This window comes from Gammaproteobacteria bacterium (assembly GCA_036381015.1).
GTDB lineage: Bacteria > Pseudomonadota > Gammaproteobacteria > Steroidobacterales > Rariloculaceae > ZC4RG20.
The window spans coordinates 57,672-147,826 of sequence record DASVDR010000005.1; the positions used below are offsets into that span (position 1 = coordinate 57,672).

General features: G+C 66.5%; 78 protein-coding genes, 1 tRNA gene and 2 pseudogenes (1 of these 81 only partly in view). 60 read left to right on the forward strand and 21 right to left on the reverse strand.

What is annotated here, in order from left to right:
- The 8 genes in view from nuoG to nuoN are tightly spaced (at most 48 nt apart) and all read left to right on the forward strand, a layout consistent with a single transcriptional unit that may run on beyond the window.
- Positions 1 to 963, forward strand: partial view of an NADH-quinone oxidoreductase subunit NuoG gene (gene nuoG / locus VF329_01060; protein ID HEX7079588.1) — the end only. Its footprint begins 1,251 nt before the window's first position; only the last 963 of its 2,214 coding nucleotides appear in the window; its start codon lies off the left edge, out of view; it ends in the stop codon at positions 961 to 963.
- A 35-nt stretch (positions 964 to 998) separates the two neighbouring features.
- Complete coding sequence (nuoH, locus tag VF329_01065) at positions 999 to 2,027, forward strand: NADH-quinone oxidoreductase subunit NuoH (protein ID HEX7079589.1); 1,029 nt, start codon at positions 999 to 1,001, stop codon at positions 2,025 to 2,027.
- A 48-nt stretch (positions 2,028 to 2,075) separates the two neighbouring features.
- On the forward strand, positions 2,076 to 2,552 hold the full coding sequence (gene nuoI, locus VF329_01070) for an NADH-quinone oxidoreductase subunit NuoI (GenBank protein HEX7079590.1): 477 nt from the start codon (positions 2,076 to 2,078) through the stop codon (positions 2,550 to 2,552).
- 29 nt (positions 2,553 to 2,581) lie between these two features.
- On the forward strand, positions 2,582 to 3,178 hold the full coding sequence (locus VF329_01075; protein HEX7079591.1) for an NADH-quinone oxidoreductase subunit J: 597 nt from the start codon (positions 2,582 to 2,584) through the stop codon (positions 3,176 to 3,178).
- Between the two features lie 4 nt (positions 3,179 to 3,182).
- The gene (gene nuoK / locus VF329_01080) at positions 3,183 to 3,488 is read left to right on the forward strand and encodes an NADH-quinone oxidoreductase subunit NuoK (GenBank protein ID HEX7079592.1); all 306 of its coding nucleotides are present in this window, start codon (positions 3,183 to 3,185) and stop codon (positions 3,486 to 3,488) included.
- Between the two features lie 3 nt (positions 3,489 to 3,491).
- Positions 3,492 to 5,450 (forward strand): NADH-quinone oxidoreductase subunit L, encoded by a 1,959-nt coding sequence (gene nuoL, locus VF329_01085; GenBank protein HEX7079593.1) that lies wholly within the window; start codon positions 3,492 to 3,494, stop codon positions 5,448 to 5,450.
- Between the two features lie 4 nt (positions 5,451 to 5,454).
- Complete coding sequence (locus VF329_01090; protein HEX7079594.1) at positions 5,455 to 6,966, forward strand: NADH-quinone oxidoreductase subunit M; 1,512 nt, start codon at positions 5,455 to 5,457, stop codon at positions 6,964 to 6,966.
- Positions 6,967 to 6,975: 9 nt separating this feature from the next.
- The gene (gene nuoN, locus VF329_01095; protein HEX7079595.1) at positions 6,976 to 8,400 is read left to right on the forward strand and encodes an NADH-quinone oxidoreductase subunit NuoN; all 1,425 of its coding nucleotides are present in this window, start codon (positions 6,976 to 6,978) and stop codon (positions 8,398 to 8,400) included.
- 55 nt (positions 8,401 to 8,455) lie between these two features.
- Here nuoN and VF329_01100 read toward each other — a convergent pair.
- From VF329_01100 to VF329_01115, 4 genes are all read right to left on the reverse strand, one after another.
- Positions 8,456 to 8,532: transfer RNA gene (locus tag VF329_01100), tRNA-Met, on the reverse strand.
- 153 nt (positions 8,533 to 8,685) lie between these two features.
- Positions 8,686 to 10,659 (reverse strand): nucleoside-diphosphate sugar epimerase/dehydratase, encoded by a 1,974-nt coding sequence (locus VF329_01105; GenBank protein HEX7079596.1) that lies wholly within the window; start codon positions 10,657 to 10,659, stop codon positions 8,686 to 8,688.
- 171 nt (positions 10,660 to 10,830) lie between these two features.
- Positions 10,831 to 11,988 carry a glycosyltransferase gene (locus VF329_01110; GenBank protein ID HEX7079597.1) on the reverse strand — a complete coding sequence of 386 codons (1,158 nt, stop codon included), beginning with the start codon at positions 11,986 to 11,988 and terminating at the stop codon, positions 10,831 to 10,833.
- A gap of 327 nt (positions 11,989 to 12,315) precedes the next feature.
- A complete protein-coding gene (locus tag VF329_01115) occupies positions 12,316 to 13,563 on the reverse strand; it encodes a hypothetical protein (protein HEX7079598.1) in 1,248 nt (415 codons plus the stop codon).
- Positions 13,564 to 13,783: 220 nt separating this feature from the next.
- On the opposite strand from VF329_01115, the gene VF329_01120 reads away from it, so the two are divergent.
- The 5 genes from VF329_01120 (at position 13,784) to VF329_01140 (ending at position 19,161) form a co-directional block, all read left to right on the forward strand.
- Positions 13,784 to 14,992, forward strand: a complete 1,209-nt coding sequence (locus VF329_01120; protein ID HEX7079599.1) for a glycosyltransferase — start codon at positions 13,784 to 13,786, stop codon at positions 14,990 to 14,992.
- A gap of 301 nt (positions 14,993 to 15,293) precedes the next feature.
- On the forward strand, positions 15,294 to 16,169 hold the full coding sequence (locus VF329_01125) for a deacetylase (GenBank protein HEX7079600.1): 876 nt from the start codon (positions 15,294 to 15,296) through the stop codon (positions 16,167 to 16,169).
- 58 nt (positions 16,170 to 16,227) lie between these two features.
- Complete coding sequence (locus VF329_01130; GenBank protein HEX7079601.1) at positions 16,228 to 16,977, forward strand: sugar phosphate nucleotidyltransferase; 750 nt, start codon at positions 16,228 to 16,230, stop codon at positions 16,975 to 16,977.
- Positions 16,978 to 16,992: 15 nt separating this feature from the next.
- Positions 16,993 to 17,955 carry an NAD(P)-dependent oxidoreductase gene (locus tag VF329_01135; GenBank protein ID HEX7079602.1) on the forward strand — a complete coding sequence of 321 codons (963 nt, stop codon included), beginning with the start codon at positions 16,993 to 16,995 and terminating at the stop codon, positions 17,953 to 17,955.
- 27 nt (positions 17,956 to 17,982) lie between these two features.
- Entirely contained in the window at positions 17,983 to 19,161 is a 1,179-nt protein-coding gene (locus VF329_01140; protein HEX7079603.1) for a DegT/DnrJ/EryC1/StrS family aminotransferase, read from the forward strand.
- A gap of 3 nt (positions 19,162 to 19,164) precedes the next feature.
- Here the strand turns inward: VF329_01140 and VF329_01145 are convergent, their stop codons facing one another.
- From VF329_01145 to VF329_01160, 4 genes are all read right to left on the reverse strand, one after another.
- Positions 19,165 to 20,409, reverse strand: a complete 1,245-nt coding sequence (locus tag VF329_01145; GenBank protein ID HEX7079604.1) for an oligosaccharide flippase family protein — start codon at positions 20,407 to 20,409, stop codon at positions 19,165 to 19,167.
- 62 nt (positions 20,410 to 20,471) lie between these two features.
- The gene (locus tag VF329_01150) at positions 20,472 to 22,649 is read right to left on the reverse strand and encodes a polysaccharide biosynthesis tyrosine autokinase (protein ID HEX7079605.1); all 2,178 of its coding nucleotides are present in this window, start codon (positions 22,647 to 22,649) and stop codon (positions 20,472 to 20,474) included.
- Between the two features lie 42 nt (positions 22,650 to 22,691).
- Positions 22,692 to 23,864 carry a polysaccharide export protein gene (locus VF329_01155; GenBank protein HEX7079606.1) on the reverse strand — a complete coding sequence of 391 codons (1,173 nt, stop codon included), beginning with the start codon at positions 23,862 to 23,864 and terminating at the stop codon, positions 22,692 to 22,694.
- Positions 23,789 to 24,214 (reverse strand): low molecular weight protein-tyrosine-phosphatase, encoded by a 426-nt coding sequence (locus VF329_01160; protein HEX7079607.1) that lies wholly within the window; start codon positions 24,212 to 24,214, stop codon positions 23,789 to 23,791. The genes VF329_01155 and VF329_01160 overlap by 76 nt, the downstream gene beginning before the upstream one ends.
- A gap of 417 nt (positions 24,215 to 24,631) precedes the next feature.
- On the opposite strand from VF329_01160, the gene VF329_01165 reads away from it, so the two are divergent.
- Positions 24,632 to 25,297: a sugar transferase gene (locus tag VF329_01165; GenBank protein HEX7079608.1), complete on the forward strand. Its 666-nt coding sequence runs from the start codon at positions 24,632 to 24,634 to the stop codon at positions 25,295 to 25,297.
- Here VF329_01165 and VF329_01170 read toward each other — a convergent pair.
- On the reverse strand, positions 25,294 to 26,442 hold the full coding sequence (locus tag VF329_01170) for an aminotransferase class I/II-fold pyridoxal phosphate-dependent enzyme (GenBank protein ID HEX7079609.1): 1,149 nt from the start codon (positions 26,440 to 26,442) through the stop codon (positions 25,294 to 25,296). The genes VF329_01165 and VF329_01170 overlap by 4 nt on opposite strands.
- 241 nt (positions 26,443 to 26,683) lie before the next feature.
- On the opposite strand from VF329_01170, the gene VF329_01175 reads away from it, so the two are divergent.
- Positions 26,684 to 27,988: an O-antigen ligase family protein gene (locus tag VF329_01175; protein ID HEX7079610.1), complete on the forward strand. Its 1,305-nt coding sequence runs from the start codon at positions 26,684 to 26,686 to the stop codon at positions 27,986 to 27,988.
- Between the two features lie 53 nt (positions 27,989 to 28,041).
- Here the strand turns inward: VF329_01175 and VF329_01180 are convergent, their stop codons facing one another.
- Positions 28,042 to 28,623 carry an HAD family hydrolase gene (locus VF329_01180; protein ID HEX7079611.1) on the reverse strand — a complete coding sequence of 194 codons (582 nt, stop codon included), beginning with the start codon at positions 28,621 to 28,623 and terminating at the stop codon, positions 28,042 to 28,044.
- Positions 28,624 to 28,657: 34 nt separating this feature from the next.
- The gene (locus tag VF329_01185) at positions 28,658 to 29,608 is read right to left on the reverse strand and encodes an ATP-grasp domain-containing protein (GenBank protein HEX7079612.1); all 951 of its coding nucleotides are present in this window, start codon (positions 29,606 to 29,608) and stop codon (positions 28,658 to 28,660) included.
- A gap of 239 nt (positions 29,609 to 29,847) precedes the next feature.
- Here VF329_01185 and VF329_01190 point away from each other — a divergent pair, with 239 nt between their 5' ends.
- The 5 genes from VF329_01190 to VF329_01210 all read left to right on the forward strand — a co-directional run bounded on the left by VF329_01190 (position 29,848) and on the right by VF329_01210 (position 33,648).
- A complete protein-coding gene (locus VF329_01190; protein HEX7079613.1) occupies positions 29,848 to 31,047 on the forward strand; it encodes a glycosyltransferase family 4 protein in 1,200 nt (399 codons plus the stop codon).
- A gap of 127 nt (positions 31,048 to 31,174) precedes the next feature.
- Positions 31,175 to 31,585, forward strand: coding sequence for a DUF6152 family protein (locus tag VF329_01195; protein ID HEX7079614.1), 411 nt, complete (start codon positions 31,175 to 31,177; stop codon positions 31,583 to 31,585).
- A gap of 39 nt (positions 31,586 to 31,624) precedes the next feature.
- Positions 31,625 to 32,431 carry a hypothetical protein gene (locus tag VF329_01200; GenBank protein HEX7079615.1) on the forward strand — a complete coding sequence of 269 codons (807 nt, stop codon included), beginning with the start codon at positions 31,625 to 31,627 and terminating at the stop codon, positions 32,429 to 32,431.
- Between the two features lie 16 nt (positions 32,432 to 32,447).
- On the forward strand, positions 32,448 to 32,963 hold the full coding sequence (locus tag VF329_01205; protein ID HEX7079616.1) for a hypothetical protein: 516 nt from the start codon (positions 32,448 to 32,450) through the stop codon (positions 32,961 to 32,963).
- Between the two features lie 61 nt (positions 32,964 to 33,024).
- A complete protein-coding gene (locus VF329_01210) occupies positions 33,025 to 33,648 on the forward strand; it encodes a hypothetical protein (GenBank protein ID HEX7079617.1) in 624 nt (207 codons plus the stop codon).
- 13 nt (positions 33,649 to 33,661) lie between these two features.
- Here VF329_01210 and VF329_01215 read toward each other — a convergent pair whose 3' ends face one another.
- Positions 33,662 to 34,231 carry a hypothetical protein gene (locus VF329_01215; GenBank protein HEX7079618.1) on the reverse strand — a complete coding sequence of 190 codons (570 nt, stop codon included), beginning with the start codon at positions 34,229 to 34,231 and terminating at the stop codon, positions 33,662 to 33,664.
- Between the two features lie 265 nt (positions 34,232 to 34,496).
- On the opposite strand from VF329_01215, the gene VF329_01220 reads away from it, so the two are divergent.
- The 9 genes from VF329_01220 to VF329_01260 all read left to right on the forward strand — a co-directional run bounded on the left by VF329_01220 (position 34,497) and on the right by VF329_01260 (position 47,089).
- Positions 34,497 to 37,115, forward strand: a complete 2,619-nt coding sequence (locus VF329_01220) for a DUF3857 domain-containing protein (protein ID HEX7079619.1) — start codon at positions 34,497 to 34,499, stop codon at positions 37,113 to 37,115.
- 227 nt (positions 37,116 to 37,342) lie between these two features.
- Complete coding sequence (locus VF329_01225) at positions 37,343 to 38,278, forward strand: MBL fold metallo-hydrolase (protein HEX7079620.1); 936 nt, start codon at positions 37,343 to 37,345, stop codon at positions 38,276 to 38,278.
- A gap of 54 nt (positions 38,279 to 38,332) precedes the next feature.
- Positions 38,333 to 40,747: a DUF1592 domain-containing protein gene (locus VF329_01230; protein HEX7079621.1), complete on the forward strand. Its 2,415-nt coding sequence runs from the start codon at positions 38,333 to 38,335 to the stop codon at positions 40,745 to 40,747.
- Between the two features lie 68 nt (positions 40,748 to 40,815).
- The gene (locus tag VF329_01235) at positions 40,816 to 42,102 is read left to right on the forward strand and encodes a DUF1552 domain-containing protein (protein HEX7079622.1); all 1,287 of its coding nucleotides are present in this window, start codon (positions 40,816 to 40,818) and stop codon (positions 42,100 to 42,102) included.
- A 1-nt stretch (position 42,103) separates the two neighbouring features.
- Positions 42,104 to 43,720, forward strand: coding sequence for an ankyrin repeat domain-containing protein (locus VF329_01240; protein ID HEX7079623.1), 1,617 nt, complete (start codon positions 42,104 to 42,106; stop codon positions 43,718 to 43,720).
- 148 nt (positions 43,721 to 43,868) lie between these two features.
- On the forward strand, positions 43,869 to 44,768 hold the full coding sequence (locus VF329_01245) for an alpha/beta hydrolase (GenBank protein HEX7079624.1): 900 nt from the start codon (positions 43,869 to 43,871) through the stop codon (positions 44,766 to 44,768).
- Positions 44,769 to 44,802: 34 nt separating this feature from the next.
- Complete coding sequence (locus VF329_01250; protein ID HEX7079625.1) at positions 44,803 to 45,618, forward strand: hypothetical protein; 816 nt, start codon at positions 44,803 to 44,805, stop codon at positions 45,616 to 45,618.
- A 10-nt stretch (positions 45,619 to 45,628) separates the two neighbouring features.
- On the forward strand, positions 45,629 to 46,630 hold the full coding sequence (locus VF329_01255; protein HEX7079626.1) for a hypothetical protein: 1,002 nt from the start codon (positions 45,629 to 45,631) through the stop codon (positions 46,628 to 46,630).
- A gap of 48 nt (positions 46,631 to 46,678) precedes the next feature.
- Complete coding sequence (locus tag VF329_01260) at positions 46,679 to 47,089, forward strand: DUF6152 family protein (GenBank protein HEX7079627.1); 411 nt, start codon at positions 46,679 to 46,681, stop codon at positions 47,087 to 47,089.
- Positions 47,090 to 47,120: 31 nt separating this feature from the next.
- Here the strand turns inward: VF329_01260 and VF329_01265 are convergent, their stop codons facing one another.
- On the reverse strand, positions 47,121 to 48,350 hold the full coding sequence (locus tag VF329_01265; protein HEX7079628.1) for a citrate synthase family protein: 1,230 nt from the start codon (positions 48,348 to 48,350) through the stop codon (positions 47,121 to 47,123).
- A gap of 82 nt (positions 48,351 to 48,432) precedes the next feature.
- Between VF329_01265 and VF329_01270 the strand changes: the two genes are divergently transcribed.
- From VF329_01270 to VF329_01285, 4 genes are all read left to right on the forward strand, one after another.
- Positions 48,433 to 49,548 carry a citrate synthase gene (locus VF329_01270; GenBank protein ID HEX7079629.1) on the forward strand — a complete coding sequence of 372 codons (1,116 nt, stop codon included), beginning with the start codon at positions 48,433 to 48,435 and terminating at the stop codon, positions 49,546 to 49,548.
- A 27-nt stretch (positions 49,549 to 49,575) separates the two neighbouring features.
- Complete coding sequence (argE, locus tag VF329_01275; protein ID HEX7079630.1) at positions 49,576 to 50,751, forward strand: acetylornithine deacetylase; 1,176 nt, start codon at positions 49,576 to 49,578, stop codon at positions 50,749 to 50,751.
- Positions 50,752 to 50,839: 88 nt separating this feature from the next.
- Entirely contained in the window at positions 50,840 to 51,607 is a 768-nt protein-coding gene (locus VF329_01280; protein HEX7079631.1) for a glutamine amidotransferase, read from the forward strand.
- Positions 51,608 to 51,649: 42 nt separating this feature from the next.
- Complete coding sequence (locus VF329_01285; protein HEX7079632.1) at positions 51,650 to 52,867, forward strand: PQQ-dependent sugar dehydrogenase; 1,218 nt, start codon at positions 51,650 to 51,652, stop codon at positions 52,865 to 52,867.
- Between the two features lie 18 nt (positions 52,868 to 52,885).
- Here the strand turns inward: VF329_01285 and VF329_01290 are convergent, their stop codons facing one another.
- On the reverse strand, positions 52,886 to 53,116 hold the full coding sequence (locus VF329_01290) for a hypothetical protein (GenBank protein HEX7079633.1): 231 nt from the start codon (positions 53,114 to 53,116) through the stop codon (positions 52,886 to 52,888).
- Positions 53,117 to 53,478: 362 nt separating this feature from the next.
- Here VF329_01290 and VF329_01295 point away from each other — a divergent pair, with 362 nt between their 5' ends.
- The 4 genes and pseudogenes from VF329_01295 (at position 53,479) to VF329_01310 (ending at position 55,416) form a co-directional block, all read left to right on the forward strand.
- Entirely contained in the window at positions 53,479 to 53,979 is a 501-nt protein-coding gene (locus VF329_01295; GenBank protein ID HEX7079634.1) for a hypothetical protein, read from the forward strand.
- A gap of 10 nt (positions 53,980 to 53,989) precedes the next feature.
- Positions 53,990 to 54,508, forward strand: a complete 519-nt coding sequence (locus tag VF329_01300; GenBank protein ID HEX7079635.1) for a hypothetical protein — start codon at positions 53,990 to 53,992, stop codon at positions 54,506 to 54,508.
- A gap of 157 nt (positions 54,509 to 54,665) precedes the next feature.
- Positions 54,666 to 55,159 (forward strand): annotated as a pseudogene (locus tag VF329_01305) (insulinase family protein).
- Complete coding sequence (locus VF329_01310) at positions 55,141 to 55,416, forward strand: hypothetical protein (protein ID HEX7079636.1); 276 nt, start codon at positions 55,141 to 55,143, stop codon at positions 55,414 to 55,416. The pseudogene VF329_01305 and the gene VF329_01310 overlap by 19 nt, the downstream one beginning before the upstream one ends.
- A gap of 101 nt (positions 55,417 to 55,517) precedes the next feature.
- On the opposite strand, the gene VF329_01315 is transcribed toward VF329_01310, so the two are convergent.
- The gene (locus tag VF329_01315) at positions 55,518 to 57,056 is read right to left on the reverse strand and encodes a thioredoxin family protein (protein HEX7079637.1); all 1,539 of its coding nucleotides are present in this window, start codon (positions 57,054 to 57,056) and stop codon (positions 55,518 to 55,520) included.
- A 233-nt stretch (positions 57,057 to 57,289) separates the two neighbouring features.
- Here VF329_01315 and VF329_01320 point away from each other — a divergent pair, with 233 nt between their 5' ends.
- Positions 57,290 to 58,186: a fructose bisphosphate aldolase gene (locus VF329_01320; GenBank protein HEX7079638.1), complete on the forward strand. Its 897-nt coding sequence runs from the start codon at positions 57,290 to 57,292 to the stop codon at positions 58,184 to 58,186.
- A gap of 8 nt (positions 58,187 to 58,194) precedes the next feature.
- Positions 58,195 to 59,301, forward strand: coding sequence for a hypothetical protein (locus tag VF329_01325; protein ID HEX7079639.1), 1,107 nt, complete (start codon positions 58,195 to 58,197; stop codon positions 59,299 to 59,301).
- Between the two features lie 4 nt (positions 59,302 to 59,305).
- Here VF329_01325 and VF329_01330 read toward each other — a convergent pair whose 3' ends face one another.
- Positions 59,306 to 60,601, reverse strand: a complete 1,296-nt coding sequence (locus VF329_01330; GenBank protein ID HEX7079640.1) for a cytochrome B6 — start codon at positions 60,599 to 60,601, stop codon at positions 59,306 to 59,308.
- A gap of 390 nt (positions 60,602 to 60,991) precedes the next feature.
- Between VF329_01330 and VF329_01335 the strand changes: the two genes are divergently transcribed.
- Positions 60,992 to 61,948, forward strand: coding sequence for a YihY/virulence factor BrkB family protein (locus VF329_01335; GenBank protein HEX7079641.1), 957 nt, complete (start codon positions 60,992 to 60,994; stop codon positions 61,946 to 61,948).
- A 12-nt stretch (positions 61,949 to 61,960) separates the two neighbouring features.
- Here the strand turns inward: VF329_01335 and VF329_01340 are convergent, their stop codons facing one another.
- Positions 61,961 to 62,542 carry a DUF6152 family protein gene (locus VF329_01340; GenBank protein ID HEX7079642.1) on the reverse strand — a complete coding sequence of 194 codons (582 nt, stop codon included), beginning with the start codon at positions 62,540 to 62,542 and terminating at the stop codon, positions 61,961 to 61,963.
- Positions 62,543 to 62,716: 174 nt separating this feature from the next.
- Between VF329_01340 and VF329_01345 the strand changes: the two genes are divergently transcribed.
- From VF329_01345 to VF329_01355, 3 genes are read left to right on the forward strand one after another with little or no spacing between them, the layout of a single operon-like run.
- Positions 62,717 to 63,478: a hypothetical protein gene (locus VF329_01345; GenBank protein ID HEX7079643.1), complete on the forward strand. Its 762-nt coding sequence runs from the start codon at positions 62,717 to 62,719 to the stop codon at positions 63,476 to 63,478.
- Positions 63,479 to 63,482: 4 nt separating this feature from the next.
- A complete protein-coding gene (locus VF329_01350; protein HEX7079644.1) occupies positions 63,483 to 63,872 on the forward strand; it encodes a DUF6152 family protein in 390 nt (129 codons plus the stop codon).
- A 39-nt stretch (positions 63,873 to 63,911) separates the two neighbouring features.
- Entirely contained in the window at positions 63,912 to 65,636 is a 1,725-nt protein-coding gene (locus VF329_01355; GenBank protein HEX7079645.1) for a PQQ-binding-like beta-propeller repeat protein, read from the forward strand.
- Positions 65,637 to 66,113: 477 nt separating this feature from the next.
- Here VF329_01355 and VF329_01360 read toward each other — a convergent pair whose 3' ends face one another.
- On the reverse strand, positions 66,114 to 66,428 hold the full coding sequence (locus VF329_01360; GenBank protein HEX7079646.1) for a helix-turn-helix transcriptional regulator: 315 nt from the start codon (positions 66,426 to 66,428) through the stop codon (positions 66,114 to 66,116).
- A gap of 207 nt (positions 66,429 to 66,635) precedes the next feature.
- Here VF329_01360 and VF329_01365 point away from each other — a divergent pair, with 207 nt between their 5' ends.
- The 12 genes and pseudogenes from VF329_01365 to pnp all read left to right on the forward strand — a co-directional run bounded on the left by VF329_01365 (position 66,636) and on the right by pnp (position 79,559).
- Complete coding sequence (locus tag VF329_01365; GenBank protein HEX7079647.1) at positions 66,636 to 67,541, forward strand: aldo/keto reductase; 906 nt, start codon at positions 66,636 to 66,638, stop codon at positions 67,539 to 67,541.
- A gap of 19 nt (positions 67,542 to 67,560) precedes the next feature.
- Entirely contained in the window at positions 67,561 to 68,325 is a 765-nt protein-coding gene (locus VF329_01370; GenBank protein HEX7079648.1) for a class I SAM-dependent methyltransferase, read from the forward strand.
- 257 nt (positions 68,326 to 68,582) lie between these two features.
- A pseudogene (locus VF329_01375) lies at positions 68,583 to 69,500 on the forward strand (DUF3500 domain-containing protein).
- Positions 69,501 to 69,531: 31 nt separating this feature from the next.
- The gene (locus tag VF329_01380; GenBank protein ID HEX7079649.1) at positions 69,532 to 70,326 is read left to right on the forward strand and encodes a M23 family metallopeptidase; all 795 of its coding nucleotides are present in this window, start codon (positions 69,532 to 69,534) and stop codon (positions 70,324 to 70,326) included.
- Between the two features lie 16 nt (positions 70,327 to 70,342).
- Positions 70,343 to 70,576 (forward strand): SEC-C metal-binding domain-containing protein, encoded by a 234-nt coding sequence (locus tag VF329_01385; protein ID HEX7079650.1) that lies wholly within the window; start codon positions 70,343 to 70,345, stop codon positions 70,574 to 70,576.
- Positions 70,577 to 70,958: 382 nt separating this feature from the next.
- Complete coding sequence (locus VF329_01390) at positions 70,959 to 71,408, forward strand: ribosome maturation factor RimP (GenBank protein HEX7079651.1); 450 nt, start codon at positions 70,959 to 70,961, stop codon at positions 71,406 to 71,408.
- A gap of 16 nt (positions 71,409 to 71,424) precedes the next feature.
- Positions 71,425 to 72,945 (forward strand): transcription termination factor NusA, encoded by a 1,521-nt coding sequence (gene nusA / locus VF329_01395; protein HEX7079652.1) that lies wholly within the window; start codon positions 71,425 to 71,427, stop codon positions 72,943 to 72,945.
- On the forward strand, positions 72,945 to 75,554 hold the full coding sequence (gene infB / locus VF329_01400) for a translation initiation factor IF-2 (protein HEX7079653.1): 2,610 nt from the start codon (positions 72,945 to 72,947) through the stop codon (positions 75,552 to 75,554). Before nusA ends, infB begins: the two co-directional genes overlap by 1 nt.
- A 33-nt stretch (positions 75,555 to 75,587) precedes the next feature.
- Positions 75,588 to 75,971, forward strand: a complete 384-nt coding sequence (gene rbfA / locus VF329_01405; GenBank protein ID HEX7079654.1) for a 30S ribosome-binding factor RbfA — start codon at positions 75,588 to 75,590, stop codon at positions 75,969 to 75,971.
- A gap of 50 nt (positions 75,972 to 76,021) precedes the next feature.
- A complete protein-coding gene (gene truB, locus VF329_01410; GenBank protein ID HEX7079655.1) occupies positions 76,022 to 76,933 on the forward strand; it encodes a tRNA pseudouridine(55) synthase TruB in 912 nt (303 codons plus the stop codon).
- 151 nt (positions 76,934 to 77,084) lie between these two features.
- Positions 77,085 to 77,354 (forward strand): 30S ribosomal protein S15, encoded by a 270-nt coding sequence (gene rpsO / locus VF329_01415; protein ID HEX7079656.1) that lies wholly within the window; start codon positions 77,085 to 77,087, stop codon positions 77,352 to 77,354.
- 123 nt (positions 77,355 to 77,477) lie between these two features.
- Entirely contained in the window at positions 77,478 to 79,559 is a 2,082-nt protein-coding gene (pnp, locus tag VF329_01420) for a polyribonucleotide nucleotidyltransferase (protein HEX7079657.1), read from the forward strand.
- A 20-nt stretch (positions 79,560 to 79,579) separates the two neighbouring features.
- On the opposite strand, the gene gluQRS is transcribed toward pnp, so the two are convergent.
- Positions 79,580 to 80,470 carry a tRNA glutamyl-Q(34) synthetase GluQRS gene (gluQRS, locus tag VF329_01425; GenBank protein HEX7079658.1) on the reverse strand — a complete coding sequence of 297 codons (891 nt, stop codon included), beginning with the start codon at positions 80,468 to 80,470 and terminating at the stop codon, positions 79,580 to 79,582.
- Positions 80,471 to 80,534: 64 nt separating this feature from the next.
- Positions 80,535 to 80,915, reverse strand: a complete 381-nt coding sequence (gene dksA, locus VF329_01430; protein ID HEX7079659.1) for an RNA polymerase-binding protein DksA — start codon at positions 80,913 to 80,915, stop codon at positions 80,535 to 80,537.
- A gap of 31 nt (positions 80,916 to 80,946) precedes the next feature.
- Between dksA and VF329_01435 the strand changes: the two genes are divergently transcribed.
- Positions 80,947 to 81,372 carry a hypothetical protein gene (locus VF329_01435; protein HEX7079660.1) on the forward strand — a complete coding sequence of 142 codons (426 nt, stop codon included), beginning with the start codon at positions 80,947 to 80,949 and terminating at the stop codon, positions 81,370 to 81,372.
- Positions 81,373 to 81,424: 52 nt separating this feature from the next.
- Here VF329_01435 and queF read toward each other — a convergent pair whose 3' ends face one another.
- Positions 81,425 to 81,835, reverse strand: coding sequence for a preQ(1) synthase (gene queF, locus VF329_01440; protein HEX7079661.1), 411 nt, complete (start codon positions 81,833 to 81,835; stop codon positions 81,425 to 81,427).
- Between the two features lie 166 nt (positions 81,836 to 82,001).
- Here queF and smc point away from each other — a divergent pair, with 166 nt between their 5' ends.
- From smc to VF329_01460, 4 genes are read left to right on the forward strand one after another with little or no spacing between them, the layout of a single operon-like run.
- The gene (smc, locus tag VF329_01445) at positions 82,002 to 85,511 is read left to right on the forward strand and encodes a chromosome segregation protein SMC (protein HEX7079662.1); all 3,510 of its coding nucleotides are present in this window, start codon (positions 82,002 to 82,004) and stop codon (positions 85,509 to 85,511) included.
- Between the two features lie 11 nt (positions 85,512 to 85,522).
- Entirely contained in the window at positions 85,523 to 86,233 is a 711-nt protein-coding gene (locus tag VF329_01450; protein ID HEX7079663.1) for a cell division protein ZipA C-terminal FtsZ-binding domain-containing protein, read from the forward strand.
- A 10-nt stretch (positions 86,234 to 86,243) separates the two neighbouring features.
- Complete coding sequence (ligA, locus tag VF329_01455; protein HEX7079664.1) at positions 86,244 to 88,280, forward strand: NAD-dependent DNA ligase LigA; 2,037 nt, start codon at positions 86,244 to 86,246, stop codon at positions 88,278 to 88,280.
- A gap of 2 nt (positions 88,281 to 88,282) precedes the next feature.
- Positions 88,283 to 89,110 (forward strand): DUF6502 family protein, encoded by an 828-nt coding sequence (locus tag VF329_01460; protein HEX7079665.1) that lies wholly within the window; start codon positions 88,283 to 88,285, stop codon positions 89,108 to 89,110.
- Positions 89,111 to 90,155 lie beyond the last annotated feature (1,045 nt).

Below are 90,155 nucleotides of genomic sequence, written 5' to 3' on the forward strand. Positions count from 1 at the left end.
GATCACGCCTACGTGCCGGCGCCGCCGGAGCGGGCCGTGCCGACGCTTGCCGCGATTTTGCTCGCCGCGGCGGAGGAGGCCGGGCAGCCGGTTCCGCGGGTCGTCGAGGGCTTCGCCGGCGAGGTGCGGGTCGAGGACGCGCACCGCACGGCCGCCCGAGCGCTGATCGGGAAGGAGCGGGCGCTCGTGCTGCTCGGCCACATCGCCCAGCGTCATCCGCAGTTCTCCGACCTGCGGGCGATCGCCGGCGCCCTCTCGGCCGTCACCGGCGCGAAGCTCGGCTACATCGCCGAGGGCGCGAACGGCGCGGGCGCGGCGCTCGTCGGCGTCGTGCCGCACCGACTGGCGGCAGGGGCGTCCGCCGGCGCCGAGGGCCTCGACGTGCAGGCGATGATCAGCGCGCCCCGCCGAGCCTACGTCCTCTTCGGCATCGAGCCGGCCGAGGACGTCGCGAACGGCGATCGGGCGGAGCAGGCGCTGAAGTCGGCCGATGCCGTCGTCTGCTTCACGTCCTATGTCACGCCCGAGCTCCTCGAGTGCTCGACGGTGCTGCTGCCGGTCGGCACGTTCGTGGAAACGGACGGCACGTTCGTGAACGCGGAAGGCCGGATGCAGAGCTTCGCGGCCGCAGCCGACCCGGTCGGCGAGGCGCGGCCGGGCTGGCGGGTGCTCCGCGTGCTCGCGGATCTGCTCGGCGTCGACGGCGCCGACTATCGGTCGTCCGGTGAGGTGCTGGAAGCGGTGAGAGCCGAGATCGACGATGTCACGCCGGACAACGCTTATCGCGGGCAATTCGAGGCCGGGCTCGAGGGCGAGCCGGTCGGGCTCGAGGAGCTCGATGTTCCGATCTACTCCGTCGACGCCGTGGTGCGCCGATCGCTCCCGCTTCAGCGCACGGTGTTCGCCCGTGCGCAAGAGAGCGACGAGGACGCGGAAATCCACAGATTGCAGAGCGCAGGATGAGCAGCTGGTTGCTTCGTCTCGAGCCGTACTGGCTCATGCTCCCGGAAGCCGTGCGGGAGATCGTCGTGATTTTGCTGAAGATCGTGGTGCTGCTCGTGCCGCTGATCCTCGGCGTGGCGTATTTCACGTACATGGAGCGCAAGGTCATCGGCTTTATCCAGCATCGACTGGGGCCGAATCGTGTGGGCTGGCGGGGGCTCCTCCAGCCGTTCGCGGACCTTTTCAAGATGCTGTTCAAGGAAGTGATCGTGCCGACGAACGCGAATCGCTTCCTGTTCCTGGTCGCGCCCATCGTTTCGCTCGTGCCCGCCTTCGCCGTCTGGGCCGTGGTGCCGCTCAGCGACTCCTTCGTGATCGCCGACATCGACGCCGGTTTGCTCTACATCCTCGCGCTCACGTCGCTCGGCGTGTACGGCGTGATCCTGGCAGGCTGGGCGTCGAACTCGAAATACGCGTTTCTCGGAGCGATGCGCTCCGCCGCGCAGATCGTCGCTTACGAGATCGCGATGGGCTTCGCGCTCGTCGGCGTGCTGATGGCCGGCGGGAGCCTGAACCTCGGCGAGATCGTGCGCGCGCAGAGCGGCACGAGCGTGCTCAGCTGGTTCGTCCTGCCGCTCTTCCCGCTCTTCGTCGTGTATTTCATCGCCGGAGTCGCGGAGACGAACCGTCACCCGTTCGATGTGGCGGAGGGCGAGTCGGAGATCGTCGCCGGGTTCCACGTGGAGTACTCCGGCATCGCCTTCGCCCTGTTCTTCCTGGCCGAATACGCGAACATGATTCTGATCACGGCGCTCACGACCGTGTTCTTCTTCGGCGGGTGGCTGTCGCCGTTCGCCGGAATTCCGGGGCTCGAGAACACATGGCTGGCTGCGCCGAGCGTCGTCTGGCTGGGGCTCAAGATGGCGGTTTTCAGCTTCGTGTTCCTGTGGATTCGGGCCACGTTCCCCCGCTACCGCTACGACCAGATCATGCGTCTCGGCTGGAAGGTGTTCATTCCGGTCACGATCGTGTGGATCGGCGTGGAGGGAGCGATGGCGGCGCTGGAGGTCGGGCCGTGGGCATAGCGCGAAAAAAATGGTGTCTGACACCTTTTCCGGACGGGAGTTAGGTTGGTGTCTCCGGTAAAGACGTTCTTGATGACGGACCTGCTCGTGGGGCTGAGGCTCACGCTGAAGCATTTGTTCACGCGCAAGGCCACGGTGTACTACCCGGAGGAGAAGACGCCGAAGTCGCCCCGGTTCCGGGGGCTGCATGCGCTCAGGCGGTATCCGAACGGGCAGGAGCGATGCATCGCGTGCAAGCTCTGCGAGGCGGTGTGCCCGGCCGCGGCGATCACGATCGAGTCCGGGATCGGCCCCGACGGCACGCGCCGCACCACGCGCTACGACATCGATCTCTTCAAGTGCATCTACTGCGGGTTCTGCGAGGAAGCGTGTCCCGTCGACGCGATCGTCGAGACTCGGATCCACGAATTCCACATGGAGCGGCGCGGCGAGAACATCATGTCGAAAGACAAGCTGCTCGCGGTCGGCGACAAGTACGAAGCGATGATCGCGGCCGACAAGGCCGCCGACGCCGCCTATCGGTAAACGCATTTCACTAGGGAAGCTCGAGCACCTTGACTACGGCAGTTCTCTTCTACGTGTTCGCGGCGATTCTGATCGTCGCCGCGCTCGGCGTGATCACGGCGCGCAATCCCGTCCACTCGGCGCTGTTTCTCGTCTTCGCTTTCGTGCAGAGCGCCGTGCTATGGCTGTTGATCGAAGCCGAGTTTCTCGCGATCGCGCTCGTCCTGGTTTACGTCGGCGCGGTCATGGTGCTGTTTCTGTTCGTCGTGATGATGCTCGACATCAATCTCGAGCAGATCCGGCGGGGCTTCACGCGCTATCTCCCGTTCGGCATCGGCGTGGCGCTGGTGGTCGTGCTCGAGATCGGGCACGTGGTCTGGTTCAGGAGCGAGGGCAGGGCGTTCGTCACGCCCGAGCCGAATCCGGCGGGCTACAGCAACACGAAGGAGCTCGGTATGCAGCTCTACACGCAGCACGTCTACGCCTTCGAGATCGCCGCCGTGCTGCTGCTTCTCGCGATCGTCGCGGCCATCACGTTGACGATGCGCAAGCGGCCGGGGCTCAAGGTTCAGGACATCGCGAAGCAGGTGGCGGTGAGGGCCAGCGACCGGATCCGGGTCGTGAAGGTCGCGCCGGTAAAGGAGTGACGGGATGGTGACGGTCGCCCATTACCTCGTGCTCGCCGCGGTGCTCTTCAGCCTGAGCGTCGCCGGCATCTTCATCAACCGCAAGAACGTGATTCTGCTCTTGATGTGCATCGAGCTGATGCTGCTCGCGGTCAATTTCAACTTCATCGCGTTCTCGCGCATGCTCGACGACTCGCTCGGCCAGATCTTCGTGTTCTTCATCTTGACGGTGGCGGCAGCCGAGGCCGCGATCGGCCTCGCAATCCTCGTCGTGCTGTTCCGCAACACGCGGAGCATTAACGTCGAGGAGCTCGACTCGTTGAAGGGATAGCCGGTGGAAGGAGTTTATCTGACGATCGTCCTGGCGCCGCTCGCCGCAGCGGCGGCGGCCGGGCTCTTCGGAGGCAGGATCGGCCGCGCGGGCGCGCATACGATCACGATCCTCGGGGTCACGGTCTCGTTCGCGCTCTCGCTCTACGTGCTGAAGCGCATCGCGCTCGACGGCATGCCGGCCTTCAACGGCAACATCTACGAATGGGCGACAGTAGGCGACCTCACGATCGCCGTCGGCTTCCTGATCGACAGGTTGACGGCGCTGATGATGGTGGTCGTCACGTTCGTGTCTCTCGCCGTGCACGTCTACACGATCGGCTACATGCACGACGATCCGGGGTACCAGCGCTTCTTCAGCTACATCTCGTTGTTCACCTTCGCGATGCTGATGCTCGTGATGTCGAACAACTTCATGCAGCTCTTTTTCGGCTGGGAAGCCGTCGGCCTGGTTTCCTATCTGCTAATCGGGTTCTGGTTCAAGCGCCCGACCGCCGTTTTCGCGAACCTGAAGGCCTTCCTCGTGAACCGAGTAGGCGACTTCGGCTTCCTGCTCGGCATCGCCGCGCTCCTCGTCTACGCTGGCTCGCTCGATTACGCGGACGTCTTCGCGCAGGCCGAGCGGCTCCAGGGCGAGACGATTTCGCTCTTCTCCGGCACCGCCTGGTCCGCGCTCACGGTCGCCTGTATTTGCCTCTTCGTCGGTGCGATGGGCAAGTCGGCCCAGGTGCCGCTGCACGTGTGGCTGCCGGACTCGATGGAAGGCCCGACGCCGATCTCCGCGCTGATCCACGCCGCGACGATGGTCACGGCCGGCATCTTCATGGTGGCGCGGATGTCGCCGCTCTACGAGTTCTCCGAGACCGCGCTGACGGTCGTCATCGTGATCGGCGCCACGACGGCGTTCTTCACCGGGCTGCTCGGCATCGTCCAGCAGGACATCAAGCGGGTGGTGGCGTACTCGACGCTCTCCCAGCTCGGCTACATGATGGTCGCGCTCGGCGCTTCCGCCTACGCCGCGGGAATCTTCCATCTGATGACGCATGCGTTCTTCAAGGCGCTGCTCTTCCTCGCCGCGGGCTCCGTGATCATCGCGCTGCACCACGAGCAGGACATCCGCAAGATGGGCGGCTTGCGCAAGTACATGCCGATCACGTATTGGACGTCGGTCGTCGGCACGCTCGCGCTGATCGGCTTCCCCGGGTTCGCGGGCTTCTTCTCGAAAGACGCGCTGATCGAGGCCGTGCACGCGTCCACGCTGCCGGGCGCAGGGTACGCCTACTGGTGCGTGCTGCTCGGCGTCTTCGTCACCGCGCTCTACAGCTTCCGGCTGCTCTTCGTCGTGTTCCACGGCGAGGAGCGCATCGATCCACATGCCAAAGCGCACCTGCACGAGACTCCCGCCGTCGTCACGGTGCCGCTGATCGCGCTCGCGATCCCGTCGGTCGTGATCGGCGGGCTGACGATCGAGCCGCTCCTCTTCGGCGGCTTCTTCGACGGTGCGCTGTTCGTGCGTGAGGGGCACGACGTGCTCGGCGAGGTCGGGGCGGAGTTCGAGGGTTCCGCGGCGTTCGTGCTGCATGCGCTGACGCACTCGGCCACCGTGTATCTCGCCGCGGCGGGCGCGCTCGTCGCGTGGTTTCTCTACCTGAAGCGCCCGGACATCCCGGAGCTCGTGCTCGACCGGGCCGGCGTGCTCTACCGCGTGCTCGTGAACAAGTACTACTTCGACTGGTTCAACGAGAACGTGCTCGCGCGGGGCACGCGCGCGGCCGGGCAGGCGCTTTGGCGCGTCGGCGATCAGGTGCTGATCGACGGGCTGATCGTGAACGGCAGCGCGCGGGCGGTCGGAGCCGTCTCGAGCGTCGCGCGCGGGCTGCAGTCCGGATACCTCTACCACTACGCATTCGCCATGGTCGTTGCGCTTGCCATGCTGATCGGCTGGTTCGCGCTCAGGAGCTGAGGGAATGGATTTGCCTATCCTGAGCATCGTCATCTGGCTTCCCATCGCCGCGGGCATCGTCGTGCTCGCGCTGGGCTCCGACCGCGCCCTTCTCGGCAAGCGGATCGCGCTCGGCGCCGCCGCGTTGACGTTCGTTGCGAGCCTCCCGCTCTACACGGGCTTCGACTCCTCGACGGCGAGCATGCAATTCGTCGAGCGCGTGCCGTGGATCGAGCGCTTCAACGTCTTCTACCACCTCGGCGTCGACGGCATCTCGATGCCGCTGATCCTGCTCACGACCTTCCTCACGCCGCTCGTCGTGATCGCCGGCTGGGAGGTCATCAAGCTGCGGCCGGCGCAGTACTTCGCGTCGTTTCTGCTGCTCGAAGGCCTGATGATCGGGGTGTTCGCGTCGGTCGACGCGCTGCTTTTCTACGTCTTCTGGGAAGCGATGCTCGTGCCGATGTTCATCATCATCGGCGTCTGGGGCGGCGAGCGGCGAGTTTACGCGACGATGAAATTCTTCCTCTACACCTTCCTCGGGTCGGTGTTCATGCTGGTCGCGTTGATCTACATGTACTTGCAGGCCGGCAGCTATTCGATTCCCGACCTGCACGCGCTGCCGCTGACGATGACCGAGCAGGTGCTGATTTTCTTCGCTTTCCTGATCGCGTTCGCCGTGAAGGTGCCGATGTGGCCCGTGCACACCTGGCTGCCGGACGCGCACGTCGAAGCCCCGACCGGCGGCTCCGTGATCCTCGCCGCGATCCTGCTGAAGATGGGCGGCTACGGCTTCGTGCGCTTCAGCCTGCCCGTGGCGCCGGACGCGAGCCGCGCCCTCGACTGGCTGATGATCGGCCTTTCGCTGATCGCGATCGTCTACATCGCCGTCGTCGCGCTCGTGCAGAAGGACATGAAGAAGCTGATCGCGTATTCGTCGATCGCGCACATGGGCTTCGTTACGCTCGGGTTCTTCGTGATCTTCGACGCGGTTTCGAACGCCGGCGGCGCGGCCGACGGCGCGCAGCTCGCGCTCCAAGGCGGGATGGTGCAGATGATCTCGCACGGCCTGATCTCGGGCGCGCTCTTCCTTTGCGTGGGCGTGCTCTACGACCGTCTGCACACGCGCGAGATCAGCGCGTACGGCGGCGTCGCGAACACGATGCCGAAGTTCGCCGCCTTCATGGTGCTGTTCGCGATGGCCAATTCGGGGCTTCCGGGCACTTCAGGCTTCGTCGGCGAGTTCTTCGTGATTCTCGGCAGCTTCCATGCGAGCTTCTGGCTCTCGTTTTTCGCCGCCACGATCCTGGTGCTCGGGGCCGCCTACACGCTCTGGCTGGTGAAGCGGGTGGTTTACGGCGAGGTGGGCAACGAAGGCGTGGCCTCGATGCAGGACGTTGGCTCCCGCGAATTCTTCATCCTCGCGGTGCTCGCCGCGGCCGTGCTCGCGCTCGGCGTATGGCCGCAGCCGCTCGTGGACGCGATGGACTCGACGCTCGCGAACCTGCTGACGCAGGTCATGCAGTCGAAGCTGTAGAGAAGGGAAATGATCGACTATTCGCTCGCAGCCCCGGAAATCTTCCTGACCGCGGCGATCTGCGCCGTGCTCATCGTCGACGTGTTCCTTCGGGAGGAGCAGCGGCGCATCACCTACACGCTGTCGATGCTGACGCTCGTCGGTGTCGCGATCTGCTCGGTCTGGTTCGGCGTCGATACGAGCATGACGACCTTCAACGGCGCGTACGTCGCGGACCCTGCAGGCAACGTGCTGAAGCTCTTCGCGTACCTGATCGTCGCTCTGGTTTTCCTCTATTCGCGCGGCTTCCTCGATCAGAACGGGCTCCTGAAGGGCGAGTTCTTCATTCTCGGCCTCTTCGGGCTGCTCGGCCTGATGATCATGGTCTCGGGCAACAACCTGCTCGTGCTCTACCTCGGGCTCGAGCTCCAGGCGCTGTCGCTTTACGCCCTGATCGCGTTCAATCGGGACTCGGCGCGCTCGGCGGAGTCCGCGATGAAGTATTTCGTGCTCGGGGCGATCGCATCGGGCATGTTGCTTTACGGTATCTCGCTCCTCTACGGGATCACCGGCACGATCGAGCTCGCGCCGCTCGCGCAGGCGCTCGCAGCGCCGGACGGGCTGGATATCCCGGCGTTGCTGGCGCTGGCGTTCGTCGTCGTCGGCGTCGCGTTCAAGTTCGGCGCCGTGCCGTTCCACATGTGGATCCCGGACGTCTATCACGGTGCGCCGACGCCCGTGGCGCTCTACGTCGGCTCCGCGCCGAAGATCGCGGCATTCGCGCTCACGTGGCGGATCCTCGTCGAGGGAATGGGCCCGATGCAGCTCGATTGGCAGGACATGCTGATCGTGCTCTGCGTGCTGTCCCTCGTGATCGGGAATCTGCTCGCGATCGTGCAGACGAACTTCAAGCGCATGCTCGGCTATTCCACGATCTCGCACGTCGGCTTCATCTTGATGGGGTTTATCGCGGGCACCGAGAACGGCCTGCGGGATGCGATGTTCTACACGATCGTCTACGTGCTGATGGCGACGGCGGCGTTCGGCATGATCATCCTCCTGAGCCGTCGGGGATTCGAGGCAGAGAATCTGGAGGACTTCAAGGGCTTGAACGCCAGGAGCCCGTGGTTCGCCTTCGTGATGCTGCTGATCATGTTCAGCATGACCGGAGTGCCGCCGCTCGTCGGGTTCTACGCGAAGCTGGTCGTGCTTCAGAGCGTGGTGGAAGCAGGCCTCGTCTGGCTCGCGGCGCTCGGCGTGCTCTTCGCCGTGATCGGGGCGTTCTACTACTTGCGGATCGTCTGGTACATGTATTTCAGCGAGCCGGCGGAGGAGGTACCGCTGCTGGCCGCGCCGGATTTGCGCGTCGTGATAAGCGCGAACGGGCTGAGCCTCCTGGCGCTCGGCGTCTTCCCGGGGCTCCTGCTGGATCTGTGCGCGCGCGTTCTGACCTGAGCCGCCGCGGTGAGCGTGCCGCGGCGCCTGTAAGCGCGTTGGGAGACGGGATAGGTGGTAGCGGGGGCAGGATTCGAACCTGCGACCTTCGGGTTATGAGCCCGACGAGCTGCCTGACTGCTCCACCCCGCACCGGTTTTCGTGGGCCGCATATGATACAAACCCGGCGAAGCGGCCGCAAGGCAACGCGAGCCAGCGGCCGATAGCGCGCCTTCGCCGAGCGAAGTCTTGGCGATTCCCGTTGAAGGCGCGCGGGGGCCGTGCCCGGTGTCGCACGCCGTGCGGCTATCGCACCTTGCGGCGCGGTTCGAGAGCCGTGGACGCCCCACGGCCCGAAGCAGACGATCCGCGCCAGATCGGATCGGGAATGGCGCACTGCGGGCGGTAGCCCACTACGGCCTTCAGCAGCAACGCGACCGCGCGCGAGCTGTCGAATGCTCGGCATGCCGCCTGCAGCCCCAGCAAAATCTCCGTGACCTTGCTCCAGGGCAGACTCGCCTCCTGAGCACACAGGATCAGCGGGTGGTCGGTGGGTACGACGTTGTCGTCGATGAGAAGCTCTTCGTGGAGCTTCTCGCCGGGGCGAAGGCCAGTAAACTGGACGGCGATATCACCGTTCGGATGCTGCTCGTCGCGGACCTGCAAGCCGCGCAGACGGATCATGCGGTGAGCGATGTCCAGGATCTTGACGGGCTCGCCCATGTCGAGCACGAAGACCTCACCGCCGCGAGCCATCGCTCCGGCTTGAATCACGAGGTTGGCTGCCTCGGGAATCGTCATGAAGTATCGCACGACGTTCGGGTCGGTGACGGTGACCGGGCCGCCTGCGGCAATCTGCTCCGCGAACAGCGGCACCACCGATCCGGAGGACCCGATCACGTTTCCGAAGCGCACCATCGTGAAGCACGTTCCCGTGGGCTGCGCGGCGAACCCCTGAACGAGCAATTCAGCCATTCGTTTAGCGGCCCCCATGATGTTCGTCGGTCGGACAGCCTTGTCCGTGGAGATCAAGATGAACGTCTCGACCCGAGTAATTTTCGCGGCCCTCGCTACGTGCCAGGTTCCGAACACGTTGTTGTGAATGCCGGCTATGGGGTTGTGCTCGACGAGCGGAACATGCTTGTAGGCCGCGGCGTGATAGATGACCTGAACGCCGAATGCTCTGATGACGGAAACGACGCGAGCCTCGTCGGAAACGCTGCCCAGCACGGGGATCAGATCGATGCTGTCCCCGTCCGTGATCGCGTCATCGGCCGACCGTCCGCATTTCTCGAGCTCCCGCTGAATTTCATACAACGCATGCTCGGAAATGTCGAACAGCACCAAACGAGCAGGCCTGAGGGCGCAGATTTGCCGGCACAGCTCCGAGCCGATGGAGCCGCCGGCTCCGGTGACCATCACGGACTTGCCGCTCACCGCCTTGGCAAGCAAACCTTCGTCCGGGCTGACAGGCGACCGGCCGATGAGATCGAGAAGGTCGTCGATGTCGAGATCGCGAACGTCGCCGACGCTCGCTCTTCCCCGCACAAGATCCTTCAAGGACGGCATGGTCTTCACGGAAACCGGCAACCGGTCCAGGGCGGCAATCACTTTCCTTCGCCTCTCGCGCCTGGCGTACGGAATGGCGAGCAGTATCGCGTCGATGCGGTTCCGCTCGATCAGAAGCGCCAACTGAGAAGTAGGATAGACGGTAAGCCCGTGCACCTCGTTGCCGTGCAACGCGCGCCGGTCGTCGACGAATGCGACGGGAGCGTAATCGGTTCCCTGGCGCAGCGCTTGTGCAAGCTCCGCACCGGCCTCCCCGGCGCCGAAAATCACGACTCTATGCGGCGAGCGTCGAGCGTTGAGGTGGTACTCGAGGCAACTTCGGCCGACGAAGCGCACGCCGCCCAATACCAAGAGACACACCAGCCAGTAGATGACGAGAATGGACCGTGAAAACTCCTGCGGCCACGCGAGTATTGCAAACAAGCCGAGCAAGAGCACTTGCAGAGTTACGGCTTGTGCGATGCTGTAGAACGTTCGTCTTCCGACGTAACGCATCACCGCCCGATAAGTGCCCATGCGGATGAAGACCGGGATCCCGAGAGCCGGAGCTGCCGCATAAAGCCACCAGAAACGCGCAATCTCGCTCGGCCAGAGCGAATCCAGACGTAATGCAAACGCCAGCCACATGCAGAGAGGCATCAGAAGGAGGTCCAGGCTCAACACCAACGCCCGCTTCTGCGAGCGCGGCAAGTCCAGCAGCCGGTCGATCATCGCGCGCGTCTCCCTCGACCCAGCCCGGCGGCTCCGTCGACACGCCCTGAAGACTCTTATGCGTTTAGCGGCTCTGCTTTCTCAGCGATATTGTGCTCGAGTGCGCTGACAACCTTCGCCGAGTCGATGCGCGACTACCGTAACTCCAAGCGCGTCACTCAGCCAGCCCAATTATTGCGATGCTCGTCGATGCCGTCGCATCCGCTTGCGAACCCACTCGCGCGTCAGCTCCTGCAAGCGACGATAGAAGTCTTCGCGTCTCGGCTGAAGCTCTGATGCGTGATAGCGGCGAGCCTCCGCCAAGTTCCTCGCGGACATCGCGCTCAGGCGGACGGGATCGGCGAGAACTTCGCGGAGCTTCGCCGCGAGGGCTTGCGCATCGCCGGGCGGTACCAACGAAAAGTCTTCCAAGAGCTCGGGTATTCCGCCGATACGCGAAGCAACGCAGGGAACGCCTCGTGCCATGCCCTCGATGAGCACGCGCGGAAGTCCCTCGGATCGCGAGGGAAAGACGAGGAGGTTGGCGCGGTCGTACTCCGCACGCATCGGCTCGCCGGTCGGAAGCTCGCCGACGAAGTCCACTCGATCTGCAATGCCCCGTTCCGCGGCTTGCCGTTCGAGGTCGATGCGGTGTCGGCCTTCACCCACGATTCTTAGGCGTACGGGCCGATTCGTGCGAAGCAGATCGGCCGCGACATCGATGAGCACATCGAAGCCCTTGTACATCTGCTGCAGGCTACCCACTGCGAGCAGCTTGGCCTCCGCGGGTGCCGCCGTGATCACCCGGGGCGCGTCGACGAAGGCGTCATCGTCGAGCTCCACCGAGGAATACGATGCTCTGTAAGCGAACGGGCTCGTTGGATATCGACGCTGCAGCGCGGCCTCGGTTACGTACGCGGCGGCGCAGGCTTCGAAGCATTGTCTCTTCAGCGTCCGTGTGGACCACCATCGAAGCAGGGGACGCACGGGATGTCGCACCGCACCGCGCGAGAAGACGTCGTAAGGGTCCGCCACCACCTCGAGACCGAAGGGATAGCCCGCCGTCGGCAAATGCTCGAGCACCAAAGTCGTCTCCTGGCTCGGCGCACGGCCCAGGACGGCATCCCCGGGCCTGATCACGCCTTCCACGGCCCGCTTCATCTGCAACAGCTTGGCCAGATGCTGGCCGAGCCCGGCGACATCGGGAAGCCCGATCATCTCCACACCGGCTCCGTCGGCGCGCCTCCACCCCTCGTCCGGCTCGTCGGCATCGATCTGCCGTACTCGGGCGATCACTCTCACGCTGTCGAACACACCGAGGTACCTTTGCCAGAACGACCTCGAGAACATCGTCTTGCTCCAGACACGACCGTCCCGCGTCCGGAGGTAGTGATAGGGGGAGGTGACGATCAAGCGCATGGCACGCGCACCGACGACGTGCAGTCGACCGTCTTTGAGCGTCCTCCCTCGGCGCCGTGTCGGCAATTGCTCAAGTTCGTTAGAGGCCCGTGTTGGCCGGTGCGGGCTCCCACGCCGCGCCGGGGGGCTCCGAGGGGCTAGATGCTAACCGAGGCGGAGGTTGCTCAGAATAGGGCCGAGTACCGGTGACGGCATCGGCCCTTTCCGATGCGGGGCAGGCGCGCAGCGCCGCGTCGGGCGGCGCCGCGCTTCCGCGGGCTAGCTGCACGGCTCGGCACAGAGATTCTCGGGAGGGTTCGGCCGAGACGAACCGCCGTCGCCCCCGAGGACGTAGACGTGCACGCTTTCGGGTTCGATCGTCCCTTGAATCGTCCCGCCCTCGTAGCGGAGCGTGTCCCCATACCTCGCATCGTCGAACAGTGGCTTCATCGTGCCGCTGCCCGGGACCTCGAAGCTCACTGCCTTTTCGGTGTCCTTATCGGTATTCGTCACGATTACGTAGGTTTGGCCTTCTAGCTCCCAATAGGCGGCATGCCAGGCGCCTTCCGCGCCTTCCATGTAGGGGTCATCCGGGTTTCGGACCTTGGTGTAGTCGCCGTGCAGCAGGGCTTGCTCCAGTTGCTTCACTTCGGCCGTCAGGAGCGTCAGCTCTTCCCACAGCGCGGGCCGGTCTTCTCCGAGCAGCTGGGTCCCGTCGTAGTAGGAGTACCAAAAGACGCCGGCGGGGTCGAATTGGAGAGTCGTGAACAACATGTTGCGAAGCTCTTGCGCCGTGGGGTACCGCGCGTCCCCCGAGTACCATTTGAAGGCCTGGAGCGTCGGGAGAATCGGATAGTCGGCGCCGAGCTCGTTTCGGGCGAACGTGAACATGTCGTCGCACATCTCGAGCTCGTAAGCCTCACCGCCGGGCACGTTCCCGTTCGTATTGCTGATGGGATAGCACTGCAAACCCATTGCATCCATCACTTCCGCGTACCCGTCGAGCGTCAACGCAGGATGTGCGGCTCCCGATGCGAAGGTGAGCACGTTCGGCAGATACTTCTCGACGACGGCCCGATAATCGGCGATCTGCGACGGAGAGGCGCCCCCGTCCGAATTGAAATCGTCGGCGGTCGCCAGGCTGAGAAGCGGCTCTACCTCCGTGTAGTTCGGAACGACGCTCTCGGCGTTCGCGGCATCGAAACTGCTGACCACCAGAATCCCCTTGCTCTGGAGGTACGCGAAGTTTTCCATGACCACGTCGCCGAAGCTGGGGTCGAGGCTGAGCCATATGGCGTTGAAATCCGTCGCCGCGATGCGCTCCGCGTCACCGCGAAAATCCTCCGCGTAGCGAGGCGGAGAGACGTCCATCGTGTCGTGGTAAATGCCGTGGACGAAGGTCGGCTCGCCGTCCACGACGATACGTCCCTGCCCGTCCATCTCGGAGAGCGGGGCGGCGACTGCGCTGGTGAGCAACAACTGCGAGAAGCTCAAGACGGTGAACGGCCGCTTTATTCTCATTTCCATTACATCATGTTCCTTCTGAATTGACCGTTGACGAATAGCGATTGACAAAAATGGAGTTCCGATTGGTCCGCTAATTGTGAACCAGATGACCGTACGAGCGCGTGTCTCTGGAGTGCGACGCGAGGGCGTGTCGCCGGAGTGCGACACGGACGCATTCGAAGGAAGCGGTGACGTGCAGTTCGAACAGGTTTCTTTCGATTCGACGAAGTCGAAGGTCGCAATGACGTCCGATGTGCACCGCATTCGTGTCGCACATGTCGTCGCAGGACTGGCCGCCGGCGGAGTAGAGACGTGGCTCGTGCGGCTCCTGCGAAACATCGATCGCCGGCGTTTTCAAATCGACTTCATGACGACAATGGAAGGGCCCGGCTTCTTCGACGAGGAGGTGAGGGCGCTCGGTTCGCGGATAGTCCGTTGCGCATCGCCGGAACGGCCGTGGCGTTTTGCGCGCAGCCTGTCGCAGGCGCTCGACGAGTACGGCCCCTACGACGTGGTCCACAGTCATCTGCATCATTTCAGCGGCTACGTACTTCGCGTCGCGAATCGGTGCGGCGTTCCGTTGCGAATCGCGCATTCCCACAGCGATACGAGCCGGAGCCAGGTTGTCGCGAGCCTCGCGAGGAAGATGTACCTGCGCACCACCGAGCATTGGATCCACCGTCATGCGACGCAGGGGTTGGCCGTCAGCGACGCAGCAGGCGCGGCTCTGTTTCCCCGCTGGCGTCGGGATTCGCGGTGGCGCGTGTTGCACTGCGGCATCGAGCTCGAGCCGTTTCGGACTCCGGTCGATAGGAGTGCCGTCCGCGCCCGATACGCTTTGCCGGCGGAGGGTTTGGTCCTCGGGCACATCGGCGGCTTTCGGAAGCCGAAGAACCACGTCCAGCTGATCAGGATCGCCGCGGAGGTGATGGCTCGCGAGCCGCGCGCGTACTTGCTGCTCGTGGGAGAGGGGCCGATGCGCGCCGAAGTCGAGCGGGAGATCCGCCGTCTCGGGATAGCCGGACGCGTAAGGCTTGCGGGCAGGGTGGACGATGCCTTGGAGGTCCTGCGCGGCGCTATGGACGTTTTCGTATTCCCCTCGCTTTGGGAAGGGCTCCCGCTCGCCGTGGTCGAAGCGCAGGCGGCCGGACTGCCGTGCGCCGTGTCGGACGTCATCGCGCCGGAGGTTACCGTCATCGATTCGCTCGTCGTGCGGCTATCCTTGGACGCTCCTCCCGGTGAATGGGCAAAGCAAATTTTGCAACTGCATCGAAACGCACCTGTCGAGGCCCGCACGCAAGCATGGCAGCGGGTCGGCGACAGCTCTTTCAACATTCTGACTTGCACTCGGCAGCTCGAGCGGCTCTACGCGTCCGTCGAGACGGCAGCGGCCGAAAGCTGCGCCGGTAAGACGATCACCGCCCGAGAGGCCGGTACTCGTCGGCTATAATGCGGAGGGTCCCGCACGGTCGAACCGACCGCGGGGCCTCCTCCGCTCGGCCTGAAGGTCGAAGGAGCGCAGGGTGATAACGTGCGGCGGTGCTTTTCGAATTTCCGCCACGGCAGCCGAGCCGCCGACGCAGAAGCCTGCCTGGCTCGTCACCGTCGACACGGAGGGCGACGATCTCTGGAGCGCGCCGAGACACATCCAAACTGATAACGCCCGGCATCTTCCGCGTTTTCAATTCCTCTGCGAAAAGTACCGTCTCCGCCCCACGTATCTGGTGAGCTGGGAGATGGCGTGCTGCCCGGTGTTTCGCGAATTTGCGCACGATCTGCTCGCGCGCGACGCGGGAGAAATCGGCATGCATTTGCACGCGTGGAACAGCCCGCCGATTGTCCCGCTGACCGAAGACGACTACCGCTGGCGGCCGTACCTGATCGAGTACCCCCGCGACGTGATGCGCGAGAAGATCAACGTGCTCACGGATACGTTGCGGGAAACCTTTTCGACCCCGATCGTGAGTCATCGCGCCGGCCGTTGGGCGTTCGATCGGACGTACGCGCATTTGCTCGTCGAGCAAGGCTACCTCGTGGACTGCTCGATGACGCCGGGCGTCTCATGGGGTCACGAGCCGGGGACTCCGGGCGGCGTGGGCGACGTCGACTACCGTGCAGTGCCTCGAGAAGCTTTTTGGATGGACGAGGACGACGTCCGGCGCCGCGGAAGGCTTCCGCTGCTCGAAGTGCCCGTGACCATTGAGCCGGGGAGCCGCGGATGGCTTCCCAAAGCCGCCAGGCGGCTGCTCGGCCGCGCATCTTGGGGGAATCGGGCGGTCGAAAGAGTGATGCCTTCAGTCCATTGGTTTCGCCCGAATCGGCACAACCGCTGCGCAATGTTGCAGATTCTGCAAACGGAAAGGCGGAGGAGTGCTGATTACGTGGAGCTAATGTTGCATTCGTCGGAGTTGATGCCGGGCGGGAGCCCCTATTTCCCCGATTGCAACGCCGTCGAGCGCCTGTATGACACGCTCGAGGCGGTGTTCTCCGCAGGGGCCGGCGATTTTCGAGGCATGACGCTCGCCGAATACCACGCTCGGTTCGTTCGAGCTCGTGGGGAACCTGCTTCTCTTGGTTCGCCTGCAACCGGTCGAGAGCCGCGGCACGCGGAATGCATGGAGGCGTGAAAACACGGCGCCGTCCAGCAAGACGGTGACAGAACGGTCCTCATTTGGGGAGAAAGCTATGGACGCGGTGATACTGGCAGGCGGGCGAGGGCGCCGCTTGGCCCCCTACACGGTCTGCTTTCCGAAGCCGTTGGTCCCGGTCGGGCAGATGCCCATCCTCGAGATCGTGCTCAGGCAGCTGGCGGCCGCGGGATGCCGGCGAGCGACGCTCGCGGTCGGGTATCTTGCAGAGCTCATCATCGCGTATTTCGGAGACGGCAAGCAGCTCGGCTTGGAGATTCGCTACTCTCGCGAGGACGAGCCGCTGGGGACGGTAGGCCCCCTCACGCTTCTCGACGGGCTACCGGAGCACTTTCTCGTCATGAACGGCGACGTGCTGACCACCCTCGATTACGCGGCGTTGTTTGCAGCTCACAAAGCTTCCGGCGCTGAGCTGACCATCGCTTGTTATCGGTGTCAGAATCACGTCGATCTCGGCGTCGTCGAGTTCGACGGTCAGCTGCGCGTGACCGGCTACCGCGAAAAGCCCACCGTGCAGTACGACGCCTCGATGGGTATCTACGTCTTCCGCCGCTCCGCGCTGGATCTCGTCGAGCCCGGCACTTATAGAGACTTCCCCGATCTTGTGCAGAGCATGCTGCTTCACCACCGCCCCGTGAAGGCGCATATCGTCGATTGCCTCTGGCTGGACGTCGGACGGCGCGACGATTACGAACGCGCCATCGATCTCGTCGAACGAAATCCGAATCTGTTCTACCCCGAGAACGCTCATGCAGCATCCGGGCCGGAAGTCCGCGCGGCTTCTTGACGAGGGGAGAGAGTGATGCGGGTTCTGGTCGCCGGCGGAGCCGGGTACATCGGATCGGTAGTGACGCGGCGTCTGCTTCGGGCGGGCTACGGCGTCACCGTCCTCGACTGCTTGCTGTTCGGTGACGAAGGCGTGGCGGAGCTCGCGGGGCAGGACGGGTATCGGCTGTTCGCGGGGGATCTGCTCGATCGAGAGCTGCTGCGGGAGGCGATGGCCGGCAGCCGTGCCGTCGTGCTGCTCGCCGGTATCGTCGGAGAGCCGGCGTGCAATCGCGCGCCGGAGACCGCCCGAGCGGTCAACTTTCGCGGCGCGCTGCAGACTTTGGAGGTCGCGCGCGAGGTCGGCGTGGAGCGTTTCGTTTTCGCCAGCACGTGCAGCAACTACGGAATCTCCGACCCGTCAGGCCTTGCCACGGAAAGCTCCCCGCTTCGTCCGCTGTCCGTTTATGCGGAAACGAAGGTAGCCGCGGAGCGCGAAATACTCGCCGCAAGCGGTCCGGCGTTCTGTCCGGTCGTCTTACGCTTCAGCACCGCATTCGGCGTATCTCCGCGAATGCGGTTCGATTTGCTGATCAGTGATTTCACGCTGTCCGCCTTCCGCGAGGGAAGGATCGTGATTTTCGGCGAGCAGTTCTGGCGGCCGTTCGTACACGTCGAGGACATCGCCGCGGCCGTGGGGCTCGTGCTGGAAGCGCCGGCGCGGTGTGCGTGCGGCGAAGTGTTCAATATCGGGTCCAATGTCTCGAATCTGCGAAAGATCGACGTCGCTCGTGCCGTGCAGCGTGAAATTCCGGGGACAACGCTCGAGTTCGTGGAGCAAGGCACGGATCCCCGCAGCTATCGTGTCGACTTCACGAAGGCCGCCGAGCAGCTCGGCTTCAACGCGACACGGACGGTCGCGGACGGAGTGCGGGAAGTCGCGGCGGGCCTCCGGGCCGGCGCCTGGCCCGACCCGGGCTCGGCCAAGTACCGGAACTGAAACCGTCGGTTTCGCTGGGGGCTCGCCATGCCGCGCTATTTGCTCTCGGATCTCGAGTACGGCGAAGACGAGGAGCGGGCCGTGCTCGAGGTCCTGCGCAGCAGATGGCTTTCCGTAGGGCCTCGAAGCGAAGCATTCGAGAGCGAATTTGCCGCGTTTCTGGGCGCGCGCCACGCCGTCCACGTCGCGAGCTGCACCGCAGCCCTGCACCTCGCCCTGTTGGCCTGCGATATAGGCCCTGGGGACGAAGTGCTCGTGCCGAGCTACACGTTCGTGGCGTCCGCCAACCCGATTCTCTACGTCGGGGCGACGCCGGTCTTCGTCGACATCGTCGGCGGCGGTGACTTGAACATGAGCCCCGCGGATGCCGCCGCCAAGATCACGAGCCGCTCGAAAGCAATGATCGTCGTCCACGTCGCGGGCTTCCCGGCGGACATGCAGAGCCTCCTGACGATCGCCGAGCGTCACGGTCTCGCCGTGATCGAGGACGCTGCGCATGCCCTGGGTGCGATGTACACCGCGCGCGGAGTGCGATACCCGGTCGGCAGGCTCGGACACGCCGCTTGCTTCAGCTTTTTCGCCAACAAGAATCTCCCGACCGGCGAAGGCGGGATGCTGGTGACGGAGGATGCGGCCATCGCGACTCGCGTACGCCAGGCACGGTCGCACGGCATGACCAAGACCAGCTGGGACAAGGCATCCGGCCGCGCCACGGATTACGACGTCCAGCGACTCGGCTTCAACTACCGCAGCACCGAGCTTGCAGCGGCGTTGGGGCGGATTCAGCTGCGCAAGCTGCCCGCGAACAACGATCGGCGGCGGGAGCTCGCAGAGCGTTATCGCCGGAATCTGGCGGGATGCGACGGGATCGAGCCCGCGTTCGGCGACCGCTTCGCGGACGCGGCTCATCATCTCTTTGCCGTGCTGCTTCGCGACCCGACAACCCGGGCGGGTTTCCGCGAGCGACTCGCCGCCGAGGGCATACAGACGAGCATTCACTATCCGCCCGTGCACCATTTCACCCAATATCGCCGGCCTGGAAGGGAACACGAGCCGCTCCCGCTGACGGCGGATGCCGCGGAGCGCGAAGTGACGCTGCCGTTGCACCCGCTGCTGACCCTCGACGACGTCGACATCATTTGCAGCCATGTGGCGAGCGTCGGCGGGCGCCGCGGGCGGCGAGCGCCGCCGGAAACCGCGGGATGAGGGTCAGCGCCGCAAATGCGGCGCAACCACCGCCGCGCTAGCCACGCATTGCACGGCAGCCGAGGCGAAAACGGCCCATACGGCCCCGGCCAGCTGAATTTCAGGGATCAAGACCTTGCACGCGGCGTAGTTCACGGCGACCACGAGCACGAAGATCGGCACCTGTACTTTGAATCGGCGCATTGCCGTCATCGCGTATCCCAGCACCGTGCTCACCAGCGACACCACGGTCACCGCCATGAAGAACGCAAAGAGCTCGGCGTGCCGGGCGTAAGCGGGCGTATAGAGCAGGGTCAGGACGGCCTCGCCGAACAGCTCCGCAATGGCCCACCCGAATGCACCGATGAAGGCTGCGATTGCGACGAGCTTCACGACGAGCAGGGTGAAGCTGTGAGGCTCCCGCAGCGCGTGGTGGCGGGCGAGGGGCGCGGTGGCGGCCTGACCCATGGCTCCGACGACCGTGGCGGCGGCAAAGCCGATATAGGCGATCGCGGAGTAGTATCCGAGCTGCTCTTCTCCGAGGGTGCTTTCCACGAAGTACCGCGGAATGTTGACGTTCAGCGAGACCAACATCATTACGACGCCCAACGGTAACGTGAGCAGCGCCAGATTACGCATGCGGCGCCATCGGTGCTTCCACCGCCGAGGCTCGGGATGCGGCCGAGCGAATGCGCTCGAAAGAAGAAGCGCCTTTCGCGCGTCGTAGAGGAGGAAGACGGCTGCCCAGCAAGCGGTCAGACCCAGGACCCCGAGCGTCAAGCTGCCGGTGAGGCGGAGAAGCAGCACCACGGCGAGCAGGCCGACTCCTCCACGGAGCACCATCGACCAGGCGATCCGGTCCATCCGTTCGCGCTGCTGCATCAGTCCGTAACAGATGTCGCTCAGGCTCTCGAAGGCTTTCGCGACCGCGACGAACGCGCAGACGAGCACGAGATCGTGATCGTAATGTGTCATGAGCAAGATGCCCGCGACGGCCGTCAAAGCCAACGTGCTCGAGGCTGCCCGGAGCAGGAAGTAGTCGACGAAGTCGAAATCCCTGCGCGCGTCCGCGGCCTGCACGCTCCGCAGGCTCAAGGCCGTCAGCATGAAAACGGGCGCAGTCAGCGCGAGTGCAAGCGAAAACTGCCCGACCATCGCCGGCGTTCCGAGCTTCGCGATCGCCGCGACCACCGCCCATTGCGACCCGGCGAAGGCGATGTTCCCGATGAGCGCCCAGGAGACGTTGATGCTCAGGGACAGGGGCGCCACGCCCCCGTTCGGTTCTCGTCCCTCACGCTTGGGAGGCAGAAGGCTCAAATGCGCTGCTCATCTCAACGGCGGCCGCGGCCGGGCTTGCTGCTGTAACGGTAGTACCGATAACCGGCATAGGCGTTCCGGCGCGACTCGATGGGCAAGTCGTTGAAGACGAAGCCGGAGGCTCGCGCCGTTCCTTGCACCAAGCGGTCCAGCATGAGCTCGATCTCGCGGCGCTGCTGCCTGCCGCTGCGAACGACGAGCAGATTGACGCCTGCGAGCCGCGCGAGATGGACGGCCTCGGAGGCCGCCATGATCGGCGGGGCATCGATCAAGAGCAAATCGTGGCGGTCGGCAAGCTCCGAGACGAGCAGGGGAAAGCGACGGCTGATCATCAGCTCCGCGGGATTGGGAGGCAGTCTCCCCGTCGGCAGCACACGCAGCCCCTCGTGGCCGCTGTCCCGTAACGCCTCGCCGAGGTCGGTTTGGTCGATGATCAGCTCGCTCAGCCCCGGCGTTCGGGGCAATCCGAAGCGGCGGTGCAGGTGTCCACGCCGCAGATCCGCGTCGACGATGAGCACTCTGCCGCCCGCTTGCGCCATGACGACGCCCAGATTGGCCGTGATGAAGGATTTCCCCATGTCCGGTGCGGCGCTGCCGATCGCGACGATGCGGTTCGGAGCTTCGTGAAGGAGAAATTCCAAGCTGGTTCGCAGCGAGCGAAGGCTCTCGACGGCGGGATCGTCCGGCGATGCGACCGCGAGTAAGGGACTGCGCCCGAATCGGCCGGAGCGGGCACGGGCCTCTCCGCGGCTCCGCGGCACGATCGCGTACACGGGCAGATCGAAGTGTTGCTCGAGGTCCTTCGGGTCGCGAATCCCGGTCTGCAACGTCTGTCGCAGCAGCACGGAGGACACGCCGAGCATTCCGCCGAGCACGATGCCGATGCCCAGTATCAGAGGCTTCCTGGGCTTCACCGGCCAGCGCGGCTGGAACGCCTGATCGATGATGCGGGCGTTCCCCACCGTTCCCGCCTGCACGACGCGGAGCTCCTGAGCGCGGTTCAGCAGCAGCGTATAGAGCTCGTTGGCGACCCGCGCGTCGCGCGTGAGGCGCAAGGCGTCTTGCTCGGCCTCGGGCAACGCGCGAATCTGGGTCGCGAGCGTCGCCCGAACTTCCTCGAGCTCGCGCTGCTGCTCGTCCAACGCGATCATCGCCGGGTGCTGCGGGGTAAAGCGCCGGCTGCGCTCCACGCGCTCCAGCTCCATTTCGGAGAGCCTGCGCTCGACTTCCGTCAACTGCTCGAGCATGCCCTGCGTTTCCAAGCTCATGTCGACGGATCCCTTTTCGCTCCGGAATTGGTTCAGAGCGTGCTCCGCGGCGTCCGCCTGGGCCCGGAGGAGCGGCAGCTGTCGATTCAGGAACTCGAGGGACCTGGCGGCTTCGACGGAGCGCCGCTCGACGTTCTGGCGAAGATAGATGTTCGTGATGGCGGTGAGCGTGTCCATCACCTCTTCTGGATTCGTTCCCTCGAGTGAGAGCTCGAGAATCCCCGTCTGCTGGCCGCGCTCGGCAATCGACAGCCGCTCCTGCAGATCCTTGAACGTCGCGAGCTCGTTCTGCTTCATCACGAGAAATCGCGCGCCCGCGTGCGCTTTCAGCTCGCTGACGAACAATGCGGCGCCCCGTCCCTGCGCGCGGACGCCGACGCCCCCCGTCAGCAGCTTCTCGCCGTCCGGGCCGAGAAGCGTGTACCGCCCCTCACTCTTGGCAACGAGCGTGAGCGCCTGATCCGCGAGGCCGGGGGCGACGTCGAGACGATCGACACGAAGCCGTTCGCCGCCCCATGCGTAACCTGGGGGCCACCGCCCTCGGGCGAAGCGCTCCGCGCGATGACGAGCCACGACATGCCCCACGACCGGGACGTATATCGGCGCGACGACCAGATTCAAATTCTCCTGCTCGATCGCCTCGTTCAGGACCATGCGGGAGCTCAATATCTCGATCTCGGCCGCGGTCGGGGCGGAGGTCGTGCTGAGCCACGCGAGCTCGTCGACGCCGCCCGGCCCGCGCTCCCGATCTTCGATTTGCAGGAGAGCGGTCGTGCGGTATATCGGCTCCGCCGTATAGGCGTACGCCAAGGCCGCGAGAACCACCATCGTTCCGATGGCGACGATCCAGCGCCATTCGTCCATGAACAGCCAGATCGCGTCGCGCAGCGACGAGGAATCGCCGTTGTCGGTGTAAAGCTCCATGGGGCCGTTATCCGCAGGCGGCTCCGGCGCGCCGTCCGATCACTATTCGTCCCGAAGCTCGTCGATCAGAGCCTGCGTCTGCCACAGCGATTGCACGCTCGGCAGCAGCAGGTTGACCAGCCGATTCCATCGCGAAAGCCCGGTAGGCGCGACGAACACCACGTCCTGCGGCTGCATCTGGAACTGGGTGGCGAGCAGCATCGCGTCGGCCGATTGCGCGTCCAGCCAAAAGATCTGAGGCTCCTCGTAGCCGCCGCGAAAGACGAAGACTCTTCCGGCGTCGGCTTCGGTCGAGTCGAATCCGCCGCTGAGCGCGAGGGCCTCCGCGAGATTCATGCGCCCGCGGACCATGCGCACGACGCCGGGCGTCTCGACCTCGCCGAGCATGTGCACGGCGTCGAACGAGCCCTCCGGGACGTAAACGAGATCGTCGTCCTGAAGCAGGATGTTCTGCCGCATGTCGCCGCGTTCGAGCAGGGCGAGCACATCGAACGTGCGGGTCTCCCCGTCGCGCATGACTTGAACGCGTTGCAACGCGGCCTCCGGAGTCGCGCCGCCCGCCAGGGTCAGTGCCTCCACCAGCGTGAGCGGAACATCGGTGAGCGGCAGCATGCCGGGTTCCGTTACCTCTCCGGTGACCGTGACTCGCTTGCTGCGGAAAGCCGCTACGCGCACGTCGAGCTGCGGGTCTTGTATGAATTCCGAGAGCCGCGCGGTGATTTCGTCGCGAACTTCGGTGGCCGTGCGGCCTGCGACCCTGACATCGCCGACGTAGGGGAAGTAGATGTTGCCTTCGGGGCCTACGAGGTGGCCCTGGATCTCGGCGTCGCGAAATTCGCCTGCCGGTATCGTGAGCTCGGGGTGATCCCACACGGTTACAGTGAGCACGTCCTGCGGGCCGATCCGGTAACGGTAGCTTTGCAGCTGCTCCTCGAGCTCGGGATTGGCGCGCGGCCCGGACGGCGGAAGATCGGACAGCGCCGCCAGCAGCTGCGGCGTGATCGGAAACATGTCGTGGTCCACGCGCTGCGCCCCGTCGGTATCCACCAAGTCATACGTGCCCCTATCGAGCTTCTGTCCGGGCGCCGTGCATCCGACTGCGAGAAGCAGCGGCGCGAGGGAAAGCAAGCCCGGGCGTATCAAAGCTTGCCCCTCCAGTCGTCCAAACCTTGGTCCAAGAGCGCGAGCACGTCTCGAAAGGCTCTCTCGCCGCATCGGTACGGGTCCGGGATGTCGAACCCGGACCAGTGCCCCCAGCGGTAGACCTTTCCGGCGGTCGCGCACCATGTCGACTCGACCCACGTCTTGTGCTCCTGCTCCATCACCAGCGCCAGCTCGCAGGCCTGCAACATTGCGAAGTCCAGCTGGCGGGCACGGTGTCCGTTCAGCTCGAGCCCGCGCTCATGCATCAATCGGAGAGCGATGGGGTCCGCCGGATGGTCCACGAGCGCGCCGATCCCGGCGGAAAGTACGTTCTTGGCGGGAAAGGCGGCCCGGAGCATCGACGCAGCCATCGGGCTGCGGCACACGTTGCCGGTACAGATCACGACGATCGAGCGGATCATCCCCCTTCCTGCTCGACTTGCCGAACTGCGGAGGACGCTCAGAGCCGGCCCCCCGCGTTGATCACCGGCGGCACACTCCGCCTCCGAGATACGTCCGTTGCGGCCTCTTCTAGAAAGTCGAAATTCTCACCGGGCGCCTCTCCGGCTCTCGGCTCCAGCCCTACGCTGTCGGCACTGCTCCCCCCGGAGAGGGACGAGGGAACGTCTACCACCCGGGTCGACGCGCCCTACGACGTTTTCATTTCGGCGGATTAATTCGATCTTCTACGGATTGCCGCGGTGCCCGGTCAATCGGGGGCAGCGCCTACGCCGACGGCGCAAGCCCGATAGCAAATTTGAAATTGACGGCGCCGATCGAGGCCGGCCATGATCTTCGCGGCAGTCGTCCCCTCCCCGAGAAGAACGGAAGGTCCTCGTTTGAAGCGCGTCTTCGACGTCGGGCTGTCGGCCGTGTTGCTGGTCTTGCTGGCACCGATACTCGCGGCGGTCGCGATAGCCGTCAAAGCTCGATTGGGTTCTCCGGTTCTCTTCAAGCAAACGAGACCGGGCCTGCACGGCGAGCCGTTTTCGTTGCTCAAGTTCAGAACGATGTCGAACGCCGCCGATGACGACGGACGACTATTGCCGGACGGCGATCGGTTGTCCGCTTTCGGCGCGTTCCTCCGGCGTTGGAGCCTGGACGAGCTGCCGGAGCTTTGGAACGTGCTCAAGGGCGACATGAGCCTCGTGGGGCCGCGGCCGCTCTTGATGGAATACCTCGAGCTCTACACGCCGGAGCAGGCCAGGCGCCACGACGTCCGTCCGGGGCTCACGGGCTGGAGCCAAGTCAACGGGCGCAACGAGCTGAGCTGGGAGGAAAAATTCGAACGCGACGTTTGGTATGTAGACAATCGAAGCATGGCGCTCGACCTGAAGATCCTTGCGAGAACCTTCCTGAACGTTGTGCGGGGCGACGGCGTGTCGGCCCCGGGGGAGGCGACGATGCCGCATTTCACCGGGGAGAGAACGGGCGCGGCACATGCACACGCGCCGCAGAGCCGCGATCACTCGCACGTTGCGGCGACGATCGATGAATCCGTCTAGGCGTACGACTCCTCATGTGTGCGGCGAATGATCTCTATCGTGCGCGAAATGTCGCCGCTTTGCAGATCGGATCCGGAAGGAAGACAAAGCCCCTGGCGAAACAGAAGCTCCGCGACCTTCGTGCCCACGGCCTCGCAGCCGGCGAAAACCGGCTGAAGGTGCATTGGCTTCCAAACCGGCCGGGATTCGATGTTCGCTGCCTCGAGACGCAGGCGGACCGTTTCCCGATCAACGCCGAAGTGCGCAGGGTCGATCGTCAACGCGGTGAGCCATCTGGTTGCTCTTCCCCAATCGGCCTCCGGCATGAAGCGAACGCCGGGCAAATCGCCGAGCCCTTCCTCATAGGCGCGAAAGTTGCGCCGGCGAGCGGCCACTCGCTGGTCGAGCACTTGCAGCTGGGCCCGCCCGACCGCGGCAAGAAGATTACTCATGCGGTAGTTGTAGCCGATTTCGACATGCTCGTAGTGCGGCATCGCCTCGCGGGATTGCGACGCGAGCTTGCGTGCTCGAGCGGCGAGATCGGGATCGTCGGTGGCGAGCATCCCTCCGCCGGAGTTGGTGATGATCTTGTTCCCGTTGAAGGAAAATACGGAAGCACGCGCGAACGAGCCGACGGACGCACCGTGATACGTTGCACCGAGGGATTCGGCCGCGTCCTCTATCACCGGGATGCCGTGCTTGGTGCCCACGGCCAAAATCGGTGCGAGATCGGCGCTCTGGCCGTAGAGGTGAACGACGATGATTGCGGCCGGCGGCCGTCCCCGGCTGACTTTTCGCTCTACGGTCTCGACCACGAGGTCGGGGTCCAAATTCCAGGAGCGCGTTTCCGAGTCGATGAAAACAGGGCGCGCGCTCACATATCGGATCGGAAACACGCTGCCGGCGAAGGTCAACGTCGACACGAGCACCTCGTCGCCGGGCCGGACGCCGGCCAGCAGCAGGGCCAAATGGAGCGCGGCCGTGCCGGAGGAGGTAGCGGCGGCGGCGCGCACTCCGATGCGCTTCGCGAACTCCTGCTCGAACGCATCGACGTGCGGGCCGAGAGGCGCGATCCAGTTGCTTCTGAACGCATCTTCGATCAGTTCTCGCTCTTTCCCCGAGAGATGAGGAGGCGAGAGGTGGATGCGCGGCGGTTCGATGGCCATGGACGGCTCCGGCTGCAGGCCGAGTATCGCCTACGCCGGCCGCAAAGGAAATCGCGAATGCGGCGCGGGGCGCGAGTGCAAAATTTGAACCGCGGGGCCGGGGCAAGCTCCGTTCGTTACGGTCGCGCGATCTTGTGAGGCACGCGGCGTGCGAGGCACGACGAGCTCGATCAACGCAGCGCATGCCGGACCGCGCGCTGCGCATGCCGGACCGCGCGCTGCGCGGCGGAGCGGCGACGACGTGCTCCCTTTCACGTTCCTTTGTCTTTGCATTCTCGCGCAGGCTTACTCCCTGCCCGTATTGACGGTCGGGCCGTCGTGGGCGGTGTGGCCCACGCCTCCCGTGATCACGGCGTGCGGAATGATCGGCATCGCCGTGCTCGCGTCCCCGGGTGCATGGCCGCCGCTGCGGAAAATGATCGGTGGATATGTTCTGCTGTTCGCTCTCTGCCTTCTATCCGTGGCGTTGGTCACCGTGGCGGCCCATGATCTCCTCATCCCCGACGCGACGCTCGACTTCGGATTTCCGCTGTACCACGTCTGGATCATGGGACTTGCCGGCGGTTCGCTGTGGGCGGCTTCCACGATTCACATCCGGCCGGACCGGTTCCCGCTCCTCGCCAACGTCACGCTCGCCGCGCTCCTTTGGATATGCGTGAGCATCGTGCTCACGTACAAGAACTTCATTCCCACCCGCGAGCTGGCACCGCAGCTTCCGATGGACCCGGGCGTATCGGGCGCATTCTCCCGCTACCTGCTCAATATGGAGGGGGCCGGTCTCGGCACGGTCGGGTACAACCACGCCTACCCGGCGGCCGTCGTGCTCATTCTGTCGGCGCTGTGGCTGCAGCTGCTCCCCCGCGGTCGGCGGCCGCTGTTGCGCGCGCTCGTGCTGTCACTCGGGCTCGTCGCCGTCTTCCTGACCGGCAGCCGCGCCGGATTCGCCGGCTTCCTGCTGTTCTTCGCCGCAGTGGCGGCCGCGGAGCGAAGCATCAGGACTCTCTTCGGCATCGTCGCCTTGGGACTTCTACTGGCGTTGGCCGTCGCAGCGCTCGAGGTTCCGATCGAGGAGACCATGCAGCGTCAAGCCGCGGTATTCGAGGCGCCTTCCGCCGAGGCGCTGGCGGGCCGCGACGTGATATGGCAGCACCGGTTGCAGTTCCTGAACGACGACAAGGTTCGCTGGCTGATCGGAACGGGATTCGGATCCGCAATGGCGACCGGGTCCGACGCTCATATGCTCTATCTGCACATCGTCGTCGAGATGGGCGTCCTCGGGCTCCTCGCGTTCATTGTGTTTTACGCGTCCATTCTGCACGCCCTGTGGCGCCGCCTGCCGTATTCACGCTACTTTTTTCTAGCGACCGCGTGCTTGCTGGTTTCCTCGTTGACTCAGGAGACCCTTTATCCCGTGCCGGCTCTCGGCTTCACGCTTCCGCTCTACCTGATTGCTCTCGCGGTCACGATACGCTCCAGCGACGAGGCGAGGCTGCGGGCCGTGCGGCCGTCGCCGCGGGCGCGCCCTACGAGCGCGGCGTCCGGTTGACCGGGACCGTTTGCTCTCGCGCTCGGCGTTCGATCCGCGGGACGGCGTACGCCTCAGGGGGCGAGCAAGGCCGGCACTTCGATCAAGCTTCTGATCTCGTGATCGCAGCGCCCGGGCACGGCTTCGTAGACGCCCCCGGCGCGGCGCAGACGGACCGTGGTCCAGCCGAGCCGCCGGGGCGCGTCGAAATCCTTTCGCGGATTGTCGGCGACATAGACGCAGGGCCCGCCGTCGGGGAAGCGGTGCATGACCATGCGGAAGGGGCGGTCGTCCGGCTTGGCGGTCCCGAGCAGATCGGTGAAAACCGGCAATTGTATCCAGCGCTCCAGCCCGAGCGCCTGGAATTTGTTGTGCTGCATCCGGTACGCACCGTCGGTGATCAAGGCCGTTCGGTGGCGGCGGGAACAGTGCTCCAAGACGAGCCGCGTTTCGGCGTCCAGCCGAATATTCGGCACGTGAAAGCGATAAATTTCCACGAGCTCCGCGACGTTCAAGGCTCTGCCCGTCTGCCGGGCGAAGTGATCGAAGACATGGCCGCTGCCATGCTCGCGAAAGATCCGCAGCAAGTGCCGGTACGTCGCCGGCCGGTCGCGCGGCGACACGTGCCCGGCCACGGCTCGGAAGCCGCTGCGCACGAAGTCCATTTCCGGGTAAAGCGTGTCGTCCAGATCAAAGACGATGATGATGGGCGATCACCTCGGCGTCGTAGCGCAACATCAGGGTGTTTTCTCGCCAACGGGCAATCTCGAGCGGCTCGCCGCGCGCGTCTCGCAACAAGTAATCGACCATGTTCGCGCCGGCATGGAAGCTCAAGGGAAAGCCGCCGCCGAAGCGCGGATTCACCTCGACGAACGAAAGACCGCCCTCTCGGCCGCGAAAGAGCTGCACGTTCAATACGCCGTACGCGCCGTGCATGACGGCGAAGAGGCGCGCGACCTCGTCGAGAATGCGCGGGTCGCGAACGGTTACGGCCTTGCTGACTTCACCGCCGCGGATTTCCAGCCGCTGTCGGGGCACGAGGTCGCGCAGGCGACCGTTCGAGTCCACGAAAGCGTCGACCGTGAACTCGTCTCCCGCGAGCATCGGCTGAAAGACGTAGTCCGCATTTCGGCTCCGCAGCCGCTCGGCCTCATAGGCGTCATCGACGCGTCGTGCCCCGATCGAGCTGCTCGAATCGTCCAGCTTCGCGAACAAAGGGAAGGGGGCGTCGGCGAAGTCCTCGATCAGCGCCGGTGTCGGCAAGCCGTGCCGCGAAAGGAACTCGTGCGTCGATCGCTTGCGAGAGAAAGTCCGGCAAACGTCCACGCTCGAGACGGCGACTCGCGCGCCCACCGCCCCGAAGTCGTCGGCGGCGGCGGCGAGGACGGGCAGCTCCGGGTCGATCGTCGGAATGACGACCTCGATCCGATGCTCGAGACAGAGGTCGAGCAGGAAGGGCACATACTCCGCGCTCACGCGCGGCGCCTCCCAGGCGCGATCCGCGAGACGGCAAGCGGCGCTCCATTCGGGACGAGCATCGACCGCGAAAACGTGGCCGCCCGCACGGCGCGCATCGAGCGTCCGTCTCACGATTTGGACGAGGCTCCCGCGGCGCCCCGCGGAAGTAATCAGCACGTTCATGGCGCATCACCCGGCGGCAAGCGACACTGCGGCGCGAACGAGCAACGCAGGCCAGACCTATGTTACCCGGTTGCCCGGCGAATCGAGCCTCCTCGATGCGTCCGGCGCGCGGCCGGCCGCGGCGCGCGGCGATCGGCGTCGAAGGCGGGGCCGCGCCAAGGCCGCCCGTACTCGACCCTATTCTCGGCCGCCAACCGACGCGGTTAACGTGAACGCGCCCGAACGTCCGAGCGAGCACGATGAACGCGCCGATAAGAGTGCTCCACGTCATGACCGATCCGGTGTTCGGTGCGATCCTGCTGGAGCCGATCCTGCGACAGCAACGCGAGCACGGATACCGGATAGAAATCGCGGCCGGGCCCGGGGAGGCGATGGGCCAGCTCACGAGGATGGGATTCCCGGTGCATCTGATTCACGTCAACCGGCACCTCGTCAGTTTCGCTCACTTCCGCGCCCTGGCCGAGCTGGTGCGAATCACGCGGCGCGGCAGGTACGACGTGATCCACCTGCACAACCCGATCACGTCGGTGCTCGGCCGGATCGCCGCCCGCACGGCGCCGCGGCCGATCGTCTTCTATCACATGCACGGCTCCTACTGGGACTCGCCACGGCTTTCGGAGCGATTGATCTTCGACTACACGGAGAGAGCGCTACGGAATTTCGCGGACAACATCATCACGATAAACAGCGAGGACACGGACGACCTGATCAGGAGGGGAATCAAGGATGCCGCGTCGATCACCTGCCTTCGCGTGGGGAGCGGCGGCGTCGACCTCGCGCGCTTCGACCCGTCGGCGTTCACGCCGGAAGACCGCGCACGCACGAGGCAGGCGTTGGGCATTTCGCCTTCCGACTTCGTCGTCGGGTTCGTCGGCCGGCTCGTGGAGATCAAAGGCATCACGGACCTCGTCGAAGCCTTCAGCGGCGTGGCCGGCGCCTGCGAACGCGCGAAGCTCGTGATCGTCGGCAGCGTGCTGCGAAGCGAGCGTGATCAGGAGACCGGCCCGCGCGTCATGCGCCGGGCGGAGGAAGATCCGTCGTTGCGAGGACGCGTCGTATTCACCGGCTTCAGGCGCGACGTGCCGGCTCTGATGTCGACGATGGACGTGCTCGTGATGCCTTCTCGCCAAGAGCATTTCGGCCTCGTGCAGGCAGAGGCGGGCGCGATGAGCTTGCCGGTGATCTCCACCGACACACGCGGCGGCCGCGAGGCCATAGAGAACGGCCGCAACGGAATTCTCGTTCCGGTCGAGAACCCGGAAGTCTTACGTGAGGCCATTCTGCTTCTGGCCGAGCGCGAGGACTTGAGAAAGCGCATGGCCGAGGCCGGCCGCGCGCGAGCCTGCGCGCTCTACGACGAAAGGCGCATCTTCGAGCGGATCAACGCCGCGTACGAGCGGCTGCTCGGGGCACGGGCCGGCGGGGCGGCGCTGACTTGAGCCTTCAGCCGACCCGCGGCCCGGGCTCGACGCACGATGGCGATCGCCGGATTGCATTGCCGCACGGGCTTCGTGGAGAATCGGCCTTGAAGCGCCAATTGCCATGGCCTCAGGCGGGAGATTTTCGATGAAGCGAGCACTTACGGCGGCTCTGGTCGCGGGCCTGCTTCCCCTCGCGGGTGCCGGGCCGGCGCAGGCTCATCATTCGTTCGCGGCCGTCTACGACACGACCGCGCCGATCACGGTCACGGGCAAGATCGTTCAGGTGCGGCTCACGAACCCGCACTCGTGGTTCTTTCTCGACGTCGAAGGCGAGGACGGCAAGGTCGAGCGGTGGTCGTTCGAAGCCGGCACGCCGAGCGGAATGATTCGCAACGGCTACTCGCCGAAAGTCATCAAGGAAGGCGACGTCGTGACGATCTCCGGTTTTCGTGCCCGGGACGCGTCCGCGAACGCGGGCATGCTCCGCGAGCTCGTGACGGCGGACGGCACGCGCTACGGGATGTTCGGGCCGCGGGAGGGCGGCGGCGCGAGGTAAATCCGGCCGACGGCGGACGGCCGAGGGGGAGCTTTCGTGATGAGGCACGTTTCGAATCGCGTGTCCGCCGCGGCGGGCACCTGGGCGGCTTCCTGTCTGGCGTTGCTCGCTTTCGGCTCGGCCGGAGCGCAAGAAGCTGCGTCCCAGGGCGAGGCGCCGGGCGAGGTGCCGCGCATGGCCGACGGCCACCCGGATCTGTCCGGCGTGTGGTGGGGCGGCGCGGACGTCGGCGGTCCCGGCTTCCGGCCGGGCGGCAACAGGAGCGGGGAGGGGCCGCCGACCTTCACGGATCTTTATCAGCCGTGGGCGAAGGAGCGTGCGGCCCAGCTGAGCGACAAGGACGACCCGACGCTCGGATGCGTCCCGACGGCTTTCGGCACGTTGAACGTGCGCCTCTGGGATGTCGGCGCGGTCGGCCAGATCGTCGCAACGCCGAAGTTCGTCGTGCTGCTGAGCGAGACGTATCACGGGTACCAGCTCGTGCCCACGGACGGCCGCCCGCATCGCGACGCCGTTCCGCCGTCGTGGCGCGGAGACGCCGTCGGTCACTGGGAAGGCGACACGTTCGTCGTCGAGACGCAGAACTTCACGGACGACACGTGGATCTGGGCCGAAGGGCGGGTGTCGTTTCACTCGGACGCGCTCCGCATCGTCGAGCGCTATCGACGCGTGGACGCCGATACGCTCGTCGTCGACGCCACCGTTTACGACCCGAAGGTGCTGACGGAGCCGTGGGTCGTGCCCACGCAAACGCTTCAGCTCGCGCCGTTCGACCAGCTCCTGCCGCTGAATTGCACGGGAACGGAGACGCGGCAGCTCATTCAAGGCGTGTCGGCGACGGAGTGAGCCGCGAGGCAAGCCGATGGCGCCGCGCGCTCTCGGCATCAGCCTCCATACGGGTTGGGGGGCGTGTGTCGTCGCCGGCGGCTCGCCCGCGGCGCCGGAGATCGTCGCGAACGAGATCATCGAGATTCTCGGCGACTCGGAGCGCTTCTGCTTCCACATCGCCGCGGAGATGAAAGCCGCCGAGGCCGAGCGCTGGATCGCTCGCGCCCGGGACAAGGCCGTCGCGAACGCCGCCCGCGCGCTCGCGCCCCTCGTCGCCCGCGCGAGCATCTGCGCGCTCGTCGCAAAAGGCGGCAGTGCCGGCACGCTCGAGGCCATTCTCGCCTCGCATCCGCGCATTCACACGGCCGAAGGGTGCTTCTATCGGGATGCGGTGCGCGAGGCCTGCACGATTCCGGTGCGGCTCGTCCCGCCCCGCGCTCTCGATCCTTCGAAGGTCGGCAAGCTCGCTCCGCCGCCGTGGGGGAAAGATCAAAAGCTCGCCGTCCTCGCGGCCTGGAGCGTGCTCGCAGAGGCGAGGTCTGCGGGCTGATGCGGCGGCTCGACCTCGCATCGCGACGCCCCGCCGATCCCGCCCGCGGAAAGGACGCGCGTTGAGGACCCGGTGGGCGAGCACCGCGTGCATTGCCGCCGTGCTGGGAGGCGCAGGTTACGGTTGGCTCATGCGCACGCAGCCGCCGTCGGTCGTGACTCCGATTGCGGAGCGAGAAGAACGGACGGTCGAGGGCGAGCGGCCCGGCGGAAGCGTGCTCCCGGCCGACCCGCGTGACGCTCCGGGAAGCGATCCTCGATCGGGCGGACCGCCGAGCGACGGCCGCGAAGCCGCCGCGGCTGCGGATACCGACGCGCTCGCCGCGCCCGATCCCGTTGCGGCTCTCCGCGAGGCGCTCGCCGGCCGCCTGTACTCGGCCTCGGGTGCGAAGCTCGTAGAAGACCTCGTCGCGGGCGGGCTCGCGCCGTCCGACGCCGAGGCGATCGTTCGCAAGGCGCTCGACGATTATGCCTCCTGTTACATCGATGCTCTGGAGGAACAAGCCGTCGAGGAAGGCGTGTCCGTCGACGACGTGCTCTACGCGCTCCAAGCGACGTTGGCGGAGGCCGACGGGCCGTTGATCGCTGCGCTGATCGATCCGCAAGCGGTGCAGGCGCGTGCGATGCCGTGCGCGCTCGCCGCGAGCCAAGAGGCGGGTCTTCCGTTTCCCGGCCCGGCCCGGTGAGCGCAAAGCGCGCTCAGGCCTTCCCTTCGTCCTGAGGATCGAACAAGAGGTCGGGCGAGATCAGCTCTTCCGAAGGGCTCTCGTCCTCCGCGCCCGGCTGCGGGTACGAGCCCGAGGAGATCGTCGGCCGTTCGCGCGCCCAGCTCGTATCGGCGATGAGCCGATTGATCGTGCCCTCGATCGCCGACGCATCGGGCTCATCCGGCGGGAGGCCGAGCTGCGCGCGCAACCGGTCACGCTCCGCGGTGACGCGCTCGAGATCGGCGCGGAGCTTCTGCAACGCGGCTTCCTGTGTCTGCTCCTGCGCAGCCGCCTCCGAAAGCCGCTCGGCCAGCTGCCGCTCCGCGGATTCGGCGCGCTCGCGAGCGTCCGCCAGCTGCTTCGCGTAGCTCTTCTCGAGAACCTGCAGCTTGAAGTGCAGCCCGTCGATCGCGCTCGCGAGCTCGGCCGCCTTTTGCCGTTCCTCGGCCAGCACGCGCTCGAGCTCCTCGATCGTCGTCTGCGCTTCGGCGGCTTCGGGTGCGCGCGCGGGGCTCGCGTCGTCCAAACGAGCTTCGGCATCCGGGTTGCGGTCATCGCTCATGACGGGCCCTTTCTGCACTCGGGCACGAGACGCAGCTCGACGGGACGGCGCCCGGCGAAAGGCCGACGCTCTCGAAACCGGCAGGGATTCTAACCGAGCGCGCGCGCAGCCGGTACGCAGACGAACGGGATTTTGTCGAGTACGACATTGCGGCGGCGAGTCCGATCCTGTACATAGTCTTTCTACATCCCGGGCCTCCCCGAGAAGAAGAACAACCGGGAACCGGGCCCGTATGGGGAATGCCGCAGAGACGAGTGACGAACGAGTGCCGGAACTGAGACGCCCCGGCGCCGCGGGCCGGGCGCTTCCGGCCGCAGCTGCGGCCTTGCTGCTGCTCTGCGCAGCTCCCGCTCCAGGCCAGGAAGCGCCGGACCTCTATCGGTTCGCGACTCCGGGAAGCTGGGTCGAGGTGCTGTCTCCGGAGTACTCCGCAGCCGCGGAAGCGTCCGAACGGGTGCCGAAAGGCGCGTGGATTCTGCTCTTCGATCGGCAGATCAACGTCACGGCCGCGGGCGACGAATCGTATCTGCACACGGCGGTGAAGCTAACGGACGCGGCGGCCGTCGCGGATTATTCCCAGATCAACGTAGCCGTCGACCCGGCCTTTCAGACGCTCGATTTTCACTGGCTCCGCGTCGTGCGCGACGGCACGGTCATCGACCAGCGCCCGCTCGCACGGATCACGGCGCTGCCGCAGGAGACCGAGCTCGACCGCAGGATCTACAACGGCAACTACAACATCAACGTGCTGCTCGCGGACGTGCGCGCCGGAGACGTCGTGGAGTTCGCATACACGGTGCGCTCGTCGGAGCAGCTCTTCCCGGGACACTTCGCCGCGCGCCTCGACACCGAATGGGGCGTGCCGGTGCATCGGGAGCGCATTCGCATTCTCTCGCCGTTGGACCGGTCCCTTCGATATCGCTCGAGCGACGGCACTCCCGTGCCGGAGCCGCGCGTTCGGGGCGGGCTGGCCGAGCTGACGATGGAATGGACCGACGTCGCGCCGGTCGCGGTGGACCCGAATCTGCCGTCCTGGTACTACCCGTGGTCCTACCTCGAGATCAGCGATCTGGAAAGCTGGGCCGAAGCGGCACGACTCGTGCGGCCGCTCTTCATGCGCGGGGCTGCGGCAAGCACGCTCGTCGCCCCGGTCGCCGACGCGATCCGCTCGCAGGGCGGCGGCCCCCGCGAGCAGGCGCTTCGCGCGCTCCAGTACGTGCAGGAGCAGATCCGCTACACGAGCATCTCGATCGGCCGCGGCTCGCACGAGCCGGCGGATCCCGATACCGTGCTCGAAAGGCGCTTCGGGGACTGCAAGGACAAGGCGCTCCTGCTCGCGACGATCCTGAACATGCTCGGGATCGACGCGCAGCCGGCGCTCGTTCACAGCTGGCGGGGGCCGTCGCTCGCCGACGCCCTCCCGACACCGTACGCGTTCGATCACGCGATCGTGCGGGCGCAGATCGACGGGGAGACTTACTGGCTCGATGCCACCGCGCCGACGCGCCACAGGCCGCTCGCGGTCGACGACCCGGCCGATTACGTGCTCGCGCTGCCCGTGAGCGCGGCCGGCGGCCTCGAAGCGATTCCTCGCCCGGCCTCCGATACGCGCCGCCGGGAAGTCTCCGTCGTCGTCGACGTGAGCAACGGCCTCCACGCGCCCGCGACGCTCGACGTCACGACGCGCTATTTCGGGGCCCTCGCGGATGCGATGCGCCCGCTTCTCGCGCGAACGACGCCGGAGCAGCGACAGTCCGACTATTCGAGCTACGTCGCCCGCTACTATCCGGGCGCGCGGGCCACGGCTCCCGTCGAGATCGACGACAACCGGGACGCGAACGTGATCGAGGTTCGGGAACGCTACGCGCTCGAGCAGACGTTCGCTCGCGACGAGACATCCGGATTGCTGACGTTCGCCCTGCACGCCGACGAGCTCTACCCGTACGCCGATGCGTGGGGGAGCGGCGTGCGGCAGACGCCGCTCGGTCTCGAGTTCCCGATTCGAATTCGCCAGCGCATCGTCGCTCGTCTGCCGGAGCCTTGGCTCGTGCAGCCGCGCACGGTGAGTATCGAGAACCCGGCATTCCGTTATCGAAGCAGCGTGAGCTACGCCGATCGCACACTCGAGCTCGTTTACGAGTACGAAGCCCTGGCCGATCACGTGCCGCTCGCGCAGCTCGCCAAGTACCAGGCGGATCGAACCCGCTTCTACGACGATCTGGGATTCGTGCTGACCTATGACGATCGGCCGGCCTCCGGAAGACTCGCCGTCGCTCCGCTGCCGCTCACGCTGCTGCTGCTCGCGCTCGGGCTCGGCGTGTGGGGGGCGGTCGTGCTCTACCGGTACGATCCGGCGCCGAGGGCGGCGCCGCCGAACGCGCCGGCGGGGATACGGGGTTGGCTGCTGCTCGCCGCGCTGGGGATGATCGTCACGCCGATCGCGACCGCCGCGGCACTCGTGAGCTGGCTGCCGTTGATCGAGGCGGAGACCTGGTACGGGTTGCCGAACGTCGTGCAGGAAGGCTACGGCGCGTCGGTCCACGCGGTGGCGCTCGGCGTGCTGGTGCTCTCTACGCTGCTCGTGATCGCGAGCGTCGCCGCGGCCGTGCTGTTCTTCAAGAAGCGCACGTCCGCGCCAGTGGTGTTCATTGCGCTGTTGTGGTTCGGCATCGTGCTCAATGGGTCGGTGCTCGTTTGGGCAACCTACGCCGGGCTCGACGTCGGCAGCGATCCGGCGGCCCGGATCGGCGAGGTCGCGCGCACGATCTTGATCGCGGCCGCGTGGACGGTCTACATGCTGCGGTCGCGGCGCGTGCGCGCGACGTTCGTCAGGCGCCGCCGTCGCCACGCCGCGCCGGTCGAGACTGCCCCCGCCGTGCCCTGATCGGGGCGCTGCGAACGCCGCCGGGCCGCGTCGGCGTTGCCGCGCCGTTGCGCGCGGCTGCACCGCGCAGGCCCCCGCGCTTCGGGTGGCGAATTCCCCGCTCGGCATTCAAACTATGCGGGCCGTGCGCGCTGCAATCCGGGCCGCCGGGTGCCGGAAGGGGTACGAGCGCCCGGCTGCGCGGCCGAGACGGGCGCGCGAGACGCAGGCCGGCTGGGGAGGAACGAGTGGCGTCGTGGTCACGGAGGAGCGTGCTGAAGGCGGCCGCGCGCGGCGCGGCGGGCGCATCGCTCGGGCTGCTCAACCTGCGCGGGTGGATGGCCGAAGCGCAGCCCGCGGACGGGGAGAGCGTCGACCTCGGCGACGGCTTCCGAGTGCTCACGTTCGGCCGCGACAACGTGCTCGCCGTCGCTGCCGGGGACGGCCTGGCGCTCGTCGACGGCGTCTCCGCGGCGCAGTCGAGTGTGTTGACGGAGCGGCTCGCAGCGCTGCCGGGCGGCGGACGCGTGCACACGCTCTTCAATACGCACTGGCATCACGAGCATACGGGGACGAACGCGCTCTTCGGGCGAGCCGGTGCGAAGATCGTCGCGCACGTCAACACGCGGCTCTGGCTGACGACCGACGTCACGTGGCCGTGGAACGGCGAGACGGTCCGGGCGCTTCCCGAGATCGCGCACCCGAACGAGACGTTCTACACCGAGAAGGAGCTCACGGTCGGGGATAGGCGCGTGCAATGCGGATATCTGCGCGATTGCCCGCACACGGACGGCGACATCTACGTGTTCTTCCCCGACGAGAACGTCATGGCCGTCGGCGACGCGGTGTCCGGCGCCGGCTGGCCCGAGATCGACTGGTGGACCGGTGGATGGATCGGCGGTCTCGTCGGCGGGCTCGACATCATTCTGACCGTCGCGAACGAGGACACGCGCTTCGTGCCGGGCCGCGGGCCGGTGCTGGCGCGCGCGGAGCTCGTTCGCCAGTACGAGATGTACAACGTGATCTGGGAGCGGCTGCTGCGCGTACTCTACTCGGGCGGCGGTCCGGAGGAGGCGCACGCGGCCGAGCCAACCAAGGAATTCAATGAGATAATGGGAGAACCTCGAGAATTTGTTCAAAGAGCCTTCGAAAGCCTTTGGGCATACCTGTCCCCGGACGCTTGAGTTCGGCCGCGAGGAAGGAAAAATAGATCAGATGCGCCCGTGACGAGGAACTCGATGACAAAACAAGCCTGGGCCCTCGCCGCGCTCACCCTCACCGCCGGGTGCGGGAGCGTCGATGTCGACGCCCCGCTCGCCGAGGCCGGCGGCGGTCATTGGGAGACGATCGAGCGCTACTGCACCGAGTGTCACAACGAGGTCGAGTTCGCGGGTGATGTCGCGTTCGACCGAATGGCCGGGCAGTCGGTCGCCGAGAACGCCGAGACGCTCGAGAAGGCCGTGCGCAAGCTCCGCGGCCGGCTGATGCCGCCCGCGGGCGAGCCTCGCCCCGACGAGGACGAGGTCATCTCGCTCGTCGCTTGGCTCGAGAGCGCGCTCGATCGCGCCGCCGAAGCGGCGCCTGCGTACCGCTCGATCGTGCCGCACCGGCTGAACCGCAAGGAGTACGCGAACGCGGTGCGCGATCTGCTCGCCCTCGAGGTCGACGCCACGCGGCTCCTCCCGCAAGACGAGGTCGTCGCACACTTCGACAACATCGCGAGCGGACTGCAGGTCTCGCCGTCCTTCATCGAGCAGTACATCTCCGCGGCCCGCGCCGTCGCGGTCCAGGCCGTCGGACAGCCCGACGCCCGGCCCGGCAGCCAGACGTACGAAGCAGGTCCGAGCACGCAGTATTTCCACGTCGAAGGCCTTCCGCTCGGCACGCGCGGCGGCATGGTCGTCACCCATTACTTTCCGTCGGACGGCGAGTACGAGATCAACATCGCCGACATGGCCACCCACATCTGGGGCAACGACATGGAGTTCGAGAACGACGTCGTCGTCGTTCTCGACGGCAAGCTCGTCTACGAGACGACGGTCGGCGGCGAGGAGGACATGCGTCTTTACGACCAGGTGCAAAACGGCGTCATGGAGCAGATCAACTCGCGGCTCAAGAACATCCGCTTCCATGCGACGTCGGGGCCGCACCGCGTGGGCGTGACGTTCCGCCGCCGCACGTTCGCCGAGTCCGACGATCAGCAGGAGATGTTCATCGACGGCGGCGGGCAGGATCGCGTCTTCCGCGTGAGCTCCTTCGAGATCAGCGGACCCTACGACGCGTCCGGAGTGAGCCCTACGCCGAGCCGCGAGCGGATCTTCACGTGCCACCCGGCGAGGGGCGACGACGCGGAGCTTTGCGCCGAGCAGATCATCGCTCGGCTCGCGAAGCGGGCGTATCGCCGTCCGCTCGGCGAGACCGATCTGGCCGAGCTCTTGGCCTACTACCGCGACGGCTTCGAGATCGGCGGGTTCGAGGAAGGCATTCGGCACGCGATCACCGGCATTCTCGCGAGTCCGTATTTCCTCTATCGGGTGGAGCACGTGCCGGCCGACGCGGCGCCGGGCGAGGTCTATCGAATCGACGATCTCACGCTCGCGTCCAAGCTTTCGTTCTTCCTCTGGAACACGATTCCCGACGACGAGCTGCTCGATCTCGCGGTGCGGGGCGAGCTCGGCGACGAGGCGGTGCTTCGCGCGCAGGTCGCGCGGATGCTCGACGATCCGCGCGCGGAGACGCTCGCGAGCAACTTCGTGCATCAGTGGCTCGACATGGCGCGTCTCGGCGAAGTCGAGCCGGACCGCTCGATTTTCCCTTACGCGTCGGGGGCCGGCGATCCGCGCGAGGACTATCTCACCGAGCTCACGCTCTTCGCGAAGAGCCTTTTCGACGAGGACCGGAGCGTCGTCGATTTCCTCACGGCGAAGCACACCTACGTGAACGAGCGCGTGGCGCTGCTCTACGGCATCCGCGGCGTGAAGGGCGACCAATTCCGCCGCATCGAGCTCGAGGACTCGACGCGCTGGGGGCTGCTCGGGAAGGGCGCCGTGCTGATGGCGGCGGCGTACCCGAATCGCACGTCGCCGGTGCTGCGCGGGGCCTTCATCCTCGAGCACATCAACGGGACCCCGCCGGCGACGCCGCCGCCGAACGTCGACGCGTTCCCGGAGGCCGAGATCGGCACGCAGAAGGCGCGCACGGTGCGGGAAATCATGGCGCAGCACCGGAAGAATCCGGCCTGCTTCGGCTGCCACAGCGTGATGGACCCCCTCGGCTTCGCACTCGAGAACTTCAACGCCGTCGGCATGTGGCGTGACAAGGACCGCTTCGCCGGCACCGTCATCGACGCGACCGCGAAGCTGCCCGACGGCACCGTCGTCGAAGGTCCGGACGACTTGCGCGAGGCGCTGCTGCGGCGGCCCGAGCAGTTCGTGCAGACATTCACGGAGCGGCTGCTGATGTATGCGCTCGGCCGGACGCTCGACTATCGGGACATGCCGGCCGTGCGCGAGATCGTGCGGGAGGCGGCGCGCGACGACTACCGCTTCTCGACGATCGTTTGGGAGGTCGTGACGAGCGACCCGTTCCTGATGCGGCGGGTGCCGCCGGCGGCGGCGCCGATCGTCGCGTCGCGGCAGCCGGAGGGGCGGTAGGCGGAGCCGGTTTCGAGAGGCGCACGGGGCGGCCGGGCGCCGCGGGGCGAGAGCGAAAGGAGACAGGCATGTTCATCACGAAGAAGCATCTTTCGCGCCGGACGGTGTTGCGCGGCGCGGGAGCCTGTATCGCACTACCGCTGCTCGATGCGATGAACCCGGCCGGCGTGGCATGGAGCCAGACCGCCGCCGGCAAGATTCCGCACCGGCTCGTGTTCGTCGGCTTCCCGCACGGCGCCGTGATGACGAAGTGGTCTCCGGAGCAGAGCGGCCGCGATTACACGATGTCGCCGATCCTCGAGCCCTTGGCGCCGTTCCGCGAGCACATGACGATCGTTTCGGGGCTCAGGAACAAACCCGCGGAAAGCCCGGAGCCGCATGCGTACATCGAGCGCACGTGGCTCTCCTGCGTCTCGCCGAAGGATGCCGGCGTGATCGGCCCCGATGCCGGCGTCACGGCGGATCAAATCGCGGTCCGCCACATCGGGATGGACACCCGCGTCCCGTCGCTCGAGCTCACCACGGCGCAGCAGGGCGCGCAGCTTGCCTGGCGCACGCCTACGCAGTCGCTGCCGCAGGAGCGCAATCCTCGCGCGGTTTTCTATCGGCTCTTCGGTCAGGGCGACACTCAGGAGGAGCGCGAGGCCATCATGCGCGAGACGGGCAGCATCCTCGATCGCGTGCAGGCCCAGGCGGCCCGCTTGCAGAAGACGCTCGGGCCGCAAGACCGTGCGGCCGTCGACGTTTACCTCGATTCCGTTCGCGAGATCGAGCGCCGCGTGCAGATGGCGAGCGAGCAGGACACCTCGACGCTCGACATCCCGGACGCTCCGGTCGGCGTGCCGAACGATCTCGAAACCCATTTCAAGATGATGTTCGATCTGATGGCGCTAGCGGTGCAGGCGGACCTCACACGGATCATCACGTTCTCGATGGACCGCGAGGCGAGCATGCGCACGTACAACAACATCGGCATCTCCGAGGCGTTCCACCCGCTCTCCCATCACGCGAACGACCCCGGCAAGCTCGAACGGCTCGCCGTGATTCAGACCTACCACACGAAGCTCTTCGCGGGTTTCATCGAGAAGCTCGCGAGCACGCAGGAAGGCGACGGCACCGTGCTGGATCATTCGATGATCCTGTTCGGCAGCAACATGAGCGACAGCAACAAGCACAACAACGATCCGCTGCCGACCGCGGTGCTCGGCCACGCGCACGGCAGCATCAAGGGCGGCCAGCACCTGAAGTACCCTCAGGACACGCGCTTCGCGGATCTGCTGTTGACGCTGCTGCACCGCACCGGGATTCCAGTGGAGTCGATCGGCGACAGCGGCGGCGAGCTGTCGGAGGTTTAGCATGCGCACCAGGCTCGTCGGCTGCGGGGCGGTGCTCGCCGTCCTGGCCGCCTTCCCGGCGATCGCCGGCGAGCTTTCGCTCGTCGAGGCCGCCGAGTCCGGCGATCGAGCGGCGGCGATCGCGCTCCTTCGGGAAGGCGCGGACCCGAACGCCCGGGGGCCGGACGGCTCCACCGCGCTGATGTGGGCGGCGCATCATGACGACGCCGAGCTCGTCCGGCTGCTGCTCGACGCCGGGGCCAACGTCGACGCGAGAAACGAATTCGGCGCGTTCGCGCTGTCCGAGGCCGCGATGATCGGCTCCGCGCCGGTGATCGAGGCGCTGCTCGAGGCCGGCGCCGATCCGAACGCGATGAATCCCGAGGGCGAGACGCCGCTGATGGCCGTCGCGCGCACGGGCAATGTCGAAGCCGCGGCGCTGCTCGTCGATGCTGGCGCCGACGTCGATGCCAAAGAGGAGTGGGGCGGGCAGTCGGCGCTGATGTGGGCGGCGGCGCAGAGCCAGCCCGAGATGGTGAAGTTTCTCGTCGCGCACGGCGCCGACGTGAACGCGCGCGGCAAGGTTCGCAACTGGCCGCGAAAAGTCATCCGCGAGCCGCGTCCGAAGGACATGAACCAGGGCGGGTTCACGCCGCTGCTCTATGCAGCGCGCGAAGGCTGCATCGAGTGCGCACGACACCTCGTCGAGGGCGGCGCGGACATCGACATGCACGACCCGCACCGGGTCACGCCGCTCGTGATGGCGCTGTTCAACCTGCACTTCGACCTCGCCGCCTATCTGATCGAGGCGGGCGCCGACGTCGACAAGTGGGATCTTTACGGCCGCACGCCGCTCTACATGGCGGCCGACACGAGCACGTTGCCGGTCATGGGCAACGGCGCGATGGTCGTGCTGCCGAGCACCGACGATCACAGCGCGCTCGACATCGCGCGGATGCTGCTCGAGCGCGGCGCCGACCCGAACATTCAGCTGAAGCGGCGGCCGCCGTACCGCAACGTGCCGCAGGACCGCGGCGGCGACGGCATCCTCTCGCAAGGCGCGACGCCGCTCCTCCGGGCTGCGCGCGCCGGCGACGCGCCGTTCGTGAAGCTTCTGCTCGAGCACGGCGCGCTGGTCGACCTGCCGAGCAATCAAGGGGTCACGCCGCTGATGGCGGCGGCCGGCGTCGAGTACGGCCTGCGCGTGACCCGCGGGAGGAACCGCACGGAGGAGGGCGTGCTCGAGACGCTCCGCTTGCTGCTCGACGCGGGCGCGGACATCAACGCGCGCATGGTCACCGAGCCGAAGGGGCAGACCGCGGCGCATCTCCTCGTCATCGAGCAGCGCTTGGGCGACTACAGCTACGACTACCGCGGCCGACAGGTGCCGAGCCCGCGCGCAGTGCCGCATCGCACGGCGCTGCACGGCGCGGCGATGAAGGGCTTCAACTCGATCGTCGAGTTCCTCGTCGCGAACGGCGCGGACCTCTACGCGAAAGACGCGAACGGCGCGCTGCCGATCGACTTGGCGAGAGGCGACTATCGAGAGCCGTTCCTGCGGCAGCCGGCCGAGCCGCACGTCGAGACGGTCGCGCTGCTCGAGCGGCTGATGGCCGAGAAGACCGCGCAGAACCGCTGACCCCGTCCGTCCCCTGCCGACGACGGTCCGATCGGGCCTCCATTCCGTCTTGCCTGCCGACGGCGGGGTGCCGAGCCGGCACGTTGTCACGGCGGCCGTCGATCGGTCACAATCGCAGAGGGGATCGAACAAGAGGGCATGAGCCCCGATGAAACCGTTGATCGGCACCGCGGCGACACGGCCCGCGCGCATCATTGCGGGCACGGTATTGTCGGCCGCCTTCTCCTTTTCCGCATTCGCGCAGTCTCCGGCTCCGCAGCATGCCGACGTCACGTACGCGGTCGTCGACGGTCGGGCTCTGAAGCTCGACCTTTATCTGCCTGACTCGGCCACGCCGCCGCCGCTCGTCGTCTGGGTGCACGGCGGCGCCTGGCGCTTTGGGTCGAAGGAGTCGCCGCCGGCGAATTTCGTCGATTCGGGGTTCGCGCTCGCGAGCCTCGACTTCAGGCAGTCCACCGACGCGCCGTTTCCGGCGATGGTGCACGACATCAAGGCCGCGATTCGCTACTTGCGCGCGAATGCCCCGCGGTACGGCTACGATCCGGATCGCATCGCGATCGCGGGCGCGTCGTCCGGCGGACATCTCGCGGCGCTCGTCGGCGTCACGAACGGGCACGAAGCGCTCGAAGGCACGGTCGGCGAGCATCTCGACGTCTCCTCCAACGTGCAGGCGATCGTCGTCTACTTCGGCGCGTCGAACCTCACGACGATCCTCGATCAATCCACGCCGGCGGGCCTGCGGGTGCGAGCACCGGCGGTGCAGCTCCTGCTCGGCGCCGCGCCCGACGCCGTCCCGGAGCTCGCCCGGCTTGCAAGCCCGGTGTTCCACGTCGACGCCTCCGACCCGCCGCTGCATCTGCTGCACGGTGATCAGGACACGCAGATGCCGATCAATCAGGCGCACGAGCTCTACGGCGCCTACGAGGCGCTCGATCTGGACGTTTACCTCGATGTGGTGCATGGTACCGGCCATGGCGGCCGCGCGTTCTATAGCGGCGAGCACTGGGCGCGCACGGAGGCGTTCCTGCGGCGCGCGCTCGGCACTTGACGCGTAGGTCCGCGGGCGCGTGGTGGGAGGGGAGATGAGAAAATCGTTTGCGCGCGCCGCGGCCGCGTTTGCTCTGGCCGTCGTCTGCTCGGCGCCGGCCTTCGACACCGCAGTCGCACAGTCCGAGAGCTTCGAAGCGCCGCGCACCGCGAGCGGAGCGCCCGACTTCAACGGCGTATGGCAGGCGCTGAACGAGGCGAACTGGGGGCTCGAGGGGCATGCGGCCTACGCCGGCCCGGTGCTCGAGCTCGGCGCGGCCTACGCGACGCCGCCGAGCCGCGGTTTCGTCGAAGGCGGCACCATTCCGTACCAGCCGTGGGCCGCGAAGCAGCGCGACGAGAATTTCGCTCACCGCCTCGAGCGCGATCCGGAGGTCAAGTGCTATCTCCCGGGCGTGCCCCGCGCCACGTACATGCCGCATCCGTTCCAGATCATTCAGAGCGACTCGCACATCATGATCGCCTATCAGTATCGGGGAGCGGTGCGCACGATCTACATGAAGGATCACAAGCCGGCTCCGGTCCCGAGCTGGATGGGCTGGTCGAACGGCCGGTTCGAGGGCGATTCGCTGGTCGTGGAGACCACCGGCTTCAACGGCATGACGTGGTTCGATCGAGCGGGCAACTTTCATGACGAGAACCTGCGGGTCGTCGAGCGTTTCACGCACCTGAGCCCGAATCATCTGATGTACGAAGCCACGATCGAGGACCCTACCGTCTTCACTCGGCCGTGGACGATCCGCATGCCTCTGTATCGGCGCGTCGAGCAGAACGCGCAGATCATGGAGTTCAAATGCATGGTGTTCGTCGAGGATCTTCTCTACGGCGACTTGGCGAAGCCGGAACAGTGAGGGAAGGCAAATGAGTCATCCACACACGTCGGTGCGGCGCGCGGCCGCCGTCCTGTGCGGCGCGGCGCTGCTCGTGCCGTTCTGCTTCGAGGAGGCTGCGGCGCAAAGCTGGCAGGTGCCGCGGACGCCCGACGGGCAGCCCGATCTTCAAGGCTACTGGACGAATGCGTCGTTCACGCCGCTCGAACGCCCCGAAGAGCTCGGGAACAAGGCGTTCTACACCGACGAGGAGCTCGACGCGCTCATCGAGAGGAGCGTCGCCAGGGGCTTCGATCAAACCGAGCCGGGCACGACCGCGGACGTGCACTACGACCTCTCGCAGTTCGGCCTGACGCGCGGCCAGGACGGTTTCGTGCGCAATCGGCGCACGTCGCTGATCGTGGATCCGCCGACCGGGCGCATTCCCGCGATGACGCCGCAGGGCGAAGCGCGGCAGGCGGCCCGGGCCGAAGCGCGCCGGCGAAATCCGCCCACGGACCGCGTGCAGAACATGGGGCTACCGGCCCGCTGCATCATCTGGGGCGCCGATCCCCCGATGCTGCCGATCGGTTACAACAGCCATCTGCAGATCGTGCAGTCCGCCGACTACGTGATGATTCTCGTCGAGATGATGCAGGACACGCGGATCATCCCGCTCGACGGCCGGCCGCACCTGCCGGAGAACATTCGCCAGTGGAAGGGCTCGTCCGTCGGCCACTGGGAGGGCGACACGCTGGTCGTCGAGACCACGAACCTCACGGACAAGACGGCGTTCCGCGGCGCGAGCGAGAACCTTCGAGTGATCGAGCGGTTCACCCGCGTGGCCGACGACACGATTCTCTACCAGTTCACGGTGGACGATCCGTCGACGTGGGTGCGGCCGTGGTCCGGCGAGGTGCCGATGACACGGTCGGAAGGGCCGATCTTCGAATACGCCTGCCACGAGCATAACTACGGCGTGAGAAACACTTTGGCCGGCGCGCGGGCCGAGGAAGCCGCAGAGCGCGCACGGCAGCAGTCTGCCACCGAGTAGGCCGCGCCGTTTGGAGGACGATCAGGGGGCCTTATGCAAACGCTCTGGATGAAAACGATCGGCGCGATCGTCGCGTGCGCCGGTCTCCTGGCCGCGTCGGCTTCGAGCTGGGCGCATCATTCGTTCGCGTCCGAGTTCGATGTGGACCGGCCGGTCCGGCTGGAAGGCAAGATCACGAAGGTCGAGTGGGTGAACCCTCACTCCTGGTTCTACCTCGAGGTCCAGGGCGAGGACGGGAAGCCGGTCGTCTGGATGATCGAGGGCGGTAGCCCGAACGCGCTGATCAGACGCGGCGTCACGGCTCAGACCGTTCCGGCGGGCACGGAGCTGATGGTCGAGGGCTATCAAGCGCGGGACGGCAGCAATACCGCCGTCGGGCGCTCCTTCCTCCTCGGCAACGGCGAGCGCTTGTTCCTCGGCGGCTCCGCCGAGAACGTGCCGGCGCCGCAGCAGGAGTGAGGCCCGCGGCTCGCGCGTAGCGCCACGCCGTTCACCCCCGCGATTTCGGCGCCGGCCCGACGTAAGTCGCGCGCGGCCGAATCAACGTGCGGGCGCGCATCTGCTCGCGGCCGTGCGCAGCCCATCCGACGCTTCGGCCGACCGCGAACAGCCCGATGCCGGCGAGCGGCGGCAGCTTCAGCACGCGCGCGAGCACGGCGAGCGCGTAATCGATGGTCGGGAGCACGCCGACGGCTTTCCTCACCTGCTCGGGCAGATCGCGCGTCAAGAACCGCTCGCCGACGCGGGCCTCTACCGCATCGAGCAACGCCGACGCGCGCGGGTCGCCGTCCCGGTAGAGCGGGTGACCGAAGCCGACAAAGCGCTCGCCGCTTTCGGCTTGCTCGCGCACGCGCGCCAGCGGGTCGCCTTGCATCAGCTTCTCGAGCTGATGTGCAGCGCGCGTCGTCGCGCCGCCGTGAAGCGGCCCTTTCAATGCCGCGAGGGCTGCGATCGTGCCTTCGTACAGGTTCGCCCCGGTGGATACGGCGCAGCGTAGCGTGAACGTCGACGCGTTCAGCTCGTGATCCGCGAGCAACACGAGCGCCATCCGCACGAGATCCCTGCCTTTCATATCGAGGCCCCATGCTGCCGCGAGCTGCTCGTGCACGGGTGCCGCCGAGAGCTCGCAGCCTGCGACGAGCGCCGTCATCAGCCGCGTGATTCGAGCCGCGGCCCGCGCGAGGCCGTGATCGGTGCGATTGAATGCTCCGTCGTCATCTCGGCCGCCGACGGCGAGCGCTGCGATGCAGCGGTCGATCGGATGGCTGCCCCGCGTCGCATCGATGACCTGCCGAAGAAGCGGCCCCATGCACGGAAGGTTTTCCGACGAGAACGCGTCGTAGTCGGCCGTTTGCCACAGAAGGCCGGCCGCGGTTTCGAGCGACGCATGTCGTGCGAGCTCGCAGGCGTCGACGCCTCGGTAGTAAAGCCTGCCGTCATCGATCAGCGAGATCGCGGAAGCGAGCACCGGACGGCTCCACGCAAGCGCCTCGGCGCGCCGCTCGACCGGCATGTCGCCCGGCGGCGGAGCGCGCCGCTCGCGCAGCGCCCGCACGTCCTCTGCGCGGTAGCGCTTTGCACGCTCGCCCCGTACCGGCTCGGAGCGAACGAGCCCGCGGCTGACGTAGGCATAGAGCGTGGCGACCGAGACGCCGAGCTCGGCCGCGGCCTCGCGTGCGCTCAAGTAGGGCCCCGGCTCCGAAGCGCGTGATGTCTTCATATTGATGAGCTTAATCAAGATTGATCGCTTCGCGAAAGCGGTGCAGATTGACGTCGGTCTTTCGCGAAAGGAGAGAATCGCAATGGGTGCGACTGCCGGCGCCGCGGGACCGCCTCGCGCGATCCCCGGGCTCGAAGGAATCGCGGCCGCCGAGACCGCGCTGAGCCACGTCGAAGGAGACTCGGGCCGCTTGATTCTGTGCGGCTACGAGCTCGCGGAATTCGCGGAGCGGCACGACTTCGAGACGGCCGCAGCGCTCTTCTGGGGCGTTGCGGAGGATCGGCCGCCGTCCAGCGCCGCCGACGTTCGGGCCGCTCTGGGCGCGGCCCGCGTCGCGGCGTTCTCGCGTTTCGCGGACCTCGTTCCGGCGTTCGAGGGCCTCACGCCGTCGGAGGGCGTGCGGCTCGGCCTCGCGTCGCTGCCCGGTCGCGAATCGGGGGCGCACGTCGCGGCCGCGGGCGCCGTCCCCGTGTTCCTCGCGAACGTGGTGCGCCTCGCGCGCGGCGACCGGCCGATCGCGCCCGATCCGCGGGCAGAGCACGTGGCGGACTTTTTCCGCATGCTGCGCGGCGCGCCGGCCGATCCGAAGGAAGTCGCGGCGCTCACGACCTATCTCGTCACGGTCATGGACCACGGGATGAACGCTTCGACCTTCACCGCGCGGGTCATCGCGTCCACGGGCGCCGGCCTGTCGTGGGCCGCGCTCGGCGCGTATGCCGCGCTCACGGGCCCGCTTCACGGCGGCGCTCCCGAGCCCGTGCTCGACATGCTCGACGCGATCGGCACGCCCGAGCGCGCGGCGGCGTGGATCGAGACGACGCTTCGAAACGGCAAGCGCCTGATGGGGTTCGGCCATCGCATCTATCGGGTGCGCGACCCGCGCGCAGACGTGCTGAAGGGCGCGCTCGAGCAGCTTGCGCCGTCGGGCGAGAAGCTCGAGCTTGCACGCGCCGTCGAGACGGCCGCGCTCGATGCTTTGCGCCGCCACAAGCCCGGGCGCAGGCTCGAGACGAACGTCGAGTTCTACACGGCGATGCTGCTCGATGGGCTCGGCATGCCGCGCAGCGCATTCACGCCGCTGTTCGCGATGGGCCGGGTGGTCGGCTGGACCGCGCACGCGCTCGAGCAGCGGCGCACCGGGCGCCTGATTCGCCCCGAGTCGATCTATGTCGGGAGGCGGCCGGTTGAGGTAAGTTAGAGACCATCGTCCGCCCGCACCCCACTCGTGAGTCTCGGCACGGAACAGCTTCTCGCGCGCCTCGTCGCGCTCGATACGACATCGAGCCGGTCGAATCTCGAGCTGATCGAGACGATCGCGGACTACCTCGACGGGCACGGCGTGGCGGTCACGCTCGTTCACGACGCGGCCGGGCAGAAAGCCAATCTCTTCGCCACGATCGGCCCGGCGATCGACGGCGGAATCGTCCTCTCCGGGCACTCCGACTGCGTGCCCGTCGACGGCCAGCGCTGGTCCACCGATCCGTTCCGCGCCGTCACCGTCGGCGGGCGTATTTACGGGCGCGGCACGTGCGACATGAAGGGCTTCATCGCGTGCGTGCTGGCCCTCGTTCCGGAGATGGTCGCGGCGAAGCCCAGAACGCCGCTGCATCTCGCGTTTTCCTACGACGAGGAGCTCGGCTGCCGGGGCGTGCCGACGCTTCTCGCGAAGATCGCGCGCGAGTTGCCGCAGCCGCGCATCGCGATCGTCGGCGAGCCGACCGGGATGGCGCTCGTCAACGCGCACAAGGGGATCTACGCGTTCGAGACGGTGGCGACGGGCCTCGCCGCGCATTCGAGCCAGACGCACGAGGCGCTGTCGGCGGTCGTGCACGGCGCGGAGATCGTGTGCCGCCTCGATGCGCTCGCGCGCGAGCTTGCAGCCGAAGGGCCGTTCGACGCGGCGTTCACGCCGCCGTACACCACGATCAACGTCGGCCGGATCGACGGCGGCACGGCCGTGAACGTCGTCGCCGGCGAGTGCCGGATCGAGTGGGAGTGCCGCCCTGTGCCCGGGCACGACGTGCAGGCGGTGCTCGCGCGTCTCACCGAGTTCGTGGAGGGGGATCTGCTGCCGCGCATGCGTGCGCGCTACCCGGATGCGAGCGTCGTCACGCGGCGTGTCGTCGCGGCGCCTTCGCTCGTCCCGGCGGCCGGGTCGCCCGCGGAAGCGCTCGTGCGCCGGCTCACGAGCGCCGGGCCGGCACGTGCGGTCGCGTTCGCTACGGAGGCGGGGCTCTTTCAGGAGGCCGGGATGTCGGCGGTCGTCGTCGGCCCGGGCTCGATCGATCACGCGCACAAGCCCGACGAGCACGTCGCGATCGGGCAGCTTCGCGAATGCGAGACGCTGCTGCGCGCCGTGATCGACTACGCCCGCCGCACGGAAGCAGGGCAGGGCCCGTGAGCGGGCGGCACCGGCGCGAGCGTCCGGCCCTTGCCGCCGGTCTCGAGGGTGGTCTCGGCCGCCAGGCGAAAGCCGCCGCGGGGCCCGGATGAGCGCGCGCGGCGGCGGGCGGCCGCTCTCGATCTGGATCACCGGCGAGCCCGTGCCGGAGGCGAAGCGGTCGGCGGGGTCGTTCGCGGACATGATCCGCGCCACCGTCGGGGACGCGTGGGCCGGGCCTTGGGACGTGGTCGACTGCGTCGGCGAGGCCGCATTGCCCGGCCCGGGCGACGCGGCCGGCGTCATCGTCACCGGATCCCCGGCCCGAATCGCGGATCAGCTGCCGTGGATGCGCCGCGCACAGGATGGGCTCCGCCGGCTCGTCGAGGCCGACGTGCCGGTCCTCGGCATCTGCTTCGGTCATCAGCTGCTCGCGATGGCGCTCGGCGGACGATCCGGACCGAATCCCCGCGGCCGTGAGATCGGCACGGTCCGGGTCGGGCTGCACTGCTCCGATCCGCTGCTCGGCGACGGGCCGCGCGATTTCCCGGCGTCCGCGACGCATCTCGACACCGTGCTCGAGCTCCCGCCGGGGGCCGAGTCGCTCGCGGCCACCGCGCTCGACCGCTACGCCGCCGTGCGCTTCGGACCCGAAGCCTGGGGCGTGCAGTTCCATCCGGAGATGACGGCGGAGATTATCGGCGCGTACGTCCGGGCGCTTCGCGAAAAGCTGATCGCCGAAGACATCGATCCGGATCGGATCCTCGACGCCCGGCAGGAGACGCCGGAGGCCGCCGCCGTGCTGCGCCGCTTCGCGGCGAGAGTCGCCGCCGGCGGCACCTCCCCGAATGATCGAAGGTCGGCGAAGTCGGAGTAAGATCGGGCCCGTCGCATCGGGGCGATGGCAGGGGAGGTTCGAATGAGGCTCGTCAACGCATGCTCGGCGCTCTTCGCGCTCGTCGTGGTGCTGCCGCTCTCGGCGCAGCAGCGTGTTCCGTTCAACAACGGCATCCCCGTCGCGCCGGTGGGTCTGCCGGTCCCGCCCATTCCGTCGGAGCCGGTGACGTTTGCGACGGGCGAAGGCCAGGACATTCGCGTCAGCGTCGTCGCGCGGGGCCTCGCGCATCCGTGGAGCCTCGCGTTCTTGCCCGGCGGCGGGATGCTCGTCACCGAGCGCAACGCCGGCCGGCTGCGCGTGATCCGCGACGGCGCGCTCGAGCCCGAGCCCGTCGCCGGCGTGCCTGAAGTGCGGGGCGTCGGGCTTTCCGGGCTCTTCGACGTCGTGCTGCACCCGGATTTCGAGAGCAACCGCTACGTGTATCTCACCTACAACAAGCCGCGCGGCGAAACGGGCAGCGCTCTCGCCGTGGCCCGCGGACGATGGGACGGGAAGGCCCTGGCCGGCGTCGAGGACATCTTCCTCGCGGAGGACGCGGGGAGCGTCTCGCGGATGGCATTCGGACCGGACGGCATGCTCTACGTGACGACGTTCGGCGGCATGGACGATGCGGCGCAGGATCCGGACAGCTACGCGGGCAAGGTGCTGCGCTTGAGGGACGACGGAAGCGTGCCGGACGACAATCCGTTCGTCGGCCGCGCCGGCTACAAGCCCGAGATCTACACGCTGGGGCACCGCAGCCCCTTGGGGCTCGCCGTGCACCCCGGCACCGGGCTGCTGTGGGAAGTGGAGATGGGCCCGAACGGCGGCGACGAGATCAACATCCTCCGGCCCGGCAGGAACTACGGCTGGCCGGTCGTGAGCTTCGGCCGCACCTATCCCGGCCCGTGGCAGTCGGACCACGGCGTTCCGACGCACGACGATTTCGAGCCGCCGGTCGTCTACTGGATGCCGTCGATCTCGACGTCCGGCCTCGCGTTCTATACCGGAAGCCGGTTGGCAAAGTGGACCGGCGACGTGTTCGTCGGCGGCATGCGGTACGGCGAGATCCCCGGCACCGGCCGACTGCAGCGAATTCTCTTCAACGAGAACATGCAGGAGCTTCGCCGCGAGTCGCTGCTGCTCGATCTCCACCAACGAATCCGCGACGTGCGGCAAGGTCCCGACGAGCTGCTGTACGCCGTCACGGACCACGAGGACGACGGGGCCGTGCTGCGCATCGAGCCGAGCGCCCCGTGAGCGGTCGGCTCGCGCCGTTCAGAACGGACAGCGGCAATCCAAACGGGTGCCGTGACTCGTGCAGACCATCGGCCTATCGCTCACGCAGGTGTACTGATCCACGTCGCGCTTGCTGGTCAGCACTTCGTCGATCGGGCCGAGGTAGACCTTCGCGGGATCGAGCGTCCGGCTGTCGTCGAAGCTGAGGCCGTCGAGGACGCTGCAGCCGCTCGTCAACGCGGCGCTAATGAGCACTGCTACTGCTCTCATGGGGAATGCCTCCTTGCCGAATGCGAGAATCGCCGATGCCCTGAACAGGCGCCTCATGCGCCTCGAGGGAAATCGAAAGCGGGGCGAAGCATCATTCGTGCCACGGCGGGGAGGGCGACGGCTTGCGACGGGCGCGCGCTTCGGGAAATCGCGGCTTGTGGTGGCTCGGCGACATGCTGTAGCATGCGACCGCCCCGAAGTTTGCGGGGTCGCGAGCCGGCCGCCGCAAATGTCGGGGCCGGCGCTTTTGTTTTGTTGCCTTTTGTTTTTTTGCGGTCGCCTCTGATTCGATCTCCAATGCGCGCCGCCCGTAACGCGTTGCAGGCTATCCGAGTCGACTCGAGGATGTAACGAGTTCAGAAATGGGAGATTTCATCCAAGCCATCGAAGGCTCCGCGATCGCCGTCTGGGTTCGCGAATCGCCATCGATTTTCGCGTACACCACGGTGCTTTCCCTGCACGCGATGGGTCTCGCTATCGTCGTCGGCGTCGGCGCGGCGGTATCGCTGCGAATACTAGGGGTGGCTCCGGGCATCCCGATCGCACCGCTGCTGAAGCTGTTCCCGGTGATGTGGATCGGCTTCACGATCAACGCGATTTCGGGCGTGCTGCTGCTCGCAGCCCGCGCGTCCGACATGCTGAGCAACGTGATGTTCATCATCAAGATCGTGCTGATCGCGCTTGCCGTGATCTCGATGGAGCTCTTGCGCGGGCGACTCGCGATCGACACCGCCACCGGCCAGCTGATCCCGTCGCCGAGAACGCGCGCTTTCGCGCTCAGTACGCTCGTGCTGTGGATCGCGGCCATCATCGCCGGCCGGCTTACTTCGTATCCGAACTTCGTCGCCAGCTTCTTCAGCTAGGGGTCGCGCAATGGAATTCCTGTCCGACTTGCTTGCCGCAACCGGCATGGCCGACTTCGTCAATGCGCACGACTGGGTCTGGCCGCTCTGCGAGATTCTGCACTTCGTCGGAATGGCGACGCTGATCGGGACCGTAGGCCTCGTCGACTTGCGTATTCTCGGGTTCGGGAAGGGCATTCCGATCCAGCACCTCGAGCGGCTCGTGCCGTTCGGTGTCGTCGCATTCATCGTCAACGCCTCCACGGGCTTCGTGTTCGTCGCCGGCAACCCCGTCGGCGGGCCGCAGTACTATCTCGAGAATCTCTCGCTGCAGCTGAAGCTCCTGCTGATGGTGATCGCCGGCATCAATGTGCTCGTGTTCTACTTCACGGGGATCGCAAAGGCCGCCGACGCCGTCGCGCCTGACGGCGATGCGCCGCCGGCGGCCAAGATCGTTGCCGCCACGTCGCTCGTCGCCTGGTTCGGCGTGATCTTCTTCGGCAGGATGATCATGTACAACGACACGCTGTTGTACGCGCTGGGGTTGTAGGCCGCGATTCGCCGGCTGGGCCGGCGGGCCCAGCCGCCGGGTATCCGAAGAGCCCGGTTCGATAGCAGCAGCTACCATTCTGACGCCCAGAGCCGTCCCATATCCCGGCACGCGCCGGATGGGTGACAGATGACGACGCCGCGGGCTGGTTGTCGATATGGGATCCATTGTCGAAGACGACGATCAGCGCGGCGTCGCTCATTTCCTCGAGCACATGGCCTTCAACGGCACCGAAAATTTCGGAAGCAGGAGCTCGTATCCTTCGTAGAATCCCTCGGGATGCGTCTCGGGCCGGATTTGAACGCGAGCACGTCTTTCGACCAGTCGGTTTACACGCTGACCGTGCCGACCGACAGCGAGGACGATATCGAAACAGCGTTTCAGATCCTCGAAGACTGGGCCCACGGCCTGACCCTCGACCCGCAGGAGATCGAGAAGGAGCGCGGCGTCGTGCTCGCGGAGCGGAGAGCGCGCCGGAACGCGAGCACGCGCGTCCAGGAAGAACGCGACCAGGTCATCTTCAGCGGCTCCCGATATGCAGAGCGGGTTCCGATCGGCACGCTCGAGAGCATCGAGAGATCGACCGCGACGCCCTCGTCCACTTCTATCGCGATTGGTACCGGCCGGACCTCATGGCCGTCATCGCCGTAGGCGATTTCGACGCCTCGCGCGTCGATAGCCTCGTGCGCGAGCACTTCGAGGGACTCGCGGGTCCCGTCAACCCGCCGAAGCGCATCGACTACGGCGTGCCGATGCACAGCGAGACGCTGTTCTCGATCGTTGCCGATCCCGAGGTGACCGAGACGACCCTAGCGATTTATTACAAGCACGCCTCTCGGATAGATCCGACGATCGGCGGTTTGCGAGCATCGATGCTGATGGAGATGTATCAAAGCATGCTCTCGTAGCGCCTTCGGGAGGTTGCGCGCGAGCCCGATGCGCCCCTTCAGCTTCGACTCTGTACGCGCTGGGCTCCAGCGCGGAATACGCTTCGCGACCGTACCCGCCGTCAGCTCGAAAGGAACTTCTCGCAGCTTTCTAGCGCGTCGTGCTCGCTCTTCGGTACCGAGGCGCAGATATTCGCGATCCGCTGCCGAATCGCATCGATCGCTTCAGCGTGGGCGCCGTCCGCGTTCCATTCGCGGAGACTCGCATCGAGCGTCTCGAGACGTGCGCGGGTGCGCCGATAGATTCGGTCCGGCCCTTCCAGCTCGCCGAGCACCTCGATCGCCGCTTCGCGAATCGCCGCCTCGTCGCCCGGGGTCATGCGAATCAATCCGCGCACGAAGTTCGTGCCCCATTGGAAGCGCGTGGCCGGCCCTTTCGATGCCCGGTACGCCCGCTCCAGCCAGACGATCGCGGTCTCGAGGTGCCCCATCATCTCTTCGAGAGCCGCGAGATCGGCCATCTGGTAGTACGGCGTCTTCGAGCGCCGCATCTCGCGCTCCGCGATCGCGTACGCCGCCGCCGGGTCGCCGAGCGCGACGAGCAGGTTGACCGCGCCGTTCACGGCGCCCGGCCGTGCCGGCGTGTTCTGCACCTTCCCGAGCGTCTCCTCGATGAGCGCGCGCGCCTCGGCCTCCAGAGGGGCGGGCACGCCCTCGCCGCCGCCGAGGGCCTTCACGGCCTCGACCTTGCTGCGCTCCGCGGCGAGGCGATCGCCTTCGCCGTAGCGCTCATCGCGAGACGCGGCCGTCATCGCCTCGGACCAGTTCGAGAGCAGCTCGGGAGCCTGCTCTGGCGCGAGCCGGCGCGCGAGGACGAAGAAGTCCTCGCCGAGATACTGAAGAGCGTCGGCGACGGACGCGGCAAGCACGGGATCGGCCACGACCTCGCCCACACGGCCGACGAGATCCCCGAGGAGCGGCGACGGCGACGCGCCGCCCGCCAGCGCGTCGGCTTCCGACCCCAGGGCGTAGGAGGCGGCGATCGCAGTCAAGCGCGCGGCCTCGGCACGGCCGCTCGACGCGCACCGCTCAGCGGCCTTCGCGAGCGTCGCGGCGAGCTGCGCGCCCGCCGCCGGCTCGACGTCCTCGAGCCCCCAGCCGTTGTACGCGAGACGCCGGCAGTCCTCGGCCGTGAGCGCCGCAGCGTCGACCGATCGAAGCACTGCATCGATCGGGCGAACGTCTCCGAGCACGAGATCGAGCATGTCGTCGTAGACGCGCACGTCCATGCCGCCCGCGATGCGGGCGAGCTCCGCGCCGTCGGGAGCGAGGGCGAGCACGGTGGGATAGCCTGCGACGTCGAAGGTTTCCGCCCACTTCTGCGCCCCGGGATCGTCGCCGTCGAGGTATACGGGGACGAAGAGATCGAGCTTCTCGACGAAGTCCGGGCGGGAGAAGACATGCGCCTTGAGGTCCGCGCAGTACGGGCACCAGACCGCGCCCCAGAAAAGGAACACCGGCTTCGATTCGGCTCGCGCTTTCGCGAACGCCGCTTCGACGCCGCCGTCGAACCACGCTATCTCCGCAGGGGCCTCCGCGGCCCAGGCAACCGCGCCGGCCCACGGGCCGAGCAGCAAAACGAGCAGCGCAACACGTCTCATCGCGGACCTCTGATCGCCGTTCCCCCGATCGTGCCCCACGTTATCACAGCCGCCCGCGATCGGCATGGGCGACCCGCGCGCTGATGCGCGTCTCGCCCCTTTTTGCGCCGGGGGAGCATCACGTCGTGTTCGGCGGCGCCCGCAGGCAGGCGCCGCGTGTTCGAGTCCGGGCCTACGCGCTAAAATGGCGCAATCGAGGGGAGTTTCCCCTTCCCACCCGCTTTTCGAGGGAAATCGTGAGCAACTTCGAAGCACAACTGAAGAAGGTTCGCAGCGCCGCGGGCTTCATTGCGGCGCTGGACCAAAGCGGCGGCAGCACGCCGAAGGCGCTGCGGCTCTACGGCATCGGCGACGACGCCTGGTCGAACGAGGAGGAGATGTTCGACCTGGTCCACCGCATGCGCACCCGTATCATCACGAGCCCCGCGTTCAACGGCGACCGCATTCTCGGCGCCATCCTCTTCGAGCGCACGATGGACAGCGAGATCGAAGGGCAGCCCACCGCGGACTATCTGTGGAACGTCAAGAACGTCGTCCCGTTCCTGAAGGTCGACAAAGGCCTCGCCGAGGAGAGGAACGGCGTGCAGCTGATGAAGCCGATACCGGATCTGGACAAGCTCCTCGCCAAGGGCAAGGGGAAAAACATCTTCGGCACGAAGATGCGCTCGGTCATCAAGCAGGCCGATGAAGCCGGCATTGCGGCGATCGTCGAGCAGCAATTCGAGCTCGGGCGGCAGATCCTCTCCACCGGTCTCGTGCCGATCATCGAGCCCGAGGTCGACATCCACTGTCCCGAGAAGGCGAAGGCCGAATTGCTGCTGAAGGCCGGCATTCTGAAGGCGCTGCAAGGGCTCGGCCCGGATCAGGCGGTCATGCTGAAGCTGACGCTGCCGGACGAGGACGACTTCTACGGCGATCTGATCGAGCACAAGAATGTCGTGCGGGTCGTCGCGCTTTCCGGGGGCTATACCCGCGCGGAGGCGAACGAGCGGCTCGCGAGGCAGCACGGTATGATCGCGAGCTTCTCGCGGGCGCTCGTCGAAGGGCTGACTGCGCAGCAATCAGACGAGGAGTTCAATCGAGCGCTCGACGAGTCGATCGAGAGCATCTACCGCGCCTCGTGCACGTAGAGCGCTAAGTGCCGTCTCGCGGCCTCACGGTCCGCGTCAATCGACGGCCGGCCGAGCTCGACCTCGGCCGGCTGACCGACGGCACGCTCGTCGTCGTCGCCATCACGTACGGGCTGCTGCTCGTTCTGGCCGGCGGGCTCGGGCTGGTCGGGCTGATCGCCCGCATTTTCGTTCCGCTGTCGGTGTGCCGTTACGCCTACGAAGTGCTGAGCCACGTGGCGCGCGGCCGCAAGATGATTCCGGCGCCCGGCCTGGAGACGATGAATCCGGTCGGCAACTTCGGGCTCGTCCTTCACTTCATCTTCTTCGGCGGGCTCGCGGTGCTGTTCGCCACATCGCCGCTGCTCGGCTCGGGCCCCGGCGCCGCGCTCGTCTCCGCGGCGGGGCTCACGGCGGTCGCCGTCGCGTTCCCCGCGTCGGCGACCGTCATAGCGCTCACGGGCGACCTCGGCGAGGCGTTCGATCCCCGCAACGGCGCCGAGATCGTCCGCGCGATCGGCGTCCGCCGCTATGGGGCGATTCTCGCGATCGGAGCCGCGCTCGTATTCGTTCCATCGTGGCTCGCCGGGGCGGTCCTTCCCGCCGCGGCGGCCCGCGCGCTCACGGCGCCCGTGCAGATCTGGGCATGGCTCGCCGTGTTCGCGCTGATCGGGGCCGCGGTCCGCTCGCGACGCGACGTGATCGAGATTCCCGGCGAGGCGGAGCCCGAGGAGGAACGCTCGGAGCGCGACCGGCATCGCGCGTGGCAAACGTATCTCGACCGTGCGTACGCGTCGATTCGAAGCGGGCTCGTCGACGAGGGCTACCGCACGATCCGTCAGCTGCTCGACGAGGCCGGGATGACGGACGAGGTGCACGAATGGGTCCTCGACCACATGCTCGCGTGGGAAGACCGCACGCACGGCTTCGCGTTCGCGAACCGCTGCATCGGGCGGCTGCTGGAAAGCGGCCGCGCGCCCGCGGCCGTCGAGCTCGCCGCGCGCTGCGCGAGCCTCGATCGGCGTTTCCGGCCGGACCCGGGCGTCGCGCGCGTGCTCGCGGAGCACGCACGCTCCGTGGGGCGGCACGCCCTCGCCGACGAGCTCGCCAAGGGCTTGCCCCAGGCGCCCGGATGAGCCGCTAGAGCGCGTACAGGTACCGCACCAGGTCGCTCTTCTCCTCGTCGGTGAGCTCCAGCCCGAGCACGAGATTGAAGAATTCGACCGTGTCGTCGAGCGTCAGCAAGCGGCCGTCATGCAGGTACGGCGGGCTGTCCTTGATGCCCCGCAGCGGGAACGTCTTCGTCGGGCCGCCGTCCGTCATCTTGCGGCCGTTGACGATCTCGTCCTCGTCGTAGAACCGCTCGGCCCGCAGGTCGTGCATGAAGTTGTCGCTGAAGATCGGCGGCGGGTGGCACTCCGCGCAGCGCCCCCGGCCGAAGAAGACCTGCTCGCCGCGCAGCTCCTCCTCGGTCGCCAGCTCCGGATCGAGGCGTCCGAAAGGATCGAGCTTCGGCGCCGGCGGAAAATCGAGGATCTCCTGAAACTCGGCCATCGCGTGGACCTCGCTGCCGCGCTCGAGGAAATTCACCCCCTTCTTTTGCGCGATCACGATGTCGCCGTCGAAGTATGCGGCGCGCTGCTCGAATTCCGTGAAGTCCTCGACCGTGCGCAGCGCGCGTTGCGAGCCGAGCAGGCGCTGCTGGCTGACGCCGCGCAGCGTCGGCGTATCGATTCGCCGTCGAACCTCCTGCGGGCGGATGTCGCCGACCAGATGTGTCGCGCCGTTCGTGTGGCCGTTCGCGTGACAGTCGAAGCAGGCGACGCCGAGGTGCGGCTCCTCGCTGCGACGATCGTTCGTCATGTTGAACTGCTGCTGCGGGAACGGGGTCACGAGGAGGCGCAGCCCTTCGAGCTGCTTCGGATTCAGGATGCCGTTGAAGAGATCGTAGAAGTTCTTGTTGGTGACGAGCTGCCCTTGAGAGACGTCGCCGAGCTCCGGACGCGTGGTCAGGTAGATCGCAGGCGGGAACTCGGGCAAGAAGTGCTCGGGCAAGTCGAAGTCCACGTCGAAGCGGCTCAAGTCGCGCTGCTCCTGACGCATTACCTCGTCGATGTGGGGCTGCGGGAACACCATCCCGCCTTCCTCATGAAACGGATGCGGCAGCGGCTTGAACCCGTCGGGAAAGAGATGCTGCTCCGCGATCGCCGACGGCGGCATCGATGCGAGCTGCTGCCAGGTCACGCCGTCGGGCAGGCGCACGCGGACGCCGCCTTGTACGGGTTTGCCGCGCGACATCGTCACGCCTTCGACCGGACGGTCGGAGAGATCGTAGCGCGCCTCGAGCAGCATGCGTTGGCGCTCCATGACTTCCGCCTTGCCGGCGCTCAGCTCCCGGTAAACCTCATCGAACGGCCTTTCGTTCGCCACCGGCATGTAGCTCGTGACACCGCGCGATGGCGCCGCTTCGGGCGGATCACCCTCGCGCGGGGGTTGCGCTTTGGAGATCTCGAGCACGGCCGCGGCGACCGCGAGCGCCGCGGCGCCGAGCGGCAATAGCTTCTGCACTGGATGGGCCATCGGGCTGTCCTCCTGCTCCACGTGAGTAAACGCACACGGGTCGGGTCCGGCAGGAAAGAGCGCCGGACTTGAGCCGGAGCCGATGTGATTCGACGACTACCTCCCTCCCCGTAGTGACCTGAGCCGAGCGCTGCAGAGATCGTGCCAGTGCGGAGCCGGGCGGCCGGCCCGAGCGGCGATGCCTTTTCCGCTTGGCGTTCGCGCAGTTGGCACGCCGATTGCTTCCGCGCCTCCCGAGGAGAGGCGATGGCACGAGCGCGCACAGCCCACGGCAGGTTGGCGGAGCATCCGAGGGAGTTTCCGCGCCCCGCATGGGGCGACATCTTCCATCGGGTAAGGAAGAACATCGCCAAGGACAACCTTTCTTTGGTCGCGGCCGGGGCGGCTTTCTACGGGCTCCTTTCGGTCTTCCCCGCGCTCGCGGCGCTGGTCGCGATATACGGTCTGTTCACCGATCCCGCCGCGGTCGCGCAGCAGATGGAAAGTCTGGCCGAGATCGTGCCGGAGCAGGCCCGCACGGTAATCGAGGGGCAGCTTCAGCGCGTCGCGTCCTCCGGCAGCACGGCGTTGGGCATCGGCGCCGTCGTTTCGCTGCTGCTCGCGCTCTGGAGCGCGTCGAAAGGCGTCAAATCGATGATGACGGCGCTCAACATCGTCTATGACGAGGAGGAGAAGCGCGGATTCCTCAAGCTGAACGCCGTCGCGCTGCTGCTCACGCTGGTCACGCTGGCCTTCGTCCTGATCGCGCTGATTGCGATCGCCGTGGTCCCGGCCGTGATCGGCCTGCTCGGGCTTCCGTTGATCGCGGAGATCCTGGCCCGCTGGTTGCGCTGGCCGTTGCTCGCAGCCGCCGCCGTGGGCATCCTCGCCGTCCTATACCGGTACGCGCCGTCTCGCGAGCACGCCGAATGGCGGTGGGTCGTCTGGGGTGCGACGGTGGCCGCGCTCCTGTGGCTCGTCGGCTCCGGGCTCTTCTCGCTGTACGTGTCGAACTTCGGCAGCTACAACGAGACGTTCGGGTCGGTCGCCGCGATCGTCGTACTGATGATGTGGTTCTACTTCTCCGCGTACTTCGTCTTGCTCGGCGGCGAGCTGAACGCCGAGATGGAGCACCAGACGGAGCGCGACACGACCACGGGACCCGACGAGCCGCCGGGCAGCCGCGGCGCCTATGTCGCCGACACGCTCGGCGATCCGCGCTAGAACTCAGCCGAGCTAGGGTCGGTGCCCGCGAGGACGAACGTCTCGTCGTGCGCTGACCCTGGGTCGGCTGCCGACCTGTTCGTAGCGGAAGCCGTCGGCGGGGCGTTCGAGGCTGCGCAAGTAGAGCCGGTATTGCTCGATTCGGCTTGCGCTCCCGGTTGCGACGACGTATTCGCCCGCCTTCAGCGTGTCGGAGGTCACGCCGATGCGAGCAAGCTCGCTGCGATTGTCCATCTCCAGCCGCCAGGATTGCGTACCCCCGCGCGAGGCGACGTCGACAACGAGGATCGGGTGCGGGTTGACGAATCTGAACTCGTGGACACGCCCTTCGATCGTAACCGTCCGCGCACTGTCGTACACGCTCGCAATCGAGTGATGGGCGAAGCTTGGCGTTGCAGCAAATGCCGCGACAGCGACGACGGCCAGGATCGGCACCGGACGACGCATTGAAGAGGTGCTCCGCTGGACGATCAAATCGTAGCACCCGGCGACCCCGAACCGAAATTCATCCCGATCTCGCGAAGCTGCATTGATTCCCGAGGCGGCGCGCAGCGGCTTCTCAAACCTCGCGAGATGGCTCGATACGGAGCGCATCGAAAGATGCCCATCGGCAGGGTTGCCGCGTCCAGATTGAGCCGACCGTGCTCGCGAAATGCGACGACGGGCGCGGCCGGCACGAGCGAGATGCGCCGGAACCGGGTAGGATAGCGGTGACGCGCCGTGCATAATCGCGCACGTCCGCAGAAGAAGCTCGAAGGGGGGTATCGAATGCCGAGTTTTCGCCCGACGGGGCGAGGAGCCCTGCTGGCCGGGGCTGCTGCCGCTTCCTGGCTCGCCGCGTCGATCGCCGCCGCTCAATCCCCCCCGGCGCATCCCGATTTCTCGGGGATCTGGTTTCCTTCCTTCGGAAGGGACGTTCCGGACCCGCTCCCGTTCACCGAGGCCGCGCTGCAACTGAAGGCGCAGTACGAGGCTGCGTTCACGGTCGACGACGATCCCGGCCGCTACTGCATCTGGCCCGGCATGCCGCGCGCGCCGTGGGGTGCTCCGTTCCCGATCGAGATCATTCACAGACCACAGGACGTGACCATGTATTGGGAAGGGTACGGGATGTACCGCAAGATCTACATGGAAGGGCATGCGCCGCCGGTCCCGCCGTTGCCTTCTGCGATGGGGTACTCGGTCGCGCATTGGGAAGACGACACGCTGGTCGTCGACACGACGAACCTGAAGCCCTATCCGTACATGACGCGCCTCGCAACGACGTCGGACGCGCACGTCGTGGAGCGGCTCACGATGGTCGAGCGCGAGGCCGACGGCGAGCGGCGCAAGTACCTCGTCGACGACATCGTGCTCACCGATCCGAAGATGTATACCGAGCCGGTGCGAATCCGCGCGGAAGCCGTGCTGCGCCCGGACCTGCAGATGCTCGAGTACACGTGCACCGATGTGCTGTGGGACGAGTACCTTCAGGAGCGCGGGCTGACGCTTCCCGACGTCGACGCGCTGCCCGCCTCGGCGGAGGATTGATCCGATGAGCAGACGTTTGACGCTGTGCATCTCGGCGCTGCTTCTGGCCGCTCCGGCCATGGTCGCCGCACATCACTCGTTCGCGGTCTACGACATGGAGAAGGACGTCGTGTTCGAGGGCGTCGTCGAGACGCTGAAGCTCCGCAACCCGCACATGTCGATGACGCTCGCGACGGAGCAGAACGGTGAGCGGCGCATCGTGAACTTCGTCGAAGGCGCGCCGGCGAACATGCTCGTGCGCATGGGCGTCGACCCGGCCTCGATCAAGCCCGGCGCGAAGATCAAGGCGATCGGCTCGCCGCGGAAGGACGATCCCGAGGCGTTTTTCCTGAAGACGATCATTCTCGAGGACGGCACGCGCTACGACACTCTCGGCGGCGGCGCGGAACGCTGAAATCGTGTCTGACACCTTTTTTCGGGGTTGGGGGGAAGGATGATGAAGCGTGGCTGGTGGAGCGTCGGGTTGCTGGCTTGCTGGACTTCCGGTTTCGCCGACGTGGGGCACGAGCTTCCGCCCGTCACGGACGAGATGCTGCAAGACCCGGACCCGGCCGACTGGCTGATGTGGCGGCGCACGCTCGACAGCTGGGGCTACAGCCCGCTCGACGAGATCGACAAGCAGAACGTGGACCGCCTCGAGCTCGCTTGGACGCAGCCGATGGGGCCCGGCAACCAAGAAGCCACGCCGCTCGTCTACGACGGCGTGATGATCGTCCCGAACAGCAGCGACTACATCCAGGCGTTCGATGCGCGCACCGGCGAGGTGCTCTGGGAGTACCGCCGCGAGTTCCCGGAAGGCTTCCGGGGCGGTACCAACCGTAACGTTGCGATCTGGGGCGACACGATCATCGACGCGAGCTCCGACAACCGCATTTACGCGCTCGACGTCGAGACCGGCAAGCTGATGTGGGAGACGCCGGTTCACGAGAAGACCGTGCGGGCGCGAGCGACCTCGGGGCCGATCATCGCCGACGGCAAGGTGATCACCGGCCGGCAATGCCAGCCGGACGCGGGTTACGAGGGCTGCGTGATCACCGCGCACGACGCGCGCACCGGCAAGGAGCTGTGGCGCACGCACACGATCCCGCGGCCCGGCGAGCCCGGCGACGAGACCTGGGGCGACGTCCCGCTCGAGCAGCGCTGGCACGTCGGCACGTGGATGGTGCCGAGCTACGATCCGGAGCTCGAGCTGATCTACATCGGGACGTCCGTGACGATCCCGGCGCCGAAATTCATCCTCGGCGGCAACGACAAGCAGCACCTCTATCACAACTCGACGCTCGCGCTCGATCCGGATACCGGCGAGATCGTCTGGTACTACCAGCATCTGATCGATCACTGGGATCTCGACCATCCGTTCGAGCGGCTGCTCGTCGATACGGCCGTCGCACCCGACCCGTCCGAGGTGCCGTGGATCAATCCCGCGCTCGAGCCGGGCGAGCGCCGCAAGGTCATCACCGGCATTCCGGGCAAGACCGGCATCGTCTACACCCTCGACCGCGAGACCGGCGAGTTCCTGTGGGCGAGGCCGACGGTCCTGCAGAACGTCGTCGAGCGGATCGACGGCGCGACCGGCCGGGCGACCGTGAACCCGGACATGCTCTTCACCGCGGTCGACCAGACACTGACCGTCTGCCCAGGGACCAACGGCGGCAAGAACTGGCCTGCGGGCGCCTATAGTCCCCGTACCGGCGCGATGTATTACCCGCTCCAGAACTTGTGCATGAGGGCCACGACCCGCACGGACCAGCGCGATCCGTCGTTGGTCTACGGCTTCCGCAGCGAGCAAATCATCGCGCCGGGCACGGATCAGGTCGGTTCCGTCTGGGCGATCTCGGCCGAAACCGGCGCGACGCTATGGAAGCACGAGCAGCGCACCGGCGTGATGTCGCTGGTCGCGACGGGCGGCGGACTCGTCTTCGGCGGCGACGTCGCGGGCGGGTTCCGCGCGTTCGACGACGAGACCGGTGAAGTGCTGTGGGAGACGAGCGTCGGCGGGCCCGTCAGCGGATATCCGATCACCTTTGCCGTCGACGGCAAGCAATACGTGGCGGTCACGACGGGGCCCTCGCTCGCGGCGATGACGTCGCGGCGGTTGACGCCGGAGCTGCCGCCGGACGACAGCCGACCCGCGGTCTTCGTCTTCGCGTTGCCCTAGGCGCGGGCACCGTGCCGGTCGGACCTGCCGCTTCCTCGGTGGGCTGCGCTTTCTACCGTTCGGCACGGGGCTACGCGGCACCTTTGGCCGCTCGACGCGGGCGCCCGAATCGCCGCTGTCGCGGCGCTGCTCGCAGCTCGACCGGGTGGTGCGGGCGGCGCGGGCGTGGCAGGTTCCCGGCCGCAATTCTTGGCGGAATGCGCTATTCCATGGCGCCACGGCGCACGCGTCAGGATTGTCGGGCCAGGCCGCACCGCACCCGGGGCCGCTTTCGAGGCGCACGTGCGCTTGGCATGAAAGGTGCTTCGGCCACCGGGGCGCCTCGCCGCACGGCTCGTGAAAACTCCCCAAAACGCTGTTTCCGATCCTCCCCGGAATCTCCCCGAAACAGCGTTGCGGCGAGGCGCCCGCCTCGCCGGGATGCTATGGGATTCTTAAGTCGGACGCTTCGTGCCGGACGGCCCGCCGCTACGGCCGCTACGCTCGGCCGGGCTCGCCGAGCGCCGCCTCGATGCCTCCCGAGACGCGCTCCCATTCCTCCGTTAGATGCTCGAGGCGTTTGCGGCCTCGCGCCGTGAGCGCGTAGTAGACGCGGGAACGGCCGTTGACCACCTTGCGCCGAGCCTTCAAAGCGCCGCGCTCCTCGAGGCTGTAAAGCGCCGGGTAGACGACGCCCTCGCCGAGCGAGATCGCGTAGCCGGTGGCCGCGCGGATGGACTTGACGAGCTCATAACCGTACATCTCTCGCCTTACCAGCAAGCGCAACACCAAGAGCTCCGGAACGCCGCTCATGAACGGAGGATTCGTTTGGCCCACGTCGATTTGCCCCGATGCCTTGAACGACCTAATGCTAGCCCCCTCGAACGAGGCGCGCAATACGAGATCCCGCAGTGCGAACGACGCGATGCCGGCTTCGCTTCCGTATCGGTAACGAGACGAATCAGCGGCTTCGTTTTCGGTAGAATTCGAGCGGGAGCCGTCATGACGGAGTGATTCAGCGTGGACCGACGCGAATTTCTCGGCGCCGCCGGCGCACTGGGAGCGGCCGTGCTCGCGCCTGCCGGAACCGTCGCGCAACCGCGAATGCCGACGCGCCCGATCCCTTCCACTGGTGAGAGTCTGCCGGTGATCGGCCTCGGCTCGAGCAAGGTCGTGGAGCAAATCGCCGTGAAGGGCGAAGCGCCTGTCGCCGCCGTCCTGCACGCGCTCTTGGACCAAGGCGGGAAGGTCGTCGACACCTGGCCGCGTGACGCCGACAACGATGCCGGCTTCGGCCGCGTGATCAACGCGCCCGATCTCGCGGGCCGCTTGTTCGTCACGACGAAGATCGACAGGCCGGGCAGGGAAGCCGGGATCGAGCAGTTTCGCGAAACGCAGCGCCTCTACGGCCGCAATCGTTTCGATCTGGTACAGATCTTCAACTTGACGGATCTCGAAACACATTGGCCTACGTTGAAGGCACTCAAGGCCGAGGGGGAGGCACGTTACATCGGCGTCACCGTCTCTCGATACGAGCTCTACGATCGGCTGCTCCGCTTTCTCGAGCGCGAGACGCCGGACTTCGCGCAGGTCAATTACTCGATCACGGAGAGACTGGCCGAGGAGCGCGTGCTGCCCGTGCTGCGCGACCGCGGCATCGCGGCGGTGGTCAACCGGCCGTTCATGAACGGCAGATATTTCGAAGCGCTCGAAGGCCGCGCGTTGCCGCCGTGGGCCGTCGAAGCCGGCTGCGAAAGCTGGGCGCAGTTCTCTTTGAAATACATTCTCGGCAACTCCGACGTCACGTGCGTGCTCACCGAGACCACGAATCCCGAGCACATGGCGGAGAACGCGCGCGCCTCGTTCGGCGAGCCGGCGGATGCCGAGACGCGCCGCCGAATGCGCGAGCTGATCGACGCGGTTTGAGCGGCACCGAGAGCAAGCCGTGACCGGCGCTCCGCTTTCCGCCTGGCACGAGGCCCGCCGCCTCGCCGGAGCCGACCACGCGCCGGTCGAGATGGCGGCGCGCGGAACGCACGAGCGCGTGCTGCAGCTGCTTGCCTCCCACTGCGGCGAACCGGCCGCGACGTCCGTGCTCGACATCGGCGCCGGCGCCGGCGCGCTATCGGGCCGGCTCTCGGCGGCGGGCTACCGAGTCGCCGCCTGTGATCTCTACCCGGAGGCGTTTCTCGCGGACGGCATCGAATGCCGCGGCGTCGACGCTCGGGGTCGCCTGCCGTACGACGACGCGACCTTCGATGCCGCGGTCGCCGTCGAGCTCGTGGAGCATATCGAAGGCCACGAGACCCTCTTCGCCGAAGCGCACCGCGTGCTTCGGCCCGGCGGGCTGCTCCTCGTGACCACGCCGAACATCGTGTCGCTGAAGTCGAGGCTTTCGTTCCTGCTGACCGGCTACCCGTACAGCTTCCCGTCTCTCGATCCCGCGGTGCTCGACCCGGTGGCGCAGCATATCTCGCCGTTCTCGCTCGACCGATATCGCTGGCGGCTCGCGCAATCGAACTTCGACATCGTCGCCGTCGAAATCGACAAGCGCCAGAGATCCTCGCAGGCGCTCTTTTTCCTGATTCCGTTGATCCGGCTCGCGAGTCGCCGTGCGGCCCGCCGTTCGCCTTCGGTCCGCGAGCAGAACTCGCTGCCGCTCCTGCTCGGGCGGAAGCTCTTCATCGTCGCGCGCCGGCGCGCAACTTGACCGTCCGCGCCGGCCGCACGATGATCGTCGGCGGCGCCGGCCGCCGTCTCGATACGCCCGCGGCACCGGCCGAGAACGAGAAGGGGAGGGTTGCGATGAGGGCTCGTTGGTTCGTAGTCGTCTGCGGTGCGGCGCTCGCCTCCGCGGCGGCGGCGCAGCCCGCGCCCCCGAGCTCGGCGGCGCTCGTCGAATCGATGGTCGGCACCGCTCGGGCGCTGCTCGCGACGATGGAGGACGGACCGGGTCCCATCGAACGCATGGCCGGCTACGATCGCCGCGGGAGCCTGCTGCTGCCGTTCGACGACCCGAACCGCGAGCAGTGGGTGTACTGGCCCGCACAGCGCGCCGGGCTGCCGCTCGCGCTGATGACCGCCGAGCAACGAATGCTCGTGCATGATCTGCTCCTCGCTGCGCTGAGCTCGAAGGGCCACTCTAAAGTGGTCCAGATCATGCAGTTAGAAAATATTCTTCAAGCTGAAGATTAAGCAGGATTTCCGCGCGGCGTCGGGCACTACGCGCTCGCGTTCTTCGGCGAGCCGTCGACCGGGGCACCGTGGGGCTGGCGCTTCGAGGGGCACCACGTCTCGGTGAACGTCACCGTCGGGCGCGACGGCCTCGCCGTCACGCCGTCGTTCCTCGGGGCGAACCCCGGCGAGATTCGCACGGGCCCGCTCGCCGGCTTTCGGGTGCTCTCGGCGGAGGAGGATTTGGGCCGGCAGCTGGTCACGTCGTTCACGCCGGCGCAGCGCGAGCGCGCCGTGCTCTCCGACGAGGCGCCCGGCGATATCTTGAGCGGCAATCTCGGCAAGGCGCGCGACGAGTGGGACGCGTGGCGCGCGTCGCTGCAGCCCGTCGGCATCTCGGTGGCGGAGTTGAACGAGGTCCAGCAGCACTGGGTGCGACGAATCCTGAACGAGGTCGTCTCGACGTATCGGCCCGAGATCGCCGACGGGTACCTCGAGGCGATCGACGTCACCGAGCTTCACTTCGCATGGATGGGGAGCACCGAGCGGCGTGCCCCGCATTACTATCGGCTCCAAGGGCCCGATTTCGTGTTCGAGTTCGACAACGCGCAGAACGGCGGCAATCACGTCCACACCGTGTGGCGAAGCAAGGCCGAGGATTTCGGCGCGCGGGTGCTCGAGGCGCATTACCAGGCTTTCCGGCACGACTGAGATGCGCACTCCTCGTAGAAGGTCCTAGGCGATGTGGTCTTTGGCCTTTGCCGCTCTCGCCGCCGCCCAGGGGCAAGCCGTGCGGCTCGAGCAGCCGCATGAGCCCGGCCTCGAAGCCGTGCATGCCACGTGGGATGAGCGGCGTGTGCCATTCGTCCGGCGGGGAGACGAGTGGATCACGGTGCTCGGCGTGGATCTCGACGCGGCGCCCGGCGAGCACGCGGCCAAGATCGAGCTCGCCTTCGCGGACGGCCGCATCGAGCGGCGAACCGAGTCGATCGTCGTCGAAAGCGTCAAATTTCCGACGACCGAGCTGACCGTCGAGCCGCGCTACGTGGAGCTCAGCCCCGAGGACCAGGCGCGCGCGAACCGCGAGAGCCGCGAGATCGCGGAGATCTACGCGACCTTGACACCCGAGGCGTACTGGAACGAGCCGTTCACCGTGCCGATCCCCGGCATCGAAGGCGGCCGCAACTTCGGCCATCGGCGCGTCTTCAACGGTCAGCCCAGAGCGCCGCACTCGGGCGCGGACCTGCGCGCCGCCATGGGTACGCCGATCCATGCGGCCAACCGCGGGCGTGTCGTGCTCGCGAAGAATCTCTTCTTCAGCGGCAACGCCGTGTTCATCGATCATGGGCTCGGGGTCTATTCCGTCTACCTGCACCTCTCGAAGATTCAAGTCGAGCCCGGCATGATGGTCGAGCGCGGCCAGGTCATCGGCCTCTCCGGCGCCACTGGTCGCGTCACGGGCCCGCACCTACACTGGGGCGTGCGCGTGCTCGATGCCCGCGTCGATCCGTTCTCGTTGCTGGGGCTCCGCGATTGAAAGACAGGAGGCCGGCATGTCGGTGGGTCGCAACGATCCCTGCCCGTGTGGAAGCGGCAGGAAGTACAAGCGCTGCTGCGCGCTCCGCACGCCGCACCGCGTATCGTTCGGCGGCTGGGCCGTGCTGGCCGCCGTCGCGCTGATGCTGCTGACCGGGGCCGTCGTGATGGTCGGCTCGCTCGACGAGCTCGACTCCGCGCCGACTGGACCCCGCCGGATCTGGTCGGAGGAGCACGGCCACTGGCATTAGCGCGGTCCGGCGGCCGGCGGGGGCGAGGCCGAAAACCGGGCGGGACTCGCCCGGGGCGGCCTCGAACGAGCCTTTCGGCGCGCGAGATGGGCGCGGAGCCGCGATGCGGCTACCGCGAACCCTGTCTTTTTGCTAGGATACGGCCGGTTTTTGCGGAGTATCCGTTCTGAGGAGCCTGCCGAATCCCATGGGGGATTCAGCCGTTAGGCCCGGATACTGACCCGATAGGTTAGGTGTAAGGGCCCCTCACGGGGCTTTTTATTTGGCGCGGCCGTCGGCCGCGGCGAGGAGGCGGCAATTACAAGAATGGGCCGAGCGGCCCATTTTTTGTCGGTCCGATTTTTGTTGAGAGCGTGTGCGGAGCATCCCGGACAAGCAGCGTTTGATCGACCTGCTGGAGCCTGCGGTCGAGGCGCTCGGGTATGAGCTCGTGGATCTCGATCTGCGGCTCGGCCGGCGCAGCCTGCTGCGAGTCTACATTGATCGGCCGGCCGGCGACGACGGCGGCGTCACGCTCGGGGACTGCGAGCTCGTCAGCGGGCAGATCGGAGCGCTGCTCGATGTCGAGGACCCGGTGCCCGGCAGCTACGACCTCGAGGTGTCGTCGCCGGGCGCGGACCGGCGATTGCGCACTCCGCAGCATTTCGAGCGTTTCGTGGGTCACGAGGTGAAAGTGGAGCTTAATCGCGCACGGGGCGGCCGCAAGCGCCTCCGCGGGCGCCTGACGAAGGTGGAGGAAGGTGCAATCGTCGTCGACGTCGACGGCGAGACGTGGCGACTCGATGCGACCGAGATCGCCGAAGCCCGACTCGTGCCGACGAGGGCGGGATAACGGGGTGGCGACGCAGATGAACAAGGAAATCCTGATGGTGGCCGACGCCGTCTCGAACGAGAAAGGCGTCGACAAGAACGTGATCTTCGAGGCGATCGAAGCGGCGCTCGCATCCGCCACCCGCAAGCGCTACGGCGAAGATATCGACGTCCGCGTGTCGATCGACCGCAACACCGGCGAGTACGAGACGTTTCGCCGCTGGAAAGTCTTTGCCGACGACTCGGCCGAGCTCGAGGAGCCCGCGCGCGAGCTCAGGCTCGAGGACGCTCTCGAGATCGATCCGAACGCCGTGCCCGGCGGCTACGTCGAGCAGCCGATGGAGTCGGTGGAGTTCGGGCGCATCGCGGCTCAGACCGCGAAGCAGGTCATCGTGCAGAAGGTGCGCGAAGCCGAGCGCGAGCAGGTCGTCGAGGAGTACAAGGACCGCGTCGGCGAGCTCGTCAGCGGCATCGCGAAGCGCGTCGACCGGCACGGCGCCTACATCGATCTCGGCGGCAACGCGGAGGGCTTCATCCCGCGGGAGGACTTGATTCCGCGCGAGCCGATCAAGCCGCAGGATCGCATCAAGAGCCTGCTGCGCGAGGTCCGCGCCGAGCCGCGCGGTCCGCAGCTGTTCCTCACGCGCACGTCGCCGCAGTTCCTGATCGAGCTCTTCAAGATCGAGGTGCCGGAGGTCGGCCAAGGGTTGATCGAGATTCTCGGTGCCGCCCGTGACCCGGGCCTGCGCGCGAAGATCGCGGTGCGAAGCAACGATCCGCGGATCGATCCGGTGGGCGCATGCGTCGGCATGCGCGGCTCGCGTGTGCAAGCCGTCTCGAACGAGCTCGCCGGCGAGCGCGTCGACATCATTCTTTACGACGAGAACCCGGCGCAGTTCGTGATCAATGCGATGTCGCCGGCGGACGTGCTCTCGATCGTCGTCGACGAGGACTCGCACAGCATGGACATCGCCGTCGCCGAGGACAAGCTGTCGCAGGCGATCGGCCGGGGCGGCCAGAACATTCGCCTCGCGAGCGAGCTCACCGGCTGGGAGCTCAACGTGATGACCGAGTCGGCGGCGGAGGAGAAGAGCGAGAAGGAGGCGCGCGAGGTCGTCGCGCGGTTCATGCGCGAGCTCGACGTCGACGAGGACGTCGCGACGATTCTCGCGCAGGAAGGCTTCTCGTCGCTCGAGGAGATAGCGTACGTGCCGGCGGCGGAGCTGTTGGCCATCGAGGAATTCAACGAAAGCATCGTCAACGAGCTTCGCGCCCGTGCGCGCGACGTGCTGATCACGCAGGCGATCGTCAGCGAGGAGGTCATCGATCAGGCGGAGCCGGCGGAGGATCTGCTCGAGCTCGAAGGCATGGACCGGGAGCTCGCCTACGTGCTCGCGAGCCGCGGCATCGTCACGCGTGAGGATCTCGCCGAGCAGGCCGTCGACGACCTCGAGGACATCGACAATCTCGATGCCGAGCGCGCGGCGAAGCTGATCATGGCGGCGCGGGCGCACTGGTTCGAGGGCGATCAGCAAGCGAATACGGCCGAGGAGAGGTAATGGCGGAAGTTACGGTCGCGGAATTTGCAGAAGTTCTAAAGGTGCCCGTCGAGCGGCTGCTCGTGCAGCTCGACGAAGCCGGCATCAAAGTAAAGGGCGCCGAGGACAAGATCAGCGAGGACGCCAAGCTCGAGCTGCTCACGCACCTTCGCCGCTCGCACGGACGCAAGGACCCGGCCGCCGCTGCTCCTCGCCGCATCACGCTGAAGCGGAAATCCCAGAGCGAGCTGCGCCTCGCCGGCGGGCAAGGGCGCGCGCGAACGATCAACGTGGAGGTGCGCAGCAAGCGCACGTACATCAAGCGCGACGTGCTCGAGGAGCAGGCGCGCAAGCAGCAGGAGGCGCTCGACGCTCAACGCCAGGCCGAGGAGGCAGCCCGCCGCGAGCAGGAGCGCGCGGAGCAGGAGCGCCGCGAGGCGGAAGAGCGGGCGCGCCGACAGGCGGAAGAGCAGGAGGCCGCGCAGCGCGAGGCCGCCGAGCGCGAGGCGGCGGCCCGGCGCGAGGCCGAGGAGCGCGAATCCGAGGCGCGCAAGCGCCAGGAGGAAGAAGAGCAGCAGACCAAGCGCCGTACCGAGGAGGACGAGGCGCGCCGGCGCGCCGAGGAAGAGAAGCGCCAAGCCGCCGAGAAGGAGCGCGAGGCGAAGCAGCGCGAGCAGGAGCGGGCTCGGCAACAACCGCAGCAGCAGCCGCCGCCGCCCGGCAAGCGCGGCCGGACCGGCCCCGATCACACGCTGCACGTCGCGGACGGCATGGCGGGGCGGCGCCGCAAGAAGCGGCCCGACCGCCGCCGCGCGGTGCAGGTCAGCGTCGACGCTCAGCACGGGTTCGAGCGTCCGACCGCCCCGGTCGTTCGCGACGTCGAGATCCCGGCGACGATCACGGTCAGCGAGCTCGCGCAGCGCATGGCCGTGAAGTCGACGGAGGTGATCAAGACGCTGATGAAGATGGGGATGATGGTCACCATCAATCAGGTCATCGATCAGGACACCGCCACGCTCGTCGTCGAGGAGCTCGGCCACACGGCGAAGCCGCTGAAGGAGACCGCGATCGAGGATCAGCTCCTCGAGTCGATGGAAGGCCAGGCCGAAGGCGAGGCCGTGCCGCGTGCTCCGGTCGTCACCGTGATGGGGCATGTCGATCACGGCAAGACCTCGCTCCTCGACTACATTCGGCGCACGCGCGTGGCTTCCGGCGAGGCGGGCGGCATCACGCAGCACGTCGGCGCTTACCACGTGGAAACGCCGAAGGGCAAGATCACGTTCCTCGACACGCCCGGTCATGCGGCGTTCACTGCCATGCGGGCGCGCGGCGCGCAGGTCACGGATATCGTCGTGCTGGTCGTCGCCGCCGACGACGGCGTGATGCCGCAGACCATCGAAGCCATTCAGCACGCCCGCGCCGCGGACGTGCCGATCGTCGTGGCCGTGAACAAGATCGACCGAGAGGACGCCGATCCGGACCGCGTCCGCAACGAGCTCGCCCAGCAGAACGTGATTCCCGACGCTTGGGGCGGCGACACGCTCTTCGTGAACGTCTCGGCGCACACGGGCCAGGGCATCGAGGAGCTGCTCGACGCGATCCTGCTCCAGGCCGAGCTGCTCGACTTGAAGGCGGTAGACACGGGGCCGGCCGCAGGCGTCGTCATCGAGGGCAGCCTCGAGCGCGGCCGCGGCGCGGTGGCCACCGTGCTGATCAACAGAGGCCGCCTCCAGGTAGGCGATATCCTGCTCGCCGGCCAGGAGTACGGACGCATCCGCGCGATGTTCGACGAGACGGGCGCGCCGATCAAAAGCGCAGGTCCGTCGATGCCCGTCGTCGTGCTCGGGCTCTCCGGCACGCCTTCCGCCGGCGACGATGTGCTCGTCGTGCCCGACGAGCGCAAGGCGCGCGAGGTCGCCGAGTTCCGGCAGGGCCGCGAGCGCGACGTGAAGCTCGCGCAGCAGCAGGCCGCGAAGCTCGACGACATCTTCACGCAGATGCGCGAGACCGGCACCGCGAGCCTGCAGCTGCTGATCAAAGCCGACGTCCACGGCAGCGCCGAAGCGCTGCGGGACGCGCTCCAGAAGCTCACGAGCGACGACGTGAAGGTCACCGTGATCGGCGCTAACGTCGGCGGCATTACCGAATCCGACGTGCAGCTCGCGGCCACCTCGAACGCAATCGTCATCGGCTTCAACGTTCGCGCGGACGCGGGCGCGCGCAACGCGATCAAGGAGACGGGCGTCGACGTTCGCTACTACAGTGTGATCTACGAGGCGATCGACGACATCAAGGCCGCCGTCAGCGGCATGCTCTCGCCCGAGATTCGCGAGCAGATCGTGGGCCTCGCGGAGGTGCGCGAGGTGTTCCGCTCGCCGAAGTTCGGCAACATCGCCGGCTGCATGGTCATCGACGGCTACGTGCGCCGCTCGAATCCGATTCGAGTGTTGCGCGACAACGTCGTGATTTTCGAAGGGCAGCTCGAGTCGCTGCGCCGCTTCAAGGACGACGTCAGCGAGGTGCGCGCCGGCACCGAGTGCGGCATCGGCGTGCGCAACTACAACGACGTGAAGGTCGGCGATCAGATCGAGTGCTACGAACGCACGGAGGTTGCGCGCACGATCCAGTGATTGCGGTGCGGACATGACCCGGCACGTTCAGGCATGACGCAGGGAACCAGAAGGCTGCGGGTCGCGGCCGAGGTGCAGCGCTTGTTGAACGAGCTCCTGCGGGTGGAGGTCAAGGATCCGCGGCTCAATGGCGTCACGGTCAATGAAGTCGAGATGAGCGGAGACCTGAGCGTCGCGAAGGTCTACTACACTACGCTCGATCCGGACCAGGACGACAAGGAAGCACAGGCGGGCTTCGCGAAAGCCGCCGGTTTTTTACGCAGCCGCATAGGTCAGGCCGTACGGCTGCGACGCACACCGGAGCTGCTTTTCTTTCGCGACGTGAGCGCGCGGCGCGGCGCCGAGCTCACGCGTCTCATCGACAGCCTTCGAGAGGAGCCCGAGCCGCCGCAGTCGGACAGCGAGCCCGAAGATTGACGACAAGGCTCGCGGCTTCGCGAACGCTCGAGAAATTCGGCACACCAGCGATGGGAAACAGACGACGGCCGGGCCGCGACGTCACCGGTATCCTGCTGCTCGACAAGCCCCGCGGATCGACCTCCAACCGTGCGCTGCAGCAGGCGAAGCGTCTCTTTCGGGCGGCCAAGGCGGGGCACACGGGCAGCCTCGACCCGCTCGCGACCGGGATGCTGCCGATCTGCTTCGGTGCGGCGACGAAGCTCGCGGGCTACCTCCTCGACGCGCGCAAGACGTACTCGGTGACCGCCGAGCTCGGCGTCGCCACCGACACCGGCGACGCGGACGGCGCAGTCACCGCACGCTCGGACGCGCCGGCGCCGAGCGAGGCGCGGCTGCGGACGGCGCTCGCCGCGTTCGTCGGCGAGATCGAGCAGACACCGCCGATGCACTCGGCGCTGAAGCACGACGGCCGGCGTCTCTACGAGCTCGCAAGGCGAGGCGTCGTCGTCGAGCGCAAGCCGCGCCGCGTGCGCATCTTCGCGGCCACGCTCGACGAGTACGTATGGCCCCGTTGCCGTTTCACGGTGACCTGCTCGAAGGGAACTTACATTCGCTCCCTGGTCGCCGATCTCGCGAGCGAGGCGGGCACGCTCGGCCACGTCGCAGCTCTGCGCCGCCTCGCGGTCGAGCCGTTCCGGGAAGCGGACATGGTCGGCCTCGAAGCCCTCGAGGCCGCGGCGGCCTCCGGGCTCTCGGCGCTGGATGCCTTCCTGCTGCCGCTCGACGCCGCGCTGCCCGACTGGCCGAGCGTCGAGGTCGACGCGGCGGACGCGCTGCGATTGTCACAAGGGCAGGCCGTGCCGGCCGGGCCGGCTTGGCCTCGCGGGCTCGTCCGTATCCAGGCGCGAGGCGCAGGCATGATCGGCATCGGCGAGGTGTTGCCGGAGGGACGGCTCGCCCCTCGTCGTTGGCTTGCATGAGGACGCGGCCGAGCGGGCCGCGGCCGCTCGAAAAAGCGACATTTTTTTTGGAGCGGCGGCGATTGTGCGGGTAGAATAGCCGCCCTCAACGGAGTAGGTGTAAAGCAAAAGGGGGGTTCGCGAAGCAATGCGGCCCCGGAGTGACCCAAACATGGCCCTCAACGCGGAACAAAAATCCGAGATCATCTCACAGTTCCAACGAGCCCCGTCCGATACGGGCTCTCCGGAAGTCCAGATCGCGCTGCTGTCGGCACGGATCAATCAGCTTTCCCAGCATTTCGATAGTCATCAGAAGGACCATCACTCGCGCCGCGGATTGCTGCGAATGGTGAATCAGCGCCGCCAGCTTCTGGACTATCTGAAGAAGGTCGATCAGGAGCGCTATCAGAGCTTGATCGGCCGTCTCGGTTTGAGGCGCTAGGCCCCTCTTCTTGCGTTCAGAGCCGGTCCATCCGGCTCTGAACCTTTTGGGAATCCTCTTCGAGTCCGGCGGCGTCTCGCGAGAGCTTCGCAGGTCGCGCCCCCCTAATCTGCAAGGATGGAAATCGTGAAAGTCACCAGAACATTCAAGTACGGCGCCCACGACGTCACACTGGAAACAGGCGCCGTCGCGCGCCAAGCCGACGGCGCCGTGATGGTCAGCATGTCCGATACCGTCGTGCTCGTGACGGCCGTGGGGGAGAAGAAGGACGTCGAGGGTCGCGACTTCTTTCCGCTGACCGTGAACTACCAGGAGAAGACGTATGCCGCCGGGCGCATTCCCGGCGGCTTCTTCAAGCGCGAAGGGCGTCCGAGCGAGAAGGAGACGCTGACGTCGCGTCTGATCGACCGGCCGATTCGGCCGCTCTTCCCCGAGGGGTTCCAGCGCGAGGTGCAGGTCATCGCGACCGTGCTGTCGATGAACCCGGAGGTGGATCCCGACATCCCCGCGATGCTCGGCGCTTCCGCCGCGCTCGCGCTTTCCGGGTTGCCGTTCCTCGGGCCGATCGGCGCCGCGCGCGTCGGCTACCGCGACGGGCAGTATCTGCTGAATCCGACCTTCGGCGAGCTCGCGGAATCGCAGCTCGACCTCGTCGTCGCCGGCACCGAAAAGGCCGTGCTGATGGTCGAATCGGCGGCGAAAGTGCTGTCCGAGGAGGTCATGCTCGGCGCCGTCGTCTTCGGCCACGAGCAGATGCAAGTCGCGATTCGCGCGATCAAGTCCCTCGCCGAAGAGGCCGCCCGGCCGCCCATCGAGTGGTCGAAGCCCGTCACGGACGAAGCGCTCGCGAGGTCGGTGGAAGAGGCGGTCGCCGATCGGCTTGCGGAAGCGTACGGCGTGGCGGAGAAGCAAGCGCGGCGGGATCGAATCGCGGCGCTGCGGCAGGAGTGCATCGCGGCCCTCGCCGATCCCGAGTCCTCCACTTGGACGGCGGCGCAGGTCGAAGCGCAGTTTCAACGTCTCGAGAAGCGCATCGTTCGGGGCCGGATTCTGCGCGGTGAGCCGCGCATCGACGGCCGCGACGCCCGCACGGTCCGGCCGATTCGCGTAGAGGTCGGCGTGCTGCCTCGGACTCACGGCTCGGCTCTCTTCACGCGCGGCGAGACCCAGGCGCTCGTCGTCACCACTCTCGGCACCGGCCGCGACGCGCAGATCATCGATGCGCTCGAGGGCGAGCGACGCGAGCCCTTCATGCTCCATTACAACTTCCCTCCGTACAGCGTCGGGGAGACCGGCTTCATCGGCTCCCCGAAGCGGCGCGAGATCGGTCATGGCCGGCTCGCGCGCAGGGGCGTCGAAGCGGTGATGCCGAAGATGGACACGTTCCCGTATGTCATCCGTGTGGTGTCCGAGATCACCGAGTCGAACGGCTCGAGCTCGATGGCCACCGTCTGCGGAACGAGCCTGTCGCTGATGGATGCCGGCGTGCCGATCAAGGCGGCCGTCGCGGGCGTTGCGATGGGGCTCATCAAGGAGGGCGACGACTACACCGTTCTCACCGACATCCTCGGCGACGAGGACCATCTCGGCGACATGGACTTCAAAGTCGCCGGCACCGCCGAGGGCGTCACCGCCCTGCAGATGGATATCAAGATCGAGGGCATCACGAAGGAGATCATGGGCAAGGCGCTCGAGCAGGCGCGCGAGGGCCGGCTGCACATTCTCGAGGAGATGAACAAGGTGCTCGCAAAGCCGCGCGAGCAAATGTCGGACTGGGCGCCGAGCATCATCACGATCAAGATCGATCCGGAGAAGATTCGCGACGTGATCGGCAAGGGCGGCGCCGTGATCCGCGCGATCACGGAAGAGACGGGCGCTACGATCGACATCGAGAACGACGGCACCGTCAAGATCGCCTCGGTGGATGCCGCTTCGGGCCGAGCGGCCCGCGAGCGCATCGAGCTGATCACGGCGGAGGTCGAAGTCGGCCGAGTGTACGAGGGCAAGGTCGTCCGGCTGATGGATTTCGGCGCGTTCGTCGCGATCCTTCCGGGCAAGGACGGGCTCGTGCACATCTCGCAGATCTCGAACGAGAGAGTGGAGCGAGTCAGCGACAAGCTCCACGAAGGCGATATCGTCAAGGTGAAAGTGCTCGAAGTGGACCGGCAGGGGCGCATCCGCCTCAGCATGCGCGACGTCGGCTGAGCCCCCGGCTGCGCCGCTCGTCAGGCGCGGTCCGGCACCTCCTTGATCCCCGCGAGCGCGTCGATCCGCCACTCGCCGGCCGCCCACTCCCACAGCACGCGCGGCGCGGCGCCGACGAGATCGCGCGGCACGGGCGCGCCGAGCCGGGCGAGCACGTCGGCGGCGAGGCGGCCTCCCTCGGAGGCGTCGATCGCCCGGGCGCCCGTCTGCTTCGAGAGCTTCTGCCCCTCGGCGGTGACGACGACCGGCAGATGGAAGTAGGCCGGCGTCGGCAGGCCGAGCGCGCGCTGAAGGTGCCGCTGCGCCGGCACGCACTCGAGCAGGTCGCGCCCCCTGACGACCGAGGTGACCCCCTGGTATCCGTCATCGACGACGACGGCGAGGTGGTAGGCGGGGAGGCCGTCGCGCCGCCAGATTAGATAGTCGCCGTAGCCTGTGGGAGCGAGCGGTTCGACGCGCCCCTGAAGCGCATCCGTGAACGGCTCCCATCCCCCGTCGACGCGCATGCGCACGGCGGTCGGCCGGCCGTGATGACGGCGATTGCGGCACGTCCCCGGGTAGCCCGAAGGGGCGCCGCCGACCACGGCCGGCGTGCGCAGGTCCCGCCGCGTGCAGCTGCAGTGAAAGGCGGCCCCTCGATCGACCAGTTGCCACAGGGCGTCCGCGTAGGCCTCGAGCCGCGTGCTTTGATAGAGCACGGGGCCGTCCCAGTGAAGCTCCATGGCCTCGAGCGTCCGCAGGATTCCGGCGGCCGCACCGGGCACTTCGCGCGGCGGGTCGATATCCTCGATGCGCACGAGCCAGGCGCCGCCCGCTTGACGGGCATGCAGGAAGCTCGCCACCGCGGTGAGCAGCGATCCGAAGTGCAGAGGGCCGGTGGGTGACGGCGCAAACCGGCCGACGTAGGACATCGCTCAGCGCAGCATGCCGCGCGCGGTCGGGGCGCCGCCGAGCGGCGCCCCGAACGTCGTCCTGCTACCGGTAATAGTCCTCGCGGTCACGGAACTGCCGCTCGGCCAGCTCGCGCCGCTCCTGGGCCTCGACGCACAGGGTGGCGACCGGGCGGGCCTCGAGACGGCGCAGACCGATCTCGTCGCCCGTCTCCTCGCAGTAGCCGTACGTGCCGTCCTCGATCCGCTGCAGCGCAGCGTCGATTTTCTTCAGCAGCTTTCGCTCGCGGTCGCGGGTGCGCAGCTCCAGGCCGAACTCCGATTCCTGCGTGGCGCGATCGTTCGGGTCCGGGAAGTTCGCGGCGTCGTCCTTCATGTGCAGCACCGTTCGATCCACTTCCTCCATCAGCTCACGCTTCCACGCGAGCAGAATGTTACGGAAGTGCTCGAGCTGTGCCTCGCTCATGTAGGGCTCGCCACGCTTCGGCTCGTACGGCTTGAAGCCTCGAACCGGGCCGAACAACACGCTGGGCGCCGTCTGGACCCGATCGTGCGGCTTGTTGTTGCGCGCAGCGCCTCCCGTACCGGCGCTCGCGGGTCGCGACGTTGCGGCTTTTGAAGAGGTTCTCTTCTTCGAACTCGCTGGTTTTGCCACTACTTTCTTTTTCGAAACAGGCCTCGTCTTCTTCGACGTAGACTTCCCGGTCTTGGCCTTCTTTTTGCCGGCCGCGACCTTCTTTCCGGAAGTCTTCTTCGAAGTCCCTTTCTTGCCGGATGACTTCGTGGCTTTTTGGGGGCTCTTTGCCGACCGCTGCGACACCTTCCGGCGGCTGGCCGTGCCGCGCCCCGCCGCGGGTTTCCGCGCCGACTTGCTGCCAGTCTTCTTCTTTTTCTTGGCGGCTGCCTTGTTACCCGGCATATAACTCGCCTCCAAGAGCAACTACACGAAACGGGCGATTATACATATGCGCGCCCCTAGAGGAAGTCTCCGTTTCGCACCCTCGGAGGGGGAGGAACGGCCCCCTCCCAGCCCGGCCGCCGGTGCTCGACGACGACCGTCGTGTAGATGCCGCCGCGGACATTGAATTCCGCCGTGAGGCGCAGAAAACGGGGGGCGAGGCGCTCGACAAGGTCGTCCGCTATCCGGTTCGTGACGGCCTCGTGGAAGGCGCCTTGGTTCCTGTACGACCAAACGTACAGCTTCAGGGACTTCAGCTCCACGCATTCGGCGTCCGGCACGTACTCCAGGTGAAGCGTGGCGAAGTCCGGCTGCCCGGTCTTCGGGCACAGACAGGTGAACTCCGGAACGCGGATCCGGATCGTGTAGTCACGATCCGCCTGCGGGTTCGGGAAGGTTTCGAGAATCGCCTGAGACGGCGTCTGCATGCCGGAATTCGCCAAGTAGTCCGGTGCTTGCGCCGCGCACGGAGCGGCGCGAAGACACGTCGTTTTGCGCGTTCTTTTACTTTACACTACCCGGCCCAAGGGGGCTATTGCGGCCTGAATTGCACTCACCAGCGGAGTCGTATCCGACTCCCGTTCATACGGGTTTATGCGCCTGAGTAAGATCAAGCTCGCGGGCTTCAAGACGTTCGTCGATCCCACGACGATCAAGTTTCCCAGCAACCTCATGGGCATCGTCGGTCCGAACGGCTGCGGCAAGTCGAACGTCATCGACGCGATTCGCTGGGTGCTCGGTGAGACGTCGGCGAAGACGCTGCGCGGCGACTCCATGGCAGACGTGATCTTCAACGGCTCGAGCACGCGTAAGCCGGTGGGGCAGGCGAGCGTCGAGCTCGTGTTCGACAACTCCGATCGCACGATCACCGGCGCATACGCCGACTACGCGGAAGTGGCGGTCCGCCGCGTCGTCTCGCGCGACGGCACGTCGCAGTACTACTTGAACGGGGGACGCTGCCGAAGAAAGGACATCACCCACATTCTGCTCGGCACGGGTCTCGGGTCGAACGGGTACTCGATCATCGAGCAGGGCATGATCTCGAGGCTCGTCGAAGCGAAGCCCGAGGAGCTGCGCGCGTTCCTCGAGGAAGCGGCGGGGATTTCCAAGTATAAGGAGCGGCGGCGCGAAACCGAGCACCGCATACGCCACACCCGCGAGAATCTCGAGCGTCTCGCCGACCTGCGGGACGAGATCGAGAAGCAGCTGAGCCATCTACAGCGGCAGGCGAGGGCCGCGGAGCGGTACAAGGAGCTGAAGAGCGAGCAGCGCCGCGTGACCGCGGAGCTCCTCGCGCTGCGTCTGAAGACGCTGCGGGAGGAGGTCGCGGAGCAGGACCGTGTCCTCGCGGAGCGGCGCGAAGCGCTCGACGCGGCGCTCGCGGCCGAGCGCGATGCCGAATCCGCCTCCGAGCAACTGCGGCACGAGCTCGCCGAGCGCGGCGAGGCGCTGAACGCCGTGCAGGGCGACTACTATCGCGTCGGCGCCGAAATCGCCCGCCTCGAGCAGTCCATTCGGCACCGCAAGGACCTGATGCGCCGGCAACGGGAGGATCTCGATTCCACCGAGCAGCAGCTCGAAGAGATTCGCTCGCACGTGGCGAACGACCAGCTCGAGCTCGAGCAGCTCGAGCTCGCCCTCGAGGAGCTGAATCCGGGCCTCGAGGAAGCGAAGGCGAACCGTGCCGCGTCGGAGGAAGCGCTTCGCCGGGCCGAGGGTGCGATGGAGGCGTGGCGCGAGCAGTGGGAGCGCGCGGCGCGCGAGACGTCGAACGTCGAAAGCGCCGCACAAGTCGAAGAGGCTCGGCTCGAGCAGCTCACGTCGCAGCGCGACCGTCTGATCAAGGAGCTCGAGAGGCAAAACGGCGAGCGTTCCGCCTTGAGCTTTGAGCAGATCGAGGAGCGGCTCGAGCGGCTCATCGCCGAGGAGGAGACGCAGCAATCGGCCTGCGCGGAATCGTCGCGAGTGCTCGACGCCGTGTGGCAACAGATCCAGCAGCTGCGTCAGCAGGACAAAGAGATTTCCGCGCACCTCGACGAGCTGCGCGCGCAGCTTCAAAACGATCGCGGCCGGCTGGCATCGCTCGAGGCGCTTCAGGAAGCGGCGCTCGGTGGAACGCCCAAGGAGGCGGACGGCTGGCTCGAGAACGTGCCGATCGCCGATCGGAGATACCTGGCCGAGCGGCTCGTCGTCGAGCCCGGCTGGGAGCGGGCCGTGGAGACAGTGCTCGGCGGCTACCTTCAGGCGGTCAGCGTGCAAGCGCTCGACGTCGTCGCCGATCGGCTGGCGAACCTGTCCGAAGGCGGCATCGTCCTCCTCGAGGAGGCGCAGCCGTTACCGCCGCCCGCCGCCGGGGAGCCGCGGTGGCTCGCGGATCTGGTCAAGGCGCCGCCTGCCGCGCGCTCGTTGCTCGCGGGCGTCCGCGTCGCGCCGTCGCTCGAAGCGGCCTTCGCCATCAGGAGGGAGCTGGCGGACGGCGAAAGCGTCGTCACGCCCGAAGGCATATGGCTCGGCAGGCATTACTTGCGGATCAATCGCAGCGACGATCCGGAGCTCGGCGTCATCGCGCGAGGCGAAGAGATCGCGCGGCTGAAAATGCAGACCGGGACCACTGCGGCGCGGGCCGACGACGTGGCACGCGCCCTCGCCGAAACGCGCAGCCGCCTCGAGCAGCTCGAAGAGGCGCGCAAGCAAGCGCAAGTCGAGTCCACGGAGCGCCAGCAGCGCCACACCGAGATCAAGACGCAGCTCGAGTCGGCGCGCGCCGAGCTCGAGCAGGCGCGCGGCCGCGCCGAGGCTCTCGACCGCACCATCGCCGAGCTCGAGGCGGAGCGCGACACGCTCGATGCCAAGCTCGAGGGTTGCCGCGCACGCCGTGAGGAGGCCGCCCGTGCGCTCGAAGCGCTCGCCGAGCAGCGCGCCGGGCTCGAGCAAGAGCGCGACCGACACCAGGCGGTGCTCGCGGAAGCCCGGGAGCGGGCGGAGCACGACCGACAGCGGGCACAGGAATTGGCCATCAAGGTCGAGTCGCGGCGCAACTCCAAGGAGTCGGCGAGCGCCGCGCTCGCCCGCGTGCAGTCGCAGCAACAGCATCTGCTCAAGCGTCGCGACGAGCTCCGTAGCCAGCTCGAGGCAGCGGTGGAGCCGCTGTCGGAGGAAGAGGGCACGCTCGGGAGGCTTCTGGACGAGCGCGGAGCCGTGGAGACGCGCCTCGCCGAGGCGCGGACCGGGGTCGAGGCTCTGGACACGCGGCTACGCGAGGTCGAGGATCGGCGCAATGCGGCTCACCGCGCGGTCGCCGACGCGCGCGACGCGGCGGACAACGTCCGGCTCGCCGCACGTGAAGCGCAAGTCCGGCTGGAGACCGTGGCAGAGCAGTTCGAGGAGACGGGTTTCGAGCTCGACGCGATCCTCGCGGAGCTGCCCGAGAGCGCGTCCACGGAGGAGTGGCATGAGTCGCTCGAGTCGCTCGAGCGCAAGATTCAGCGCCTCGGCGCGATCAACCTCGCGGCCATCGACGAGTTTCAGGAGCAGTCGGAGCGGAAGAAGTACCTCGACGCGCAGTTCGCGGATCTCACGGAAGCGCTCGAGACTCTGGAGAATGCCATTCGCAAGATCGACCGCGAGACGCGGTCGCGCTTCAAGGAGACTTTCGACAACGCCAATCAAGGGTTGGGCCGGCTGTTTCCGCGGCTCTTCGGCGGAGGGCACGCGTACCTCGAGCTCGACGGGGAAGATCTCCTCGACTCCGGCGTCACGGTCATGGCTCGGCCGCCGGGCAAGAGGAACAGCACGATTCACCTTCTTTCGGGCGGCGAGAAGGCGCTCACGGCAGTGGCGTTGGTGTTTTCCATTTTCGAGCTCAATCCCGCTCCGTTCTGCTTGCTCGACGAGGTCGACGCGCCGCTCGACGATGCGAACGTGGGACGCTTCAGCGAGATCGTCAAGGAAATGTCGGACCAGGTGCAATTCGTTCTGATCACGCACAACAAGACGACGATGGAAGCCATGCACCAGCTCAGCGGCGTGACGATGAACGAGCCCGGTGTTTCGCGCCTCGTGGCTGTGGATCTCGATGAAGCGGTACGACTTGCTGCAATGTAAACGACAAGGCGATGACCGAGTTGCGCTGGGTACTGCTGGCTCTGGGCGTCTCACTCGTCGTCGGCGTCTATCTTTGGGGCAAAGGCCTCTTCAAGCGTAACGCCTCCGCGGGCCGCCCGAAGGCGAAGCGGGCCGAGCCGCGCATCTCACCGGAGCTGTCGCCGGAGGAAGTGCTGCTGGCGCCGCTCGGGCAGCTCGATGGTGAGGATGTGCCCGATGCGGAGGCTGTCCCCGAAAGCGCGGAGCCCGAGCGTCCCGAGCACGAGGCTGCTCCCCCGAAGCCCCCGAGGCGCTCCGGGCCTCCGGAGAAGGTCGTAGCGCTTCGTTTCGTTCCGCGCAGCCACGAGCTGGACGGCGAGGAAGCCGTGCTGGCCCTGCGCGAGGCGGGCCTCGAGCACGGCCGTTACGGCATATTTCATTACCAGGACGAGTCCTGCCCGAGCGAGGCGAAATTCAGCGTGGCGAACCTGACCGAGCCGGGCTCCTTCGATCTCGACCATATCGCGGGGCAGTCGCTGGCGGGGATGAGCTTTTTCATGGTGCTGCCGGGCTCCGGTGATCCGGTGGATCGCTTCGACGCGATGGTGAGCACGGCGCGCGCGCTCGCGTTGCAGTTCGACGCCGAGCTGTTCGACGACGCCGGAAGCTCTTGGAGCATCCAAAGAGAGCGGTACGTCCGCGAAGAGCTCATTCGCTATCGCCTTCAGCTCGCGCAACCCTGAGGGTGAAATCGTGGCGGCGCCTGACCAGAAGCTGATCGCCGAGCTCGAGCAGCTTCGTCGGGAGATCGAGGAGCACAACTACCGTTACTTCGTCCTCGACGCTCCCTCCATACCGGACGCCGAATACGACCGTCTGATGCGGCGCCTTCAAGCCATCGAGGCCGAGTATCCCTCGTTGGTCACGCCGGACTCGCCGACACAGCGGGTCGGCGCCAAGCCGGTCGGGCAATTCGGTCAAGTCCGGCATAACAAGCCGATGCTGTCGCTCGAGAACGCCTTCGCCGAAAGCGAGCTCTTGGCTTTCGGCAAGCGCGTATCCGACCGCTTGCGTGCAGCCGGAGTCGACGCGTCCACAATTCAATTCGTCGGCGAGCCCAAGCTCGACGGGACGGCAGTGAGCCTTCGCTACGAGGATGGCGTGCTCGCCCTCGGTGCGACTCGCGGCGACGGAACGGTCGGCGAGGACGTCACGCACAACGTACGCACGATCCGCGGTGTGCCGTTGCGGCTACGGGGACGTAACCTTCCGGCCGTCCTCGAGGTCCGAGGCGAGGTCTTCATGGCCAAGCAGGCGTTCGAAGAGCTCAACCGACGTGCGGCAGAGCGCGGCGAGAAAGTGTTCGCGAATCCGAGAAATGCCGCTGCCGGGTCGCTCCGCCAGCTCGACGCTCGAGTTACGGCTTCGCGGCGGCTGGATGTCTTTTTCTATGGACTAGGGGAGGTGCAGGGCCTCGAGCTGCCGCCGACGCAGCACGAGATCCTCGAGATGCTCCAGGGCTTCGGGCTGAGGACGTGCCCGGAATGGCAATTGCTAGAGGGAATTCACGCGTGTTTGGCCTATTACGCAACTATCGCCCAAAAGAGGGCCGAATTACCTTACGAGATAGACGGGGTGGTCTATAAGGTCGACAAGCTAGAGTGGCAGGAGCTGCTTGGCTTCGTTTCCCGAGCCCCCCGTTGGGCAATTGCTCACAAGTTTCCGGCTCAAGAAGAGCTCACAACGGTGAGGCGAATCGAGTTTCAAGTGGGGCGTACGGGTGCGTTAACCCCGGTTGCCCGCCTCGAGCCGGTTTTCGTGGGCGGTGTCACGGTCAGCAACGCCACTTTGCACAACATCGACGAGCTGCATCGCAAGGACGTGCGGGAAGGAGACACTGTCATCGTGCGCCGCGCCGGCGACGTCATTCCGGAAATAGTCGCGGTCGTGCCGGAGCGGCGGCCGTCCGGGACACGAGTCGTGGAGTTGCCGGCTCACTGCCCGGTCTGCGGATCCGACGTGGTGCGTGCGGACGGGGAAACCATCGCCCGATGTGTCGGCGGCCTACATTGCCCCGCGCAAAGAAGGGAGGCCATCAAGCACTTCGCATCCCGGCGCGCCATGGACATCGATGGCCTCGGCACTAAGCTGATCGAGCAGCTCGTGGATCGCGGCACGATTCAGACCCCCGCCGACCTTTACGATCTCGAGCCAGAGGAGCTGATGCAGCTCGAGCGCATGGGGGAGAAATCCGCCCAAAAGCTCAAGCAGGCGCTAGAGAAGAGCAAGAGCACCACTCTCGCCCGTTTCCTTTACGCCCTGGGAATCCGCGAGGTGGGCGAGGCGACGGCGAGCGCGCTGGCCGCCTCCTTCGGTTCGATAGACGCAGTGATGGAGGCCACCGAGGAGGAGCTCCAGAACGTTCCGGACGTCGGACCGGTCGTCGCCGCTCACGTTCGCGCTTTCTTCCAAGAGCCGCACAACCGCACGGTCATCAAAAAGCTTATCGATAAGGGAATTCACTGGCCGGCCCCGCAGCGGCCGACGTCCACGAAAAGCCCTCTGGCGGGGAAGACCGTCGTGCTGACCGGGACTCTCTCCAGCATGACTCGTGAGGAGGCGAAAGACCGTTTGACCGAGCTCGGCGCAAAGGTCGCTTCCAGCGTCTCCAAAGCAACAGATTACGTGGTCGTCGGAGAGAACCCGGGATCCAAAGCGAAGCGGGCGGAAGAGTTGGGCGTTCCAATTGTTGTAGAGCAGGAGCTCCTAGATTGGATCAACAGCGTGTGAGCATGCGATCGCCGTTTCAGCAAGCCGTTCTGAACTCTTTGGAGGGCATCTTGCTTCCCCTAGCGAAGCTCATGCTGCGATGCGGGGTCGGATGCTCCGAGTTTATTGCGGTGTCAAAGGCAGCCTTTGTTCAAGCGGCAAGCGAAGGGTACGGCCTGCGCGGCCGACCGACCAACGTGTCACGGGTTGCGGCGATGACAGGGCTGTCGAGAAAGGAAGTAAGCAGAATTAGAGCGGAAGGTCCAGTTGAAAGATGGACTCCGGACATGGAGGTCAATCCGGCGAATACCGTACTTCATTATTGGCACTTTGATCCCCTATTTTGCGAGCCGCTCGGTGTACCCCGTCCACTTCACTTTGACGGAGACATGAGCTTTACCATGTTGGTCAGAAAATACGCCGGCGACATCCCAGCCGGAGCAATGAGGAAAGAACTTACCCGAGCTGGGACGGTAATCGAAGATCAGGACGGAAAATTGTTAGTTCGGGAGCGCTACTTTTATCCTGCTGCCTTTGATGAAGATTTCGTAAGGAACGCGGCTTTTTCTCTAAAGCATCTAGCCGAAACGCTGGTTCATAACGCGCAGCTTGCCGGGGACACGAGCGAGGAAGATTCTGCAATTCGTCACGGTAGATTTGAGCGTTTCGCATGGAGCGACCATCTGCGGCCCGACACAGTAGCAGAGTTTAAGCAGTGGGTTCGTATGGAGGGCACGCGGTTTGTCGAGCTCGCGGACAACTGGATCGGCCAACATGAGCTGCCTCACAAGTCGGCTCCCGGTGAAAGGCGAGCAATCGGTGTGGGCATCTACTATTTCGAAGAAGACTGAGCCAGAGTGAAGTCAGTGCTATCGACGGCGTATATGCAGGCTGGCCGCTGAGTCCCCTTATCAAAATAGTTTCGAACGAACCTCATCCCGAGCTTCTCTAGCACCCGTATGCTTCTCAAGTTTTGCGGATAAACGAGGCCATAAATCCGATCAATACCGAAGCTCGGATTCGAAAAGATCACGGAAATGAGCGCCGCCGCGGACTCGTAGGCTAGCGCCTGCCCCCATTTGTCGTGGCGCAAGGCGTAAATTACCTCATACCCTTCCAATTCCCGAATTGGTTGAATACCACACCAACCAATTACCTCGCCGCTGCCGATCTCTTCGAGTGCAAGCGCACCGAATCCCGTTGTAGTTCCTCGGTCCACTAGCCGCTTCAGCGCTAATGCCGATTCGGCTCGGGACTTAATACCGCCCGCATGTCGTGTGACCTGGGGGCTCCTATGCAGCTCGAATAGCGCGTCCCGATCGCCGAGCCCGAACGGTCGTATTTTCAAACGGTTAGTCCGGACAGGAAGAAAGGCGCGTAGCCGTACCCCGTCGGCGTCGGACCCTGACATGCCGATAATTCCCAAAATAACAATGAGTTACATGACTAAGAGGGGGGTGGAGTGCGGCCCTCCATTACCACAACGGACGTTAATCCTCCTTGACGCAAGTTACAAATGGGAACAAAATCCCAGAAATTGCGAATTATGTAGAGTCTATAAGGATTCTGTAAAAAGTTAAGCGGAGACAGCGATCTAGATGCCGGCGCTTTGAGACGTAAACGCTTAAGCAACAACAGACTTCTTTGGCGGGCCCGGCGAAACGACTGAACTTGAAACTCAAGGCCGGCCTGCGGCTCGAGTTTCACCGGTAAGAAATGGGGGGCGCAAGTGCTTAAGGTCCAGGCCTGCCTAGTCGCAGCGACTAGGGTCGGAACGCTATTTTTGGCCGCCTTTGTAATGTTCCCGGCCCTGGCCGATACGACTACTCAGTCTACGAGAGGCATCACCGGCAGTGATCTCCGCGGCATCACGGGCAGCGACCTCCGCGGCATCAC

Coding starts and splice junctions, on each gene's coding strand:
- VF329_01115 (HEX7079598.1), bottom strand. CDS start 13,563: ATGGAAATGAGAATAAAGCGGCCGTTCACCGTCTTGAGCTTCTCGCAG.
- gluQRS (HEX7079658.1), bottom strand. CDS start 80,470: ATGTCCTACGTCGGCCGGTTTGCGCCGTCACCCACCGGCCCTCTGCAC.
- VF329_01380 (HEX7079649.1), top strand. CDS start 69,532: ATGTGGTCTTTGGCCTTTGCCGCTCTCGCCGCCGCCCAGGGGCAAGCC.
- VF329_01160 (HEX7079607.1), bottom strand. CDS start 24,214: ATGATCCGCTCGATCGTCGTGATCTGTACCGGCAACGTGTGCCGCAGC.
- VF329_01270 (HEX7079629.1), top strand. CDS start 48,433: ATGGGTGCGACTGCCGGCGCCGCGGGACCGCCTCGCGCGATCCCCGGG.
- VF329_01110 (HEX7079597.1), bottom strand. CDS start 11,988: ATGTTCTCGAGGTCGTTCTGGCAAAGGTACCTCGGTGTGTTCGACAGC.
- VF329_01255 (HEX7079626.1), top strand. CDS start 45,629: ATGAGTCATCCACACACGTCGGTGCGGCGCGCGGCCGCCGTCCTGTGC.
- VF329_01360 (HEX7079646.1), bottom strand. CDS start 66,428: ATGAGCGGCGTTCCGGAGCTCTTGGTGTTGCGCTTGCTGGTAAGGCGA.
- VF329_01350 (HEX7079644.1), top strand. CDS start 63,483: ATGAGCAGACGTTTGACGCTGTGCATCTCGGCGCTGCTTCTGGCCGCT.
- VF329_01090 (HEX7079594.1), top strand. CDS start 5,455: ATGGATTTGCCTATCCTGAGCATCGTCATCTGGCTTCCCATCGCCGCG.
- nuoK (HEX7079592.1), top strand. CDS start 3,183: ATGGTGACGGTCGCCCATTACCTCGTGCTCGCCGCGGTGCTCTTCAGC.
- VF329_01205 (HEX7079616.1), top strand. CDS start 32,448: ATGGCGCCGCGCGCTCTCGGCATCAGCCTCCATACGGGTTGGGGGGCG.
- VF329_01295 (HEX7079634.1), top strand. CDS start 53,479: ATGGGAGATTTCATCCAAGCCATCGAAGGCTCCGCGATCGCCGTCTGG.
- VF329_01235 (HEX7079622.1), top strand. CDS start 40,816: ATGTTCATCACGAAGAAGCATCTTTCGCGCCGGACGGTGTTGCGCGGC.
- VF329_01130 (HEX7079601.1), top strand. CDS start 16,228: ATGGACGCGGTGATACTGGCAGGCGGGCGAGGGCGCCGCTTGGCCCCC.
- VF329_01280 (HEX7079631.1), top strand. CDS start 50,840: ATGAGCGCGCGCGGCGGCGGGCGGCCGCTCTCGATCTGGATCACCGGC.
- rbfA (HEX7079654.1), top strand. CDS start 75,588: ATGACGCAGGGAACCAGAAGGCTGCGGGTCGCGGCCGAGGTGCAGCGC.
- VF329_01330 (HEX7079640.1), bottom strand. CDS start 60,601: ATGCCGGTGGCGAACGAAAGGCCGTTCGATGAGGTTTACCGGGAGCTG.
- queF (HEX7079661.1), bottom strand. CDS start 81,835: ATGCAGACGCCGTCTCAGGCGATTCTCGAAACCTTCCCGAACCCGCAG.
- VF329_01150 (HEX7079605.1), bottom strand. CDS start 22,649: ATGGAGCTTTACACCGACAACGGCGATTCCTCGTCGCTGCGCGACGCG.
- VF329_01315 (HEX7079637.1), bottom strand. CDS start 57,056: ATGAGACGTGTTGCGCTGCTCGTTTTGCTGCTCGGCCCGTGGGCCGGC.
- VF329_01200 (HEX7079615.1), top strand. CDS start 31,625: ATGAGGCACGTTTCGAATCGCGTGTCCGCCGCGGCGGGCACCTGGGCG.
- VF329_01310 (HEX7079636.1), top strand. CDS start 55,141: ATGGCCGTCATCGCCGTAGGCGATTTCGACGCCTCGCGCGTCGATAGC.
- VF329_01460 (HEX7079665.1), top strand. CDS start 88,283: ATGCGATCGCCGTTTCAGCAAGCCGTTCTGAACTCTTTGGAGGGCATC.
- VF329_01230 (HEX7079621.1), top strand. CDS start 38,333: ATGACAAAACAAGCCTGGGCCCTCGCCGCGCTCACCCTCACCGCCGGG.
- truB (HEX7079655.1), top strand. CDS start 76,022: ATGGGAAACAGACGACGGCCGGGCCGCGACGTCACCGGTATCCTGCTG.
- rpsO (HEX7079656.1), top strand. CDS start 77,085: ATGGCCCTCAACGCGGAACAAAAATCCGAGATCATCTCACAGTTCCAA.
- VF329_01285 (HEX7079632.1), top strand. CDS start 51,650: ATGAGGCTCGTCAACGCATGCTCGGCGCTCTTCGCGCTCGTCGTGGTG.
- VF329_01120 (HEX7079599.1), top strand. CDS start 13,784: ATGACGTCCGATGTGCACCGCATTCGTGTCGCACATGTCGTCGCAGGA.
- VF329_01300 (HEX7079635.1), top strand. CDS start 53,990: ATGGAATTCCTGTCCGACTTGCTTGCCGCAACCGGCATGGCCGACTTC.
- nuoH (HEX7079589.1), top strand. CDS start 999: ATGCTCCCGGAAGCCGTGCGGGAGATCGTCGTGATTTTGCTGAAGATC.
- infB (HEX7079653.1), top strand. CDS start 72,945: ATGGCGGAAGTTACGGTCGCGGAATTTGCAGAAGTTCTAAAGGTGCCC.
- VF329_01355 (HEX7079645.1), top strand. CDS start 63,912: ATGATGAAGCGTGGCTGGTGGAGCGTCGGGTTGCTGGCTTGCTGGACT.
- VF329_01260 (HEX7079627.1), top strand. CDS start 46,679: ATGAAAACGATCGGCGCGATCGTCGCGTGCGCCGGTCTCCTGGCCGCG.
- VF329_01250 (HEX7079625.1), top strand. CDS start 44,803: ATGAGAAAATCGTTTGCGCGCGCCGCGGCCGCGTTTGCTCTGGCCGTC.
- smc (HEX7079662.1), top strand. CDS start 82,002: ATGCGCCTGAGTAAGATCAAGCTCGCGGGCTTCAAGACGTTCGTCGAT.
- VF329_01245 (HEX7079624.1), top strand. CDS start 43,869: ATGAAACCGTTGATCGGCACCGCGGCGACACGGCCCGCGCGCATCATT.
- VF329_01190 (HEX7079613.1), top strand. CDS start 29,848: ATGAACGCGCCGATAAGAGTGCTCCACGTCATGACCGATCCGGTGTTC.
- VF329_01290 (HEX7079633.1), bottom strand. CDS start 53,116: ATGAGAGCAGTAGCAGTGCTCATTAGCGCCGCGTTGACGAGCGGCTGC.
- VF329_01450 (HEX7079663.1), top strand. CDS start 85,523: ATGACCGAGTTGCGCTGGGTACTGCTGGCTCTGGGCGTCTCACTCGTC.
- VF329_01155 (HEX7079606.1), bottom strand. CDS start 23,864: ATGCGGCGAGAGAGCCTTTCGAGACGTGCTCGCGCTCTTGGACCAAGG.
- VF329_01195 (HEX7079614.1), top strand. CDS start 31,175: ATGAAGCGAGCACTTACGGCGGCTCTGGTCGCGGGCCTGCTTCCCCTC.
- nusA (HEX7079652.1), top strand. CDS start 71,425: ATGAACAAGGAAATCCTGATGGTGGCCGACGCCGTCTCGAACGAGAAA.
- VF329_01340 (HEX7079642.1), bottom strand. CDS start 62,542: ATGCGCTCCGTATCGAGCCATCTCGCGAGGTTTGAGAAGCCGCTGCGC.
- dksA (HEX7079659.1), bottom strand. CDS start 80,915: ATGAGCGAGGCACAGCTCGAGCACTTCCGTAACATTCTGCTCGCGTGG.
- VF329_01105 (HEX7079596.1), bottom strand. CDS start 10,659: ATGATCGACCGGCTGCTGGACTTGCCGCGCTCGCAGAAGCGGGCGTTG.
- VF329_01185 (HEX7079612.1), bottom strand. CDS start 29,608: ATGAACGTGCTGATTACTTCCGCGGGGCGCCGCGGGAGCCTCGTCCAA.
- nuoN (HEX7079595.1), top strand. CDS start 6,976: ATGATCGACTATTCGCTCGCAGCCCCGGAAATCTTCCTGACCGCGGCG.
- VF329_01335 (HEX7079641.1), top strand. CDS start 60,992: ATGGCACGAGCGCGCACAGCCCACGGCAGGTTGGCGGAGCATCCGAGG.
- VF329_01170 (HEX7079609.1), bottom strand. CDS start 26,442: ATGGCCATCGAACCGCCGCGCATCCACCTCTCGCCTCCTCATCTCTCG.
- VF329_01140 (HEX7079603.1), top strand. CDS start 17,983: ATGCCGCGCTATTTGCTCTCGGATCTCGAGTACGGCGAAGACGAGGAG.
- VF329_01240 (HEX7079623.1), top strand. CDS start 42,104: ATGCGCACCAGGCTCGTCGGCTGCGGGGCGGTGCTCGCCGTCCTGGCC.
- VF329_01135 (HEX7079602.1), top strand. CDS start 16,993: ATGCGGGTTCTGGTCGCCGGCGGAGCCGGGTACATCGGATCGGTAGTG.
- VF329_01265 (HEX7079628.1), bottom strand. CDS start 48,350: ATGAAGACATCACGCGCTTCGGAGCCGGGGCCCTACTTGAGCGCACGC.
- VF329_01345 (HEX7079643.1), top strand. CDS start 62,717: ATGCCGAGTTTTCGCCCGACGGGGCGAGGAGCCCTGCTGGCCGGGGCT.
- VF329_01385 (HEX7079650.1), top strand. CDS start 70,343: ATGTCGGTGGGTCGCAACGATCCCTGCCCGTGTGGAAGCGGCAGGAAG.
- VF329_01215 (HEX7079618.1), bottom strand. CDS start 34,231: ATGAGCGATGACCGCAACCCGGATGCCGAAGCTCGTTTGGACGACGCG.